A 115,343-nucleotide genomic window follows, 5' to 3' on the forward strand; every position below is an offset into this window, starting at 1 on the left:
CCTCCCGGCCGCCCCCGAAAGTCCCTACTGTCAGGCCCACGATGACACTTGTGTCAGCGATGTCCTGGCACATGACAATCGCCCCGCCGACGTTCTTCACACACATTCGGGGGAAGAGATCAGGGGCGCTGCGCGCCCCCGACGGGAACCGTCGCCCTCACTCCGTTCGGGCTCCTCCCGACTCCCTGCGGGGGCGCTGCGCGCCCCCGACGGGAGTCGAACCCGCACCTGGGGCGCTTTTAAGGCGCCTGCCTCTGCCGGTTGGGCTACGGGGGCGGGCACACCGTAGCGCGCCGGCCCGATCGGCCGGCGCAGGCCTCAGGCGTCGCGCCCGAGGGCCGGGCCGGCGAGGACGGCCGCGACGGCCACCCCGGCGGGCAGCGCGACCGTGCTCAGCCCGAGGGTCGTGAACGCCTCCGGGCCGCCCGCGACGAGCCAGACGACGGCCGGCGCGAGGAGGACCGCGGCGGCCAGCAGCATCAGCACGCCCACCGCGCTCCCCCGCAGCGCGGCCGGCGCGGTGTCGCGCCGCAGCGACGCCGCGAGGATGACGCAGCCGACGACCCCGACGAGCCCGACGACCGCCCCCGCGAGCACGACGGGCAGCTGCGAGGTCGGGACGACGAACCCGAGCACCACGAGCGCCAGGGCGAGCAGCCCGGACAGCCCCGCCATGAGCCGCACGAGGAGCAGGTGCGTCGGCGGTCCCGTCCGCTCGTCCGCCTCGGCACCCATGGGCCGGGAGCCTGCCACAGCGGACGGCTCGCGTCAGCCGTCCGCGACCGACAGGGCGATGCCGTCGAGGATGTCGTGCTCGCTCGTGACCACCCGCACGCCCGGCGACCGGTCGGCGAGCCGGGCGAGCACCTCGTCCCAGACGAGTGCGCCGGCGCCGATGACGTCGACCCGGCCGGGGTGCATGTACGGCAGCGCGGCCCGCTCGGCCCGCGGCATCGCGAGGAGGGCCGCGCACGAGACGCGGTGGCCGGCGAGCGGGACCTCGGCGAGGTGGATGGCGTCGCGGTCGTAGTGGCCGAGCCCGAGGGCGTGGGCGGTGACGGTCGTGATGGAGCCCGCGAGGCCGACGACCGCGGCGAGGCCGTGCAGGTCGACGGCCTCCTCGGCGGCGTCGAGGGCGGCCCGGACGTCGCGGCGCGCGGCGTCGGTCTGCTCGCGGGTCGGCGGGTCGCCGGCCAGGTGGCGCTCGGTCATCCGGACGCAGCCGATGTCGACCGACCGCCCGGCCTCGACGTCGTCGGTACCGCGGACCAGCTCGGTGGAGCCGCCGCCGAGGTCGACGACGAGGTAGGGCCCGGGGATGCCGAGCCGGCGCAGGTCGCCGGTGGCCCCGGTGAAGGACAGTCGCGCCTCCATTTCTCCGGCGACGACCTCGGGCGCGAAGTCGAGGTCGCCGAAGGCGTCGCGCACCCCGGCGACGAACTCGTCGGCGTTGCGGGCGTCGCGCGAGGCGGAGGTGGCGACGAACCGCACGCGCTCCGCCCCGAGCTCGCGGCAGGTCGCGGCGTAGCCGGCCGCCGCGGCGAGCGTGCGCTCCATGGCCTCCGGCGCGATGACACCGGTGCGGTCGATGCCCTGACCGAGCCGCACGACCTCCATCCGGCGGACGACGTCGGTCAGGAGCCCGTCGTCACCGACATCGGCGACGAGCAGGCGGATCGAGTTGGTGCCGCAGTCGACGGCGGCGACCCGACGGGTCACGCGCGCTCCCCCGCGGCGTCCGCGGCGCAGGAGCCGCGCTCCCACCAGGGGTCGAGCAGGTCGAGGGCCTCGTCGCCGAGCGGGTTGACACCCGGGCCGGCGGACAGCGAGTGGGCGACGAGGACGTGGAGGCACTTGACGCGCGTCGGCATCCCGCCGGCGGAGATGCCGGCCACCTCCGGCACGTCACCGAGCTCGGCGCGGCGCGCGAGGTAGTCGGCGTGCGCGGCCTCGTAGCCGGCGCGCAGGTCGACGTCGGTGCCGAGGCGCTCGGTCATCTCGCGCATGACGCCCTGGCTCTCGAGCGTGGAGATCGCGCCGGTGAGCCGGGGGCAGGTGGCGTAGAACGAGGTCGGGAACGGCGTGCCGTCGGGCAGGCGCGGCTCGGTGCGCACGACGTCGGGCTCGCCGCACGGGCAGCGGTGGCCGACGGCGGCGACCCCACGGGCCGTGCGGCCGAGCTGGCGGGAGACGGCGTCGAGGTCCTCCTGCGCGACGGGCGGCAGGTCGGGGCTCGCGGTCATCGCCGGGCCCCGGGGGCGTCGGCGGTGCGGACGGACTGCCACACGCCGTCGTACCAGGGCAGAGCCGGGGTGGCCTCTCCCGCACCGGGACCCGTGGTCGCGGGGTCGGTGTCCTTCGTCGCCTCGGGGTCGAGGACGGTGTAGGCGCGCTCACCGGGGCGGACGAACTTCAGCCGCTGCCGGGCCTGCTGCTCGACGTAGGCCGGGTCCTCCCACCGCTGGCGCTCCTCGCGCAGCGACGCGACGTCGGCCTCCTGGCTGCTGACCTTGTCGCGCAGCGCGGCGATCTGCCCCTGCTGGTGCAGCCACGCGGCGACCGAGGAGGTCAGCAGCACGACGAGGAAGATGGCGATGCTCGCGAGCACCGCCGTGCGCCGCACCATGCGGTTCGACATCGCCCCGCCGACCTGGCCGCGCCAGCCGGTCGGGGTGCGCCGCACCACCTTCGCCGTCGTCGTGCCGGTGGTCGAGGGCCGCGGTGAGGCGGACGCCGACCGGGTGGACGAACGCGTCGAGGACCGGGCGGAGCCGGCCTTCGCCGCCGGGCGCGCCGCGGACCCGCGTCGCGGCGGGCGCGACGCGGGTCCGGTGCTGCGGCTGGTGGCCATCGGCCTGGTTCCTCCGGCTCGGCTCAGCCCTGGCGGGCGGCGAAGCGCGGGAAGGCGCCCGCGCCGGCGTAGACCGCGGCGTCGTCGAGCTCCTCCTCGATGCGCAGGAGCTGGTTGTACTTCGCGACGCGCTCGGACCGGGCCGGGGCGCCGGTCTTGATCTGGCCGCAGTTCGTCGCGACCGCGAGGTCGGCGATCGTCACGTCCTCGGTCTCGCCGGAGCGGTGGCTCATCATGCAGCGGTAGCCGTTGCGGTGGGCGAGGTCGACGGCGTCGAGGGTCTCGGTCAGCGAGCCGATCTGGTTGACCTTGACCAGGAGCGCGTTGGCGGTGCCGGTCTCGATGCCGCGGGCGAGGCGCTCGGGGTTGGTGACGAAGAGGTCGTCGCCGACGATCTGCACCTGGGTGCCGAGGCGGTCGGTCATCGCCTTCCAGCCCTCCCAGTCGTCCTCGTTGAGCGGGTCCTCGATGGACACGAGCGGGTAGGAGGCGACGAGGTCGGCGTAGTAGTCGACCATCTCGTCAGCGCTCTTCGAGCCGCCCTCGAAGGTGTAGGAGCCGTCGTCGTAGAACTCGGACGCGGCGACGTCGAGCGCCAGCGCGATCTGCTCGCCCGGGGTGTAGCCGGCCTTCTCGATCGCCTCGAGGATGAGGTCGAGCGCAGCGCGGTTCGACTCGAGGTTCGGCGCGAAGCCACCCTCGTCGCCGAGACCGGTCGCGAGGCCCTTCTCCTTGAGCACCGACTTGAGCGCGTGGTAGACCTCCGCGCCCCAGCGCAGTGCCTCGCGGAAGGACTCGGCGCCGATCGGCGCGATCATGAACTCCTGGATGTCGACGTTGGAGTCCGCGTGGCTGCCGCCGTTGAGGATGTTCATCATCGGCACCGGCAGGACGTGCGCGTTCGGGCCGCCGACGTAGCGGAAGAGCGGCAGGTCGGCCGAGTCGGCGGCGGCCCGGGCCACGGCGAGCGAGACGCCGAGGATGGCGTTGGCGCCGACCTTCTCCTTGTTCGCGCTGCCGTCGATGGCGAGCATCTCGGCGTCGACGAGTCGCTGCTCGCTCGCCTCGAAGCCGAGGAGCTTCGGGCCGAGCTCGTCGATGACCGCGTCGACGGCCTTCTCGACGCCCTTGCCGCCGTAGCGACCCTTGTCGCCGTCACGGCGCTCGACGGCCTCGAAGGCGCCGGTCGACGCGCCGCTGGGGACCGCCGCGCGGGCGACGGTGCCGTCGTCGAGGGCGACCTCGACCTCGACGGTGGGGTTGCCGCGCGAGTCGAGGATCTCGCGCGCGCCTACTGCCTCGATGCTGGCCACAGGAACTCCCGGGGAGAAGGGGACACGTTTCCTGCCGAGCCTAGCCGGGGCGGAGCGGGTCGGCCGGGACCGACCCGCTCCCCGGACGCCCCGGGACGTCGGCCTCGAGCACGTGCGTCAGCCGACGCCCACGGCGTGCTCCGCCACGACGCGCGCGGCCATCTCGCGCAGGTCGGTCGGGCGCCGGCCGAGCAGCCGCTCGGTGTCGGCGAGCTGCGCCGGCGTGGCGACGACGGCCATCCGGCGGATGACCCGCATCGACGAGCGCCAGTCCTCGAGCCGGTGGCCGGTCAGGTGCGCGCGCAGGGACCGGTCGAGGGCCTCGTCGTCGTCCCCGCGGTAGGCGACCGGGTGGCCGAGCGCCTCGGACCAGATCCGGGCGCACTCCGGACCCGTGAGCGAGCGCGGACCGACGACCGCGTGGGTGCCGGACGGGAACTCGGGGTCGAGGAGGATGCGCGCAGCCACCTCACCGAGGTCGCGCAGGTCGACCCGGTTGAGGCCCTTCGGGTGGGCCGGGTGGACGTGCTCGCCGGCGCGCAGCACGTCGAGGAGGACCTCGTCGTTCTGCATGAAGTTGGACGGGACGAGGACGACGGGGTCGGTCGCCGAGCGCTCGACCCGGCGCGCGAGCGCGAGCTTGCCGCGGTAGCGGGGCAGCAGCACGCCGTACAGGCGGCGCAGCAGCCACCCGTGCAGGACGGTGCGACCGACGGCGTGGACCCCGGCGAAGACCAGCCGCGTCCCCGCGACCTCGCACGCCTCGACGACCGTGGTCGTCAGCGCGACCTCGTCGGGCTCGTGCGGCGAGACGTGGAAGACGACGTCGGCGCCGGCGACGGCCCGGCGCACCGACGCGGCGTCGCGCAGGTCGCCCACGACGACCTCGACGCCCTCGCGGGAGCCCAGGCGGGCGGGGTCACGGACGAGGACTGCGGGGGTGGCGCCGCGCTCGCGCAGCGCCCGGACGACCTCCCGGCCCACGAGGCCGGTGGCGCCGATGACGAGGACGCGGCGCCCGGAGGGGACCGGGCGGCTGGAGGTGGTGGGCACGAGGGCTCCTTCTGGTGGTCGACGGGGTGTCGGGTCGACCCTCGTCGGCCCCGCTTGGGCGGCCCTTGCGGTGTCGCGGACCCACCGCCCAAGCCGCACCCAAGCGCAGCCGTCGACGGTGGTCGCACCACCACGACAGCGGGGCCCGACCCCCGACCACGAGGAGAGAGCGATGTCCACCACCACGACGACCACCCGGGGCCAGCTGGACCTGCCCGGCCAGACCCACGTCGCCGACGGTCCGCTGGACCACACCGGCATGTACGTGATGCACCACGCCTTCCGGCGGGACCTCGCCGCCTTCGCGTCGGCCGCCCACCGGACCCCCGTCGGCGAGACCGCCGTCTGGGAGGCGCTCGTCGCGCGCTGGGGTCGGTTCGCCTCGACCCTGCACCACCACCACACCGCCGAGGACGAGCTGTACTGGCCGGTCCTCGCCGGCGCGGTCGCAGAGCGCGGCACGCCGGCGGACGCGGCCGAGGTCCGCGCGATGAGCGAGGAGCACGAGGGCATCGACCCGCTCATCTCCGCGTGCGCCGACGCCTTCCGGGCGATGGCCGACCACCCGTGCGACGCCCACCGTCACGCGGTCGAGATCCGGGTCGCGGGCCTGCGCGAGGTGCTCGACGCGCACCTCCGGCACGAGGAGACCGTCGTCCTGCCGCTCGTGCAGCGGGTCATGACGCCGGCGGAGTTCGACGGCGTCGAGAAGGCCATCGGCCGGTCGTACAAGGCCGGCGACATCGGCTTCATCGTCGGCTGGGCGCTGCACCGGCTCCCGCAGGAGGGCAGGGACCGGATGTTCGCGATGGCCGGGCCCGCGTACCGGGTGCTGCACCTCGTCGTGCGCCGCCGGTTCGAACGGCGCGAGGCGACGGCGTTCCGGTACGCCGAGGGCTGACCTGGTCCGGCGCGAACGGGTCCGCTCGGGGTCAGAACCCGAGCCGGGCCCGTTCCCCGGCCAGCATCCGCGTGTACGCGCTCATCCCCCAGCGGTCGGCCATGAGCTCGGCCCGGTCCGCGAGCCGCGCCGCCTCCTCCGTCTCGCCCAGCACCGCGAGCCCCAGGGCGAGGTAGCCGTCGACCGGCCCGTTGACGAGCGAGATCCCGGTCAGGGCCATCGTGCCCTCGGACGGGCGCAGCGCGTCGACGGCCTCACGCGCCAGGCGGGGGTCCCGCAGTCGCGCCGCGACCAGCACGTGGGCAGCGGCCTCGGCGGTGTGCCACCAGCGGTTGCGGAACGGCGGCATCGGGACCCGCTCGAGCTCGCTGCGGAGCGCGTCCTCGCGGTCGACGAGGGCCAGGAGGTGGAGCATCGCCCACCGCCCGAGGTCGAACGGCTCGGCGACGAACTCGGCGTAGAGCGGGTCGACGAGCTGGTCGGCCACCCCCGGCCGCCACGTGGCGGTGCTGTAGAGGATCCCGAACTCGTTCTGCTCGAGCGCCGGCGTCGCGAGACCGTCCTGCATCGAGCGCATGGCCGCGGCGTGTGCGTCCGCCGCGGCGTCCTCGTCCCGCAGCGTCGCGAGCGAGAAGCGGACGAAGTGCAGGACGTACTCGACGTAGGCGAGCCGCCGGCGACGGGCGATCCGGTCCGCGGCCTCCGACCCTGCCACCCATCCGTCGAGGTCGCCGTGCTCGATCGCGATGCCGGCCCGGGTCAGGTGGGCGAGCGCCTCGGCCGCGGCGTCCTCGCCACCCGCGGCGGCGGCGAGCTCCTCGTCCGCCAGCCGGGTGCGACGGGCGAGCTCGGTGGGTCGCCAGAGCGCGATCCAGCCGGCGTGCGCGGCCCACGCGAGCAGTGGCCGGTCGCCGAGACGCCGCGCCATCGCGGTCCCCTCGTCGACGAGGGCGTCCACCTCCGGCTCGCTCCCCCAGCGGTAGTACAGCTGCACGGCGAGCGCCAGCATGAGGACGCAGCGGGCCGGCGAGTCCTGCGCCCCCGAGGCCGCGAGCGCCGCGCGCAGGTCGTCGAGGAGGTCCTCGTCCACCTCGCCCATCTCCTGCGGCGTCCACACCGAGTAGCGGGTGAGCTCCGAGGCCGCCCGGGCCACGCGCTCCGGGTCCTCGGCCGCACGGGCCAGGGCCACCGCCTCGACGACGGCCTCGACGACCCGCCGCCACCGCCCCGAGTGGGCCGCCGCCTCGGAGTAGGCGAGCAGCAGGTCGTAGCGCTCCTCCCGCGTGCCGGCGGGGTCGAGGGCGTGGGCGTCGAGCGCCGAGCGGTAGAGGTCGGTGGCCTCGACGTTGGCGAACAGGCGACGTGCGCGCTGGGCCGCACCCTCGGCGGCACGCCACGCGCGCGGTGCGTGGACGGGCCCCGCGGCGAGCCAGTGGTGGGCGAGGTCGAAGTCGCGCTGGACCGCAGGCACCGAGGCGTCCGCCACGCTCGCGAGCGCGTGGGCGATGCGCGCGTGGGTGCGCGCCACCGCCGCCGTGGTCGCGGTGGCGAGGACGGCGTCCCGGGTGAGGGCGTGCTCGAACGCCAGGGACCCGTCGTCCCGGTGGTGCACGATCCCGGCCTCCTCCGCGGGCTCGAGGAGCTCGGCGACCCGGGCCGGGTCCCACCCGCCGACGTGCGCGAGCAGGAGCGGGGAGTGCGCCCGCCCGAGCGCCGCGGACACCAGCAGGACCTCGCGCGTGTCCTCGGGCAGGTCCGCCAGGCGGCGCGCGACGACCACCTGCACCGACTCCGGGACCTCCCCCCGCCAGCCGCCGGGGGCGGCGGCGAGCCGCGCGAGCTCGACGAGGAAGAACGGGTTGCCGCCGGTCCGGGCGCACCAGTCGTCGACCTCCACGGCGGACGGCGCCCGGTCGGCCCCGGACACCGCCGCGACGAGCTCGCGGGCCTGCGCCGGGGCGAGGCCGACCGGCTCCAGCGTCCGGCCGCCGTGCCGGGCCAGGGCCGCGCCGAGGTCGGCGAGCGCCCCCACGGGTGCGGGCCGGCTGCGGCGGGTCAGGACGAGGGCGACGTGGTCCCCCGGGCGCAGCGAGGTGACGAGGTGCGCCAGGGCACGGAGGGTGCGCGTGTCGGCCCAGTGCAGGTCCTCGACCACGAGGAGCACCGGGTCGTCGCGCGACCGCCGCCGCACCGCCTGCGCCAGGGCGTCCTGGACGGCGAAGGCCCGGGCGGCGCCGTCGCCGTCGTCGCCACCGGTGTCGACCAGGTCCTCGGGCGGGTCGATGCCCAGGCCCTCGAGGAGGGCGAACCAGGGCCAGAAGGGCGGCGCCCCGTCGTCCTGCGAGCAGCGGCCGACGGCCGACACCACCCCCCGGTCGTGGGCCTGGTCGACGACGTCGTCGACCAGGCGCGTCTTGCCGGTCCCCGGGTCGCCGACCACGAGGAGGTGCCCGGGGCGCCCTCCGGCCGCCGCGGAAAGGAGGTCGACGAGGGCCGCCCGCTCGCGCTCGCGCCCCACGAGCGGCCAGCCGGCGAGGGCGGCGGCCGGATACGGCCCGGCAGCGTCGGTGGCCGCCCGCTCCCGGGCGGCCGGCCGGTCGGGCGCCGGCCCGGCACCGGGTGCGAGCCACCGGCCGAGCGCCGGGTCCTGGCGCAGCACCGCCGCCTCCAGGGCCTGCACCTCCGTCCCGGGGTCGAGGCCGAGGTCCTCGGCGAGCCGCCGCCGGTACCCGCGCAGCGCCTCCAGCCCCTCCGCCTGCCGACCGGTGCGGACGAGCGCGAGCGCGCGGAGGCAGTGGCTGCGCTCGCGCAGCGGGTGACGGGACACGGCCTGCTCGGCGGCCGCGAGCACCGCGGCGTGCTCCCCGAGCGCCAGCAGCCCGAGCGCGGTGCCCTCCTCCGCCGTCGCGCGCAGCTCGTCGAGGGCGCCCCGGTCCGCCAGCACGTCGGGGTGGTCGCCGAGGTCGGCGTACGCCGTGCCCGTCCACGTCCGCAGGGCCGCTTCGAGGGCCTCGACGTGCTCACCCACCTCGTCGCGCGTCGGCCAGCCGTCGTCCGGGCCGGTGGTCAGCTGCGACCACAGCGGCGCGAGCGCCGCGTGCCGCGCGCGCACCTCGCGGGCGAAGACCACGGCGTCGACCCGGTCGGGGTCGAGCGCGAGCCGGTACCCGGCATCGCTCGTCACGAGCACCGTCGGCCGGGCGCGCGGGGCCAGGTCGGGCTCGAGGACGCGCCGCAGGCCGCTGATGTACGAGTGGAGGGTCCCGAGCGCCCCCGCCGGAGCCCGCTCCCCCCACACGAGGTCGACCAGCCGGTCGGCGCTCGTCGTCGCACCGGGTGAGAGCGCGAGGGCGGCGAGGATGCTGCGCGGCCGGCGCGCGGCGAGGACCACCGGCCCGTCACCGGCGTCGACGGCCGTGCTCCCCAGCACCCGCACCCTCACGGGCGTCACCCTAGCCAGCGGGCCCGCAGGTCAGAAGGGGTGCGAGGGCGAGTCCGCGCAGGACGTCGCGCGCGGTCGTCGGGGCCCGCCCTCAGGCGGTCGCGGCGTACGCGACGGCGATCGCGGTGCCGACGCGGGCGTTGTGACGCACCAGCGCGAGGTTGGTCTCGAGGGAGCGGCCGTCGGAGAGCTCGACGAGCCGGCCGAGGAGGAAGGGCGTGATGTCCTTGCCGGTCACGCCCTGCTCGGCGCACTCGGCGAGGGCCCGGGCGATGACGTCGTCGATGTCCTCGTGGGACATCTCGTGCTCCGCCGGCACCGGGTTGGCGATGGAGATCCCGACGCCGAGGCCCAGCCCGAAGGAGGCGTGCATCAGCTCGGCGACCTGCTCGGGGGTGTCCACCCGCATCGGGACGGGCAGGCCGCTGGAGCGCGAGAAGAAGGAGGGGAACTCGTCGGTGCCGAAGCCGACGACGGGCACGCCGAGGGTCTCGAGGACCTCGAGGGTGCGGCCGATGTCGAGGATCGACTTCACGCCGGCGGAGATGACGGCGACCTCGGTGCGCGAGAGCTCGGTGAGGTCGGCGGAGACGTCCATCGAGGTCTCGGCGCCCTGGTGGACGCCACCGAGGCCGCCGGTGACGAAGGTGCGGATGCCCGCGAGCGCCGCGATGCGCATCGTGCTGGCGACCGTCGTGGCGCCGTGCACGCCCGTGGCGAGGACGTGCGGGATGTCGCGGACGCTCACCTTGCGGATGCCGCCGTCGGCCCCGAACATCTCGAGCTCGTCGTCGGAGAGGCCGACGGTCGGGCGGCCGGCGATGACGGCGATGGTCGCCGGGACCGCTCCCCCGTCGCGGACGATCTGCTCGACCTCGCGGGCCATCGCGACGTTGGCCGGGTAGGGCATCCCGTGGCTGATGATCGTCGACTCGAGCGCGACGACCGGGCGGCCGGCGGCGAGGGCCTCGCGGACCTCGGGGGCGAGCGAGAGCATCGGGTGCGGGGTGGTGGTCATGTGGAGAGCTCCTCGGTGGGCGGTGCGTCGGGGGTCAGGTGGGCGGCGACGAGCGCCGGGGTGAGGTCGGCCCGGACGGTGTCCGGGGAGGCACAGGTGAGGGCGGCGACGACCTGGCCGAAGCGCGCGGCCTCGACGACGTCGGCGCCGCCGAGGAGCGCGTGGACGTAGCCGGCGGTCATCGCGTCCCCGGCGCCGGTGACGTCCTCGACGGTGGTCGGGGGCGCGGCGACGAGGACCACACGAGCCGGCCGGCCGGGGCGGGCGACCGAGAGGAGGCTGCCGTGCATCCCGCGCCGGACCCAGACGTGCTCGACGCCGCGGTGGTGCAGCTCGGCCGCAGCGGCCGCGACGGAGGCCGGGTCGGGGTCGACGGGGCGGCTGAGCATCGCGGCGAGCTCGTCGACGTTGGGGGTGACGGTGTGGACCGGGACCGAACCGTCGAGGGCCGGGGCGGCGTCCGCGGCCTTGGCGACGCTGACGGTCTCGACGACGGCCGGGACGCCGGCGCTCGCGGCCGTCGTCAGGACCCAGCGCAGAACGTCGGCGTGGAGGTTGCAGTCGAGGACGAGGCGGTCGACCCCGCCGAGCAGGCCGGGCACGACGGCGAGGTCGGCGACGGTCAGCTCGTCGGTGGCGCGCATGTCGGCGACGGCGACGAGGAGGTCGCCGTCGTCGCCGAGGACGGCCGTGTAGGAGCCGGTCGGGAACGGCGAGGTGACGACGTGCCGGCAGTCGACCCCGGCCGCCTCCGTGCGGGCGACGACGGTGCGGCCCTGGAGGTCGTCACCGACCGGGGCGACGAGCATCGTCGGGCTGCCGAGCCGGGCGAGGCTCTCGGCGATGTTGCGGCCGACCCCGCCGACCGTGGCGGTGGAGGTCCCGGGGTTGCTCGTGCCGAGGACCGCGGGGACGCGGGTGCGGACCTTGGCGTCGAGGACGGCGCCGCCGACGACGAGGACGGAGGAGGCCTCGGGACGCAGGAGGTAGCCCCGGCCGAGGAGGACGCCCTTGCGGGTGAGGTTGCTCAGGTGCACCGAGACGGCGGCGCGGGTGGAGCCGAGGCGCTCGGCGAGCGCGGCGGCGTCCAGCAGCGGGTCGGTGCGCAGCAGCGCGACGATCTCGCGCTCACGCTCGGTCAGTCCCATACTTGCAGACCTTAAGCGCCTTTGGACTTCCGAAGCAAGTCGCCGTCCGATGTGTGCACTCCCGGAATCCATGCGCCGCGGAAGGAATCCCTTGCGCCCCGCAAGGAATCCCTTCCGGGACGGGAGCGACCCCTTGCGACCTGGAAGGGAGACCTTGCGTCGGGAAGGGAGACCTTGTGAGCGGCAAGGACCGCTCGTCCTGCCGAGGTCGGATCGCCGCGCCGGGCTCGGATCGCCGTGCCGCCGCTGCGCCGCCCTGCCGCCGTAGCCTGTCACCCCGGCACGGCGAGGACGCACCGGCCCCGCATCATCGACCCGGCCCACGGTCAACTCCTTGCGGTGCGGAAGGGAAACCTTGCGGTGCGGAAGGGAAACCTTGCGGCGCGGAAGGAAAACCTTGCCGGACGGAAGGGAAACCTTGCGTCGCGTGACCAGCGGCGGGCCACGTCGCGGGGGCGGCGGGATCCGGCTGCGCGCGAGCCCCCACGGGACCCGTGGCGCCAGCAGACTGTCCCGAACCACAACCCCCGGAGGTCGTCGTGCTCCCATCCGTCCGCAGGCTCGTCGCGACGCTCGGCCTGGTCACCGGCCTCGTCGCCTCACCCCTCGCCCCGGCGAGCGCCGCCACGACCACCCACCGCGTGGGGACGTTCAACGTGTGCGGCTACGGCAGCACGGGCGGCTGCGGGGGCACGACCGCCCAGCGGGTGGAGTGGATGGCGCAGCAGTTCGTCTCCGACCGCCTCGCCGTCCTCACGCTCAACGAGGTGTGCTCGCCGGTGCCCGACGCCCTGCGGGCGCGCCTGGCCCAGCTCGGCGTCACCGTCCACACCGTGTTCCAGCAGACGTTCCCGGCGAAGCACGGCCGCTGCGGCGGCGCCGCCAGCGGCAACGCCCTGGTCTCGCGCAGCAGCCTCTGGTCGGTGCGCCGCGTGACGTTCACCGCGCAGGTCCCCAACGCCGTCGAGCTCCGCGGCGTGCTCTGCGCGCGGACCGCGCTCGGTGGCCCCACCGAGGTCTGCACCGCGCACCTGCTGCCCGGCGCGAAGAAGGCGGCCCTGCGCCAGCGGCAGATCGCCGAGACCCTGAGCGCCGCGACCGCCCCCGGGCGGCCCGTCGTCCTCGCGGGGGACATCAACGAGGTGCCGTCGGCGACGATGCTGGACCCGCTCTACCAATCGCGCTACGGCGCGGGGTCCCGCGGCAGCTTCGTCGAGCCGTCCTCCACGCGGTCGGGCGTCCCCTGCCGCTGCGGCCCGGCCACGCGGGGCACGGCCAAGATCGACTACGTCTTCGGCAGCGCGGCCACCTTCTCCCCCGGGGCCTCCGCCACGCGGGACTCGCCCTGGTCGGACCACAACCTCTTGTGGGCCGACCTCATCCGGGGCTGACCGCGCCGCCCGCCAGCCGTCGCAACGCGGCGCGGGCCCGCTCCTCGGCCGCGGCGACGTCCGCCAGGGCCGCGTCCAGCGCGGCCGCGTCGTCGGGGTCGAGCGCCAACCCGCGTCGTCGCGCCCGCGCCCGGACCTTCGACGCGGCGAGATCGACCGGCAGCGTGGACGGGAGGCCGTGCCCCAGGTCGCTCGCGTCGCCTCCCCCGGTCGCCCCCTTCTCGACCGCCTTGATGCGCTCCCACTGCTGCTCGACCTGCTCGGGTGTCGTCGCGTCACCGTCGGCGAACACGTGGGGATGGCGCCGCACGAGCTTCTCGACGAGCAGGCCGGCGACCGTGTCGACGTCGAAGCCGTCCTCCCCGGTGTCCTCGGCGACCCGGGCGTGGAAGACGACCTGGAGCAGCACGTCGCCGAGCTCCTCCGCGAGCGCCCTCGGGTCCCCCGACCCGATGGCCTCGAGGACCTCGTGGGTCTCCTCGACGAGGTAGGGCGCGAGGCTCTCGTGCGTCTGCTCGGCGTCCCACGGGCACCCGCCCGGGGAGCGCAGCCGGTCCATCGCCGCGACGACGTCGAGGAGCCGCCCGCCCTGCACGTCCCACGAGCCGACGACGAGCTCGACCTCGGGTGGGGTCTCGAGCCGCGACACCTCGGAGGCGAGCGCGTCCGACAGACCGGGGTCCCCGTCGGAGGACCCGAGCCAGACGACGACGGCCTCGCCCGCCCGGTCGACGAGCAGCCGGGCCAGGGCGGCCGGCGGGTGGTCGCCCACCTCGAGCACCGCCAGCCCTGCCTCGGTCATGGCCTCGGCCAGCGGCTCGTCGGCGGACCGGGCGAGCAGGACGTCGGCCGCCGACACCGCGACCCACGCCGGGTGCGAGAGCAGCCCGGGGGCGACCCGCGGCGAGGTGAGGACGAGGCCGAGCCGGCCGGTGCTCACTGCTGCGGGGTGGTGACCGTCTTGATCCAGTCCGGCGTGCTCGTCGCCAGACCGGCGGTGCTCTGGACGGCGTCCCACTCGGTGAGCTTCGAGGCGTCGAACGCGCCGTAGCGCGGGTTGACGTCGACCTTCAGCTTCGTCAGCGCCTCGGTCGGGACCGACGCGCCGGACTGCGCGAGCTGCTGGATGGCCAGCTGCGCGCGGAGGACCTCGAGCGTCTCGTCGGCCGGCGCCTCGCCGTCGTAGGTGTCCTGCTGCTGGTACGCCGTACGGGCGAGCGACTCCGACACGGGCGCCCCCTGCTGCGCGATCTCGTCGAGGTAGACCGGGGCCCCGATGAGGCGGCCGAGCACCTGGTCGCCCGTGAGGTTGGCCCCCGGGAAGGTCTTGTTGATCTGGGCCTGGGCGACCTGGACCTCGTTCTCGGTGATGACGCGGCCGTCGACCGTGGCGGCGCGGCCGGCCTCGGTCGTCCCGCAGCCGGCGGTGACGAGCGCGGCGCCGAGGGCGAGCGCCGCAGCGACGCGGCGAACCGGAGTGGTCACGAGGGGTCCTTTCATCGGGTCATCCCCGGGCGGGGGCGGTCGCGGCCTGGGCGGCCTGACCGACATTGTCCATGACGACCGCCCGGATGACCTGGCTGGCCCAGTCGAGCACGGCCTGGTCGCGCAGCGGGCGGCCTCCGACGACGGCGGTCTTGGGTGCCGGGACGAGCACGGAGCCCGTCGCGGCCTTGAGGATCGACTTCGGGTAGAGGCGGTTCAGCCGCAGCTGCTGGCTCTCGCGCAGCTCGACCGGGCCGAAGCGCACGTGCTGGCCCTGCACCGAGATGTCGGCGATGCCGGCGGTGCGCGCGACGGTGCGCAGCCGGGCGACCTCGAGGAGGTTGCGCACCGGCACCGGCACCGGGCCGTAGCGGTCGACGAGCTCGCCCTCGATCTCGGCGAGCTGCTGCTCGTCGACGACGGCCGCGAGCTTCTTGTACATCTCGAGGCGCAGGCGCTCGTGCGGGACGTAGTCGTGCGGCAGGTGGGCGTCGACCGGCAGCTCGATCTTGATCTCGGCCGGCGCCTCCTCGCCCTCGCCGCGGAAGGACGCGACGGCCTCGCCGACGAGCCGGACGTAGAGGTCGAACCCGACGCCCGCGATGTGGCCGGACTGCTCGCCGCCGAGGAGGTTGCCCGCGCCACGGATCTCGAGGTCCTTCATCGCGACCTGCATGCCGGACCCGAGGTCGGTGTTGCTGGCGATGGTCTGGAGCCGGTCGAGCGCGGTCTCGGTGAGCGGCGTCTCGGGCGGGTAGAGGAAGTACGAGTAGGCCCGCTCGCGACCACGGCCCACGCGACCGCGCAGCTGGTGCAGCTGGCTGAGGCCGAGCCGGTCGGCGCGCTCGACGATGAGGGTGTTCGCGTTGCTGATGTCGAGCCCGGTCTCGACGATCGTCGTGCAGACGAGGACGTCGAACCGCTTCTCCCAGAAGTCGACCACGACCTGCTCGAGCTTGTGCTCACCCATCTTCCCGTGCGCCGTGGCGACCCGGGCCTCGGGCACGAGCTCGCGGACGCGAGCGGCCGCCTTCTCGATCGTCGACACCTTGTTGTGGACGAGGAAGACCTGGCCCTCGCGCAGCAGCTCGCGCCGGATCGCCGCGGTGACCGTCTTCTCGTCGTACGCACCGACGTACGTGAGGACGGGGTGCCGCTCCTCGGGGGGCGTGGCGAGGGTGGACATCTCGCGGATGCCGGTGACCGCCATCTCGAGCGTGCGCGGGATCGGCGTCGCGGACATCGCGAGGACGTCGACGGACGTCCGCAGCGCCTTGAGCTGCTCCTTGTGCTCGACGCCGAAGCGCTGTTCCTCGTCGACGACGACGAGCCCGAGGTCCTTGAACCGCACCTCCTTCGAGAGGAGGCGGTGGGTGCCGATGACGAGGTCGACGGACCCGTCGGCGAGCCCGGCGAGCACGGCCTTGGCGTCGGCGTCGGTCTGGAAGCGCGACAGGGCCTTGACGACGACCGGGAAGCCGGCGTACCGCTCGGCGAAGGTGTTGAGGTGCTGCTGGACGAGCAGCGTCGTCGGGCAGAGCACGGCGACCTGCTTCCCGTCCTGGACCGCCTTGAAGGCCGCGCGGACCGCGATCTCGGTCTTGCCGTAGCCGACGTCGCCGCAGACGAGGCGGTCCATCGGGACCTCCCGCTCCATGTCGGCCTTGACCTCGTCGATCGTCACGAGCTGGTCGGGCGTCTCGACGTGCGCGAAGGCATCCTCGAGCTCGCGCTGCCACGGGGTGTCGGGGCCGAACGCGTGCCCCTTGGACGCCATGCGCGCCGAGTAGAGGCGGATGAGCTCGGCGGCGATCTGCTTGACGTAGCGGCGCGCCCGGCCCTTGGTCTGCTGCCAGTCGGAGCCACCCATCTTGTTGAGCGTGGGCTGCTCGCCGCCGACGTAGCGGGTGACCTGGTCGAGCTGGTCGGTCGGCACGTAGAGGCGGTCGGCCGGCTGGCCGCGCTTGGACGCCGCGTACTCGAGGACGAGGTACTCGCGGGTGGCACCCTGCACGGTGCGCTGCACCATCTCGACGAAGCGGCCGACGCCGTGCTGCTCGTGGACGACGAAGTCGCCGGGGCGCAGCTGGAGGGGGTCGACCTGGTTGCGCCGCTTCGACGGCATCCGGCGCATGTCCTTGGTCGAGGTGCCCGACCCGGCCGCGGCCCCGGTGAGGTCGGCCTCCGTGACGACGGCGAGGCGCTCGGCGGCCACGAGGAACCCGGAGCCGACGCAGCCGGTGGTCACCGAGACCAGCCCCGGCTCGAGCTCGGCCTCCGGCGAGGTGCGCGCACGGACCTCGTGCTCGCCGAGCACCTCGGTGACGCGCTTGGCGAGGCCGGCGCCCTCGGTGACGACGAGGACCGACCAGCCGTCACCGGTCAGCCGGGCCAGCTCGGCGACGGCGTCCTCGGTGCTGCCGCGGAACGTGGGCGACACGGCCAGGCCGAGCTCGACGGTGTCGTCGTCCTCGTCGCCGCTGAACGGCGTGAGGTCGAGCCACCGCACGCCGAGCTCGCGGGCCTGCTCGCGCAGGTCGGCGAGGCTGCGGAAGGACGCCGTGCCGAGCACGGACTCGAGGTCGATGGGGACGGCGCTGCCGCCGGCCGCGTTGGCCCAGCCGGCCTGGAGGAACTCCTCGCTCGTCGCGACGAGGTCGTGGGCCCGCGTGCGCACGCGCTCGGGGTCGCACGCGGCGACGACGGCGTCGGCGGGCAGGACCTCGAGGAGGGTCTCCATCCCGTCGACGAGCGCCGGCGCGAGCGACTCCATGCCCTCGACGGCGATGCCGTTGGCGAGCTTGTCGAGGAGGTCGGCGACCCCGGGCAGCTGGTCGGCCAGCGCCGCGGCCCGCTCACGCACCGACGGGGTGAGGAGCAGCTCGCGGCACGGCGGCGCCCACAGGCCGTGCTCGGCGACCTCGAGGGAGCGCTGGTCGGCGACCTTGAACCAGCGGATCTCCTCGACCGTGTCGCCCCAGAACTCCACCCGGAGGGGGTGCTCCTCGGTGGGCGGGAAGACGTCGAGGATGCCGCCGCGGACGGCGAACTCGCCGCGCCGCTCGACGAGGTCGACACGGGCGTAGGCGGCCGCCGTGAGGTCCTCGACGACCTGCTCGAGCGGCACCTCCTGCCCGGCGGAGAGCGACACGGGGCGCAGCTCGCCGAGACCCTTGGAGATCGGCTGCAGCACGGCCCGGACGGGGGCCACGACGACCGCGAGCCGCCCGTGCGTGGTGTCCTCGGCCTCGGGGTGCGCGAGCCGGCGCAGGACCGAGAGCCGCTGGCCGACGGTGTCGCTGCGCGGGCTCAGCCGCTCGTGCGGCAGGGTCTCCCAGGACGGGAAGAGGCCGACGGCGTCGGCGCCGAGCGTCGACGCGAGCGCGGTGGCGAGGTCCTCGGCCTCGCGCCCGGTGGCGGTGACGGCGAGGACCGGCGCGCCCGAGGGCCGGGGCGCGAGGGCGGCAAGGACCGCGTGGCGGGCGCCGGGCGGGGCCGAGGCCGTGACCTCGGCGGACGGCGCGGCGAGGGCGTCGGAGAGTCGGGCGAGGGGCGCGAGGGCGGCCAGCCGGGCACGCAGCGGGATGAGCGGGGGCATGTCGGTCTCAGGTTAGCCGGGGGCACCGACGGTCGTGACGCCCGTGGCGGCGGCTCAGCCGGGGACGCGAACCCGCTCGACGCGGCGGTCCTCGACCGTCCTCCCCGTTCCTCCGTCGTCGAGCAGCAGCATCGCCGAGACCATCGTCGCGAGGAGGAAGAGCCCGAAGAAGAAGCCGCCGATGACGTCGGTCAGCCAGTGCTCCTGGTTGTACATCCGGGCGTAGGCCTGCACGGTCTCGAGCAGCGCCACGAGGGCCGCGCCCGCCGCCCACCAGCGCCGGCTCGTGGTCTCGGTCCACCGCAGGGCCAGGACGACGACCAGGCCGTAGACGACGATGACGCGGGCACAGCCGCCGGACGGGTAGGAGCCCAGCGTCGTCGGGGGGTGCCCGCGGTCGACGACGAGCTTGAGGAGCTCCTGGACGTTCTTCTCCAGCAGGTACCCGACCGGGAGGACGACGAGGGGGACCCACCACCGGCGCCGTCGCCACAGCACGGCGAGGACGAGGGCCGCGACGACGGTGAGGACCTGCGTCTGCTGGAGCCCGCCCACGTTGGTCAGCACCAGCCAGATGGAGTCCCAGGTGGCGTCGCGGCCGGCCGCGAACCACTCGAAGGTCGGGTGGTCGACGTAGGGCTCGATCGCCTGGAAGCCCTCGCCGAGCACCCACAGGACGAAGGTCATGGCGCCGCCGCCGAGGAAGACGGCCGCCGCGAAGGCGCCCACGCGCCCGAGCTGTGCGACGAGGACGTCGCCGACGGCCCGTGCCCGTGCCAGCACCGACCTGACCCAGCCCGGTGCGGTGGTGCGGTCGGCCCGCAGGACGAGGAGGGCGCCGGCGCCCACGACCAGCACCAGCGCGACGACTCCGACGAGCATTGTCCCCTTCACCCGCCCATCATGGCCGACCGGACCCCTCCGGCGGGAGCCTTTCCCGCAGGCCGGTCGGTGCCCCGTCGGGCACCGTCCCGGAGCACGTCCGGCCGGTCGGCACCGGCACCGCCGGACCGAAACCTGACCGAATTCTGAGTCCGTTGCCGGGGAATTGTTTCCCTTGGCGGCCCGAGCCACGTACCGTCGCCGAAGTCCGCGCGTCCACTCCCTGCCAGAGACGCCGGCGCGGACGCGTGCCAACCCCTGCTCGTCGGTCGCTGCCCTCCCGGTGCCCGACCATGGCCGCGGCGTCACAGGAGCACCTGACCATGCCCACCTCTGTCACCAGCCCCCGCCACGCCCGACCCCGGCGCCGCCGCGGCCTCACGACCCTCGCCCTCGGCTCGGCCCTCGCGACCACCGTCGCGCTCGCCCCGGCCGACGCCGCGTCCGCCCGCCCCCTGGGCGACACGGCCCAGGCCACCACCGCCGCGGCGGCCGCCAGCCCGCTGTTCTTCGGCGGGGCCGGCGATGTCACGACCCTGACCAAGATGTCCGGCCAGACCGTGGCCACCCACTCCTACGGCAACTTCCAGGGCGGGGTCCCGACCGGACGGATGGTCACGGTCAACGCCAACGGCCTCCCGTGGCGCTCGGTCACCGCGGCCGCCCCCGGCAGCGCCCTGCACAACGACATGATCCGCTGGGCCAAGACGATCAAGGCGCGCGGCGGCACCATCCTCGTGGCCTTCGGCCACGAGCCCGAGGTCTCGGCGAAGATCAAGCAGGGGACGGCGGCCGAGTACCGCGCCGCCTACCGCAAGGTCGTCGACCTCTTCCGCGCACAGGGCGTCACCAACGTCAAGTGGGTCTACCAGGCGACCGCGTGGTCCTACCGCGTCAAGAGCACGGACCGGATCGCGGCCGTCAACTGGTACCCCGGCGACGCCTACGTCGACGTCATCGGCGGCGACGCCTACAACTGGTACACCTGCGGCGAGGGCCGCAGCCGCGACGTGCCGCTGTCGACCATCGCCAGCGGTGTCCTCTCCTTCGCGAAGGCCCACGGCAAGAAGGCGGCCCTGCCCGAGTTCGCCGCGCACTCCACGGTCAACCGCAGCGCCTGGCTGTCGGCCGGCTACTCGTGGATGAAGAGCAACAGCGCGTACTTCGTCGCGGCGTTCTACTTCAACCGCCCGCCGACCAACGCCAGCAACAACGACTGCGCCTGGTCCCTCAAGACCAGCTCCGAGTACTCGTCGTACAAGTCCATCGTCGCCGACGCGTGGACGACCTCCTGACGCAGCGGCGATGACCACCGACGGGGTGGGCGGACGTCTCGACGTCCGCCCGCCCCGTCGTCGTCGGGGCCCACGCCCGCGCGTCAGGACGCGAAGGTCACGTCCCAGCAGCCCTTGGCGCTGCCGGTGGTCGCGGTGATGCGCCAGTCGCCGGCCGACGGGACGGTCAGCTGCACGAGGTGGTACTTGAAGCGGTCGGCGGTCTGGGTGCTGGAGCTCTTGACGGTGACGGCCCCGGAGCCGTCGCGCTGCGCGAGGGTGACCGACAGCGTCGCCTTCTCGTCGGACACGTCGGCCGGGATGACGTAGAGCGGGAACGCCGAGGTGGGGGACGCCGTGAACGCCGCCCGGGCGTCGGCGAAGTTGCCCGCGGCCAGCTCTCCCGAGCGCACGTCCCGCTGCGTGCCCACGGCCACGCAGCCGGCCTTGCTCGAACCGGGGAGCCGTTGCAGGGCGCTGTCCTGGCGACCGGGTCGGTCGGCGGCCTCGCTCGGGGGCGCGGTCGCCGCCGAGGGGATCTCGTCCGGCGTGGTCGGTGCCGCGGAGGAGGGGCTCGCCGAGGAGGTGGACGTGGCCGTCCCGGAGCTCGGGGCCGCGGTGGGCGTGGCGTCGTCGCCGCCCCCCGACGTGCAGGCGCCCGTGGCGAGGACGACGCACACGGCGGGCACGCCCCACCAGGCCCTGCGGCGAGCGTGACGGACAGACGCGTTCATGATCGACCTCCGGACCCCGGCCGGCCGGTTGCCGGCTCCCTGCGCAGGACCCTGGCCCAACTCTAGGTCCTCCCCCCGACCGGCACCCCGAACTCGACACAACCCGGGCAATCGCCCCGGCGGACGCTCCGCACTGCCACACTGGGCCGTCGTCCGTTGCCGCAGTGAGGAGTACAGGGTGCTCGAGGGGTCCAGGTTCGTGTTCGTGGGGGGCCTGCACCGCAGCGGGACGACACCCCTCGCCCGTCTGCTCGCCCGCCACCCGGAGATCGCGGGCATCTCCGACAGCGGGGTCAGCGAGGACGAGGGGGTGCACCTCCAGGACGTCTACCCGCCGATCCGCGCCCACGGGGGGATGGGTCGCTTCGCGAACGACCCGCGCGCACACCTCACCGAGTCCTCGCCCCTGGTCTCGTCGGAGAACGCGCAGCGCCTCGTCGACGCGTGGTCGCCCCACTGGGACCTCTCGCGTCGGTTGCTCCTGGAGAAGTCGCCCGGCAACCTCGTCATGGGACGGTTCCTCCAGGCGCTGTTCCCGGGGAGCGCCCTCGTCGTGGTCGTCCGGCACCCCGTCGTCGCCTCGCTCGCGCTCGAGAAGTGGAACCCGTGGCCGGTCTCGCGCAGCGGGCGCCGGCACTCGACCCTGCCGGACCTCGTCGGGCACTGGGTGCGGGCCCACGAGCTCCTCCTCGAGGACGCGCCCCACCACGAGCGCCTGCTCGTCCTGCGCTACGAGGACCTCGTGGCCGACGCCGAGGCCCGTCTCGCCGACGTCGCCCGGCTCCTCGGGCTCGACACGCCCCTGCCGGCGGACGGCATCCGGGCGGGTGCGAGCGACCGCTACGCCCAGACCTGGGACGCGATGCGCACCGGCTCGCCCCTGGCCCGCCTCCGTCGCCGACAGGTGGAGGAGCGGTGGGGTGACGCCGTGGCCGCGTGGGGCTACTCCCTCGACGACCTCGGCGCGGTCGGTCCGCGCGAGTCGCTCCCGGCCGTCGTCCGCTGACGACGGCCGTCCTCCCCCGACCCGCGGCTCCCTCTCCGACGGCCCGCACGCCGCTGCGGCGCCGCATGATCCGCGCCCGGACGTGCGGACGGGGCCGGCTCCCGCAGGAGCCGACCCCGTCCGGTCGATCCGGTGGCCTCAGCCCGCCGGGTGGAGCACGACCGTCCAGAGGGCGGTCTTGTCGCTCGTGGAGTTGCTCGTGGCGGTGACCCCGCCGACCTGACCGGCCGTGACCGGCCCGCCGGAGTCGGCGACCAGGACGCTGAACCGGGTACCCCCGGTGGCCTCGGTCTGCTCGAGCCGTGAGGTGACCGACGTCGGGAGCACCCAGTCGGTCGTGGTCGCGGACTTGTCGGACCAGTAGCTGACCACCCAGTCACCCGCCTGCGCCGTCGTCGTCGGCGTCGTGTGGGTGCTCGTCCCCGAGTCCCCGGTACGAACCGCGACCGGGAGGGCGCCGCCGACGTTGCGGTAGACCGCGACCGAGAGGTTGCCGAGGCGGAACCCGGTCGAGTCGTCGACCCGCACGGCCTTGCCCGCGTCGCCCGCCTCGGCCTGCTTGCGCCAGAGCGTCGAGCGGATGGTGCCGTTGACGAAGGTGTCGACCTGCGTCCAGCCGGTGACCCCGGTCGGCCCCGTCCACGTGACGGAGGACGGCGTGGTCAGCCACAGGAGCATCGTGTCGCCGACCTGGGTGGTCGCCGGCACGGTGGCCGCCTTGAACTTCGCCGCACCCGCCGCGGAGCTGGCCGCCCCGACGAAGGACGCCGGGTTGGTCGGCGCCGGCACGGTGACCGTGACCGACTTGGTGACGGTGTTGCTCCCGCCACGGTCGTCGGTGACGGTGAGCCCCACCGAGTAGGTGCCGCTCGCGACGTACTGGTGGCTCGGCGAGGCGGTCGTCGCCGTCCCGCCGTCCCCGAAGGTCCAGGCGTAGGACGCGATGGTGCCGTCCGGGTCGGAGGACCCGGTGCCGTCGAAGCCGCACGTCCCGTCGGTGCACGACGAGGTGAACGACGCCGTGGGCAGGACGTTGGCCGGCTGGGCCGCGACGGTGACGCTGCGCGTCGTCGTCCCGGTGGCGCCCTGGTTGTCCGTCACGGTGAGGGTGACCGTGTAGGTCCCCGCCGCCGCGTAGGTGTACGACGGGTTCTGCGACGTCGACGTGCCGCCGTCACCGAAGGACCAGGAGTAGCCCGTGACCGTCCCGTCCGTGTCCGTCCCGGTGCCCGCGAAGCCGCAGGCGAGGAAGGTGCACGAGGGCGTGCCGATCGAGGCCGTCGGACGCTCGTTCGCCGGCGGGCCGCCGTAGAGGAACAGCGAGCGGTTGCGCCAGTCGACCCCGTCGACGCCGGCGCCGCTGACCTTGGTCGGCGACCCGGAGACGGCCGAGCCGTCGAACGGCACCGAGTAGAGCGCGCCGTCCGTCGAGCTGGCGTAGTAGAGCTTGCCACCGCTCACGAACATCCCGTCGGCGGCGGCGAACCCGACGCTCGAGGTGACCGTGCGCACGCGCTCGTCCATGATGCCGCTGTCCGGCGAGAACCACCGGGCGTACAGGGTGTTGTCGTTCTTCAGCGTGTAGTACATCCAGCCGGCCGAGTAGGTCATGCCGGTCACGCTGTTGAGCTGGCCGTACAGCGAGGGCACCGCACCGTTGTAGGTGCCGCCCAGGTTGTTGTCGACGTCCTTCCACTTCGGGTCGTTGTACGGGTTGACCGTGACGTCGGCGCCGAAGGTCGTGCCGTCGAACGTCCGGCGGTGGAGGAACCCGTCCGTCGAGCCGTAGAACAGCGTCGAGCCGACCATGAACGCGCCGCGGGTCGAGGCCCAGGGCACGCCACCCGTGGGCTCGGTGCGGGGAGCCCCGCTCGTGCCCGTCGTGGTGAGCGGGACCGAGGCGAGCCCGTCGGTCGGGGGCGTCGGGGTGACGTCCGTGCGGATGATCTCGATGCCGTTGACGAGCGGGTTCTCGACGACGTGCGAGAAGTCGATGTTCACCGTGCCGTCGGAGACCTTGTCGAAGGCCTTCATCGTGCCCTTCTGGTCACCGACGCTCGCGACGATGTCGAAGTTGCTCAGCACCTGGGTGCCGTCGAGGGCCACGTTGAACGAGCGCTTGCCCGCCGTGTTCGTGCACGAGCAGCGGTTGGCGAAGTAGAGCCGCACCTGGATCGGTGTGCCCGCGGCGACCGGGAAGGCCCACTGCATCGCGGGGCTGTCGTTGGGCGACCAGCGCTCGCTGTCGAAGATGGCACCCGGCGTGGAGGCCGGGACCGTGGCGTCGACGGTGCGGTTGCTGTCCCAGCCCGCCGCGTTGCTGTTGCTGTTGCGGAAGGTGCTGGCGCCGCTGTCGTCGGTCCAGTCGGGGCCGGTGTCGGAGGACGGGACGCTGCCACCACCGGCGTTGACGCGGTAGAGGACGTTCGTCGAGCCTCCGGTCGAGCCGCCGAGGAAGACCCGGCCCGGCAGCGAGCCGGTCGCGGTCGTGTGCAGCTGCGTCCTGCCGTAGGGGAAGAACACGATGCGTGGACGCTTGTACTGCCGGTTGCCGACCCAGATCGAGTTGGACCCCATGTAGAGGCCCTCGGGCGTGGCGAGCAGCGCGTAGACCGCGACGCCGGCGGGGTTGCGGCCCGGGTTCCACGACAGCGGACGGCCGCTGATCGGGTCGAGGGCGACGATGCCGGGGCGCGGGACGGCGCCCGGGCCGGCGTAGTCGACGCCGGTCGGGTTGTTGGCCCAGCGCTGGTGACCGCCGACGAAGACCGCGTTCGTCGTGATCGCGTTCTCCCAGTTGGTGTCACCGCCGGACTCCGACACCCAGGTGGGCTGGGCGTCCGTGGAGGCGGTGTCGGTCTCGAAGCGGCTGGCCGCGTCGCAGAGGGTGCCGCGCACGCCGCCGCCGGTGCCGCTGACGACGAAGAAGGAGTAGTCGGGCGAGAACGAGACGTCGCGCACCCAGCTGTCGAAGGCCCAGTTGAAGCACTGGTCGCTCAGCCGGTTGGTGTTCCAGGCGGTGCGCACGGCCGCGGTCGCGCCGAGGTCGACCTGCACGATCTGGTCGCGCAGGAGCCCGTCGGCGTACTTGAAGTTGCCGACCGCCACCATCCGCGAGCCGTCCGCCGTGACGTCGAGCGCGACGACGCCGGTCCACCCCTGGGCCCCCGACCCGGTGTCGTTGTGGTGCCCCGTGAGCTGGACGTTCATGTACGGGTCGATGGCGCCGTTGGACAGGGCCAGGCTCGCGAGCCCGGCGTGGTCCTTGGCCGCCACCTTCGTGAAGGTCCCACCGATGTACACGCGGTTGCCGCGCACGACGATGTCGTTGACGAAGCCGAAGTTGTTGGTCGGCGGGTTCCACGACGCGACGGCCTGCCCGGTCGTCAGGTCGAGGAGGGCGATGTCGCGGCGGGTCGCCCCGCCGGCGCTCGTGAAGTCGCCGCCGACGAAGACCGTCGTGGCCGTCGGGCCCGGGTGCACGGCGTAGACCGGCCCGTTGACGTTGAAGTTCACCGGGCTGAGCGCCCCGGTGGACTGGTTGAACGCGGCGACGTTCGAGCGGGCGACCCCACCGATCGTCGTGAACGTCCCTCCGATGACCATCGTGGACCCGACCTTGGCGATCGAGCGCACGTCACCGTCGTCGACCGACGGGGTGGCCGTGGAGGGCACCTCGTCGACCATCGCGGAGGCCGTGGGCGGAGGGGCGGAGGGCACGGTCGCCGAGGCAGCCGGCGCGGACGTCACGAGTCCGGCCAGCACCAAGGACGCGATGCCCACGAAGGCCCCGATGGGGTTACCTTTCATGGAGTTCTCCCTGCACTGCTCCACGCGCAGCGGCGAGCCGCTGAAAGGTCCCCTGCAGACCCCGCGCCCCCGAATGGTGACACGCCCCCCGGCATTCGGGAAGCAGAATGCGTCAATTCGGTCACGGTTGCGTGTCGGGCAGCTCTCAGGGTCCGCACCGGTCACGCCGCACCGAGGTCGCTGGCCTACGCTCGGCGGACGACTCCGGGACCGGCGGGATGGAGACCTTCATGCGGGGCAGGGCGTTCCTGGCCGTCGTCGCGCTGCTCGCGGTGGCGTCCCTCGGCGGCTGCCGCCTGCCGTGGCAGTGCCCGCTCGGCGACGACGGACGTCCGAGCTGCGGGGGCGTCCTCCTCGGCACCACGACCGAGCGGCCCGAGAACGCGCTGCTCGCCGCCGCCGACGACTACGCCGGCCGGCCCTTCGGCATGGTCTACCGCTTCCACGAGATCGACGAGGCCTTCCCCACGGACGAGGAGCGGGCGATCGTGGCCTCCGGGCGGTTGCTGCACCTGTCGGTCGACACGCGCACCGGCAGCTCCCGCGAGGACCTCTCGTGGTCCGCGGTGGCCGAGGGGCGGCACGACGCCGAGCTCGAGGCGCAGGGACGGGCCATCGCGGCGCTGCGCGCGCCGGTCCTCGTCACCTACGAGCACGAGATGGACCAGGCGTCCAAGGCGGCCCTCGGCGGCCCCGAGGACTTCGTCGCGGCGTGGCGGCACGTCCACGACGTCTACGAGCGCGCCGGGGCCACCAACGTCGTCTGGGTCTGGGTCGCCTCCGGGACGGTCCCCACCCTGGAGCGGGCCAGCCGCATGTGGCCGGGCAACGACGTCGTCGACTGGATCAGCTGGGACGTCTACAACCCGGCCGGGTGCCGCGCGGACCGGCTCTCGACGGACCGCCACGTGTCCTTCGAGGAGTCCTTCTCGGTGTTCGACGACTGGTTGCGCCAGAACGGCCCCGGCCTCGGCATCGACGTCACCAAGCCGAAGATGGTCAGCGAGACCGGCAGCGTCGTGTACCCGGACGACCCGGCCCTGACCGCCCGCTGGTACGCCGAGATGCCGGACGTGCTGCGCCGCCACCCGGACGTCGTGGCGGTCGGCCTGTGGGACCACACCGGCATCGCGAGCTGCGACTACCGCTTCAGCGCGGTCCCCGCCCTCCGGCCCGCCATCCGCGCCCTCGCCGCCTCCGACGTGTTCGCCGAGCTCGACGTCCGACCCGTCCGCTGACTCAGCGGCGCCGCCGGGAGCGCAGCGCGGACGCCAGCTCGGTGAGGCCCAGGCGGCGCCGGAGGACGGCGCAGCCGGCCACGTACAGCACCCCGGCGACGAGCAGCCCGACACCGAACGCCGCGAGGTCGTCGCCCATGAGGACGCGGACGGCCGCCAGGGGCGCCCCGGCCGCCACGAGACCGAGCAGGGCCGCGGTCACCGTCGGTGCGCCGAACGGGTGCAGGCGCAGGGCCGAGGTGACCTGGGCGAGGGCGAGCAGGTTGCGCAGCACGATCGCGGCCGCCCACCCGACGGCGGCCCCGACGATGCCGTACCGCGGGATGAGCACGACGTCGAGACCGATCTGGACCCCCAGGCCGAGCAGGGTGTTGACGAGGGTCCACGTCGTCCGTCCGGACATCGTGAGCACCACCTCGACCATCCCGAGGAGCGAGGAGAGCATGAGCGAGACCGCGAGGATCACCACGACGCTCGCGCCGGCGTCGTAGTCGCCGCCGAAGATGTGGACGACCGTCGTCGAGAAGGCCGCGAGGGCGAGGTAGAGCGGCCAGGTCATCAGCACCAGCCACGCGGTGGAGGACCGGTACAGCTCGCCCACCGCGTCGCGGTCGTCGACGGCGAGGTGCTCCGCGAAGCGCGGCTGCGCCGCGAGCGTGACCGCCTGGCTGCCCATCTGCCCGGCGACGACGAAGCGCGTGGCCGCCGCGTAGACGGCGGCCGGGACGGCGCCGGCCAGGGCGGCGACGAGGACGATGTCGAGGCGCTGCATCGCCATCTGCGCCACCGCCATGATGGCGCGCGGCCACGTGAACGACCAGAACTCGCGCCCCCGCCGCCCGCTGTCGCCGGGCCGCGCCGTGCGCGAGAGCAGCCGGCGGGCCCACACCGTGCCGATGGCGGCCGTGACGACGTAGCTCGCCGCCCAGCCCCCCACCGCCCCGGAGGGACCGAGGGTGAGGGTCGCGAGCGCGACGAGGGCCAGCTGCGCCACCGGCCGGACCACCAGCGTGACGACGGCCGTCGGGCGCATCGTCCCGAGGCCGCGCGTGGCGGAGACCGCGAGGTTCTCGACCGAGGCGACGAGGAGGAAGGGGGCGAGGACGCGGACGGCGGTCGCCGTGGCCTCGGGCTGGTCGTCGCTGATCAGTCGCCCGACCGCGGGCGCCGCGACGACGAACGCGACCGAGAGCACGAGCGTCCAGGCGAGGACGGGGACGGCGGCGGCCCTCAGGTGGGCGTGCACGTCGCCCGGTCGGCCGAGCGCCCGCACGCGGGAGAGGAAGTAGACCAGCCCCGTGTTCGTACCGAGCTGGGCCACGGTGACCACGACGAGGAAGCCCGAGGTGGTGGCGAAGAAGACACCGGCCTCGGTCTGGGGCAGCGCCCGGGCCACGACGACGGTCAGGGCGAAGCCGACGACGGCGTTGACGACGGCACCCGCCAGGTTGGCGGCGCCGCCGCGGGCCACGCCGGCCGCGCCCCTGCCGGTGGCGGCGACGGGGACGTCGGCGGCGTCGTCGGGCGCGAGGTCCACCGGCGAGGCGCCGACGTCCTTACCGGCCACCGGGCCACCGTCCGGCGGTGAGTCCGGCGAGCGAGGGCTCGAGCCACTCCTCGAGCCGCGAGAGCCGCGTCTGGTGGTCGCCGGTCTCGAGGTACCCGAGGGCCAGCTCGACGAGGTAGAGGGCGAGGACGAGCGCGGGGTCCGCCGGCGACCAGGGCGCGAGCAGCCCGTCGGCCTCGCGCTCGAGCTCGGCGACGGCGGCGCGAGGGTGCACGCCGCGGACGACGACGAGCTCCTGCAGGCGGTGGTGGAGGAGGTCGCTGCCGGCCGACACCGGACCCCCGTGGCCCTCCCAGTCCCACACCGCGAGCCGGCCGTCGGCCTGCGCCATGTTCCAGGGGGCGAAGTCGCCGTGCCACGACGCCCACGGGACCGGGGTCCCGTCGGCCCCGGCCGCGATCAGGGCCAGGGTGCGGTCGAGCACCTGCCCCGGACCGGACGCGGGGAGCCGGCGCACCCGGTCCACGAGGTCGCTCCAGGGCCCCTGCGCTCCCACGGGCGACCGGACGGTGTCGTCGAGCCCGGCCAGCTCGACCGCCGCGGCGGACACCAGCGACGGCGTCACCGTCCCGCGGCCGCCCACCGGGGACTGCACGAGCACCGACAGACCCTCCCACTCCTCGTGGGCGAGCACCGTGGGCACCACCAGGTGGTGCAGCTCCACCCGCCCGAGCCGCCCGAGGACGGCTGCCTCGTGGTCGACGAGGGCACGGGTCGTGGCGTCGACGCCGACCTTGGCGAACGCCAGCGTCGAGCCGTCGTCGCCGAGCACCCGCAGGACGGGCTTCTGCAGCGCACGGACGCGCCCCACGCCCATCGCGAGGGTCACCGGCCGGCCGAGGACCTCCTCGAGGAGGGTGTCGAGGGCCGGCGCTCCCGGTCGGGGCGCCACGACGAGGTGCGGCAGCAGGCCGAGCAGGCCGCTGCGGGCGGCGCGGCCGAGGAGCGACACCGCCACGCCCCGGGCACCGCCACCGCCGAGTCCGGACACCACGGCGCCGGCAGCCGCGCGGTTCCGGGTCGGGACGAGCAGCCGCGGGTCGGCCGCCCGGGGGACGAGCGCCCACGCGCGGGCGTCGGCGTGCCGTGGCCGCCGGCCGACCGTGACCGAGGCGCCGGGGTACATGGACCCGACGACCCCGCGGACGTACTCCAGGCCCGGACGGCCGGCCCGCGGGCCGGCCGTCGTCGGATGCCGTGCGGCAGAGCTGCTCACGCGCCGCCCTTGGCCACCCGCAGGTCCTCGGACCCGGCGACGGGAGCGGTGTCCTCGACCTGCTTGGCGACGACCGGAGCCTCGTGCTCGCGCCGCGCGTACTGGACGCTGACGAGCCCGAGGACGGAGATGCCGAGGTGGCCGACGCGGCGCACCGTCCGGCGGACGTCGTCACGCAGCGAGCGACGGTCCGCGGCCACGAGGACCACCCCCGTGGAGGCCAGGGCCAGCTCGTTGGTCTCGGAGAGGCTGATGACGGGCGCGGCCACGACGACGTACTCGTGCCGGGCGGCCAGGTGGTCCAGCACCTCGCGCAGGCGGTTGCTCGCCAGCTGCTCGCGGATCGACCGACCGACGGAGCCGCCCGTGACGACGTGGTAGCCGCCCCAGGCCTCGGCGACCGGGACGCGGACGGGACCGCTGTCGGCGATGGCGTCGGCGAGCCCGTAGCCGCCCTCCACGCCCGTCAGCTCCTCGATCGAGCCGTCGGCGAGCGTCGCGTCGACGAGGCAGACCGAGTGGCCGCTCACCGCGATGCTCGTCGCGAGGTTGACCGCGACGCGGTGGCCGGCCCGCTCGAGGGTCTCGTCGAGACCCGCGACGACGACGACCGCGGGGGCCGGCGCCTGGGCGAAGAGCGAGGCACGGACGCCGCGGTAGGCGTCGGCCAGGGCCCCGCCGTCCTTGGTGACGATGCCCTGGTTGCCGTTGCCGAGACCGGCGGGGACCAGCCCCATGACGGACAGCGACTCGACGTCGGCGTCGGCGGCCGAGCGGATGTGGTCATCGGTGCGCTCGCGCCAGATGGCGAGACCGAGGCCCAGCACGAGGCCGAGGAGCACGGCGACGACGACGAGGAGGACGACCGGCAGGCCGTCCTTCGCCGTGGCCAGGGACGCGGGCGTGACGACCGTACCCGGGGCGACGGGCGTCGCCTCGAGCGTCCCGATCTGGTCCTGCAGCGTGGCGAGGCGGTTGGTGTAGAGCTGCACCTGGGCGACGGCCTCCGCGGAGGGGTCCGTGCCGCCCGCCGAGGCGGCGGCCTTCTTCAGCCCCGCCGAGGCGGTGTCGGACTGCTGCTTGAGCAGGTCGAGCTGGCCGGTCACGTTGGACTCCGCCTGGTTGCGGCGGTACTGCAGGAGGGCGTCGGCGTAGGCCGACGCGAAGCGCTGCGCCGTGCGCGGCGAGTCCCCCGTGTACTCGATGCGCACGATCTGGGTGTTCGGCGGCACCGACACCTCGACCTCGGACGCGGCGGCCTCGATCTTCTCGCGCATCGCCACGGCGACGATGTCCGCGACCGGCGGGGACTTCACGAGCCCGGCCTCGGTCTGCATGGCGACGTTGATCTGGTCACCGCTGCGGGAGGAGTCGGTGGTCAGCGCGTTGCCCGGCGTCGGGTTGAGCAGGACGTCGGTGGTCGACGTGTAGGCGACCGGGAGCCGCAGGACGACGAGCGCCCCGAGGGCACCGACGAGGAGCGCCGTGAGCACGATCGTGCGCCACCGGTTCCTCATCGCGTCGGCCAGCAGGCCGAGTCTCACTTCTTCGGTGGGAAGGGACTCCACTGGAGTTCCTTTCTGTTGGGAGTGATGGCTGCGCGGACCCGGGCACCCCAGCCCGGGCGACGGCGCTGGAGCAGGACGACCCCGACGACGTCGAGGTTGCTCCGACGGAGGCGGGCGACGCGTCGTCGCAGCCGTCCGAGGCGGGTGGAGGACGTGGCGACGACGATGACGTCGTCGTCGCTGCCGAGGCGGTGGACCGACTCCCGGCGCCGGTCCTGGTGGGCGTACCCGTCGAGGAGCTCGGCGACGAGGAGGGCCCGTGGGTCCTCCCCGACGGCGAGGACGGTGGCCGGCGAGTGCAGGCGGACGGCGTCGACGGCCGCGGCCCACGCGAGCTCGTGGTCGACGTAGGTGCGGCCGTCGGCGGTGACCGACCGGTCGGGCAGGGTCGCGAGGAGCGGGACCTCGGCGGCTCCGGACAGGTCGCGGACCCGGGCGATCCGGGCGCCCACGAGACCGCGCACCCGCGCGAGGAGCAGGCCGACGAGCAGCCCCGCGAACAGCCCGGTCCCGGCGGACACGACCATGGCGTCGCGTGACACGCTGACGCTGGGCGGACGCACCACCGTCCCGGCCTCGAGGGGCATGACGGCGGCGCGGGCTCCCTGGCCGGCGGCGCGGCCGGCCTTGTCGAGGAGGACTCCCCGCGTCTCGTCGAGCACGCGGAGGGTGGTGCGGTCGCCGGCCTCCTTGAGCTGGTCGAGCGAGCCGTCGACCGTGCTGATGGCCGCGATGCCCGAGGTGTACCGCGCGTCGAACTGCGCCACGGCGTCCTTGCGCTCGTCCTCGAGCAGGGCCCCCCGCAGGCGCAGGACGGTGTCGCCCGCCGCGTCGATGGCGGCGAGGGCGGCGCCGGGCTCGCTGCCGGCGTAGCGCAGGTTGAGGATGCGCGAGTTGGGGTCGGCGGAGACGTAGAGGTCGTCCGGGTCGATGGGGTGCTCGGCCGCTGCCGCCATCGCCGTCGTCACCTGCGTGTCCCTCGCCAGCTGGGCGAGCGTGTCGAGGGTGGCCTCGCGGCCGACGTCGGCGAGCTCGGACTCGCGGGGGACGACGATGCTCACCGTCGCCACCGACTGCGGGCCCTGCGCGAGCTGGTAGGCGACCCCGCCACCCAGCCCGGCGACGGAGGCCAGGACGAGCAGGAGGGCGTGGCGCCGGACGAGGCCGACGTAGCCGCCGAGGGTGTACTCGTCGTCCGGGCGCAGGCGGCTCGCGGCGCGCCGCCGCTCGTCGTCCGCACGCCAGATGAGGCCGACGGCGATGAGCGCGGCCACGGTCGAGATCCCGATCGAGTCGTAGAAGGGCAGGGTGACGGCCTGCGCCACCAGCACGCACACCCCGAGCGTCGCGGTGCGCGAGGGCAGCCGGAGCCCGCGCAGCAGCCACAGCCCGAGGAAGGACAGGTAGAAGACGAGCCCGACGACGCCCTGCGAGTACAGGACGAGCCAGACCTGCCCCTGCGTCCCCAGCGCGGGCGGCGTGCACAGGGGACAGCTCGGCGAGGTCCCTCCCGCGATCGAGTAGAACGAGCTCACGGCGTCGCGGGTCGACCCGAAGCCGATGACCGGGGACCCCTCGACGACGCTCTCGACGGTGAGCGTCGCGAGCGTGGCCCGCCCGTCGTTGCTCGTCGGGTTGTCGAGCCGGGACTGGACGAGCGCCCCGAGCGGGCTGAAGAGCACGACGCCGGCCAGCACGGTGACCGCTGCCGCGAGCGCCACGACGGAGCGCAGCCGGCCGTGCGCCGCCGAGCGCAGCGCCACGGTCGCGGCCATCGCGACCACCGCGATCCACATCCCGCGGTTGAGCGACAGCACACCGGGCACCGTCGCGAGCGCGAGGACGGGCAGCGCGAGGCGGCGGCGCCACCCGGCGTCGGGGCCGAACCAGGCGTGGAGGAAGAACGGGAGGAAGCAGGCGAAGTTCAGTCCCCAGATGTTGGCGTAGCTGAACGGCGCGCTCGGCCGGGGGTGGGACGTGACCGCCTGCGCGTAGTCCTGCACGACCTCCGGGTGGACGAGGAACTCGATGAACTGGACCTGCGTGAGACCACGCGGCAGGGCCATCTCGAGGACCGACGGGAACGCGAGCTGGGGCAGGAGGATCCCGAGCCAGCCCCCGGCCACGATCGTGAGGAACATCGCAGCGCCGGCCCGGGCGATGCGCGTCGTGGTCAGGTGCTCCCGGACGGCCCCGATGTAGACGAGGACGACCGTGGCGGAGGCGTACCACCCGAAGCGGTAGGCCCAGGAGAGGTAGCGGCCCATCGACGTCTCCGGCACGGTGTGCGGCGCCACGACCTGCAGGACGATGACCCCGGCCACCACCCAGAGGAGGAAGAGCAGCCACGTGCCCGTGCCCCGGGGGACGCGCAGCCGGCGCATCCGCACCATCTCGAGGACCATGACGACGGCGAAGACGTGGCCGACGAAGCTGCTGATGCCGAGCACCCACCACAGGGGGAAGCCCACGAGCATCCAGACGAGGGGCCACCCCGGGCGCAGGGCTCCGGACCGACGGACCGCGGGAGCGGTCGCCGGTGCGGGCAGCGGCGGGCGGAGTGCGCGGAGTGGGGTGACCGTCACGGCCGGCGGCCTCCGCCCCAGGAGGAGGTCCACCGACGCAGGATGACACGAACCGGGGCCCCGCGTCCGACGGTCTTGACTACAGTGGCGCAGCCGGAGGCGGCCCGACCGGGGCGAGCCCCGGACGACGACGAGGAGCGGCCGCGATGCAGCCGAACGGCGCAGGGGACGACGCCACGCAGTGGCCCGACGTGGGCGTGGTGCTCGCGACGCACAACCGCCCGCAGCTGATGCGCGAGGCCCTCGCCTCGATCCTCGGGCAGGACTACCCCGGCCGGATCCGCGTCCAGCTCGTCTACGACCGGAGCGAGCCCGAGACCGAGCTCGAGTCGGCGGAGCCGGGGCGCGAGGTCGCGGTGACCGTCAACCACCGCACGCCGGGACTCGCCGGCGCGCGCAACACCGGCGTGCTGGCGCTGGACACCGAGCTCGTCGCGTTCTGCGACGACGACGACGTCTGGCTGGAGGGCAAGCTCCGCCGGCAGGTCGAGCTCCTGGTGGGCTCTGCCGGAGCCGAGTTCGTGACCACGGCCATGCGCGTGGACTACGGCGACCGCAGCACGGTGCGCCTCGCGGAGCGCGACGTCATCACGGTGGGCGACATGGCCCGCTCGCGGATGGCGATGCTGCACTCGTCGTCGTTCGTCTTCCGACGGGACGCCATGCTCGACCGCTTCGGGCTCGTCGACGAGACCCTCCCCCGCAGCATGGCCGAGGACTGGGACCTGCTGCTGCGCGCGGCGCGCAGCGCGCCGATCGTCCACGTCGACGAGCCGCTCGTGGGCATCCGCTGGGGTGCCAGCTCCTACTTCAACGACGCGTGGCGCGACAAGAACGAGGCCCACGCGTGGCTGCTCGCGAACCACCCGGAGATCGAGGCCGACACGATCGGCGCCGGGCTGCAGTACGGCAAGCTCGCCTTCGGCCACGCGGTCCTCGGCGAGCGGCGCGAGGCGCTGCGCTGGACGTGGCGCTGCGCCCGTCGCAACCCCCGCGAGCGTCGATGGGTCCTGGCGCTGCTCGTCTGCGCGGGCGTCTCGGGCGAGTGGATCCAGCGCGAGCTGAACCGCCGCGGCCACGGCGTCTGAGCCCCGGCCGCAGGACGCGGGCGTCACCGCTGCCCGTCCCGACTGGTCGTCGTCGCGGCGTCGACCAGGAGCCGGACGGGCGCGGTGATGTCCTCGATGTCCCGGATCTCCGTCTCGGACAGGCGTCGACGCCACGACGTGGCCGCCTCGGCCGGCGAGCGGTCGAAGTTGTGGAGCTTGGTCGCCGCCTGCTCCGTCGCCCCCTCGCGCCCGAGCTCGGCGTCGACGGCGGCGCTCCACCCGAGCCCCAGCTCGTCGAAGAGCCGCGCGCAGGCGTCCCGCTCGGTGGCGAGGTCCTCGTGCGCCACGACGAGAGTGCCCGGCGCGCGTGACAGGTCGGCGACGGCCATCGCGTAGAGCGCCGACCAGAACCAGCCCATCGCCACCGCGCCGTCGAGGGCCGCACCCGCCGGCAGGTGCGGGACCTCGGGGTCGGAGGCGTCCCGCGTGGCGCGGTAGCGCTCGACGACGGGCCGGATCTCCTCGACGTCGGGCAGCCATCCCATGCGGCGGTAGCTGACGAGCATCGCGCCGGGGTGCCGGTGGATGACGACCGGCCGGGCCCCGGTCACCCGGTGGACCGCCGGCACGGAGAGGACCGCGAAGGGGTCCTTGACGACGAGCGTGCTCCACGGGAGGGGGGCCGCCCAGCGACGCACCCCGTAGCGGCTGTAGACCATCGGGGTCGTCGCCGTGTAGGCCCGCCGCAGCGCCCGGGCCTGCGCGGCGGTCGGCTCCTCCAGGCGCGTCCAGCCGTCGACGGTGCGCCCGAGGGCGTACTGCCGGCGCCCGCGCGTGTTCATCGGCTCGCGGCCGGCGAGCGCCCCGTTGGTCGAGAGCGCGAGGAGGCGCGCCAGCCACGTCGTCCCCGAGCGGGGCATCCCCGTGACGAGGACGGGACGAGCGGTCATCCGGGGGCGCGGCACCGGCCCATTGTGGGGCCGCCGGGTCTCGACGGTGTCCATCGCTCAGCCCTGGAGGACGAACGGACGAGGAGCGGCCGCCCTCCGCACACCGGCGGCGGACGCGGCGACGAGGTCGTGCTCGTCGAGGTCGGCCACCTCGCGACCGAGGGCGATGCCGCGCTCGTCGAGGTGGCGGCCGATCAGCTGCTGGTGGTCGTCGACGTGCTCGCCGTGCGAGGCACGGCGCGGGAGCAGGACGGGGACCCGCCCCGCGTCGAGGGCCACGAGCGCGGACCCGACACCGGCGTGCGCGACGACGAGGTCCGCCTCGCGGACGGCCTGGCGCAGCTCGGGGGCCGGCACGCGGTCGCGGCCCGCGATGCCGAGCCCGGTCACGTCGGTGGCCCCGGTCTGCCAGAGCACCTCGACGTCCGGGGCGCACACCCTGGGGAGCAGCGCGTCGAGCCGCTCGACGGCGCGCCGGAACCCGTAGGTGCGCATCGTCCCGAGGGTGACGACGACCTTCGACGGGGAGCGCTGCGGACGGTCGTCCGCGCGCTCGAAGCCGTCGAAGAGCGACCCCCCGTAGGTCCAGCGCCCCGAGGCGCCCCCCCGGGTACTGCGTGTAGAGCCGCACCCCCGGGACCCGCTCGAGCACGCGACCCGTGGCGCTCGGGGCCTCGGCCCGCGCGGCGCTCTCGATGTAGTGGCACGGCAGGCCCCGCACCCGGGCCGCGGCGAAGAACGGCACGGCGACACCCGCCCCCGTCGACAGCACCTGCGCGTACCGGCCGCGGCGCACCAGCGCCAGCGCGTCCTTGGTCACCCGGGCCGCCGCGAGGTAGCCGCGCGGCGGCACGTGCTCGACGTGGTGGACGCGCTCACCCTCGAGGAGGGTGCGGGACTGGTCGTCGTCGAACGTCACCCACTCGCAGTCGGCGGGGGTGAGACCGAGCCGCTCGCGCAGCCGCATCATCTCCTCCAGGTGACCGCCGGTGGACGCCACGAGGAGGACCGGGAGCGACCCGCCGGGCCGGACGGACGGGGAGCCCGACGAGGTCACCGACGCCAGCCCGGGGTCCGCCCGAGCAGCCGTTCGAGGGCCTCGTCGTGCGGGACGAAGTGGGCGTCGAGACGGGCCCGGACGTGCTCGGGCATCGGCTTGCTCGGCCGGGCGTTGTGCTGCTCGAAGCGGGGAGGCTGCCACGCGTCGAGACCGAGGAAGTCCGTCACGCGACGGTACTCGTCGGCGGGGGCCGCGAAGAACGACTCGCTGTCGAGCACGTGGAGGCGGTCGGCCGGGACGTGCTCGAGGACCCGCTCCAGCTGCTCGGCGTACTGGCTGCGCCGGCGGTAGGCCTGGTGGCGGTGCGCGTGGCTCTCGTAGGTGACGTCGGCGGCCATCCGCTCGAGCTCGCCCTCCAGCCGCTCGTCCTCGAGGTCGAGGGCGCGCTCGAAGGAGGTCTCGGTCTCGAAGCCGCGGGCGAGCTCGTGCTTGTACGCCGAGAAGGCACGCTCGGCCGGGTCGCGCAGCATCGCGACCAGCTTGACGTCGGGCAGGTCCCGCACCAGCCGCTCGATCGCGAAGGGGTGGAACATGTAGTAGGTGCACGCCTCGAAGGCCTGCGGGGCACCGTGGCCCTGCGTGCGCAGCCGCGCGAGGCGCTCGACCGGGAAGTGCCCCCGGTACCAGTCGAGGTCACGGTCGTAGTGCAGCGAGAAGTAGTCGACCCCCTTCTCCACACCGGGCCGGAACACCTGGGGGTGCTCGGTCAGGTGCTTGAAGATCGTCGTCGTGCCGCACCGCTGCCCCCCGATGACCACGAAGGAGGGCAGCATCCGCAGCCCGGGGGTGGCCTGACCGAACCTGGCGTACGACGTGCGCGCCAGACCGTGCAGCGGGGTGGGGACGCGCTCGCGCAAGGACATGCTCATCGGCCCCCCACCGCCTCGGCGGTCGTGCCTGTCGACGCGGTCATGGGTGTCTCCTCGGGGTCTTGCGGGTGGTGGGCCGGCGCACGCGTGCTGCCGGCGGGTCAGTATGCGCCGCTGCCCCGGACGACCGCCTTGACCGTCCGCAGGAGGATCTGACCGTCGAGCGCGAGCGACCAGTTGTCGACGTACCAGAGGTCCAGGCGGACGGAGTCGACCCACGAGAGGTCGCTGCGGCCCGACACCTGCCACAGACCGGTCATGCCGGGCCGGACGCGGAGGCGGCGCACGGCGTCGCTCTCGTAGCGGTCGACCTCGTCGCGCAGCGGCGGGCGCGGACCGACGAGCGACATCTCGCCGCGGACGACGTTGATCAGCTGCGGCAGCTCGTCGAGGGAGAAGCGGCGCAGCACGGCGCCGACCTTCGTGACCCGGGGGTCGGTGCGCATCTTGAACAGGACGCCGTTGCCGTCGCTCTGCATCTCCAGGCCGGCGAGGTGCCGGTCGGCGTCGACGACCATCGTGCGGAACTTGTACATCGAGAAGACGCGGCCTCCCTCGCCGACGCGCTCCTGACGGAACAACGCGGGGCCGGAGGAGTCACGACGCACCATCACCCCGAGGGTGATGAGCACCGGCGAGAGCGCGAGGAGGGCCAGGGCGCCGAGGATGCGGTCGGCGGCCAGCTTGGTCGTGTAGCGCCAGCCGCTCTGCACCGGACGCTCGACGTGGAGCATGGGCAGACCCGCCGCACGGCGCATCGTGAGGCGCGGACCGGCGACCTCGACGACGCCGGGGGCGACGAGGAGGTCGACGTCGCGCTGCTCGAGGGCCCAGCCGAGGCGCCGCAGCGCGTGCCCGGACATCGTCGGGCTGCTCGCGACGGCGACGGCGCTCGCGCCGAGACGGTCGACGACGCTGAGGGCGTCGGCCTCGGTGCCGAGCACCTTGACGCCCGGGTCGTGCCGCAGCGCGTGGTCCTGGGGGTCCGGGACGCAGACGCCGAGGACCTTCATCCCCGTCGTCGTCGGGTCCTGCTCGATGCGGTGCGCGACCTCGAGCGCCGCCCGGGCGTCGCCGACGACGACGGTCGGCCGGAGGTTGCGCCCCGCGAGCCGGGCCCGGACCAGCCGGCGCCGCAGGGCGTGCCGCCCGGCGAGCGTCGTCACGGTCATCACCGGGACGGAGAGGAAGAGCGTCCCCCGGGAGAACTCCAGCTGGAGGGCGAAGGACGCGAAGGCCACGAGGGCCACGAGCCCCACCGCCGACCGCGTCACCGCGCGGTACTCCTCGGTGCCCGCCCCGATGTAGCGCGCGGCGTAGGCACCGTTGTGCGCCAGGACGACCAGCCAGGCGAGCGCGACGACGACGAGCGTCAGCCGTCCGGACTCCACCTGCCCCGGGATCGTCTGCGCGGACCCGAAGACCGCGTTGCGCCCCAGGATGCCGACGACGACGGCGACGACCGCCGCCAGCGCATCGACCGCGACGACCGCGCGTCGGTAGCGCTTCTCCCAGGCGGCCAGACCGGCCCTGACCTGGGCGTGGCCGAAAGAGGCCAGATCAATGTGTGGGACGCGCGTCGGTGACACCGAGGAACGTCCATGAGTTTCCTGAGCAATGCTCATCGAACCGTCGACCCCTGCAAATCGATGGTATTCGAAGAGCGACGATGGCGTCGGCCCCTGCTACCGGACAGCCACCTTCGTCGTTCCTCACGTCGCGGCCGGCCCTGCTTCCGGTCGTGACGTCGAGGACGACTGTAGCGCCTGGTCCGCACCCGTCGCAGACGAATGGTGAAAGTTCACTGACGAGATCTTGACCGGCTCTTGATGGACGGGTAGACGGCGGGGTGACGGGTCAGCGCGGTGCGTGCACCCGCTGCTGCGCGTCGAGGAGGCCGAGGGTGACGAGCTGCTCGACGGCGTCGGCGGCGTCGTCGAGGAGGAACGGCAGCTCCTTGCGCTCCGTCGGCGAGAAGTCACGCAGCACGAAGTCGGCGGGGTCCATCCGTCCCGGCGGACGGCCGATGCCCACCCTGACGCGGTGGTAGTCCTTGGTGCCGAGCGACGACGAGATCGACCGCAGCCCGTTGTGACCGCCTTCTCCCCCACCGCGTTTCAGCCGCACGGACCCGGCGTCGATGTCGAGCTCGTCGTGCACCACGACGAGCCGCTCGGCGGGCACGGAGAAGAACGACAGCAGCGCCTTGACCGGGCCGCCGGACTCGTTCATGTAGCACGACGGGACGGCGACGACGGCCGACGGACCGGGCACCCCGCCCGGGCCGGTGCCGAGGCGCACCTGGGCGGCGGTGGCGCGCGCCTTGTGGGTGCGCAGGGTGTCGCCCGAGCGGCGGGCCAGCTCCTCGACCACCATCGCGCCGACGTTGTGGCGGTTGCCCGCGTAGCGCGGACCGGGGTTGCCGAGTCCGACGACGAGCCAGGGTCCGGTGTCCGTCACGGGGTCGATTCTGCCATCCGCGCCGCGGACGCCGACGGGGCCCGGTCCGTGCGGACCGGGCCCCGTGCGGGACGTGCGAGCGGAGCTCAGGACTCGTCGGAGCCCTCGCCCTCGGCGGACTCGTCGTCGGAGGACTCGGCGCCCTCGGCGGCCTCGTCCTCGGACTCCTCGCGCTCGATGCCGGCCTCGGCCTCGGCCTCCTCGAGCTCGGCCTCGAGCTCCTCGGCCGTCACCTGGGCGGTGACGTTGACGACGAGGGCCTCGGGGTCGGTGACCAGCGTGGCGCCGGCCGGGAGGGTCAGGTCGCTCGCGAGGACCTGGGTGCCGACCTGGGCGCCCTCGACGGAGTGGACGACGCTCTCGGGGATGTTCGTGGCCTCGACCTCGAGCTCGACCGTGCCCATGACGGTGGTGACGACCGTCTCCGGCGCGGCCTCGCCCTCGACGTGGACGGCGACCTCGACGGTCACCTTCTCGCCGCGGCGGACGACGACGAGGTCGACGTGCTCGATGACCGGCTTGATCGGGTCGCGCTGCACGTCCTTGGCGAGCGCGAGGTGCTCCTTGCCGTCGATGACGAGCGTCAGGAGGGCGTTGGTGTGCTTGAGCGCGAGCATCGACTCGTGGCCCGGCAGGGTGATGTGCACCGGCTCGGTGCCGTGGCCGTACATGACGGCGGGGATCTTGTGGTCGCGGCGGATCTTGCGGGCCGCGCCCTTGCCGAACTGGGTGCGCTGCTCGGCGACGAGCTTCGTGACGTCGGACATCGGGTACTCCTGGGGTGGATCGGGAAGCTGGACGGTGCGTCCTCGACGCGGGGCGTGGCACCGGACCGGCGCGCGAACGGCCCGCGGACCACCCCAGGGGGGTCTGCGCACCGCCAGCGTCGATCACGGAGGTCGCGGGCCCTGCGGCCCGGCCGGACCACTGCGTCCGGTGCGACGTCCCTCGCCGAGGCAACCCCGAGAGTCTAGGCGACGGGAGAGGGTAGGTCGAAATCGGCGTCCCGGCGCCGCCCCGCCTCCTCCTGCCGCCGCTCCCCGACGCGCACCGCGGCGACCCCGGCGAGCACGACGAGACCACCGACGAGCTGCCACGGACCGGGCAGCTCGCCGAGGACGAGCCACGCGAAGATCACGGCGAAGAGCACCTCGGTGAGGCCGACGAACGAGGCGAGGGTCGAGCCGAGGTGGCGCGCCCCGAGCACACCGAGGACGTAGGCGACGGCCGCGGCCACGACGACGAGCTCGGCGAGGGCGACCCAGGCCGGCACGCTCGCGCCGGCGACGTCGACGCGTCCGGCGCCCACCTCCATCGGGAGCACGCCCGTGCCGCCGAGGACGGCGAGCACGACCGCGCCGGCCGAGAGGCCGAGGGCGGCGAAGGTGAACGGGGGCAGCGTCGTCTCGCGCGCGGCGAGGACGTAGTGCCCGGCGAGCCCGGCCGCCGCGAGCAGGCCCCACGCGACGCCGACGAGGTCGGGCGTCCGCTGCCCGGTGACGTCGAGGACGAGCGCCAGCCCGGTGAGGGCCAGGACGATGCCGAGACCGGTGAGCCGGTGCGGCGCCCGCCGGGTGAGGAGCCAGACCCACAGGACGACGAGGACGATGCCGAGGTACTCGATGAGCAGGGCGACGCCGACGGCCAGCCGCTCGACGGCCTGGAAGTAGCCCAGCTGGGCGGCGGCCACCGCGAGGCAGCCGTAGGCGCCGACGAGGGGGAGCTCGCGCCGCACCTCGCGGAGCCGGTGACGCACCTGCCACAGCCCGACGGGCAGGAGGAGCACCGCGGCCCCGGCGATGCGCAGCAGCACGACGGCCCCCGGCGACCAGCCGGCCCCGATGAGCGACTTCGCGAACGGCCCCGACGTGCCGAACGCGGCGCTCGAGAGCAGCAGCGCGACGAGCCCGACCCCGACGTGCCGACGGACCGCCTCGACCATCCCGCTGCCTCCTGCGCCCGGACCCCTCTCCCGGCGCCCACCGGGATGTCAGGAGTCAACTGCTATGTTGCACCTGACAGTAGGGCCGCGACCTGTCAGGAGTCAAGATGGTTTTCACCCATGACACGGACCTCGTGCTGCGGCACGCGGCGGCCCTGGTCAACACCGCACCCGGGCACGGGTCGAGCGAGGACGAGGACCTGCCGGACGTCGCGGCCGTCCTCGCGTGGATGGACGCGTGGCAGTGGAGCGGCGGCCGGCCCGACGGCCCCGACGAGGTCGGCGCCCTCCACCGCGTCCGGGCCCGCGTCGAGCGGCTGTGGACCGCCCCGCTCGCCGAGCAGGTCACCGAGGTCAACGCCCTGCTCGCCGACGCCGGCGCGACGCCCCGGCTCGTCGAGCACGACGGCCAGGGCTGGCACGTCCACGCGACCGACGACGACGCCCCGTTCGCCGAGCGCGTCGCCGTCGAGCTCGCGATGGCGATGGTCGACGTCATCCGCGCCGACGAGCGCGAACGGCTCGCGGTCTGCTCGGCCGACGACTGCGACGACGTCTACGTCGACCTCTCGCGCAACCGGTCGCGCAAGTTCTGCGACGGCACGTGCGGCACCCGCGCCAACGTCGCCGCCTACCGTGCCCGCCGGGCGGCCGCCGGGTCCTGACCCGGCCGGCGCCCGCGGGGGGAGGCTCAGGCGCGGCCGCCGAAGAGGCTCGTGACCGAGCCGTCCTCGAAGACCTCCTTGACCGCGGCGCTGATGAGCGGCGCGATCGAGAGCGTCGTCAGCCCCTCGAACTCCTTCTCGGGCGCGATCGGCAGCGTGTTGGTCACGATGACCTCGCGGGCCGCGCACGCCTCGAGGCGCTCGACCGCCGGCTCCGAGAGGATCGCGTGTGTCGCGGCGATGACGACGTCCTTGGCGCCGTCGGCCAGCAGCGCGTCGGCGGCCTTGGTGATGGTGCCGCCGGTGTCGATCATGTCGTCGACGAGGACGCAGACCCGGCCGCGCACGTCACCGACGACGCGGTTGGCGACGGTCTCGTTCGGCCGGTTGATGTCGCGCGTCTTGTGGATGAAGGCCAGCGGCGCGCCGCCGAGCCGCTTGGACCACTGCTCGGCGACCTTGATGCGGCCGGCGTCCGGCGAGACGACCGCGAGGTCCTCGTCGCCGTACCTGCGCGCCACGTACTCCGAGAGCACGGGGATGGCCATGAGGTGGTCGACGGGGCCGTCGAAGAAGCCCTGGATCTGGTCGGTGTGGAGGTCGACGCAGATGAGGCGGTCGGCGCCGGCCGTGCGGAACATGTCGGCGACGAGGCGCGCGCTGATCGGCTCACGGCCACGGTGCTTCTTGTCCTGGCGGGCGTAGCCGTAGAACGGCATGACGACCGTGATGCGCTTGGCGCTGGCCCGCTTGAGCGCGTCCACCATGAGCAGGTGCTCCATGATGTTCTCGTTGATCGGGCTCGTGTGGCTCTGGATGACGAAGGCGTCCGAGCCGCGCACCGACTCCTCGAAGCGCACGTAGATCTCGCCGTTCGCGAAGTCGTACGCGCTCGTCGGCACGAGCTCGGTGCCGAGCTGCGCGGCGACCTCCTGCGCCAGGCCGGGGTTGGCCCGGCCCGAGAAGACCATGAGCTGCTTCTTCGGCCGCTTGCGGATGTTGGCCGAGGGGGGACGGTTGCTGCTGCTCACGAGGTGGGGCCCTCCGGGGTGGGGTCGGTGTCCGTGCTCTGCTCGGCGGCGCGGGCGCGCGCGGCGGCCTGCGCGGTGCGGGTGCCGGCGCGGGCGCGCTCGACCCATCCGTCGACGTTGCGCTGGCGCCCCCGGGCCACGGCGATCTGCCCCGGCGCGACGTCCCCGGTCAGCGCGCTGCCCGCCGCGACGTAGGCCCCGTCGGCGACGTGCACCGGGCTGACGACGACCGACTGCGAGCCGACGAAGCTGTGCGCCCCGATCGTCGTGTGGTGCTTGGCGACGCCGTCGTAGTTGGCGAAGATCGTGCCGGCGCCGATGTTCGCGCCCTCGCCGATCGTCACGTCGCCGGCGTAGGTGAGGTGGGGGACCTTGGCCCCCTCGCCGATGTCGGCGTTCTTCGTCTCGACGAAGCCGCCGATCTTGCCGTGCGCCCCGAGGCGCGTCCCGGGCCGCAGGTAGGAGTACGGGCCGACCGTGGCGCCGTCGCCGACGACGGCGAGGTTCGCGACGGCGCGGGTGACCTCGGCCCCCTCCCCCACCTCGGTGTCGGTGAGCGTGACCTCCGGGCCGATGACGGAGCCGGCGCCGATGCTCGTCGCGCCGAGCAGCTGCGTGCCCGGCAGGATCGTCGCGTCCCGGCCGATCGTCACGTCGACGTCGACCCACGTGGTCGCCGGGTCGACGATCGTCACGCCGGCGCGCATGTGCCGCTCGCAGACCCGGCGGTTGAGGACCCGCCCGAGCTCGGTCAGCTGGACGCGGTCGTTGACGCCCTCGGTCTGCCACGGGTCGTCGACGACGTGCGCGCTGACGACGCGGCCGGCCTCGTGGGCGATCTGCACGACGTCGGTCAGGTACTTCTCGCCCTGCGCGTTGTCGGTGCCGACCTGCGCGAGCGCCTCGCGCAGCAGCGCAGCGTCGAAGGCGTAGATGCCCGAGTTGATCTCGGTGAGGGCGCGCTCGGCCTCGCTCGCGTCCTTGTGCTCGACGATGCGCGCGACGTGTCCGTCGGCGTCGCGGACGATGCGGCCGTAGCCGGTGGGGTCCTCGAGGTGGGCCGTGATGACGGACACCGCGCTGCCCGAGGACGTGTGCGCCTCGGTGAGGGCGACGAGCGTCTCGCCGGTGAGCAGCGGCACGTCCCCGTAGGTGACGAGCACGGTGCCGTCGAGGTCGGCGGGCAGGACCTCGAGCCCGCACTCGACCGCCCGGCCGGTGCCCTTGACGTCGTCCTGGTCGGCGATGAGGAGCCCGGCGTCGAAGCCGGAGCAGAACTCGACGACCCGGTCGCGCTCGTGGCGCACGACGACCGACACGTGCTCGGCGGCGGTGGCCCGCGCCGCCCGGACGGCGTGCCCGAGGAGGGTCGTGCCCCCGATGCGGTGGAGGACCTTGGGGGTCGAGGACTTCATCCGCGTCCCCTCGCCTGCGGCGAGGACGATGACGGCGGCCGGTCGAGTCGCGTTCACGCGCTGTGCTCCAGGTGAGGTCGGTGCCACGGGCCGGGCGCCATGCTACCGCCGGGCGAGGGACGGACCGCCCGCCAGGGTGGGGACGACCCCGAGGGGCCGGGTGCGGTGCAGGACGAGGCTCAGGACGCCGCAGGACGCGAGCAGCAGCGCCGCGAGCGTGAGCACGCCGGCCCAGCCGTGGTCCGCCCAGAGGTGGCCCGCGAGCGCCCCGGAGACCGAGGCGCCGAGGTAGTAGGAGAAGAGGTAGAGGGCGGCCGCCTGCCCCGTCGCGACTCCCCCGGCGTGCGCGCGTGCGGGGACCCAGCCGCTCGCCAGGCCGTGGACGACGAAGAACCCCGCGGTCAGCACCGCGACCCCCGCGACGACGACGGGCAGCCGGTCGGGCGCGGTGAGCAGCAGCCCGACCAGGGCCACGACGACCCCGACGGGGGCGACCGCCCGGCGGCCGACGCGGTCGGCGAGGCGTCCCGCCAGCGCCGAGCCCAGCGAGCCCGCCGGGTAGACGAGGAAGAGCAGGCTGGCCGCCCCGAGCCCGAGGTGGAAGGGCGCCGCCTCGACGCGGAACCCGAGGGTGTTGAAGACCGCCGTGAAGGCCCCGACACCGCAGGCCCCGGTCGCGTAGAGCGCGAGCAGGGCGGGGTCCGTGACCGCCCGCCGGGCCCGTCGCGCGACGGCGCGCGCCCCTCCCGCCACGGCGACGAAGCCCCGGGCCGGCGGCAACACGGCCCGCACGACGACGGCGCACACGGCGCCGACGGCGGCGGCGCCGGCCAGCGCCCATCGCCACCCCGCGACCTCGGCGAGCGGCCCCGTGAGCAGGCGCCCGGCCATCCCCCCGACGGCCGTCCCCGCGATGTAGAGGCCGGCGGCCCGCGCCTGGGTCGAGGCGTGCAGCTCCTCGCGCAGGTACGCGGTGGCCACGGCCGGCAGGCCGGCCAGGGTCACGCCCTCGAGGGCACGCAACCCCACGAGCACCGGCCAGCTCGGGGCGAGGGCACAGGCCGCGGCGACGAGCGCCGAGGAGGCCAGCGAGAGGTGGACGATCCGGGTGCGGCCCACCCGGTCCGAGAGCGGCCCGACGACGAGGAGGGTCAGCGCGAGCGCCGCCGTCGTCGCGGACAGCGACCAGGTGCTCGCCGCCCGGGAGACGCCGAAGTCGTCGGAGAGCTGCGGGAAGACCGCCTGCGGGGCGTAGAGGAGGACGAAGGTCGCGATGCCCGCGGCGAACAGCGCGAGGACGACACGGCGGTGCCCGGCCGTCCCCGCGCGGTGGCCCGGGCCACCCTCGGGCGTCGTGGCGGTCTCGGTCGAGGAGGTCACGGCACCACGGTGCGCTCGAGCCTCAGCATTCGTCCAATGTCGTCCATGGCTAATCACGATGCGTGGTGCGTATGGTGGTCGGATGGACCTCCGCGACCTCGAGTGGCTGGTCGCCCTCGACGCCACCGGCCACGTCACCGACACCGCGGCCACCCTCGGGACCACGCAGCCGACGCTGTCCCGCACCGTGGCCCGCGTCGAGGCCGAGCTCGGGAGCCGGCTCTTCGAACGGCTGCCCCACGGCGTCGTGACCACCCCGGACGGCGAGCTCGTGGTGCGCGCCTCCCGGGAGCTCGTCGACCGCTGGAGACGCCTGCGTGCCGAGCTGGACGGCCGGCACGACCCGGAGGGCGGCGTCGTCCGGCTGGCGTTCCTGGACTCGATGGCGACCTCGCTCGTCCCCCGGCTGCTGCGGGCCTTCCACGAAGGAGCGCCGCGTGTCCGGATGGTCCTGCGCCAGGAGCCGAACCACGACATCCTCGCGGACCTGCGCTCCGGGGCGGCCGAGCTGGCGGTCACCTCGCCCCGGCCCGAGGGGCCTCTCGCCTGGCTGCCGCTGCAGGAGGAGCGCCTCGTCGTCGTCGTGCCGCCGACGCACCGGTGGGCCGGCCGCCGCCGGCTGCGCGTCGCCGAGCTGGCCGACGAGCCGCTCGTGACGACCCCGGTCGGCTTCGGCTTCCGGGCCGTCGTCGACTCGCTCCTCGTCGACGCCGGGGTCGTCGGGCACGTGGCCTTCGAGAGCGCCGACCTCGCGACGATCGAGGGACTCGTCGCGGCCGGCCTCGGGGTCGCGCTGGTGCCGGAGCAGTTCGTCGGTGCGAGCGGCACGGTCGGGGTCCCCGTCGACGCGCCCGGTGCCCGGCGCACCGTCGGTCTCACCTGGCGCTCCGACCGCGACCTCGACCCGCCCGCCGCGCGCTTCCTCGGCTTCGTCCGCGACCGCCGACGCGCCGGAGCGCTCTAGCCGCGATCGGCGCGCGAGGTGCCGAGACCCGGCCGGCCGGCGCTCCCGGCCGCCCGGACCGCGGCCCAGCCGGCGCGCTCCAGCCCGGTCTGCGGCTCCCCCGAGATGCGCGGGGGCATGACGACCACCGGGCAGGGCGCGGCGTAGACGAGCCGGTGGGCGAACAGCGGCGCGGACGCGAGCGAGCGGGGCGCGTCGACGACGAGCAGGTCCGCGTCCTCGGCCGCGTCGAGGAGGACCCTGCGCCGGTCGCCGCGCACGACGCGGACGTCGACGTCGTGGCCCTCGCCGAGCACGGAGCCGACGTCGGCGGCGAGGCGCGCCATCGCGTCGTGCTCGGTGTCGGCGACGCTCGCCACGCGGGAGGCGGTGGTCCCGGAGGGGGTGGCCTGCGGGTTGGGGGTGCGCCAGGCCCGCACGGCGACGACCCTCCCGCCGTGCGCGCGGGCCTGCTCGTGGGCCCAGCGCAGGGCGGTCGGCGAGCTCGACCGCGGGCTGACCCCGACGACGACGGTGTACACGTGCTCGGTCATCCCAGGCCCTCCGATCACACCGGCAGCTTGACGGTCTCGTTGCCCTGCTCGTCGTAGCTCGTGAGCGGCGGCGCGATCTCCTCGAGGCTCTTGTTCTCGGCGTCGACGCCCCACACGTGGGCCACGAGCGCGCCGACGAGCATGATCCCCGTCGCGATCATGTAGCCCCAGAACATCGGCGTGCGGTCCTTCCCGTCGCCGATGAGCCAGCCGTAGAAGACCGGCCCGATCGAGCCGAAGACCTGCGCGATGGCGAAGAAGTACGAGATCGCCTGGCCGCGGACCTCGAGCGGGAAGATCTCGGACACCGTGAGGTACCCCGCCGACGCACCGGCCGAGGCGAAGAAGAAGGCCACGCACCAGAACGCGGTGTGCACGCCGGCCCCGATGGCGTCCTGCTGGAACAGCCAGGCCGAGATCGCCAGCACGACACCCGCGAAGGCGTAGCAGCCGGTGATCATCCGCCGGCGTCCGATCGTGTCGAACAGGGGCCCGAGGAGCAGCGGCCCGAGGAGGTTGCCGATCGCGAAGGGGAAGAAGTAGAGCGCCGCCTGCGACGGGGTCTTGTCGTAGAAGTTCTGCAGGACGAGCGCGTAGGTGAAGAAGATCGCGTTGTAGAGGAAGCTCTGCGTGATCATCAGCGTCGCGCCGAGCGCCGTGCGCGTCGGGTACATGTGGAAGAAGACGTAGCGCAGCTGCTTGAACGTCAGCCCCTCGCGCGCCTTGATCCACATCGCGTCGTCGTCCGAGTGGTGCGGCAGCTCCTTGCCCGCCGCGCGCACCTCGTCCTCGAGGTCGCCGACGACCTTCTCGGCCTGCTCCGTCCGGCCGTGCGTCACCATCCACCGCGGGCTCTCGGGGATGTGGCGGCGCAGGTAGATGATGCCGAGGCCGAGCACCGGGCCGATGAAGAACGCGATGCGCCAGCCGACGTCCTGGCCGAAGCGGTCGGTGTCGAGGAGGATCGTCGAGGCGAACGCGCCGATCGCCGCGCCGGCCCAGTAGGTGCCGTTGATCGCGAGGTCGACCCGGCCGCGGAAGCGCCCCGGGATCAGCTCGTCGACGGCGGAGTTGACCGCCGAGTACTCGCCGCCGATGCCCATCCCGGAGATGAAGCGGAAGACGAGGAAGAGCGTCATGTTCGGCGCGAGACCGGCGGCCGCCGCGGCGACGAGGTAGAGCGCCAGGGTCAGCGTGAACAGCCGCTTGCGCCCCCAGGAGTCGGTGAGGCGGCCGAACAGCACGGCCCCGACCACCTGCCCCACGAGGTAGACCGTGCCGGCCAGGCCGACGTCGGCCGCCGACATGTCGAGCGTCTTCTCGAAACCGCCCGCGGCGACGATCTGCGCCTCGAGCCCGTCGAGGATCCACGCCGTCCCGAGGCCGAAGATCACGAGCCAGTGGAACTTCACCCACGGCATGTCGTGCATCCGGGCCGGGATGAGGCTCTTGACCGGCTTCTCCTGCGTCTGCGTCGACTCCGTCGTCGTCACGTCACGTCCCTCCTGGTGCGTCCGGGCAGTGCTACCGACCCGGACGACGTCGTCCTCCCCACGGGAAGCCGGACGGCGAGGGAGCCGGGCATCCCTGCAACGTAGACCCGGCGGGGCCCGCCGGTGGGGCTGCGGTGCGCACGGGATCTGGCTGCGCCTCAGGCGCTTTGCGGACCCATGACGAATGTCATGGGTCACCGGGCGCGGACATGACCGCGCCCCGACGAGCGGCGGTGCAGGGGGTGCCGTCTGGGTCGGGGCGCGGCGTCGCGGGGTCGAGCTGTCAGCGGCGGCGGGTCACCCGGACCGGCTCGCCGTCGGAGGGCGCGCCGTCGCGCCCCCCACGGAGCTTGTGACGCACGTCGAGGGCGATGCCCACGTAGAACACGCCGAGGAGCGCGAAGCGCAGGGGAAGGGGGAGGTACGGGCCCGCCATGCCGAGGGAGACGATCATCGCGACGAGGGCGGCCCCGAGGTACACGAGGGACCAGAAGGTCCAGCGCAGGGCCGAGGTGATCGTGTCCATCGTCATGCCCTGCTCCTCCGGCTCGGTGCGGTTAGCACGATCTTGCCCGGTTGGCGAGGGTTTCGGGAAGATCCGAGCCGAATGTTCGACGATTTCCGGCCGGACGGCCGACCCCGTCCCGGGCGCCGTTCCTGCTCGCCCCCGATGCTCTCTCCCGAAGGGCTCCCCGGGTAGGCGCCGCGTCTCCGCCCGGGTTCCTCCGTCACCCGTGCGGTGCCGCTCCCCAGATTCCTACCCGGGGAGCCGGCTCGCTCCGCATCGCCTGCTCCCCGGGTAGGAATCGAACCTACGTCGCTTGTCCTGATTCAAAGTCAGGCGGGCCCTACCAGCAGACCAACCGGGGACCGCCGCCCGCAGGACGGCTGGGCCCGAGGGTAGTCGCTCGGCGGCCTCCCCCCGCACGCGCTCGGGCGCACCCACGGCCGGGGCGCGGCACGGCAGGGGCGGGCGAGGCGGCACAATGGCGCGGGTGAGCGACGACACGGGGGCCAAGAAGTCTCGGACCGCACGCGCGCGGATGACCGGCCGCGAGCGGCGTGAGCAGCTCATCGGCGTCGGCCGCAAGCACTTCGCGGACCGTGGCTTCGAGGGGGCGACCATCGAGGAGATCGCCGCCTCCGCCGGGGTGTCCAAGCCCGTCGTCTACGAGCACTTCGGCGGCAAGGAGGGCCTCTACGCGGTCGTCGTCGACCGCGAGATCGAGTCGCTGCTCGCCGGCGTCGCCGCCGCCCTCGACTCCGGCGGCACCTCCCGCCAGCTCATCGAGCGGGCCGCGCTCGCCCTGCTCGCGTACGTCGAGAACAACTCCGACGGCTTCCGGATCCTCGTGCGCGACAGCCCGACCGGCCAGGCCACCGGCTCCTTCGCGAGCCTGATGAGCGACATCTCGAGCCAGGTCGACCACATCCTCGCGGCGCAGTTCAAGAAGCACAAGCTCGACCCCAAGGCCGCCCCGATGTACGCGCAGATGCTCGTCGGGATGGTCGCGCTGACCGGTCAGTGGTGGCTCGACAACCGCAAGTTCAAGAAGCAGGAGGTGGCGGCGCACGTCGTCAACCTCGCGTGGAACGGGCTGACCGGCCTCGAGCCGAAGCCGTCCCTCACACCCGAGACGCTGGCCCTGGACTGACGCCAGGGACGTGCCTCAGTCGTCGCGGTGCGCGACGGCGAACACGCGGCGGAACGGGAAGACGACACCGGCCGAGCTGCGGGGGTAGGCCTCGCGCAGGGCCGCCGCGTACGGCTCGAGGAACGCCGCCCGCTCGTCCTCGTCCTCGAGCAGGTCGAGGACGGGGCGCAGCCCGGTCGCGGTGACCCACGTGAGCACCGGGTTCTCGTCCTCGGCGTCCGGGTCGAGCAGGTGGACGTAGGTGGTCTCCCACGCGTCGACCTCGCAGCCCAGCCGCGAGAGCATCCGCAGGTAGGTGGCCGGCTCCCCCGCCGCCGGCACGTCGAGGGCGGCCGTCAGCTCGCCGGCCCGCGGGTGACCCTCCGCGACGTCGCGCATCAGCCGGTGGCTCGGCGCGTCGAAGTTGCCGGGGACCTGGAGCGCGAACCACCCGCCGGGCGCGAGGGCCTCGACCCAGGGGACGACGAGGTCGAGGTGCCGGGGCACCCACTGCAGCGTCGAGCTCGTGACGACGACGTCGGGTGCCTGGCCGAGGGAGGCGGGGTCCCAGTCGCGCAGGTCGCACTGCACCCACTCGACGCGGCCGGCGGTGTCGAGGTCGCGGGCCGCCTCGAGCATCGACTCGGCGGCGTCGACCCCGACGACGCGCGCGTCGGGCCACAGCGCGGCGAGCGCGAGGGTCGCCGGCCCGTGGCCGCACCCGAGGTCGACGACGAGCGCGGGGTCCTGCGCCCCGACCTGGGCGACGAGGTCCGAGAGCGGCCGCGAGCGCTCGCGGGCGAAGCGCCCGTAGGCGGACGGGTCCCAGCTCGACGTGCTCATCGCGGCCTCCTCGACACGGGCGACGGCCCGGCACGCCGGTTTCTCGACGTCAAGAAGTTTGACGAGGAGTAGCATCGCGCCATGGCCGCTGACGACGTCGACCGTATCGTCTCCGCCTGGCGGCGCGAGCGACCCGACCTCGACGTCACGCCGCTCGAGGTGCTCTCTCGCGTCTCGCGGCTCGCCCGGCGCCTCGACCTCGCCCGGGGCCGCGCCTTCGCCGGCACCGGCCTCGAGGGCTGGGAGTTCGACGTGCTGTCGGCGTTGCGCCGCCGCGGCGAGCCCTACGAGCTGAGCCCGGGGCAGCTGGTCGCCGAGACGCTCGTGACGAGCGGGACGATGACCAACCGGGTCGACCGGCTGCTGGCCCGCGGCTACGTCGAGCGGCGCCCCGACCCGGGCGACCGCCGCGGGGTCATCGTCCGCCTCACCCCCGAGGGCACGGCCGTCGTCGACGCCGCGCTCGACCGGCTGCTCGCGAGCGAGCGCGAGCTGCTCGCCGAGCTCGGCCCCGACGAGCGCGACGGGCTCGCCGCCCTCCTGCGCCGCCTGCTGCGCCCCTTCGAGACCGAGCGCTGACCGGCGAGGGACGCCACGGTCAGTGGTCGAGCGCCCCCTCCACCCAGCGCAGCAGCCACGGCCCGCGGTCGGTGACCTCGGCGGCGTCGCCGATGCCCTCGGTGACGACGTCCCAGCCGTGGGCCGACCCCTCGAGGCGGACCCGCTGCTTGCGGGTGCTCGGCGAGGCCTCGACCGCGGCGTCGAGCACGTCGCCGTCGATGCCGTCGTCCCCGTCGGACGACGCGACGAGCAGAGGGACGGTCGTCGCGCGGGCCGCCGTCACGGCGTCGGGCACCCCCTCCCACCGCTCCGGCCCGGACAGGTCGACGACGGCGTCGGCCCCGGCGGCCTGACCGACCCCGAGGGCGCGGGCGCCGCCCATCGACGCGCCGACGACCGCGACCCGCTCGGCCCCGCTCGCGCGGGCCCGGTCGACCGCGGCCGCCACCTGGGCCCGTACGTCCGCCGTGGTGGCGTCCGTGCACCGTGACGCGCCGTGGACGCAGTCGTCGACCGCGAGCGCGAGCATCCCGTGCTCCCCGAGCCAGCGCGCGTACGGCACCCAGCCGCAGAACCCGCCGGCTCCCGTCTGGTGCAGCAGGACGACGGCCCGCCGCCCCGAGCCGTAGGTGGCCCCGGTCATCCCGGACCCGTCCGGCGCCTCGACCGTGACGATCCGGCCCGGGGCGCTGCTCAGACAGCGCTCGGCGACGGTCGTGACGGCCGCCGTCGGCAGCGGGGCCGGGGTGGTCGGCGACGTCGCCGTCGTGGGGCCTCCGCCCGCGCACCCGGCGGCGACGAGCACCGCCGCGACCGCCCCGACCCGCCGACCACGACCGCCCCGCCTCATATGTCGACTGTGACATATCGGGCTAGCCTGCGTCCATGCCCTCGGACCTCGGCCACGCCCTCCTCGGGCTGCTCGCCCGGCGTCCGTCGACCGGCTACGAGCTCGCGCGGCGGATGCAGCGTCCCGTCGGCTTCTTCTGGACCGCCGGCCACAGCCAGGTCTACCCGGAGCTCGCCCGGCTCGAGGACGACGGTCTCGTCGAGCACGACGAGGTCCCGGGGCGCGGGCCGCTGCCCACCAAGCGCTACCGCCCGACCGCGGCGGGGCTGGACGCACTGCGCACCTGGGTGGTCGCCGACCTCGCGCCCCAGCCGGTGCGCGACCTCGAGGTGCTGCGCCTGTGGTCGCTCTGGGCCGTCGAGCCCGAGGCCGCCGCCGGGCTCGTCGAGCGGGTGCGCGCCGGGCACGCCGAACGTCTCGCCGCCTACGAGGCCGACCTCGCCTCGCTCGCGGGCGACCCCGCCGCGCTCGAGCCCGACTCCCCCGCCTTCGCCAGCCGGCTGACGCTCGAGGGCGGGCGTCTGACCCGCCGCGCGGCCCTCGAGTGGTGCGACCTCATGCTCGCCGAGCTGCGCCGGCCGCGCTGAGCCCCGGCGTCAGCCGACGACGTCGGCGGCCTCGAGCCACTCGAGCTCGAGGACCTCGCGCTCGTCGACGACCTCGCGCAGCTCGCGGTTGAGCTCGAGGACGCGCCCGTGGTCGGTCGCGGCCTCGGCCATCGCCGCGTGCAGGCGCTCCTCGCGCGTCGCGAGGCGCTGCAGCTGCTTCTCGACGCGCGCCATCACCTTGCGCGCCTCGCGCACCTCGGCCGGGTTCGGGCCGGGGGCGGCCGCCGCGGCGGGAGCGGACGCCCCACCACCGGGCACCTCGCGCACCCCGCCACCGCTCTCGACGAGGGCGTGCCGCAGGCGCAGGTACTCCTCGACGCCGCCGGGCAGGTCGCGCAGGACACCGTCGCCGAGCAGCGCGAGCTGCCGGTCGCAGACCCGCTCGAGGAGGTACCGGTCGTGCGAGACGACGACGAGCGTGCCGGCCCAGCCGTCGAGCAGGTCCTCGAGCGAGGTGAGCGTGTCGATGTCGAGGTCGTTCGTCGGCTCGTCGAGGAGGAGGACGTTCGGCTCGTCCATGAGCAGGCGGGTCAGCTGGAGGCGACGGCGCTCGCCGCCGCTGAGGTCGCCGACGCGCGTCTGCTGCTTGGGACCGGTGAAGCCGAGGCGCTGCGCGAGCTGCGAGGCCGTCAGCTCCTTGGGGCCGAGGCGCACGACGGCACGGACGTCCTCGACCGCCTCGATGACGCGGCGGTCCGCCCACGCGTCGAGCTCGCGGACCTCCTGGGTGAGGTGCGCCAGCCGCACGGTGACACCGACCTTGCGCTTGCCCGCCGCGAGCTCCGCCTCGCCCGCGAGGGCCCGCAGGAGCGTCGACTTGCCGGCGCCGTTGACCCCGACGAGGCCCACGCGGTCGCCCGGCCCGAGCCGCCACGTGAAGCGGTCGAGCAGGACGCGGTCGCCGACGGTGAGGCGCGCGTCGAGCAGGTCGACGACGTCCTTGCCGAGGCGCGTCGTCGCGAAGCGCATCAGCTCGACGTCGTCGCGCGCCGGCGGCTCGTCGGCGATGAGCGCGTTCGCGGCGTCGATGCGGAACTTCGGCTTGCTCGTGCGCGCGGGCGGGCCCCGGCGCAGCCACGCGAGCTCCTTGCGCAGCAGGTTGTCACGCCGGTCGGCGATGACGCCGGCCATCCGCTCGCGCTCGGCCCGGGCGAGCACGTAGGCGGCGTACCCGCCCTCGTACTGGTGCACGGCGCCGTCCTGCACCTCCCACGTCCGGGTCGCCACCGCGTCGAGGAACCAGCGGTCGTGCGTGATGACGACGAGGCCGCGCGAGGGCCCCGCGAAGCGCTCGACGAGGTGCGCGGCCAGCCAGGCGACGCCCTCGACGTCGAGGTGGTTGGTCGGCTCGTCGAGGAGCAGCAGGTCCGGCGCGGCGACGAGGAGCGCCGCGAGGGCGATCCGGCGTCGCTCGCCGCCGGACAGCGGGGCGACCGGGCCGTCGAGACCGCCGACGAGGGGCGCGTCGAGGCCGCCGAGCAGCCCGACGAGGACGTCGCGGACCCGGGCGTCGGCGGCCCACTCGTGCTCGGCCATCCCCGAGAGGACGGACTCCCGGACGGTCGAGGCGGGGTCGAGGGTGTCGGCCTGGGTGAGGACCCCGGTCCGCAGCCCGCCGACCCGCGCGACGCGGCCGTCGTCGGGCTCGCGGTCGCCGGAGAGGACGCGCAGCAGGGTCGTCTTGCCGCCGCCGTTGCGGCCGACGACGCCGATCCGGTCGCCACCGGCGACGCCGAGGGAGAGGGCGTCGAGCACCTGGGTCGTGCCGAGGGCGAGGGAGGCGCGCTCGACGGAGACGAGGCTCGCCACTAGTCGACCCGGTGGTGGAGGACCTGGGCGCCGTGCACCGGGCCGGTGGCCCGCCGCACGTCACGGACGACCCCGCTCGCCGTGAGCGCCACGGCGAGGTCGATGCCGGCCTCGGAGCCGTCGACGAGGAAGGCGATGGTCGGGCCGGAGCCGGAGACGATGCCGCCGAGCGCGCCGTACTCCATCCCGGCCGCGAGCACCTCACCGAGGTCCGGACGCAGGCTGACGGCGGCGTCCTGGAGGTCGTTGGTCAGCTGGGGCGCGAGCTCGTGCGGGTCGCCGGTGCGCAGCGCCGCCATGAGCGCCGGGGTCGCGACCGGGGCCGGGACGTCCGAGCCGGCGCGCAGCCGGTCGCACTCGGCGTAGACGGCCGGGGTCGAGAGACCGCCGTCGGCGAGCGCGAGGACCCAGTGGTAGGTGCCGCGGGCCAGCACCGGCGCGAGGAGCTCCCCGCGGCCGCTGCCCATCGCGGTGCCGCCGGCGACGAGGAACGGGACGTCGCTGCCGAGCTGGGCGGCGACGGCCTCGAGCTCGTCGCGCTCGAGGTCGAGCTCCCACAGCTGGTCGAGGGCGACGAGCGTCGCGGCCGCGTCGGCGGACCCACCGGCCATCCCCCCGGCGACGGGGATGCCCTTGCGGATGCTCACGTGCACCGGGTCGGCGTCGCAGCGGCGGGCGAGGAAGCGTGCGGCGCGCAGCGCGAGGTTGTCGCCGTCGGTCGGCACGCCGTCGGCGAGCGCGCCCGAGACCGACACGCCCCACGCGTCGGCCGGCGCGACGGTGACCTCGTCGTAGAGGCTGACGGCCTGGTAGACGGTGGAGAGGTCGTGGTAGCCGTCGTCGCGGACGGGACCCACGAGGAGCTCGAGGTTGACCTTGGCCGGGACGCGCACGGTGACGGCGCCGGGCGCGGTGGGGGCCGAGGTCATGGCTTCACCCTAGTCAGAGCCGGGGCGTGCGCCGCGCGCAGTGCGCGGCGCAGGCTCAGCCCTCGACGGCGCGCGACGCGGTGCGGGCGGCCGCGATCCGCGCGAAGGCCGCGACGTCGAGCTGCTCGCCGCGGGTGCGCGGGTCGACGCCCGCGGCGACGAGGGCCTCCTCGGCGGCGGCGGGCGACCCCGCCCACCCGGCGAGCGCGGCGCGCAGGGTCTTGCGCCGCTGGGCGAACGCGGCGTCGACGACGGCGAACACCTCCGGGCGGGTCGCGGTCGTCTCCGGCGCCGGGCGCCGCGTGAACGCGACGAGCCCGCTGTCGACGTTGGGCACGGGCCAGAAGACGCTGCGTGGCACCTGACCGGCCAGGCGGACGTCGGCGTACCAGGCGGCCTTGACGCTCGGCACGCCGTAGGTGCGGGAGCCGGGCGGGGCGGCCAGTCGCTCGGCGACCTCGAGCTGCACCATGACGAGGACCGTCCGCAGCGAGGGGAACAGCTCGAGCATCCGCAGCACGACGGGCACGGAGACGTTGTAGGGCAGGTTCGCGACGAGCGCGGTGGGCGGCGGCCCGGGCAGGTCGGTGACGGCGAGGGCGTCCGCGGGGACCACCTCGAGCCGGTCCGCGAGACCGGGCGCCCGCGCCGCGACGGTGGCGGGCAGGGCGCCGGCCAGGGTCGGGTCGACCTCGACGGCCACGACCCGCCGGACGACGGGGAGGAGGGCGAGGGTCAGGCTGCCGAGGCCCGGCCCGACCTCGACGACCACGTCGTCGGGGCCGACGCCCGAGACCCGGACGATGCGGCGCACGGTGTTGCCGTCGACGACGAAGTTCTGCCCCCACTGCTTCGTCGGCCGGATGCCGAGGCGCGCGGCGACCTCCCGGACGTCAGCGGCCCCGAGGAGGGCGGCGTCGGGGGCGTTCTCGGGCTCGCTCACGCGGTCACCCTAGCCACGGCGCGGCGCGACGTCCGCCGCGGTCCCGGACGCGCGAGGACCCCGGGTCGCTCGACCCGGGGTCCTCGGACGGTCCGCGGCGCCGGCGGGGGCGCCACGGTGCGGTGTCAGGCCGCGTGCGCGCAGCCCCAGGGCGAGAGCCCGGCCTTGGCGTAGTAGCGGTTGGCGACCGTGATCTGCTCGGCGCGGCTCGCGAGGTCGGCGCGCGGGGCGAAGTCGTCGCCGCCGTAGGCCAGCCACGACGCGGTGGCGAACTGCAGGCCGCCGTAGTAGCCGTTGCCGGTGTTGATCGACCAGTTGCCGCTGGACTCGCACTGGGCGATGCGGTCCCACATCGCCGCGTTGGCGAGGTTGATCCCGGCGCCCGAGGTGTTGCCGGCGCTGCGCGGGGCGGACGAGGAGGACGACGACGACGAGGAGACGGCGGCCTTCTTCGTGCCGACCTTGACGACGGCGGCGACGGGCTTCTTGGTGACGACGGTCTTGACGACCTTCGTCCCGCTCAGCTTGCCGTTGACGTAGCGCAGCTCGCGGGTGACCTTCTTCGAGCCGGCCTTGCCGGCGGTGACGGTCTTCGTCGTGCCCGCGGCCATCGAGGAGTCGTTCGTCCGGGTGGTCTTGAAGGAGACGGACTCGGTCTTGGTCTGCGTCTTCGTCTCGATGCGCGTGAGGGTGATGGTCATCCCGTCGCGGACGGCGGTGGTGACCCCCGGGTCGACGGTGTCGTCGGCGTCGTGCTCGATGCCGAGCTGGCCGAAGACCGCGGCGACCTGCGGGGCTGTCGTCGTCACGGTGCGGCGCTTGCCGCCGTCGAGGATGGTCACGTCCTTCGGCGTCGTCACCGCCAGGGCGAGGCCCTCGCGACCGAGGGTCTGCGAGCGGGACGCGGTGAGGACCGCGCCGTCGGCGCGCACCCCGACGTCGCGCAACGCGGCGTCGACGGTCGTGGCCGTCGTCCAGTACTCGCGGCGTTGGCCGTCGACGGTCACGACGAGCTTGCGCCCGTAGCGGACCGAGATGTGGTCGCCGTCGGAGATGGCGGCGTCGAGCGACGGCACGACGACGTCGTGCTCACCGACCGAGATGTCGCTCTTCTCGAGGGCGTCGCGGACGGTGCCGCCGAACACGTGGACCGACCGGGGGGACCCGTCGACGGTCAGCGCGACCGCCTTGTCGAGGTGGGCGACCCCGACCGAGCCTGCGGCGACGGCGAGGGCGGCCACGCCCTGGGCGGCATGGCGGATCGTGCGAGAGAGCAAGAGGACTCCAGGGTTGAACGTCCCGGGCACCGGCGCCGGACGTCGACCCGATCGGGCCCCGACCGGTGGGGTCGGGTGTGCCGTCCCGGGCCCCGGCGGCACTGCCGGATCCTGGCCTGACACACGACGTCCGGGGCGTTCCGACCCCGGCCATCTGTCTCCACCGTGACGGACGCCCCACGGACAGGTCAAGTTTCGGTAACGGGGGGCTCTCAGGAAGACCCGTTCGGGGGACCCGGATCCGTCACACCAGTCACACGAGCCACATCCACCACTGTGGGATGTGTCACTCGCGGTCGTACGCCGTCACCAGGGGCCGTAGAGCCGCTCGGCGTTCTCCGACAGCGCCTCGCAGAGCGTCGGCATGGCCACCCCGAGCACCGAGGCCATGACCCGCACGGTGAGCGGCACGAGCATCGGGCTGTTGCTCGCCCCGCGCCAGGGGTGCGGTGTCAGGTACGGCGCGTCGGTCTCGACGAGGAGCAGCTCGAGCGGGGTGACGGCGAGCGCGTCGCGCAGCTCCTTGGCGCTCTTGAACGTCACGGTGCCGCTGAAGGAGAGGTGGTAGCCCCGGCTCACGCAGTCGCGGGCGGTCTCGACGCCGCCCGAGAAGCAGTGCATGACCGTGCGGTCGGGGGCGCCGGCGTCGGCGAGGACGCGGAGCACGTCGTCGTGGGCGTCCCGGTCGTGGATCTGGAGGGCCAGCCCGGTGCGCTTGGCGATCTCGACGTGCGCGCGGAACGACTCCTCCTGCACCGCGTGCCCGTCGGGGCCGGTGCGGTAGAAGTCCAGGCCGGTCTCGCCGACGACCCGCACCCGGGGCCGGCCGGCCAGCTCCTCGACACGCGCGAGCTGCGCGTCGAGCTCACCGCGCGCCGCGAGCCCGGGGACCTCGTTGGGGTGCAGCGCCACGCCGGCGAGCACGGACGGGTGCGCCTCGGCCGCCGCGACCGCGAACTCGTTGCCGGTCGGGTCGCAGCCCACCTGGACGACCCGGTCGACGCCGACGCGCGCCGCGGCCCGCAGGACCGGCCCCAGGTCGTCGACCCCGACCGTCTCGCCCTCCCGGCTGATGTCGAGATGGGTGTGGTTGTCCACCACCGGGATCGGCAGCGGGTCCGGCGCCTCGGGCTCGCCCCGACGGCTCGGCTGCGACGTCATCCGGGCTCAGCCGCCGGCGCGGGAGAGCTCGTCGTCGACGACGGACTCGTCGAGCTTCGTGAACACCGGGGCCGGCTTGCTGATGGGGGTGCCGACGACGACCCGGCGCGACTCCCAGCGGGGGAAGCCCGAGTAGTCGCCGGTGATGACCGGCCACGAGCGGCCCTCGTCCTCGGGGTCGAGGCCGGTGACCGTCTCGAGCCGGGGCATCGGGACGAGCTCGCCCTCGCCGCCGAGGACCCCGTGGACACGGTTGGCCGCGTGCGGGAGGAACGGCGCGAGGATCGTGTTGAGGTCGCTGACGCACTGGACGAGCGTGTGCAGCACCGTGGCCAGTCGCTCGCGCTGGTCCTCGCCCTTGAGCTTGAAGGGCTCGGTGCGCGACACGTAGGCGTTGACCTCGCCGACGACCCGCATGGCCTCGGCGATGGCCGCCTTCTGCCGGTGCCGCTCGAGGAGCCCTCCGACGGAGTCGAACCCGGCGAGAACCGTTGCTCGGACCTCCTCGTCGACGGGCTCGAGGGTGCCGGGCTGCGGTACCTCGCCGAAGTTCTTCGCGACCATCGCCGCGGTGCGCGAGACGAGGTTGCCCCATCCGGCGACGAGCTCGGAGTTGTTGCGCTGGACGAAGTCGCGCCAGGTGAAGTTGGAGTCCTGGCTCTCCGGGCCGGCCGCGCAGATGAAGTAGCGGATGCCGTCGGGCCCGTAGCGGTCGAGGACGTCGCGCACGAGGACCGTGTAGCCGCGCGAGGTGGAGAACTGCTTGCCCTCCATCGTCAGGTACTCGCTGGAGACGACCTCGGTCGGCAGGTTGAGCTCGCCGAACGTCCCGGGCTCGCCTCCACGAGAACCCTTCCCGGCGTAGCCGAGGAGCTCGGCCGGCCAGATCTGGCTGTGGAAGGTGATGTTGTCCTTGCCCATGAAGTAGTAGGTCAGGGCCTCGGGGTCGTTCCACCACTCGCGCCAGCGCTCGGGCTCACCGAGCCGGCGCGCCCACTCGATCGAGGCCGACAGGTACCCGATGACGGCGTCGAACCAGACGTAGAGGCGCTTGGCGGGGTTGTCGACCCAGCCGTCGAGCGGCACCGGGATGCCCCAGTCGATGTCGCGGGTCATCGCGCGCGGCTTGATGTCGTCGAGGATGTTGAGGCTGAACTTGATGACGTTCGGCCGCCACGTGCCCGACGCGTCTCGCCCCTCGAGCCACTCGCGCAGCGCGTCCGCGAGCGCGGGCAGGTCGAGGAAGAAGTGCTGCGTCTCGACGAACTCCGGCGTCTCGCCGTTGATCTTGCTGCGCGGGTTGATCAGGTCCTCGGGCTCGAGCTGGTTGCCGCAGTTGTCGCACTGGTCCCCGCGCGCGTCGGGGTAGTGGCAGATGGGGCACTCGCCCTCGATGAAGCGGTCGGGCAGGGTCCGGCCGGTCGACGGCGAGATCGCGCCCTGCTGGGTGCGCTCGACCATGTACCCGTTGAGCCAGTTCTGCCGGAACAGCTCCTGCGCGACGGCGTAGTGGTTCGCGGTCGTCGTGCGCGTGTAGAGGTCGTAGGTGCAGCCGAGGTCGGCGAGCTCGCCGGCGATGACCGCGTGGTTGCGGTCGACGAACTCCCGCGGCGTGACGCCGGCCTGGTCGGCGAGGACGAGGATCGGCGTCCCGTGCTCGTCGGAGCCGCTGACCATGAGCACGTCGTGCCCGGCCATCCGCATGTACCGGCTGAACACGTCGGAGGGCACGCCGAACCCGGCGACGTGGCCGAGGTGACGGGGCCCGTTGGCGTACGGCCAGGCGACGGCGGAGAGGACCTTCATGCCCCGAATCCTAGGCGTCGGCGCCCCGGCGTCCGCGCCGACCACCGTGCGGGCGGGGCCGGTGTCACCGCGTCCACTCGTAGGGCGTCGTCGTCGTGACCCGCACGAGCCCGGACCGCTCGAGGATCGGCCGCGAGTACTCGGTCGAGTCGCTGTGCAGCACCGTCTTCCCCAGGCGCAGGGCCGAGCGGGCGCGGACGGCGGTCAGCGCCCGGTAGATGCCACGGCCCCGGTACGCGGGGAGCGTGGCGCCGCCCCAGACCCCGGCGACCTCGGTCCCCGGCACGGGCTCGAGCCGACCGGAGCTGACGACCAGCCCGTCGGCCTCGGCCACCCACAGCTCCATGTCGGGGTCGCGTGCGAGCCGGAAGAGCAGGTCGTCGGCCCGCCGTGTCGAGACGGGGTCGCCGAAGGCCTCGTCGGCGGCGGCGCTCATCCGGCGCACCTCGGCCTCGCCGGTCACCCGGCGCAGCGTCACTCCGTCGGGCAGGGGGACCTCGACGGCGAGGCCGGCGGCGGGGCCCATCATCACCGACTCGACCTCGCCCGGCACGAAGCCGTGCGCGAGCAGCGCCTCGTGCAGCCCGGGCGCGACGTCGTGGCCGCGGGTCTTCCACTCGACGTCGACGACGGCGGGGTCGGCGCGGAAGTGCTCGAGCGCCTCGCCGACCCAGGCACGCACGGTCGCCGCGTCGGCGCCCCCGAGGTCGCGGTAGCTGACGAACCCGCGACCCCCCGGGAACGTCGCGAGGCGCAGCGGGCCGCGCCGCTCCACCGAGACCGCGCCGGGGGTCTCGGCGTCGGTGCGCAGCTGGTCGTCGTAGACGCGCAGCAGCGCGGCCGGGTCGGTGTCCATGCCGCGATCCTCCCGCGCGGCCGCCGAGCAGGCCACCGAGTTCATGGCCGGCTACACCGCAGTAAGGGTCGCCACAGCGACGCCTACTGCGGTGTACCCCGCGACGGGGAGGGTCCGGCGGGTCCGGGCCACCGGGTTTCTGCCGCTCGGGGCTCGACGGAAATCGTTGGCGCGCTGTGGCATCGGCCTGCCACGCTCCTCCACGGCCCGGACGGTCCGGGCCGCCATGACGCACACGACAGGACAAGGAGGTGCGTCACCGATGGAGAAGATCACCCCACGGCTCGTCAGCTGGGCCTCGCTGCTCGAGCCCTCGACCCTCGAGCAGGCCGAGCGCACCTCGCGCCTGCCCTTCGTCTTCCCGCACCTCGCGCTCATGCCGGACGCCCACCTGGGCCTCGGCGCGACGGTGGGCTCGGTCATCCCGACCGAGCGGGCCGTCGTGCCGGCCGCGGTCGGCGTCGACATCGGCTGCGGGATGATCGCCGTCCGCACCCAGCTGACGCGCGTGGACCTCGTGGGCCGCGACCTCGCGCCGCTGCGGCGGAGCATCGAGCGGGCCGTCCCACTGTCGGCCGGCGCCGCGAACCGCACGGTCGTCGCGACCGCGCAGCCGCGGGTCGCCGAGCTCGAGGCGCTCGCCGCCGAGGCCGGGTTCGACCCGGACGCGCGCGCCGGCCGCTGGCGGCTGCAGCTGGGCTCCCTCGGCTCCGGCAACCACTTCATCGAGGTCAGCCTCGACGAGCAGGACCGGGTCTGGGCCTTCCTGCACTCCGGGTCGCGGGGCGTCGGCAACAAGATCGCGCAGCACCACATCGCGGTCGCCCGGCGCCTCATGGAGAAGTTCTGGATCGAGCTGCCCGACCGGGACCTCGCGTACCTCGTCGAGGACACCCCGGAGTTCTGGTCCTACCTTCGGGAGCTGCGGTGGGCGCAGCACTACGCGCTGCTCAACCGCGAGGAGATGATGGACCGGGTCCTGCGCCAGGTGGCGGAGTTCACGGGCACCGACCTCGTCGAGCACGAGCGGGTCAACTGCCACCACAACTTCACCCAGCAGGAGGAGCACTGGGGCCGGACGCTCTGGGTCACCCGCAAGGGCGCCATCGAGGCCCGGGAGGGCCAGCCCGGCCTGGTCCCGGGGTCGATGGGGACCCGGTCGTACGTCGTCGAGGGGCTCGGTGACCGGATGTCGCTCTGCTCCGCGCCGCACGGCGCGGGACGGGCGTACTCGCGGTCGGCGGCCCGGCGTCGGTTCACGCCGGAGGAGCTGCGGGCCGCGATGGCCGGCATCGAGTACCGCGACACCGACGCGTTCCTCGACGAGATCCCCGCGGCGTACAAGGACATCGACGCGGTGATGGCGGACGCCGCCGACCTGGTCCGGGTCCGGCACACGCTGCGGCAGCTCGTCAACGTCAAGGGCGACTGACGCGGGTCCCGGCCTCCCCGGCCCCGAGCCCGCACCCGGCTACACCGCAGGACGTGTCGTCACAGCGACACGTACTGCGGTGTAGCGCGCGACGGGGAGGGCCCGGTGGGTCCGGGGACGCCGGAACCGCCGGGGCTACCCTGACGTCGGAGCAGCGCTGTTCCCACCCGGGTGGCCCCGGTCGCCCCCACGCCGAAGGAGGACGCCGTGCTGGCTGCCCTCACCGGGACGGGCCTGTCGGCCGCCGCCGGCCTCAATGCCTACATCCCCTTCCTGGTCGTCGCCCTCGTCGCGCGCTTCACCGACCTGATCGTCCTGCCCGCGGGCTACGAGTGGATGACGAGCGGCTGGGCCATCGGCGTCGGCTCGCTGCTGCTCCTCGCCGAGGTCGTCCTCGACAAGATCCCGGCCGTCGACACCGTCAACGACGCGATCCAGACCTTCATCCGCCCGAGCGTGGGCGGGCTGATCTTCTCGGCGACGAGCGCGGCGTCCGAGATCGACCGGTCGACGTGGATGGCCGACCACCCGTGGGTGGGCGTCGTGCTCGGCGTCGTCGTCGCCGGGCTGGTCCACACCGGGAAGATGGCCGCCCGCCCGGTGGTCAACGGCGCCACCGTCGGGCTCGGCGCCCCGGTCGTCTCGACCGTCGAGGACGGCGCGTCGATCGGCCTGTCGGTCGTCGCGATCCTCGCGCCGGTCTTCGTCGTCGTCGCCCTCGGCCTGCTCGCCTGGCTGCTCGTGTGGATGTGGCTGCGGGTCCGCGAGTGGCGACGGTCCCGGCGCCCTGCGACCTACGCCGGTCCCTGAGCCGGGTTCAGCCGCGGCCGGCGAGGACGGCCGGCTCCGGGGTCCGCGCCTCGGAGCGCCGGACCCAGAGCAGCAGGCACAGGATCCCGATCGAGCCGGTCGCGAGCACGAGCACCAGCCAGGGCCACGGGGAGGAGCCGGTCTCCCGCAGGCGCGGCTGCGCCAGCCACCAGGCGGCGCTCGCCATGAGCAGCAGGTCCATCCAGATCTGCACCTCCCAGGCGGTGCCGACGTGCTCGGGCCAGAAGCCACCGGGGCCCTCCGCGATCACCGCGTACACCGACCACGCGGTGAAGAGCACGAGGGGGAGCGCCGGCAGCCACCAGCGGGTGGGCGGCGCCCCCGCGGTGCGCACGATGACGACGAAGGTCGCGACGGCGACGAACGCTGCGGCGACGGGGAGGGTCTGCGTGAGGTCCATGGCCGCAGCCTGACCGGCGACGGGTCGTCCCCACAACGACGTGCGAGGTCGTTGCCCCGACGACCTCCACGGGCTTCGATGGTCCCGTGACCGACGGCGCGCAGACCCTCCCCCAGCTGCTCAAGCAGGCGCGCGCCCGGCGGCGGATCAGCCAGCTCGACCTCGCGATCGAGCTCGGTGTCAGCCAACGACACCTCTCCTTCGTCGAGGTCGGTCGCTCCCGCCCCGGGCGCGAGCTGCTGCTGCGCTGGCTGCGTGCGCTGGACGCGCCCCTGCTCGTGCGCAACCAGGCCCTGCACGCCGCGGGGTACGCCCCCGCCTACGACGAGGGTGCGTGGGACGGCGCCGGCCTCGCCGACGCGCGGCGCGCGGTGGCGCGGCTGCTGCGCAGCCACGAGCCGTGGCCGGCGCTCCTGCTCGGGCCGGCGTGGGACGTCCTGGCCGCGAACGCCGGCGTCGCGTGGCTGTTCGACGCCGTCGACGTCCCCGTCGACCTCCCCGGCCCCGACGGCGCCGGCGACGGACCGGTCGTCAACCTCCTCGACCTCGCCCTCGGGCCGCTCGGGGCGGCGGTGACGAACCTCCCCGAGACCGCCGCGGCCCTGCTCGGGCAGCTGAGCCACGAGGCCGTCGCGCACCCCGCGCTGCGCGAGCGCGTCGAGCGGGTGGCCGAGGTCGCGGCGCAGCACGACACGCGGACGACCTTCCCTCCGGTGCTCGTCAGCCGCTACGCGAGCCGGTACGGCGAGATCGCCCTGCTCAGCATGTTCACGACGTTCGGGACCCCGCACAGCGTGACGCTCGAGTCGCTGCGCGTGGAGCTGATGTTCCCCGCCGACGAGGCGACCCGGGCGCTGCTGGAGTGACGCACGACGTGGTCGGCCAAGACGCGGCCGACCGCGGGAGGCCCGTCGCGCTCATGCCGGCGGGCGGGACGGGACCTCGGGGGTCGGCAGGTCGGGGCGCTCCCCCGCGGCCGGCGGGGCCCACGTGCTGGCGGAGCCCCACGCCCCGAAGGCCAGGTCGACGGCCCCGGTGCCGGTGACGACGGCGCGCACCAGCTCGGCGCTGCCGTCGGCCGCCACGTAGAGCCGGGCCCCGGTGCGCGCCTCCCCGAGCCGCCACACCGCTCGCCCGTCGAGGTCGAGCGGCACGACGGTGCGGGTGCTGGCGCCGAGGCGGGCCACCGCCGGCGCGTCGAGCAGCCCGGTGAGGAGGGCGCGCAGCGTCTCGCCGCCCGCGCTCGCGGCGAGCGCGCCGTCGACCGGCACCCAGCGCCCGACGCGGGACGCTGCCGCGGAGCGCGGGACCAGGGTGCGCCACCACTCCTCGTCACCGGCCAGCCAGTGCGCCCCGTCGACGGTGAGGACGGCCCCGACGCCCCGCCCGCGGGCGGCCCGGACGAGCCGCTGGTCGGTGCCGTCGGCCGCGCCCTCGAGCGCGACGCGCACGATCGCCGTCCCGGCCCCGAGAGAGCCGACGACCCGGGCGGAGTCGGCCGACAGCGCGGAGGTGCGCACGTCGGCGAGCACCTTCGACTCGGTGGGCGGGGGCGCCTGCGGCGTCGGGGTCGGGGCCGCGGACGTGGGCTGCTCCAGCCGCAGCCCCGCGCACCCGCCGAGCACGCCCGTCCCGGCGAGCGCGAGCGCCGAGCGCCGCGTCACCACCGACCACTCCCCTCGTGTCACCGCTCCCCCCGCTCCGCTCACCGGTCGTGCAGCGCCCGCACGAGGAGGGGGACGGCCGAGCGCAGGAACGGCTCGCGCTCCGCGGCGGGCATCCGCACCGCCGTGACGAGCAGGCCCTCGACCGCCGCGACGACGACGACCGCGTCCTCGGCGGGGGACGCCTTGCCGGCGAGGACCCCCATCCGCTCGACCGTGCCGAGGAGGCCGCGGCGCCAGCGCCCGAAGACCTCGACGAGGTCGGGTTGACGCGCGGCCTCGAGGGAGAGCTCGGCCTGCGCCCGGACGAGCGCCGGCTCCCGGACCCAGCCCACGGTGAGGTCGGTCACCGCGGCGGAGACGGCGTCGGCGTCCCCCGCGCAGTCGGCGAGCTCCTCCCCCAGCTCCTCGACGCGGCGCTCCAGCGTGCCGCCGACGTGCTCGGCGAGGGCGACGAGGAGGGCCACCCGGGTGCGCAGGTAGGCCGAGCAGGTGCCCTCCGGCAGACCCGCCCGGCGGTCGACGGCCCGGTGGGTGAGACCGCGCAGACCGCTCTCGGAGACGACGTCGACGGCGGCGGCGAGCAGTTCGGCGCGGCGGCCGGTCGGCACGGCGGGGCGACCGGGCGGGGACGTCGCGGCGGTGGGGGTCATCGGCGTCATTGTGCCTCCCGCCACCCGGTCGCCGAGGACCCGGGAACAACGGCTTGCCCCCGCACCTTCTACATCAGTAGAATCGTCTACAGACGTAGAAGGAAAGGACACCACCATGGGAACCCTCACCGGCCTCTCGGTCATCGCCACCACGCTCCTCTGGACGAGCCTCGTGCTCGGGGTCGTCGTCGTCGGGCTCACCCTCGCCGTCGTCCTGCCCGCCCTCGGCCGCACCCGTGAGGACCGCCGGCGGCGCCACCTGGGCATCCCGGCCTACTACGGCCTGGCCGCGGCCCACTGACCCACCCCGACGCGGAGGGCCAGGTCAGGGCGTGACGACCTTGGAGGCCGGCGGCGCGGAGAAGGTGTCGACGTCGTCCCAGCTGTCGAAGGTGAGCTCGCCGGCGTCCTTGCCGCCGACGACGATCTTCACGAGGCGCTCGGTCTTCGGGTCCACCCAGATCTCGCTGCCCGAGCCGTCCGAGGCGACCCAGACCTCCTTGCCGTCCTCGGTGCGCGTCTCGACCTCGCTCGTCAGCTTCTCGAGGGTCGAGAGCTCGCTCTCCTCGAACATCTGGTCCAGCAGCGCGCCCAGCGTGAGGTCGCCGAACTGCTTGGCGTCGGAGCCGGAGATCGCGACGTACTTGCCGACGAGCAGCTTGGCCGCCGAGGCGTCGCCTGTCTGCTCGGTCCAGAAGGCCTTGTCGGCCGACATGTAGTACTTCTTCTTGACGGTGAGGATCTCGGCGGTGCCCTTGCCGATGCCGATGGTCGTCTTCTGGTTCGAGCCGTCGGCCTGCCCCTGGATCTCGAGGGCGACCGTCTCGCCGCCCTGCGTGACCTTGCCGTCGAGGTGCCCGGACTTCGCGGCGAGGGAGGCGGTGCGGACCTTGGTGTAGAGCTCGCCCATCGAGGGCTGCTCCGGCTCGGCGGGCGCCGAGGTCGTGGGGGCCGAGGAGCTCGCGGCGGCGGAGGCCGCCGTCGTCGAGGCGTCGGTGGAGGAGCCGCCGCAGCCCGCGAGGGCGAGCGCGACGACGGAGGCGGTGGCCAGGCCGGCCGCGGCGCGGCGGGCAGGACGGATCCAGGACATGCGAAGAACCTTCGGGGTGCGAGCCGTCGGAGGGGACGGCGGTCGTGGCGGCCCGCCCCACGCGGGCGAGCGGCGTCACTGTATCCGGCACGCGGGTCGGCGCCCGTCACGAACTGCGGGAACTCGCAGGGAGCCGGCCTCCAGCGACCTCCCAGCGACCGTGCAGGCCCGCGCGCGGGGAGGAGACCTACGCTGGCCCGCATGCCGCGCCGCCACCTCACCGAGACCTGGCTGGTGCTCGGTGTCTCCCTCGGGTCCTCCGCGATCTACGCGCTCCTGCGCATCGTCGACCGCCTGACCCGCCCCGAGGCGCTCTCGCAGCAGACCGCCGCGATGAACACCTCGGTCACCCCCGACCGGCCCTGGCTCGACGTCACCTACCAGCTCGTCGGCATCGGCCTCGCGCTCGTCCCGGTGCTGCTGGCCCTCCACCTGCTGCGGCGCGACGACCCCGACGAGCCGCACACGATGGGGTTCGACCTGCGGCGGCCCGCCCAGGACCTGTGGCGCGGGGCGGCGCTCGCGGCCGTCGTCGGCATCCCGGGTCTCGGGCTCTACCTCGTCGCGAAGGCGGTCGGGCTCAACACGACCGTGGCCGCCGCCAACCTCGTCGGGGCCGCGTGGTTCACCGTGCCGCTGCTCGTGCTCGCCGCCGCGCAGAACGCCGTGCTCGAGGAGGCGATCATGGTCGGCTACCTCTTCCGCCGGTGGGGGCAGGCCGGCTGGGGCACCTGGCGGGTCATCGTCACCTCCGCCGTCATCCGCGGCAGCTACCACCTGTACCAGGGCTTCGGCGGTTTCGTCGGCAACGTCGTCATGGGCCTGCTCTTCGGCTGGCTCTACACGCGGACCAAGCGCGTCATGCCGCTCGTCGTCGCGCACACGATCCTCGACGTCGTCGCGTTCGTCGGGTACGCCCTCGTCAAGCCCCACGTCTCCTGGCTCTGACGCGCCGCCCCGCACACGCAGGAGCTCCCGCGGCGCGCACGAGGTCGTGCGTGCCGCGGGAGCTCCCGGGAGACCTCAGCCGCGCAGGGCCGCGCGCAGGTCCTTGTTGAGCGTGGAGATGACGTCCTGCGGGATGCCCTTGGGGCAGGCCTGCGAGCAGGCACCGACGTTGGTGCAGCCGCCGAAGCCCTCCTCGTCGTGCTGGTCGACCATCGAGACGACGCGGGCCATCCGCTCCGGCTGCCCCTGGGGCAGCTCGGAGAGGTGGGTGACCTTGGCGCCCATGAAGAGCATCGCCGAAGCGTTCGGGCAGGCCGCGACACAGGCGCCGCACCCGATGCACTCGGCCGCCATGAACGCGCGGTCGGCCGCCGGCTTCGGGACCGGGGTCGCGTGGGCGTCGGGGGCCGCGCCCGTGTTGACCGAGACGTAGCCGCCGGCCTGGATGATCCGGTCGAACGCGCCGCGGTCGACGACGAGGTCCTTGATGACCGGGAAGGCGTTGGCCCGCCACGGCTCGATCGTGATGACCTCGCCGTCGCGGAAGCTGCGCATGTGCAGCTGGCAGGTCGTCGTCTTCTCGGGGCCGTGCGCCTCGCCGGAGATCATGAGCCCGCACATGCCGCAGATGCCCTCGCGGCAGTCGGAGTCGAACGCGATGGGCTCCTCGCCCTTGGCGTTGAGCTGCTCGTTGAGGACGTCGAGCATCTCGAGGAAGCTCATGTCCGGGCTGATGTCGCTGACCTTGTAGGTCATCAGCTCCCCCGTGTGCCGGGGCCCGGCCTGGCGCCAGATCTTGAGGGTCAGGTTCATGATCGGGGTCCTCGCGAAGTATCGGAGTGAGGGACGAACGTAGAACTTCGTGGGGTGATCACTTGTAGCTCCGCTGCTTGAGTTCGATCGCTTCGTACACGAGGTCCTCCTTGTGCAGGACCGGCTGCTGCATCTCGCCCAGCGCGTCCCCGCCGCCGAACTCCCACGCGGCGACGTAGAGGAACTCGTCGTCGTGGCGCAGGGCCTCGCCGTCCTCGGTCTGGCTCTCCGCACGGAAGTGGCCGCCGCACGACTCGCGCCGGTGCAGGGCGTCGATGCACATGAGCTCGCCGAGCTCGAGGAAGTCGGCGACGCGGCCGGCCTTCTCGAGGCTCTGGTTGAGCGTGTCGCCCGCGCCGAGGACCCGGACGTTGCGCCAGAACTCCTCGCGCAGGCCGCGGATGAGGTCGATGGCCTTGAGCAGGCCCTCCTCGCTCCGCTCCATCCCGCAGTACTCCCACATGATGTTGCCGAGCTCGCGGTGGAAGGAGTCGACGCTGCGCTCGCCGCGGATCTCGAGGAGCCGCTTCGTGCGCTGCTCGACCGAGGTGCGGGCCTCGGCGACCTGCGGGTGCTCCTGCGTCAGCTTGTCGAACGGCCCCTTCGCGAGGTAGTCGCGGATGGTGTTCGGCAGGACGAAGTAGCCGTCCGCCAGCCCCTGCATGAGGGCCGAGGCACCGAGGCGGTTCGCGCCGTGGTCGGAGAAGTTGGCCTCGCCGATGACGAAGAGGCCGGGGATCGTCGACTGGAGGTCGTAGTCGACCCAGAGGCCACCCATGACGTAGTGGACCGCCGGGTAGATGCGCATCGGCGTCTCGTACGGGTTCTCGCCCGTGATCCGGGCGTACATGTCGAAGAGGTTGCCGTACTTCGACTCCACCGCGTCCCGGCCGAGGCGCTTGATCGCGTCGGCGAAGTCGAGGTAGACCCCGCGCCGGAAGTCGCCGACCACCGGGCCGACGCCGCGGCCCTCGTCGCAGACGTTCTTCGCCTGGCGGGAGGCGATGTCGCGCGGGACGAGGTTGCCGAACGAGGGGTAGATCCGCTCCAGGTAGTAGTCGCGGTCCTCCTCGGCGATGTCGCGCGGGTCCTTGTCGCAGTCCTCGCGGTTCTTCGGCACCCAGATGCGGCCGTCGTTGCGCAGGGACTCCGACATGAGGGTCAGCTTCGACTGGTGCTCGCCGGAGACCGGGATGCACGTCGGGTGGATCTGCGTGTAGCAGGGGTTGGCCATGTAGGCGCCCTTGCGGTGCGCGCGCCACGTGGCGGTGACGTTGCTGCCCATCGCGTTCGTCGAGAGGAAGAAGACGTTGCCGTAGCCGCCGGAGCCGAGGACGACCGCGTCGGCGAGGTGGGTCTCGATCTCGCCGGTGACGAGGTCGCGGACGATGATGCCGCGCGCGCGGCCGTCGACGACGACGACCTCGAGCATCTCGTGGCGGGTGAACTGCTCGACGGTGCCGGCGGCGACCTGCCGCTCGAGCGCCTGGTAGGCGCCGATGAGCAGCTGCTGGCCGGTCTGGCCGCGGGCGTAGAACGTGCGGGAGACCTGGACCCCGCCGAAGGAGCGGTTGTCGAGGAGGCCGCCGTACTCGCGGGCGAACGGGACGCCCTGCGCGACGCACTGGTCGATGATGTTCGCGCTCACCTCGGCGAGGCGGTAGACGTTGGTCTCGCGGGAGCGGTAGTCGCCGCCCTTGACCGTGTCGTAGAAGAGGCGGAAGACGGAGTCGCCGTCCTCCTTGTAGTTCTTCGCCGCGTTGATGCCGCCCTGGGCGGCGATCGAGTGCGCCCGGCGCGGGGAGTCCTGGAAGCAGAACACCTTGACGTTGTAGCCGGCCTCGCCGAGGGTCGCGGCGGCCGAGCCGCCCGCGAGCCCGGTGCCGACGATGATGACGTCGAGCTTGCGGCGGTTGGCCGGGTTGACGAGGGAGGCGTCGAACTGACGCTGGCGCCACTTGCCGGCGATGGGGCCGGCGGGGGCCTTGCTGTCGGCGACGGGCTCGCCCTCGCGGTACAGGCCGTGGGCGATGCCGGCGTTGACGGTGGTCTCGGTCATCGGTCAGTGCCTCACTTGATCAGGCCGAAGAGGATGGACAGGGGCGGGATCAGGAACCCGACGACGATCACCGCGGCGACGACGTGGCCGATGGTCTTGGCGCGGCGGTAGGCGTGCGGGGTGGCGGTCCAGCCGAGGGTCTGCTGCGCGCTGAACGTGCCGTGCGAGAGGTGGAAGGCGAGCGCCACCATCGCGAGCACGTAGATGAGCGTGTTCCACGGGACCTGGAAGCTCGCGACGACGAGCTCGTAGGGGTTGTTCTGGATCGAGGCGCCCTGCTTGTCGCCGTTGACCGAGAACTTGAGGATCGTGAACTGCAGCAGGTGCCACACGAGGAAGAGGAGCAGGAAGACCCCGCCCCAGCGCATCCACGCGGTGCGCATCGCGGTCTTGACGGCCGCGTACTTGGTGCGGCGGGCGTTGCCGGCCCGGCTCCACAGCGTGAAGGCCGCGTACGCGTGGCCGACGAGGCTGAGGATCAGCACGACGCGGATGACCCAGAGCAGGCCGGCGTACGGGAGCATCGGCTCGCCGAGGGTGCGCAGGTGCTCGGCGTAGGTGTTGAACGACTCCTCACCGCCGAGCGCCTTGAGGTTGCCGTACATGTGCAGGAGCACGTACCCGATGAACACCAGGCCGGTCCCCGCCATGAGGATCTTCAGGCCGATGGTGGTGCGCCGGGCCGTCGCTGCAGGTCGCGAGGATGTCTTGGTGGCCACGAACGGAAACCCTATCCCCGGCCTCCGACGGGATCGAGCGGTGTCGAGGGTGGGCCGGTGTGAGATGCGCCCGGTTACCCCGAGGTAGACCGGGCCCCGCGGCGGCCTCAGATGCGCCGGGCGGCGACCGCGGCGTCGTAGAGGACCTTCTTCGACAGCCCCGTGGCGGAGGCGACCTCGGCGCACGCGTCCTTGAGCCGCTCACCGGCGGCGGCGCGGGCGACGACCTCGGCCACGGCGTCCTCGAGGCTCGCCGACGGTCCGCTCGCCCCCGCGACGACGACCGTGATCTCCCCGCGCGCGTGCTCCTCCGCCCACCCCGCGAGCTCGGCCAGCCCGCCGCGGCGGACCTCCTCGTAGGTCTTGGTCAGCTCGCGGCAGACGGCCGCGGGCCGCTCGCCGCCGAACGCCTCGGCCATCGCCGCCAGGGCGCGGGCGAGGCGGTGCGGCGCCTCGAAGAAGACCATCGTGCGCGGCTCGGCGGCGAGCGCGGCGAGGGCGCGGGCGCGCTCGCCCTCCTTGCGGGGCAGGAACCCCTCGAAGCAGAAGCGGTCGACCGGCAGCCCCGACACCGCGAGTGCCGTGAGGACGGCCGAGGGGCCCGGGACGGCCGTGACGCGGACGCCGGCCTCGACGGCGGCGGCCACGAGCCGGTAGCCGGGGTCGGAGACGGACGGCATCCCCGCGTCGGTGACGACGAGGACGCGTGCGCCGGCGACCAGCTCGGGGACGAGGTCGGCCGCCCGGCCCGACTCGTTGTGCTCGTGGAAGGAGAGGACCCGGCCGGCCGGGGTGACGTCGAGCCCGGCGCACAGCCGACGCAGCCGGCGGGTGTCCTCGGCGGCGACGACGTCGGCGGTGGCCAGCTCCTCGCGCAGGCGCGGGGCCGCGTCGCGGGGGTCGCCGATCGGGGTGGCCGCGAGGACGAGGACGCCGGCGCTCATCCCGCGAGTCTCCCACGCTGCCGGGAACCCGCAGGCCACCCACCTACGATGTGCCGGTGACCCGGACCGAGGAGCTGCGCCACCGCCTGCTCGGGTACCGGCCCACCGACGTCCTCTGGGGCTGGCTCGGCCCGGGGCTCATCGCCCTCGTCGGCGGCCTGCTGCGGTTCTGGCGGCTCGACCGGCCCCAGGCCCTCGTCTTCGACGAGACGTACTACGTCAAGCAGGGCTGGTCGATGGTCCGCTACGGCGTCGAGATGCACACGCTGCGCTCGCTGCAGAAGCCGGACGTGCCCTTCGCGCAGGGCAACCCGGACGTGTTCTCGTCGACCGAGGGCGACTACGTCGTCCACCCACCGGTCGGCAAGTGGGTCATCGGGGCCGGCGAGTGGCTGCTCGGCGCCGACAACGGCTGGGGCTGGCGGTTCTCGGTCGCGCTGCTCGGGACGCTGTCGATCCTCGTCGTGGGGCGGGTCGCGCGGCGGATGTTCGGGTCGACCGCGCTCGGGTGCGTCGCCGCGTTCCTCCTCGCGTTCGAGGGCCTGCACTTCGTGATGTCGCGCACCGGCATCCTCGACATCGTCGTCATGTTCTTCGCCCTCTGCGCGTTCGGGGCGCTGCTCGTCGACCGCGACCGCAGCCGCGAGGTGCTCGCGACGAAGGTCGGGGCGCTGGCCCGCGCCGAGTGGCCGCGCGGTGGCGGCCCGTGGCTCGGCTGGCGGCCGTGGCGCTGGGTCGCCGGGGTGTCGCTCGGGCTGTGCACCGGCACGAAGATCTCGGGCCTGTTCTTCATCGCCGCGTTCGGGCTCATGACGGTCTGGTGGGACATGGGCGCGCGCCGGACCGCGGGGGTGCGGCACTGGGCCCGGGGCGCGCTGCTCGTCGACGCGCCGTTCGCGGTGGTCCAGACGGTCGTGACGGCGGCGGCGGTCTACCTCGTCTCGTGGACCGGCTGGTTCGTCACGAGTGTCGGCTACAACCGGCAGTGGGCGGAGGCGAACCCCGGGCAGGGCGTGCAGTGGCTGCCGCCGGCGCTGCGCAGCCTCGTCGACTACCACCGCCAGCAGTTCGACTTCAACACCACGCTGAGCAGCCCCCACCCGTACCAGTCGAACCCGTGGTCATGGATGGTCCAGACGCGACCGACGTCGTTCTACTACGAGAGCCCGACCCGCGGTGTCGACGGCTGCACGGTCGACCAGTGCTCGCAGGCCATCAACCCGATCGGGACGATCTCGGTGTGGTGGCTCGGCATCCTCGCGCTGCTCGTCGTCCTCTGGTGGTGGCTCGTGCGCCGCGACTGGCGGGCCGGGGCCATCGCCGCGGGGATGGCCGGGGGCTACCTGCCGTGGTTCCTCTTCCAGGACCGGACGATCTTCACCTTCTACGCGGTCGCCTTCGAGCCCTACGTCGTGCTCGCCGTCACCTTCCTCCTCGGGCTGTGGGTGGGGCGGCGCGCCCCCGACCCCGTGCGCTGGCGGACGCGGGTGCTCGTCGTCGGCGGCTACCTCCTGCTGACCCTCGCGCTCTTCGCGTTCTTCCACCCGGTGTACGTCGCCGACACCATCCCGTACGAGCACTGGCACTGGCGGATGTGGTTCCCCAGCTGGATCTGAGCGCCGGCGCCGGCGTCGACGGGGCTGTCAGGGGCCCGGCGTAGGTTGCCGCCATGTTCCTCCTCGGCGACGACCAGCGACTCGTGCTCAGCGCGAGCGACCTGCGCACGGCGTCGCAGTGCGAGTTCGCCCTCGTCGTGGGGCTCGACGTCGTCCGCGGGCTGCGCGAGGCCGTCGAGGACCCCGACGACGCGATGCTGCGCCGCGTCTCCCAGCTCGGCGACCAGCACGAGAACGCGGAGCTGCGGCGGCTGCACGACCTGCACCGCGGGCGGGTGCGGCAGCTGCCGTCGCCGGCGTACACCCCGGTCGGGCTGGCCGCCGCGATGGACGCCACGCTCGAGGCGCTGGCCTCCGACGCCGCCGTGCTGTCGCAGGCCACGCTGTTCGACGGCTCGTTCGTCGGGCGCGCCGACTTCCTCGAGCGCAGCGACGCCGGATGGGTCGTCAGCGACACCAAGCTGGCCCGCCACGAGAACGTCCCCGCACTGCTGCAGGTCGCGGCCTACGCGGCGCTGCTCGAGGGGGCCGGCGTCCCGGTCGCACCGGTCGCCCGGCTGGTGCTCGGCGACGGCGAGGTGCGCGACGTGCCGCTCGGCGACGTGCTGTCGGTCTACCGGGTGCGGCGGGCGCGTCTCGAGCAGCTGCTCACCGACCACCTCGCCGGCGACGGCCCGGCACGGTGGGGCGACGAGCGCTGGCTGGCGTGCGGGCGGTGCGCCGCGTGCACCCCCGAGGTCGAGGCCGCCCGCGACCTGCTGCTCGTCGCCGGGATGCGGGGTCCGACCCGGGCCCGCCTGCACGAGGCCGGCGTCCACACGGTCGAGGAGCTCGCGACGCGGACCGAGCCGGTGCCCGACGTCCGGCCGGCGCAGCTCGAGCGGCTCGTCGCCCAGGCGCGGCTGCAGCTGCGTCAGGACGCCGACCCCGAGGGCGCCGTGTCGTACGAGCTCGTCGACACCGAGGCCCTGCGCCGGATGCCTCCGCCCGATCCCGGTGACGTGTTCTTCGACTTCGAGGGCGACCCGCTGTGGCACGAGCGCGGCTCGGCCGACTGGGGGCTGGAGTACCTCTTCGGGATGGTCGAGGTCGACACCGGCGAACAGGAGTTCCGGCCCTTCTGGGCGCACGACCGGGCCGGCGAGAAGCAGGCGCTCATCGCCTTCGTGCAGCACGTGACGCAGCGCCGGCGCCGCTTCCCCGGCCTGCACGTCTACCACTACGCCCCGTACGAGACCTCGGCGCTGCTGCGGCTCGCCGCCCGGCACGGGGTCTGCGAGGACGAGGTCGACCAGCTCCTGCGCGACGGCGTGTTCGTCGACCTCTACGCCGTCGTCCGGGCCGCGCTGCGCGTCTCGCAGCGCTCGTACTCGATCAAGAAGCTCGAGCCGCTCTACATGGACGAGCGCGAGGAGGACGTCCAGGGCGGCGCCGAGAGCATCGTGGCGTACCACGAGTACGAGCAGGCGCTCGTCGACGGACGCCTCGACGAGGCCGCGCAGCGTCTGAAGTCCATCGCCGACTACAACGAGAAGGACTGCGAGTCCACCTACCTCCTGCGCGAGTGGCTGCTGGCCCGCCGGCGAGAGGTGTGGGGTGACGCCCCGACCCCGCCCCCGGACCGGGTCGAGGAGGCGCCGGTGAGCGACCGGCGGCGGGCCGCCCTCGAGCTGGAGGCCGCGGTGCGGGCGCACGTCGACGGCGTCGTCGCCGCGGACCGGTCCGCCGAGCAGCAGGGGGTCGCGCTCGTCGGCTCCGCCGTGCTCTTCCACGCCCGCGAGGACAAGCCGAAGTGGCAGGAGCACTTCGAGCGCCTGCGGCTGCCCATCAGCGAGTGGCGTTCCGCCGAGGGCGTGTTCGTCGTCGACGACGTCGAGGTCGTCGACGACTGGCACCGACCGCCGCGCGCCCGCAAGGCCCGGCGTCGGCTGCGGCTGCACGGCGAGCCGACGCGCAACCTCCCGCTGCCGGTCGGCGCCAAGGTCGCGGCCGTGTACGCGACCCCGACCCCCGAGGGTGTCACCGCCGGGGTCCACGACGCGCACGGCGCGAGCGGCTCCGGCCTGACCGTCTGCGCCGCCGAGGACTCGCTCACCGCGTCCGGGTGGGTGCGCCAGGTGCTCGAGGTCGAGGAGACCCAGCCGGGGCCGTCGCCGCACGAGGTCGGCCCGGTCGCGCTCGTCCCCAGCGACCACGTGATGACGGCGAGCATCGACGACGCGCTCGCCGAGGTCGCCGCGCGGGTGCGTCCCGACGGTCGCCTCCCCACCTCGGCCGGCGCCGACCTCCTGCTGCGCCGCCCGCCGCGGCTGCGCGGCGGCGCCCCCCTGCCCGTCGCCGACGGGCCCGGCGGCTACGTCGACGCCATCACCACCGCGCTGCGGCAGATGGACGACTCCTGCCTCGCGGTCCAGGGGCCACCCGGGACCGGCAAGACCTACGTCGGGTCGCACGTCATCGCCCGGCTCGTCGCGCAGGGCTGGGCCGTCGGGGTCACCGCCCAGAGCCATGCCGCCGTCGAGAACGTCATCACGACGCTCGTCGCGTCCGCGGGGGTGCCGGCCGACCAGGTCGGCAAGGCGGGTGCCCGGTCGGCCGACCCGCCGTGGACCGCCCTGGAGAAGGCCGACGACCTCGCCCGCTTCGCGGCCCAGCACCGCGCCGCCGGGCGCGGGTACGTCGTCGGCGGCACGGCCTGGGACCTCACCAACACCAAGCGGGTCGGTCGCGGCGAGCTCGACCTCCTCGTCATCGACGAGGCCGGGCAGTTCTCCCTAGCGAAGGCGCTTGCCGTGTCGGTGGCGGCGCAGCGCCTCCTGCTCCTCGGCGACCCGCAGCAGCTGCCCGGTGTCACGACCGGCGTCCACGCCGAGCCCGTCGACACCGCCGCCCTCGTCTGGCTCGCCGGCGGGGCCTCGGTCCTGCCCGCCGAGCTCGGGTACTTCCTCGCGACGACCTGGCGGATGCATCCCGCGCTCACCGCGCGCGTCTCCGACCTCGCCTACGAGGGCCGGCTCGTCTCGAACGCCGAGGTGACGGCCGGTCGGTTCCTCGAGGGGGTCGAGCCCGGCCTGCACGTGCGCCTCGTCGAGCACCGCGACAACTCGACGCACTCGCCCGAGGAGGCCGACGCCGTCGTCGACCTCGTCCGCGACCTCCTCGGCCGGGAGTGGACCGACCCCGGGGCCCGCGACGCCGACGGCACCCCCGTCGGGTCCCGGCCGCTGGGCCAGCGCGACGTCGTCGTCATCACGCCCTACAACGCGCAGGTCACCCTGCTGCGCCGGGTCCTCGACGACGCCGGCCTGCCCGACGTCGCCGTCGGCACGGTCGACCGCTTCCAGGGGCAGGAGGCGGCCGTCGCCATCCTGTCGATGGCCGCGTCGTCGCACTCCGACGTCTCCCGCGGGATGGGGTTCCTCCTCGACCGGCACCGGCTCAACGTCGCGGTCTCGCGCGGGCAGCACTCGGCCTTCGTCGTCCGCTCCCGCGTGCTCACGGACTTCTCGCCGCGCAGCGCCGACGAGCTCGTCGCGCTCGGAGCCTTCCTCCGCCTGTGCGAGGCCGCGGTCACGACCCGGACCGTGGGGGCGCCGCAGCCGGTCGCCTGAGCACGTCCGAGGCCGGCCTCCTACTCGCCGGTGCGCCCGTCGATGCACTCGCGCAGCAGGTCGGCGTGGCCGTTGTGCCGGGCGTACTCCTCGACGAGGTGGACGAGCACGTCGCGCACCGCCAGCTCCTCGTCGCGCCGGGTGACCGTCGAGCCGAGGTCTTCCGGGGCGAGGGTGTCAAGCCACGCGTCGGCGGCCTCGATCTCGTGCTGCCAGGCGGCGAACGAGTCCTCGACCATGGCGGGATCGCCCGTCGCGCTCGTCAGCTCGAAGTCCGGGTCGTCGTCGTCCGCGTAGAGCGGGTCGGGCACCTCGAGCTGCTGCAGCACGTGCCGGAACCAGTACTGCTCGACGACGGCCAGGTGCCTAACGAGTCCGAGCAGGCTGAGGCTGCTCGGCGGCACCGACCGGCGCGCGAGCCGCTCGGCGTCGAGCCCCTCGCACTTGAGCCGGAGGGTGAGGCGGTGGAAGGTCAGGTAGTGGCGCAGCACGGCCAGCTCCTCGACCGGCGTGCCGACGGGGCGGGGGTCGGACGCGGGGTCGCTCCACATGTCGCTCGTGCCACCCACCCAACCCGGGCGGGCGACGAGCGGCAACCACATTCCCCGGGAACGACGAAGGACCCGGCGGACAAGCGTGCCGGGTCCTTCGTCATCGGTGGAGCTGAGGGCACCCCGCGCCGCTCCCGAATCCCCCCTCCACACACGAGAAGGGCCGGCTGGCGCCGGCCCTTCTCTCGAGTGGAGCTGAGGGGACTCCGTCGCGAGAGGGGCGCTCCGCGCCGGCGGCTCCTCCTCGAATCCCCGCGAACCGTTCCAGCGACGACGAAGGACCCGGCGGAAAAGCGTGCCGGGTCCCTCGTCATCGGTGGAGCTGAGGGGATTCGAACCCCTGGCCTTCTCATTGCGAACGAGACGCGCTACCAACTGCGCCACAGCCCCGAGTGCGGAGAAACGATAACACCGTCGGACCCGTCGCCCGAAACCGGCCCGCCCCCGTGGCGACGGCCGGCGGCGAGGGCGGCGTCGGGGCTGGTCGTCGAGGGTGGCGCGGCGGGTTCGAGCCCTCCACGACCCCCTAGAGTCGACGCATGAGACTCCCCCGGCCCGGCCGCCCCACCACCAGCGGTGGGCCCAGCGACCTGCCGAGGAGCCTGCCCGTGACGGGTGTCGAGCCCCTCACCGCCCACGACCCCCGGGGACGCGCCGAGTGGGGCGTCCCGCTGGGGGTGCGCACGGCCAGCGAGTGGGCCTGGCGCGGCATCGTCATCGGCGCGGCGCTCGGGGTCGTCCTCTGGCTGACCACGGTGCTGTCCGAGGTCGTCATCCCGATCGTCGTCTCGCTGCTGCTCAGCGCGCTGCTGCACCCGGTGCACAACTTCCTCGCGCGGGCCCTGCCCCGCGGCCTCGCGGCGTTCGTCACGGTCATCGGCACGATGGGTGTCGTCTTCGGGCTCATCTCGTTCGTCGGCTCGCAGCTGACCAGCCAGCTCGGAGACATCACGACCAAGGTCACCGACGGCATCGAGCAGGTGCGCAGCTGGGTGCAGACGACCTTCGGCATCACCGACACGCAGCTGACCGACTACATCGCCAGGGCCCGTGAGTCGATGAGCTCCGCCGGCATCGGCGACACCGCAGCGGCCGCGGGCCTCACCGTGGGCCACCTCCTGACGGGGTTCTTCCTCGCCCTGTTCACCCTCTTCTTCTTCCTCTACGACGGCGCCGGCATCTGGGGCTGGGTCGTGCGGCTCTCGCCCCGTGGCGCCCGCGAGCGCGTCCACTCCTCGGGGATCATCGCGTGGGGCCAGCTGGCCGCCTTCACGCGCGCGACGATCTTCGTCGCCGCGGCGGACGCCATCGGCATCGGCGTCGGTGCCGCGATCCTCGGCGTGCCGTTCGCCTCGGGCATCGCCCTGCTCGTCTTCTTCGGCGCGTTCATCCCGATCGTCGGGGCCGCGGTCTCCGGGGCGGTCGCGGTGCTGCTCGCCCTCGTCGCGCTCGGCCCGGTCAAGGCCCTCATCATGCTCGCCATCGTCATCGGCGTGCAGCAGATGGAGAGCCACCTGCTCCAGCCGCTGCTCATCGGCCGGGCCATGAGCCTGCACCCGCTCGCCGTCATCCTCGCCATCGCCGCGGGGCTCATCCTCGCGGGCATCATCGGCGGCCTCATCGCCGTCCCGACCGTGGCCGTGCTCAACGCGGTCGGGCACCACCTCCTCGACAACCCCGAGTCACCGGCGCAGGACGTCGACCACGACGAGGACATGACCGCCCGCGCCGTGCTCGGCGACGAGGCGGCCGACCGCGCCGAGCGCAACGCCGCCGAGTCCGAGGCCCGACGCCTCGGCCGGGACGCGCCGCCGGAGTCCCAGCCCGACGAGGACTGACCCCCCCCTCAGCACGAACGCGTGTGAACCCGCCGGTGTCTTCCGGCGGGTTCACCCACGTCCGGGAGTCGACCGGGTGCCGTCGTTCCTTCCCCGAACGTGTGTGAAGACCGTCGGCATGCCGACGGTCTTCACACACGTCCGCGGACGGGGGCCCGGGCTGGACGCCCGGAGGGGGGCCTCAGGCGCCGGCGGCGCGGCGCTGCTGCAGGTCGTCCTCGCGGGCCGGTGCCTCGACCGGGGCGGCCTCGGGGGCCGTCGCGGCGGGGGCGACCGCGGGACGCTCGGCCTTGGCCTTCATCGTGTACGTGGGGCGCGGGACCGGCACGGGCTCCCAGGTGAGCGGGATGTCGTCCTCGTCGACGAGGTGCACGTACTCCAGCTGCGGCTGGGGCTCCGGCTCGGGGGCGACCTCGGCCACGGGCTCGTCCGCCGTGACGGGCTGCGGGTCGGCCTCCGCGGCGGGAGCGGCGACGACCGGCGCCTGTGTGCCGGCGTCCTGCTCCGTCGGGGCGACCTCGGCCGGAGCGGCCGGACGCGCGGCGGGCGCAGTGGCGCGGGTGGCCGGGACGGCCGGGCGGCCCTGCGCGGCGGCCGGGCGGCGGCGGGCACCGGCGGTGGCGGGAGCGGCGCTCGCACGCCGGCGGGCCTCCTCGGCGTCGCGGCGGCGGCGGGCGGACCGGGCGGCCTGCTCGGCGCGCACGCCGGCGCGGACCCAGCCGAAGGCGGCGAGCAGCGCGATGCCGGCAAGGGCCGGCACCCAGCCGCCGAGGGCGGAGAACGCGGCGAGCGGACCCGTGACGAGGAGGACGGCGAAGGCGGCGAGCAGCGCGAGGGCGCGCACCCGGCGCGGGGCGCCCTGGTGCACGACGGGCGCGGTGCGCGGACGCGGCGCGGCGGGCACCGGTCGGGCAGAACCACCCTCGGCGGCCGCGGCCCGCTTGACGACGACCTCGGGCCGGGTCGGGCGCGCAGGGTGCACCGCGTAGGTGCGCGGCGCCGGGTCCGAGAGGTCGGTGCGAGGAATCGGCGCGCGACGCTCGAGGACGCGCATGGCGGCGCTGAACTGCTCGACCGAACGGGCGGTCGAGAGGTGGTCGCGCCGACGGATCCAGTACTGCACGAAGTAGGCAGCCCAGACCCCGAGGAGGACGAGGAAGATCAGGCTCGACGGGGACCGCACGGTCCGACGGTAGGTGCGCGCGGCCTCAGGATTCCGCACCCGGGTCGGTGTGTCGCGGAAGTGACTGCTGTGACGGCTGTTCCGTCGCCGTGATCCGGGCGAGCCGGGCCGTGAGGGGCTCGCCGCCGAGGTCCTCGACGGTGAGCGCGAAGGCGAGGTGGTCGCGCCACTCGCCGTCGATGTGGAGGTACCTGGGTCGCCGTCCCTCGGACCGGAACCCGAGCTTGCGCACGACCGCGAGGCTCGCCGTGTTCTCGGGCCGGATGTTGATCTCGATGCGGTGCAGCCCGACCCGGCGCAGGAGGTGGTCGCCGACGAGCGCGACGGCGGTGGGCACGACCATCTGACCGGCGACCGCCCGGCTCACCCAGTAGCCGACCGTGCACGAGCGGAAGGACCCGAAGACGACCGTGCCGACGTTGACCTGGCCGACGAGGCGCCCCCCGGACTCGAGCGCGAGCGGCAGCGAGCGCCCGGCGGCGGCGTCGGCGTCGTAGGTGGCGACGAGCTCGTCGAACGTGCGCGCCGGCGCGTCGGGGTCCGGCGACGTCGCGTCCCACGGCTCGAGCCAGGCCGCGTTCGCCCGGCGGACGGACTGGAAGACCGGCCCGTCCTCGCGGACGAGCGGGCGCATCAGGACCTCCGTGCCGGTCGGCGTGGTGCCCGAGAGCCGCAGCGGCCACACCCACTCCGGTGGTGCCCCGGCCACCGGCGCGCCCCCCTCCGCGCGCCGCAGCCGGCGCCACATCAGTGGTCGCTCCCGCGGACCTGGTCGAGGGCGTGCGGGAGGACCTCGGCGAGCACGGCCAGGGCGTCGCGCACCCCGCCGCTCGAGCCCGGCAGGTTGACGACGAGCGTGCGCCCCGCGAGGCCGGCGACCCCCCGTGACAGCACCGCGGTCGGGACCCCCTGCGCCACACCGCGCGAGCGCAGCGCCTCGGCGAGCCCGGGCACCTCGCGGTCGAGCAGCGGGCGGGTGGCCTCCGGCGTGCCGTCGGTCGGCGTCAGCCCTGTCCCGCCGGTGGTGAGGAGCAGGTCGGGGCCGTCGGCCAGCGCCGCGGCGAGCGCCTCGGCGACGGCCGGGCCGTCCGGGACGACCCGCGGCTCGGCGACCTGCATGCCCCACCCGCGCAGCGCCTCGACGATCAGGGCGCCGCCCCGGTCGGGGTAGACGCCCTGCGCCGCGCGCGTCGAGCACGTGACGACCGCCGCGCGGCGGCCGGAGAGGTCGGGTCCGTCGCTCATCGGCCCTCCTCCCAGTCCCCCGAGCGCCCACCGGACTTGGCGGTGACCCGGACGTCGGTGATGCGCGCGTGCTTGTCGACGGCCTTGACCATGTCGATCAGGCCGAGCGCGGCGACGGTGACGGCGGTCAGCGCCTCCATCTCGATGCCGGTGCGGTCCGCCGTGCGCGCCTCGGCGCGGATCTCGACGCCGTCGTCGACGACGTCGAGGTCGACCTCGACGGCGTGGACGGCGACCGGGTGCGCCAGCGGCACGAGCTCCGGGGTGCGCTTGACCGCCTGGATGCCGGCGATCCGCGCGACCGCGAGGGCGTCGCCCTTGGGGACCGTGCCGTCGCGCAGCGCCGCGACGGCCGCCGCCGAGAGCAGCACCCGTCCGCGGGCCTCGGCGCGACGGGCCGTGACGGCCTTGGCCGAGACGTCGACCATGTGCGCCGTGCCGTCGGCCCGGACGTGGGTCAGCCCGCTCACCGGGCGCTGGGGGTCAGCCACAGCCCCGATGATGCCCCAGCAGCGGGAGGCAGCGGAGCGCCTGCCCCTCCTCGACCGTCGCGACGTCGGCGGGGACGACCGCCAGGGCGGTGGCACCGGCCAGCGCGCCGAGCACGTGCGAGCCCTGGCCGCCGGAGGGGACGACGACACCGTCGCGCTCGACGACGCGCGTCATCTCCGTGCGGCCGGGGGCGGCCGACCAGGAGGCGCCGGCGACGGCCTCGAAGGAGCCGTCGTCGTCGGGGTCGAGCCCGGCCAGGCGGCGCAGCGCGGGCAGGACGAACACGTGGAAGGAGACGAAGGAGCTGACCGGGTTGCCCGGCAGGGTGACGACGGGCAGGCCGCTGGCGGTGACCCGGCCGCAGCCCTGGGGCATCCCCGGGCGCATCGCGACCTTGGTGAACTCGACGCCGCCGTCGGCGGTCAGCACCTCCTTGACCGTGTCGTAGACGCCCATCGAGACGCCGCCGGTGGTGATGACGAGGTCGGGGTCGCCGTCGGGCGCCGCGAGGAAGGCGCGGACGGCGTCGGCCTCGTCGCGCAGGTGGACGCCGGCCGCCACCTCGGCCCCGGCCGCCTCGACGAGGGCGCGGAGCATCAGGTGGTTGGAGTCGACGATCTGGCCGTGCTCGAGGTGACCGCCGACGGGCACGAGCTCGTCGCCGGTCGAGACGACGGTGACGCGCGGACGGCGGCGCACGACGACCTCGGCGACGTTGGAGGCCGCGGCGAGCGCGACGTGGCCGGGCCCGAGCCGCGTCCCGGCGGTCAGCACGACGGTGCCCGTGCGCACGTCCTCCCCGCGGTGGCGCAGGTGGCGGCCGACCTCGGGCTCCAGGCGCACCGAGACCCGGTGCGCGCCACCGTCGGTCATCTCGACGGCCACGACGGCGTCGGCGCCCTCGGGCAGCGGGGCGCCGGTCATGATGCGCAGCGCGTGCCCCGGGGCGAGGACGTGCCGTGCGGTGTCGCCGGCGGCGACGTCGCCGTCGACGGGCAGGACGACCGGGGTCTCCTCGCCGGCGCCGGCGAGGTCAGCAGCGCGGACCGCGTACCCGTCCATCGCCGAGTTGTCGAAGCCGGGCAGGTCGACGGCCGCGACGGCGTCCTCGGCGAGGACACGGCCGAGGGCGGACCCGACGGCGACGCGCTCGGCCGGCAGCGGCTCGACGAGCGAGAGGACGACCGCGCGGTGCTCGGCGACGGTGCGCATCAGGCGTCCGGTCCGAGGTGGGCGCCGTCCGGGACGTGCCGGTCCTCGCCGGACAGGTGCACGTCGCCCACGCACACGACGTCGGCCCCGAAGGTGATGTCGGCCTCGACCCGCAGGCTCGTGCACTCGCGCAGCGACGGTGCGCCGGACGGGAACCGGGCCTCGAAGTCGTCGACCAGCTTGTACGCGGGGCCGAGGTCGACGAACGGGTCGGGACGGTCGGTGGCCGCCTCGACCGTGCCGTCCGTGGCGAGCCGGTAGAGGTCGCTGCGGATGAGCAGCAGCTCGTTGGTCGTCTTGACCGGCCGGAAGCGGCTGCGGGGCACCGCGATCGCGCGCGCGCCGTCGAAGAGCTCGACGGCGGCGCCCATCGCCGACTCGACCTGGACGACCGGCGTGGACGAGGGGTCCGTGGGGTCGACGGTCTTGCGGTTGACGATGATCGGCAGGCCGAGGACGCCGTCGTGCTCGTCGAGCCGCTCCGCGAGCACCTCGAGGTCGATCCAGAGGTTGTTCGTGTGGAACCAGCGGTGGCGCTCGAGGTCCTGGAAGTACTCGTCCTCCCCCGGGGCCACGGCGGCCGAGTCGCGCAGCACGAGACGGCCGTCGGTGTGGCGGACCACGAGCTGGCCGCCCTTGCGGTCGTTGACGGTGCGTGCGCTCATCTCCGCGACGTAGGGGATGCCCTCGGCCGCCATCCACGCCGGGACCGCGCCGTCGCACGTGGCCCCGAGGTTGTCGGCGTTGGAGAGGAAGAGGTGGCGGAAGCCGCGCCGCCGCAGCTCGGCGAGCAGGCCGGTCGTGCGCAGCGCGACGAAGACGTCGCCGTGGCCGGGCGGGCACCACTCGAGCTCGGGGTCGGCGGGGTGGTCGACCGGGAAGAGGTCGTCGGCGCGGAGCTTGGGCTCCTTGCTCTGGAGGAAGTCGAGCGGCAGCCCGTCGACCTCAAGCCCCGGGTGCCGCCGGAGGATCTCGAGCGAGGCGTCGCGGGTGCGGAAGGAGTTCATGAGGAGGAGCGGGACCTCGACGTCCTGCTCGCGCCGCAGCGCCAGGACCTGCTCGGCGATGACGTCGAGGAAGGTCCGCCCCTCGCGCACCTCGAGCGCCGACTTCGGGCCCTGGATGCCCATGCCCGTGCCGAGGCCGCCGTTGAGCTTGACGACGACGGTGCCGGCCAGCGCCTCGCGCACGGCCTCCGGCGTCAGGTCGAGGTCCTCGAGCGACGGCGGGTCCGGCAGCGGGTCGACGCTCGACTCGGGGATCGTCCCCGTCACGTCGTCGGCGAGCTGCTCGTGGTAGCGGGCGAAGACGCGGACGGCGAGCTCGTCGACCCCGGCCTCGCGCATCCTGGCCGTCGCGGCCCGGAGGGCTTCGCTGGTCATGGCGCCCACCCTACGATGCCGGACATGCCGCAGAGCCCGAAGTCCGTGCGCCGGAAGGAGCTGCGCGCCCGCCGCCGCACGATCGCCGCGGAGCGCTCCGTCGAGGCCGACGCCGCGGCCCTCGCGCGCGGCGCCCTCGAGCTCCTCGACCGGCTCGGGCTCGGGTCCGGCGCGGTCGTGCTCTCGTACGAGTCGGTGCCCGGCGAGCCGCCGACCGCCGCCCTCAACGACGCCCTCGTGGCGCGCGGCGCGCGGGTGCTCGTCCCCGACACCCTCGCCGACCTCGACCTCGACTGGCACGACCTCGCCGACCCCGCGGCGGCCCGCCTCGGCCTCGACGCCCCCACGCGCGCCGACCTCGTGCTCGCCCCCGGCCTCACCGTCGACGCCGACGGCACGCGGATGGGGCAGGGCGGCGGCTGCTACGACAAGGCGCTCCCCCGCCGGCGCGCGGGGGCGCCCGTCGTCGTCCTCCTCCACCCGGGCGAGCTCGACGACGAGCCGCTGCCCCGCGAGGAGCACGACGTGCCCGTCGACGCGGTCCTCACCGCCGACGGGCTGACCGTCCTGCGGGACGGCACGCTCGACCGCTGAGACCCCAGGTCACGGTCAGGGGCCGCTCGGTGCGCTGTCCGGGCGCAGGGTGAGCACGTCCGGGTCGGTCGCGTCGACCGCGCCCGCCGTGAACGGCCAGGCGCGCTGACGGCCGGCGACCCAGTCGCCGACCTGGTCGGCGTAGTGGTCGTCGAGGACGTGTCCGCTCACGCCGGTCTGGTTGACCCACGTCGAGCGGTCGAGGTCGGAGAGGTCGACGACCATCCGCATCGACGGCGCCCAGTTGACCCGGTAGCCCTCGCTGGTGCTCCAGCCGTTGGCGTTGACGATGGCCGAGCCGCCGGGCATGTCGTAGGGCCCCTCGTTGAACAGCCAGCGCACCGGTCCCGGCACGGCGTCGCCGCCGAGGACGCGGTGCTGGAGGGTCAACCGGTGCAGCTTGCCCCAGTCCCAGCCCTGGGGGTCCTTGCCGAGCTCGGTCGTCAGCTCCAGGCGCGCCTCGACGAGGGCCTGGCGCAGGATCTCGTCGCGCCCCTCGGTGATGTTCGGCGTGAGCCGGTTGTCCCACCAGGCGTTGTCGGGGTCCTCGAGCAGGCGCGTCACGGCCGCGCGCCAGCGGGCGCCGCCGTCGGACTTCATGTCGGCGGGCAGCTCGTCGTCGAACGTCAGCTCGCAGAGGTTGCGCCACACCGCGTTGTAGTACGCCGCCGCCGAGGAGGCGTCGGAGTCGGAGGCGGGGGTCGAGTAGTCCCAGTCGCGCAGCAGGTCCCGGGCGCCCTCGGTGAAGTCGAGCAGGTCCTGCTCGCCGGTCTCGCCCTCGCGCACCTCGAGCGGCACCTTGAGCAGCGCCGGGACGAGGGTCCGCGCGAAGAGGTCCTCGTCGTCCATCTGCACGGACGCCATGTCGGCCGGCGTCGCCTTCTCCAGCTTCTCGAGGCGCTGGGCGATGCGGGTGGACCGGAAGCCATGGTCCCACTCGGTCGTGAGGAACGGCGTGCGGCTGCTCGTCACCTCCTGGTTGGCGGCGACGACCACGCCGTCCTCGGGGTCGAGCACCCACGGGAGGTCGTCGAAGGACACATAGCCCTTCCAGTCGTACGAGGAGTCCCACCCGGGCGCCGGCCAGTAGCCGGGCGGGCTCTTCGCGACCGCCGCGCGGCGGATCGGCACGAGCCCCGGGGCCTGGTACCCGATGTGCCCGTCGGTGTCGGCGTAGACGAGGTTCTGCGCGGGGACGGCGAACGAGCGTGCCGCGGTGCGGAACTCGTCGAAGTTCGACGCGAGGTTGAACCCGAGGATGGCGTCCGCGGTCTTGCCGGGCCGCAGCCCCGTCCAGGCGAGCGAGACCGCGTAGTCCTGGTTCTCGTCGCCCTCGGCCGCGGTCGGCGCGCGGCTGCCTGCGTCACGGGCGGAGGCGAGCACGTCGGACATGATCGGCCCGTGCGCGGTCGCGCGGACGGTGATCCGCTGGTCCGCGTGGCCGGCGACCTTGATCGTCTCCTCGCGGGTGGTCACCGGCTCCCAGTCGCCGTCGCGCAGGTAGGTCTGGCCGACGACGCGCTCGAGGTAGAAGTCGGTGACGTCGGGCCCGAGGTTGGTGAAGCCCCACGCGATCCGTCCGTTGTGGCCGATGACGACACCCGGCACGCCGGCGAACGAGAAGCCCGAGACGTCGAGGGGGCACTCGGGGCCGACGGTGCGGCACGAGAGGCTGTTCTGGATCCAGATGCCGGGCTGGCTGACGCCGAGGTGCGGGTCGTTGGCGAGCAGCGGCTTGCCGCTGGCCGTCCTCGCGCCGGAGACCACCCACGAGTTCGAGCCGACCCCCTCGCCGCGGCCGACGAGCTGCGGGACGGCGTGCAGCGCCTTCTCGACCTGCGCGTAGGCCGCCCGCGCGCGTGGGCCGGTCGTCTCGTCCGGCGCCGAGGCGGCGGCCGGGGCCGCGGAGGTGGCGCCCGGCGACCACTCGTCGGTCGAGAGGATCGGCGGGTGCGCCTCCGCGTCGTAGGTCGGGTAGATGTCGGCGATCTGCGCGCGCGAGACCCGGCCGGTGAGGCGGGCGCGCGCGAGCTCGTCGGAGTAGTCGCCGCGCAGGTCCCAGGCCATCGCCTTGAGCCACGCGAGGCTGTCGACGGGCGTCCACTCCTCGATGTCGCCGAGCGGGTTCTGCAGGCCGAGGACCGTGTACTCGGCGGAGACGTCGCCGGGGCTGCGACCCCGCAGGTAGCGGTTGACGCCGTCGGCGTACGCCTGGAGCACCTGACGGGTCTCGGGCTCGAGGGTCGGCAGCTCCTCCTCGGCGATGCGGCGCCACCCCATCGTCCGGATCACCTTGTCGGTCTGGACGCCGGCCGGGCCGACGAGCTCGGCGAGCCGTCCGGCGGTGATGTGCCGGCGCAGGTCCATCTCGAAGAAGCGCTCCTGCGCGTGGACGTACCCCTGCGCGCGGGCGAGGTCGGTGACCGAGTCGCCGTAGATGTGCGGCACGCCGCTGTCGTCGCGCTTGACGGTGACGGCGGCCGAGAGGCCCGGGAGGGTCGCCTCGCCGGAGTGCGTCGGCAGCGAGCTGCGCAGCGCGGTCACGACGAGCACGCCGGCGACCACCGCGACGACGACGATGACGGCGAGGAGTCCCACCAGGACCCGGCGGGCGACGACGAGGCGACTCACCCTGCGAGACTAGGACACCTCCCCCCACGAGACGAGGACGGTCCCCCGTGACGCAGGCGTGGTCGACGCTGCTCGCGGAGGCCGTCGCGCCCACGGGGTTCACGGTCGACGACCTCTCGCGCGTCCTGCTCGTCGGCAGCGTCGTCCTCGTCGTCGCGGTCGCCGCCGTCCGGCTCTCGCTGCGCTCGGGCCTGCCATCCCTCCTCGTCTACCTGGCGATCGGGCTCGCCCTCGGCGAGAACGGCCTCGGCATCCGCTACGACTCCGAGGAGCTGACCCAGGTCCTCGGCTACGCCGCGCTCGTCCTCATCCTCGTCGAGGGCGGCATCACGACGCAGTGGTCCGGCATCCGCCGGTCGGTCGCCCCCGCCATCGCCCTGTCGACCGTCGGCGTCTTCGTCAGCGTCATCGTCGTCGCCGGCGTGGCGCGCGGGGTGCTCGGGTGGTCGTGGGAGGTCTCGCTGCTCATCGGTGCCGTCACCGCCTCGACCGATGCCGCCGCCGTGTTCTCGGTGCTGCGTCGCGTCCCGCTGCCCCGGCAGATCTCCGGGATGCTCGAGGCCGAGTCGGGCTTCAACGACGCGCCCGTCGTCCTCCTCGTCACGGCGCTCGCGGCGCAGCTGACGCCGGGCGCCGAGCCCGAGCCGTGGTGGCACCTGCTCCTCGTCGCCGGCCTCGAGCTCGCCGGGGGCGCCGTCGTCGGGCTCGGCGTGGGCTGGCTCGGCGCGCGCGTCATGCGGCTGGTCGCCACGACGTCGTCGGCGCTCTTCGCGATCGGTGTCCTCGCCGTCGCGGTGCTCGCCTACGCCGCCGCCGACAGCATCCACACCTCGGGCTTCATCGCCTGCTACCTCGCGGCGCTCGTCCTCGGCAACCTGCCGATGCCCCACCGTCCCGCCGTCACCGGGTTCGCGACGGCCATCGGCTGGCTCGCCCAGATCGGGCTCTTCGTGCTCCTGGGGCTGCTCGCCAGCCCGAGCGGGTTCGCCGAGCAGCTGGTGCCTGCCCTCGTCGTCGGGGCGGCGGTCCTGCTCCTCGGGCGGCCCCTGTCGGTCCTCGTGTCGGTCACGCCCTTCGGCATCCCGTGGCGCGTCCAGGCCTTCCTCTCGTGGGCCGGCCTGCGCGGCGCCGTCCCCGTCGTCCTCGCCACCGTCCCCGTGACGATGGGGACGCCGGGGGTCGAGTGGATGTTCGACCTCGTCTTCGTCCTCGTCGTCGTCTTCACGATCATCCAGGCGCCGACGCTGCCGTGGGTCGCGCGCCGGCTCGGGGTGGGGGCGCTGCACCACCGCGTCGACCTCGCCGTCGAGGCCACGCCGCTCACCGACCTCGGGGCCGAGATGCTCGAGATCGACATCGGCCCCGAGTCGCGCCTCGCCGGCGTGCGCGTCTTCGAGCTGCGGCTGCCCGCCGGGGCCAACGTCGCGCTCGTCGTCCGCGACGACGCCTCGTTCGTCCCCAAGGACGGTGACGTGCTGCGGCACGACGACCAGCTGCTCGTCATCACCCCGACCGCGGTGCGCGCCCGGGTCGAGGAGCGCCTGCACGCCGTGAGCCGGGGCGGCCGGCTCGCCGGCTGGGCCGAGGGCTGAGTCGACGACCCCGGGCGTCGGCGGGCGGACCCCGGGGTCGGCTCAGGGGTGGTCTCGGGGTCGGATCGGGCCCGACCCCCATGGCCGCGGCCGGCCGCGCGCGGAAGGGTCGTCCCCATGATCACCGTGGACCACCTCACGAAGCGCTACGGCGCCTTCACCGCCCTCGACGACGTGTCGTTCTCGGCGCGCCCCGGCCGGGTCACCGGCTTCCTCGGCCCCAACGGCGCGGGCAAGACGACGGCGATGCGTGTCGTCGCCGGCCTCACCCCGGCGAGCAGCGGCACCGCGACCGTCCTCGGCCGCCCCTACGCCGCCCTGCCGACCCCCGGCCGCCACGTCGGCCTCCTCCTCGACGCCTCGGCGCAGCACGCGGGCCGCACCGGCCGCGAGGTGCTGACGCTCGGCGCGATCCTCACCGGCGTAGACCGCCGCCGGGTCGACGAGATGCTCGACGTCGTCGGCCTCACCGAGAAGGAGTCCCTGCGCCGGGTGCGCAACTACTCGCTCGGGATGCGCCAGCGGCTCGGCCTCGCCCACGCCCTGCTCGGGGACCCCGAGGTCCTCGTCCTCGACGAGCCCGCCAACGGCCTCGACCCCGCCGGCATCCGCTGGATGCGCGACGTCCTGCGCGGGTACGCCGCGCGCGGCGGCACGGTGCTGCTCAGCTCGCACCTGCTCAACGAGATCGAGCGCGTCGCCGACGACCTCGTCGTCATCGGCAACGGACGGGTCGTCGCCGCCGGCACGACCGACGAGCTGCTCTCGGGCACGGGCACGGTCGCGCGCTCGGTCGACGACGCGGCCCTCGCCGAGGCGCTGCGGGCGGCCGGCGTGGCCGTCTCGCCGTCGGCCACCGGCGGGCTCGTCGCCGAGACCGACGCCGACACCGTCGGGCGGGTCGCCCTGGGCGCCGGAGTGGCGCTGCGCGAGCTGCGCGCCGGCGACGAGCGCGGGCTCGAGGAGATGTTCCTCGAGCTCACGGCCGGCGCCGCCCGCGAGGAGGTGGCGGCGTGAGCACCACGACGGCCACCACCACGACGACCCGCCGCGCGCCGGCGGACAGCACGCCGCACGTCGCGCGCCTGCCCGAGCCGCTCGCCGGGCCGCGCCCGGCACGGGGCATCCCCTTCGGCCGGCTGGTCCGGGCCGAGCTGCGCAAGATGACCGACACCCGGGCCGGGCGATGGCTGCTCGTCGCGATCGGCGTCGTCATCGCCGGGGCGCTCACCGTCCTGTTCGTCCAGCAGGGCGGCGACCACCCGTACGGCGCCTACCTCCAGGCGACGGCGATGCCGATGGCGCTGCTGCTGCCGGTGGTCGGCATCCTCGCCGTGACCTCCGAGTGGTCGCAGCGCACCGCCCTCGTCACCTTCACCCTCGAGGCCCGCCGCGCCCGCGTCGCGTGGGCCAAGGTCGTCGCCGCCCTCGCGGTCGGCGTCGTCGCGGTCGTCCTCTCCTTCGCGCTCGCCGCCGCGGTGCACGCCGCCGCCATCGGGCTGCGCGGCGCGACCGGGGACTGGGGCGTCGAGGGCACGGTGCTGCTGGGCGCGGGCGGCTACGTGCTCCTCGGCCTGCTCCAGGGCCTGGCCTTCGGGATGCTCCTGCGCAACACCCCGGCCGCGGTCGTCCTCTACTACGTGCTCCCGACCGGCTGGTCCATCCTCGGGTCGCTGTGGTCCGCCGCGGCGAGCGCCGGCGAGTGGCTCGACCTCAACCGCACGATGCAGCCGCTGTTCGGCGGGAGCCTCACCGGCGAGCAGTGGGCGCAGCTCGGCACCTCGGTCGGCGTCTGGGTGCTCCTGCCCCTCCTCGCCGGGATGGTGTGGGTCACCCGGGCCGAGGTGAAGTAGACCCCTGGCAGGGCCGGCGGCCCCCGGACCCGGTGCACGGGGCCGGGGGCCCGTCGGGGTGCGGCACCGGGGACGCGGCGCGGGCCGTATCCTGGGGGGACCGCGCCGCCGCGAGACCCGCACCACCGTGAGGGGTCCGGCGGCGCCCCGATGTCGTCCGAGGAGGACCACCGTGCCGACCTACGCCTACGCGTGCACCGAGTGCGACCACCGCTTCGAGGCCGTCCAGTCCTTCAGCGACGACTCGCTCACCGAGTGCCCCGAGTGCGGCGGGCGCCTGCGCAAGGTCTTCAACGCGGTCGGCATCGTCTTCAAGGGCGGCGGGTTCTACCGCACCGACTCGCGCTCGGGCAGCGGCTCGACGGGGTCGTCCTCCGGGTCGTCCTCGACGGGGAGCTCGGGCTCCTCCGGGTCCTCGACGTCCGAGGGCTCGTCCTCGGGCGGGACGACGTCGTCGTCGTCCTCCTCGTCGACCTCGTCGTCCACAGGGGCCTCCGCGGGCGCGTCGTCGTCCACAACCTCGGCCTGACCCCTCCCGGCGTCGGGCGCCGCGACCTAGCGTCGCGGCATGCCCCTCGCCCTCCTGCCCGGCCTCCTCGGCCCCGGACGCGCCGCCCGCTGGCGGCGCTCGGTGCTGCGCCGGGTGCTCGCAGCGGCGTGCCTCGCGGGGGCGGTGCTCGCCGTGCTGCACGTCGTGCGGCCTCCCCCGCCGCCGACCGTCCCGGTGCTCGTCGCCGCGCGCGAGGTCGCGGCCGGGTCGGTCCTTCGCGCCGATGACATCACGTCCATCCGGGTGCCGGTGGCGGCGCGGCAGCCCGGGGCGCTGACCGACGTCGGCGCGGTGACGGGCCGGCGGGTCGGCGCGGCGCTGGCCGCCGGCGAGGCGGTCACCGCCACGCGCCTGGTCCCGCGGGGTGTCACCGAGGGCCTGCCCTCGGGGCGCGTCGCGCTGCACGTCGCCCTCGCCGACCCGGGGTCGGCCGGGCTGCTCGCCCCCGGCGGCGTCGTCGCGGTCCACCCCGGACCGGGTGGTCCCGTCCTGGCGCGCGACGCGGTCGTGCTGTCGGTCGACCCACCGCCCGACGAGGTCGGCCTCGGGGCCGGGCCTGCGCCCCCGACCGCACCCGGGGCGGTGCTCTCGTTGACGCCCGAGGCGGCCGACCGGGTGCTCACCGGGCACGGCGGCACCGACGGGCTCGTGACCGTGACCCTGCTGGCGACCGGCGGATGAACGGGCGTGGCGGCCGGGTCGTCGGCACCCCGCGACCGATCCGGCGCCGCGACACGACGGGACGGGGGTCGCGGGCTGCGCGGGAGCGCAATACGGTGGCCGCGTCAACTTCTGCGAAAGGGAAGCACCATGACGGGCTTCAAGAACTTCCTCCTGCGCGGCAACCTCGTCGAGCTCGCCGTCGCGTTCATCATCGGCACGGCGTTCGCGGCGGTCGTCAAGGCCTTCACCGACATCGTCGTCGAGCTCATCGGCAAGGTCACCGGCGGCGCCGAGTTCAAGTTCGACGACTGGCAGCCGGGCGGCTGGACGACCGTGGGGCCGTTCGTCACGGCCACGGTGGCCTTCGTCCTCATGGCCGCGGTCGTGTACTTCCTCGTCGTCAAGCCCTACGAGCGGGCCAAGGAGCGCTTCTTCCCCAAGGAGCCCGAGGCCGAGACCATCGACCCGAACACCGAGCTGCTCAAGGAGATCCGCGACGAGCTGCGTGCCGGGCGCGGCATCGGCGGCTGACCACCGGGCACTCCACCCCCACCCGCGACGGGGCGGCGACCATCACGGTCGCCGCCCCGTCCGCGCGCGGTGGGCGGATCGGCTACTCCCAGTGGGGCGGACGCTGCTCGCGCAGCCAGCGGTCGTGACCGCTCTCCCCGGGGGCCGGCTCGGCCCGGGGCGTGGCGACGTCGGGGGCGTCGTCGGTGCGGGGGTTGGTCGCGGGCCGGGCGGCGCGGCGGGGCCGCCGCCGACGCGGGCCGGGGTCGTCGCCGGTGGGAGCGCCCGGGCGCTCAGCCACCCGGGGCCTGCCGGACCCCCGCGGCGTCCAGCACCCGCGAGACGACGCGGGCCGGGTCGCGGAAGACCTCGGTCGTCCACACCCGCAGGTGCCGCCAGCCGCGACGCTCGAGCTCGTGGACGCGCACGAGGTCGCGGTCGCGCCCGGACGGGACGCCGGCGTAGGCGGGCCCGTCCCCCTCGACGGCGAGCAGCAGCCGGCCGGGGGCGGTGGGGTCCTCGACGGCGAGCTCGACGGGCAGGGCGGAGGTCCCGACCCCCTCGTGGACGACGAGCCCGTGGGCGCGCAGCCGGCGGGCCAGGTCGGCGAGGACGAGCGAGGTGGCCTCGTCGGACGCCACGACGCCCTCGGCGCCGGCGTGCGCCTCGACGTGCTCGAGGACGGCGCGCAGCATCCGGGCGCCGGAGGTGCGCAGCCGGTCCGGGTCGAGGTCGTCGGCGGTGATCGAGGAGACGACGGTGAGGCTCCGGCGTGCCCGGGTCAGGGCCACCCCGAGCCGGCGGTGACCGGTGTCGGTGCCGACCGGCCCGAAGCGGTGCAGGACCCGGCCGTGCGGGGTCTTGCCGAAGCCGACGGTGAGGACGACGTCGTCCCAGGTCTCGCCCTGGACGTGGTCGGCGTCCCGGACCGAGAAGGCCTCGCGGCGTCCCGGGTCGAAGAACGCGGCGGTGGCGTCGTCGAGGCCGTCGACCGCCCGGCGGACCGCCTCCTCGACGAGCCGGCGGTGGCCCGGCCCGAGTGCGATGACGACGAGCGAGCGGTCCCGGCGCCGGCGGGCGTGGTCGAGGACCAGCGCGACGACCCGCTCGACCTCGGCCGGCGTCGACTCCACCGCGGCCTCGCCCTCGGCGACGACGCCATGACCGTCGACGAGCTCGTGGTGCAGGACCGCGCCCGTCTCCGTCCCGGGGAAGGTGACGAGCGAGCCCCCGTGGAGCTCGGTGTCGACGAAGGAGACGAGCCGCTCCTCCATCGCGCCGTACTGCCAGGTGAGCCGGCGGGTCGGCAGGACGTCCTCGAGCAGGTCGAGCACCGACTCCGGCTCGGCCTCGTCGGGCACGTCGACCCCGGCGGAGACGACGAACGGCACCGGGGGCAGCTGCTGGGCGTCACCGACGAGGACGACGCGGCGGGCACGGACGAGTGCTGCCACGGCCTCGGCGGGCGCGACGAGCGAGGCCTCGTCGACGACGACGACGTCGACGCACTCGCCGGGGGGGAGGACCGACGGCACCGCGAGCGGGCTGGCGAGCCACACCGGCCGGACGGCGGTGGCGAGCCGACCGACCGACGCCAGCAGGTCGGGCAGCGCGGCGGGCCGGCGGGCGCGGGCGACCTCGGCGCGCAGCCGGGTCTCCTCGTCCGGACGGGCCCGACGCACCTCGGCGACCCGGCGCGCGACGGCGTCGAGGACGCGCGGGACCTGGCCCTCGAGGGCGACGCGGTCGGAGTCGACGAGGGTCGCGACCGCGGCCGAGAGCCGGGTGGCGTCGAAGTCGCGCAGGGCGGGGTCGTTGGCCCCGAGCTCGTCGGCGATCGAGCACCACCACACCCATGCGAGCTCGGTACGCACCCGGTCGGCGGGGACGGCGCGGGCGCGCAGGTCCTCGACGAGCGCGGTGAGGCCGAGCTGCCCGAGCAGGTCCAGGCCGAGGCGGATGTCCGGCGCGGCGTCGAGCCGGCCGGCCGCGGCGTGCAGGCGGTCCATCCGGGCGGCGAGGGCCGGGAGGTCGAGCTCGACGAGGTCGAGCTCGTCGTCCTCGTGAGGCAGGCGGTCGTCGACCCACGAGGCGTCCTCGACGAGGGCGTCGTGGGCGGCGCGGGCGCGGTCGAGCTCGACGGGGATCTCGGGACGGCCGCCGGAGCCGGCGAGCTCGCGCCAGGCGTGCCGCTGGTGCTCGGCCTCGCGCAGCGCGGCGTGCAGGTCGGCGGGCGGCCGGCCGGGACGCAGGAGCGCGCGGGCCTGCCGCCGCACCCGCCAGCGCTCGAGGGCGCCGAGGTCGGTGCCGGAGTCGCGGCGCTCGCTGCGCGTGGCGGTCGCCACGACGAGGTCGTCGAGCGGGATGTCGAACACCTCGGGGCGGAAGACCTCGAGGGTGTCGCGGACCTGGCCGACGGTCGCGAGCACGCGGTCCCAGTCCAGCACCGTCGGCGAGGCCGGCAGGTGCACACCCCGGAAGACGTCGGCCAGCGTCCGGCGGGTGTCCTGGACCAGCCCGGTGGCGAGCCGCTCGACGCGCTCACGGGCCTCCTCGGCCACCTCGGCGGTGCGCAGGTCGGCGCCGAACCAGGGGTCGTCGGCGCCGTCGCCGTCCCAGGCCGCGAGGGTCGCGACCCGGGTGAGGATGTCGCCGGCCTCGGCGAGCGTCTCGCGGTCGAGGCGGGCGAGGACGGCGCCCGCGAGCCGCACCCGCGAGCGGGGCGCGTCCTCGAGCAGGGCGTGGCGGCTCACCTCCTCCTGCACCTGGTGCAGGGTGACGCCCCACGGGTCGCGGTGGCCGTGCAGCGCCCGCAGGTGGGTGTCGAGGAGGGCCGCGGCCTCGGCGCGCTCGCGGCGCGACTCGCTGCCCTCGGGGCCGGGCGCGGTGCGGCGGGGGGACGAGGGCGCCCCCGAGACCCGCTCGACGGCCCGGTCCAGCCCGTCGACGAGGGAGCGCACGACGGCCCGCCGGGTGTGGCCGCCGCCGACGAGGTCGAGGACGAGCTCGCCGAGCCCGACGTCGGTCAGGCGGTCGCGCACCGCGTCGAGGGCCGTGCGCTTCGGGGAGACGACGAGCACGCGCTGGCCGTCCGCCGCGAGCGCCGCCGCGAGGTTGGCGACGGTCTGCGACGCACCCGTCCCGGACGGCGCGTGGAGCAGCAGGTGCGACCCGCCGCGGACCGCCTCGACCGCCTCGCGCTGGGTGGCGTCCGCGTCGAGCACGAGGAAGTCCTCGACCGGCCCCCGGGCACCGTCGGCGGCCCCCACCGCGACGGCGGGGAGCGCGGCGGCCACGCCGGCGAGGGCCGCCACGACGTCGTGCTCGGCAAGCGCGTCGCCGTGCGCCGCGAGGTCGGCCACGAGCGGGGCCTTGTGGTACGGGAAGGTGCTGATGACCACCCGCGGGTCGACCGAGAGGTCGGGCACCGCGCGGCAGGCGTCGGCGAGCGCGGCGTAGGCCGGGTAGGGGTCGAGCGACCCGCCGGCGGTGGCGAGCTGCTCGAGCCGGTCGGTGTCGAGGGTGATGCCGTGCTCGGAGGCGAGGTAGTTGACGAGCGCGGGGTTGACCTCGAGCTCGTCACCGGGCTCGAGCACCCAGTCGTGACGGCGCGGGTCGGCGGGCCGGGTGGCGAGCGCGCGCAGGAAGACCGGCGCGCCGGGCTGGCGCGGGACGACCCGTCCGTCGTCGAGCACGACGGTCCACGACGCCATCCCGACCCCGAGGAAGCAGGTGCGCACGGCGTGCTCGCGCTCGATCTCGGTCGCGGTGTCGTGGATGCGCCCGAGCCGGGTGCGGGCGTCGTCGAGGGCGTGCGGCTCGCGGACCAGGTCCGACAGCCGCGTCGCGCCACCGGCGAGGAGGCCGCTCCGGGCGCCGAGGTGCGCCGAGGAGAGGTCGAGGGTGCCGACCGGGAGGTCGCGGTACCAGAGCAGAGTGTTGGGGCCGCCGAGCTCGACGAGCTGGCGGGTCCACCGGGCCCGGGCGTCGGCGACGCGCTGGGCCCGGAGCGTGGCGGGGTCCGGGGCGATGCTCAGGTGCCCTCCCCGCGGTTCGTCGTCGTGGGCGGCGTCGGCGGCGCCGACCCGTCGGTCGGGCCGTGTGTCGCGCACCGGTCCGCTCGCAGTCACCCCAGCAGGCTAACAACGCGCCCCCGAGCGTCCCGGGAGGCGCGGCGCAGGCACCCTCACCCCGGTCGAGGTGAAACCCGACCACGAGAGGGCCGACCTTCACCTCCACCCCGGCACCCCCGCGCCGGTCGAGGTGAAACCCGACCACGAGAGGGTCGACGTTCACCTCGAACCGATCCCGACGGCTGGGGTCCCGAGAGGTCCTCGCCCCGCTGCCGGTCGCTCCGCATCTCGGAGCATCCGGGACGAGCGGCTCCCCTGCGTCACGCCTCGGAGCACCCGGGATGAGCGGTTCCCTTGCGTCGCCTCTCGGAGCATCCGGGACGAGCGGCTGCCTGCGTCACCACCGGACGCAACCGACCGCTCGTCATGAGCGCCTCGGACGGTGACGCAACCGACCGCTCGTCATGGTTGCTTCAGAGGAGGAAGCACACGACAGCGGCCGGACGAGCACTGGTTCCCGGACGGGTCCGTCCGCCGCCGCGCGGTCGCCGACGTCGGGCCACGGCGAGGGGATCCGACGTCAGGCGGGGACCGGCCGGCCGTCGCCGTCGAGCGGGTCGGCGGGGGCGCGGGTCGCGATCGCCACGAGGCCGATGACCATCGCGAAGCCGAGAGAGGTCAGCGCCAGCGCCTGGAAGCCGACGCGGTCGACGATGACCCCGGCGACGGCGCCCCCGCCGCCCGCGGCGAGCCCCATGAGCAGGTCGGAGGCCCCCTGGACCCCCGGCCGCTCGGCGGCGGGCACGGCCGAGGTGAGCAGGGTGGATCCCGCGACGAGGGTGCAGGACCAGCCGAGGCCGAGGAGGAAGAGCCCGGCGACGAGCGTCGAGGACTCCCCCATGGGCGACACCGACGCGAGCAGCGTCGCGGCGCCGAGGATGCCCGACCCGACGAGCGCGACGACGCGGCCGCCGACGCGGTCCACGGCGAGGCCGGTGAGCGGAGAGAAGGCGTACATCCCGATGATGTGGATGCTGATGACGAGCCCGATCACGGTCAGCTCGGCGTGCCCGTGGGACATGTGCAGCGGCGTCATCACCATGACCGAGACCATGACGCCGTGCCCGAGGGCGAGGGTCAGCAGCCCGAGGCGCGCGACGGGGTGCGCGAAGGCGACGCGCAGCCCGCGGGTCACCGAGCCGTGGGTCGGCTCCGCGGGCTCGCCTCCCTCGTCGAGCGCGAGGCGGCGCGAGAGCAGGAGCGGGTCCGGGCGCAGGCGCACGAGCACGACGACGATGGCCAGCAGCAGCCCGACGAGCGAGAAGACGAACGGGCCGGTGAGCCGGGGCAGGCCGAGGGCGTCGGCCACGGGGGCGCTCGGGCCGACGAGGTTCGGGCCGAGGACGCTGCCGAGAGTGGTGGCCCAGACGACGATGCTCAGGTCGCGGGCCCGGCGGTCGGGCGGCGCGAGGTCGGCGGCGGCGTAGCGGCTCTGGCTGTTCGCGGTCGTCGCCCCGCCGAACGCCAGGCTGGAGACGAGCAGGAGCGGGAAGCTGCCGATGATCCCCGCGGTGATGAGCCCGACCGCGCCGGCCGCCGCCAGCGCGTACCCGAGGGCGAGGCCGGGCCGGCGGCCGCGGGCGGCCATGACCCGGGCCATCGGGATGGCGACGAGGGCGGAGCCGAGGACCTGGAAGGTCCCGCCGAGGCCGGCGAAGCGTGCCGAGCCGCTCACCTGCTCCGCGAGCAGGGCGCCCACGGCGATCCCGGCCGACAGCCCGACGCCGCCGAGCACCTGCGACCCGACGAGCGTCGTGACGGTCCGGCGCTGCAGGGTCGCGCGGTCCGGGGTTTGCAGGGCGTCGGTCACGAGCCGCAGTATGCCGCCGCGCCGGGCGGCGCACGCGCCGGGTCGCCACCGACCGCGCGCGCCGAGCACGGGTCGCGCCCCGTAGGCTGTGCGCGGTCTTCCCGCCCTCGTAGCTCAGGGGAAGAGCACTTCTCTCCTAAAGAAGGTGTCGCAGGTTCGAATCCTGCCGGGGGCACTCAGGGCCGGTCGCGCGGAGCGCAACCGGCCCGAGTGCCGTCCGGGCGGATGACGGGAGCCGGAGCCGACCGCGAGGAACGAGCGGACGGCGACGGCGGCTCCTGCCGGGGGCACTTGACGCCGGCTCCTGCCGGGGGCACCCGCGACGGCGGCCTGCCGGAGGCCCGCAGCGAGGCCGGGCCCCTGCCGGGGGCACCGACGACGTCGGCTCCCGCCGGAGTCACGCGCGCACCACCCGGCTTCCTCGGCTTCCTTGACGGAACCGTGAGCGAGGCCTGAGGTTCCCGCCGGACGGCACCCCACCGCGCGGGGCATCGTGGAGACATGACGCCGAGCCAGCACCCGTCCGCCCCCGTCCTCGGCTGGGCCGAGATCCTGCCGTTCCCCTCCCGCGAGCCGTGGCCGGACGAGCCCCTCGCGGCCTGACCTCCGAGGGACCGGACGCCCTGCGTCGTCCGGCCCTCACCACCCCGGCGGACCCCGGCCGTTCGGCCAGGCTTCGACGACGGGTCGACACCCTTGTCAAGTTCGACCGGTCGGTGCCGATGGGTCATCCGCCACGGCTCGCCGACCGCGCGGGCCCACGTCGAGGAGGTCCTGTGCTGCGTCGGACGGTCGGCTTCCTCGCGCTGTACTGCGTGGCGATCGCCGTGGGACGCGCGACGGCGCAGCCCGAGACGCAGCTCGCCCTCTTCTGGCCGGCGGCCGGCGTGGGCGTCCTGTGGGCGCTGCGCACGGTCTCGCGGCGCGAGCTCGCCGGCGCCGTCGCCCTCACCGGGGTCGCGGCCACCGTCGGCAACGTCCTCACCGGCTTCGACCTCCTGCCCGGCGCCCTGCTGGGCCTGGGCAACCTGCTGCTCGGCCTCTTCACCGTCCTCCTCTACCGCACCGTGGCGCCGCGGCACGAGCGGCGCGGCAGCGTCCGCCGCCTCTCCGAGCTCAACCGCCTCGTGCTCTCGACGAGCGTGGCCATCCTCGCGACGTCCGCCTGCGGGCTGGCCGCCCTCCTCGTCGAGGGACGCGAGGCCTCCCTCGCGGTCGGCGTCGCCATGTACCTGCGCAACCTCGCGTCGGTGGTCGTCGTCGTCGGCGCGACCCTCGGCACCCGCCGGCACCTCACGAGGCCCGGCGCGCGCCAGAGCGTGGAGGCCGCGGCCATCCTCGTGACGACCGGCGCCGTCACGTGGTGGGTCTTCGGGCCGGGCCAGTCCCTGCCGCTGGCCTTCATCCCGCTCGGCCTGCTCGTGTGGGCCGGTGTCCGGCTCCCCCTCCCGCTCACCGCCCTCGACGGGGCGGTCGTCGCCGTGCTCCCCCTCGTCCGGCTGATGACGGGTGCCGGCGGCCCCTTCGCCGGGATCCGCGACGCCCACACGCAGTCGCTCGTCCTGCAGGGCTACATGATGCTCGTCGCCTTCCTGGCCCTCGTCCTCGGTACCTACCGGGCCGAGCTGCGCTCCCTCGTCGGGAGCGTGCGCCAGGAGCACCAGTGGTCCGACCGCCTCATCGCCTACGCACCGAGCGGGCTGCTCGTCGTGCGTCCGGAGGGCCTGGTGCTGCAGGCCAACCAGGCGGTCGGCGAGATCCTGCGACGCGACCCCGCCGACCTCGTCGGGATCCGCGGCGACAGCCTCGACGAGGGCACCGAGCCCGGCCTCGCCACCATCCTCGCGCGGGCCGTCGAGGCCGACGGCGAGCTGGTCCAGGCCGAGTGGATCGCCCGGGACCACGCCCAGCAGTCGATCGTGCTCTCGTGCAGCGCCCGCGCCGTGCCCGGACCGGACGGCGACCTCGTCGTCCTCGTCAACCTCGTCGACGTCTCCGAGCGCCGGCTCATCGAGCAGCGGCACGCGCACGACGCCGCGCACGACGAGCTCACCGGGCTGCCCAACCGTCGCCAGCTCGACACCCTCATCGCCTGCCACCGCCAGACCCCCCGCGCGCGGGAGCGCGGCGCGCTGCTCCTCATCGACCTCGACCACTTCAAGCAGGTCAACGACACCCGCGGCCACGCCGCCGGCGACGTCCTGCTCGCGGACGTCGCGCGCGTGCTGCGCCGGGCCGTCGGCGGCCAGGGGACCGTCGGGCGCCGGGGTGGTGACGAGTTCGAGGTGCTCCTCCCGGAGGCCGACCTCGCCGCCGCAGAGGCCGTCGCGTGGTCCCTCGTCGACGTCGTCGAGAAGCACGGCCACGCCACGCGCGTCGAGCTCGGGTGCGCCGTCACCGCGAGCATCGGCGTCGCCACGTTCGGGCAGGCCCACGCCGCCGGCATCGACGTCGAGGTGCTCGCCGACTCGGCGATGTACTCCGCGAAGCGCACCGGCGGCAACAAGACCCGCACCTGGCGCCCCGTCGAGCCGGCCGCCCAGCCGCCGGCGACGCTCTCCGCCTCCGCCTGACGCCTCCCCTCCCCCTCCCCCGGAGACGCGTCCCCGTCCACGCCGGGGATCACGGGGCCGCGCTCCCTCTCCGCACTTCTTGCGAGTTCCGCCGCTCGACCCGCCGTCCCAGCGCGTGTCGACCGGCGGAACTCGCAAGAAGTCGGGGACACGGGCGCGACTCATTGCCCGTCTGCCACCTCCCGACCCCTCCAGGAGGCCCTGCGAGGTGGCGGATGGGCAACCAGTCGTCACGTTCGAGCCCGAGGGGTGGGGGGCCGGGTGCCGTGCCAGCGTCGGGGGCCGGGTGCCCGGCCGGTGTCGGGGGCCGGGCGCGACCGGTCGGGGTCAGGCGCCGGTGGGGCGGGGGGCGCTGCCGCCGCCGTCGACGGCCGGCTCGGGCGCGGGCCGACCGAAGAGGTAGCCCTGCCCGAAGCGCACCCCGAGCGAGCGCAGCGTGTCCCACTGCCGGGCGGTCTCGACGCCCTCGGCGCAGACGGTCGACCCCATGCTCTCGGCCCAGCCGACGAGCGTGCGCAGGTCGTGCTGGCGGTCCGGGTCGTCGAGGTCGTCGAGCAGCCCGCGGTCGAGCTTGACGACCTCCGGCCGCAGCCGCATGAAGCGCTCGACCGTCGAGTAGCCCTTGCCCCAGTCGTCGACGGCGATGAGGGCCCCGCGCGCGCGGCAGTCGGCGACGACCTCGCGCACCCGGTCCCACTCCTCGACGTCGGTCTGCTCGGTGATCTCGATGACGAGGCCGGTGAGGTCGGCGGGCAGCACGGCGGCGACGGCCTCGCTGATGAGCGCGCCGACGCTGACGTTGACCGACAGGTAGCCCTGCGGGGGCCGACGACGCAGCGCCGCGGCGATGGCCGCCGCCTCGAGCAGCGACCCGTCCCCGACGCGGTGGGCCTCGGCGAAGACGGACTCCGGGTCGCCCTCGGCGAAGCGGCTGAGCGCCTCGTGGCCGATGGGGTCGCCGGCGTGCAGGTCGACGACCGGCTGCAGCGCGATGCGGACCGGCGGGGTCGTGCCCTCGAGCCCGGCTCCCGCCACGCGCACGCACCCGCGGCCGGCGTGCTTGGCGTCGTAGAGCGCCCGGTCGGCCCGCTCGACGACCGCGCCGGGCTGCGCACCGGGCTCCCAGACGGCGACCCCGGCCGAGAACCGCTGGCCGTCGGGGGTCACGGCCTGCATCGCCTCGAGCCGACGGACCGCCTCGTCGGGGTCGACGCCGGGCAGGAGGAGGCCGAACTCCTCACCGCCGTAGCGCGCGAGCAGCTCACCCGGCTCGAGGAGGGCCCCCCACGCCGCGACGGCCTCACGCAGGAGCCGGTCGCCGGCCTGGTGCCCCAGCCGGTCGTTGTAGCGCTTGAAGTGGTCGAGGTCGACGAGCGCCACGGTCAGCGGCCCCCCGTCCTCCTCGGCCCGGTGGACCGCGCGCCCGAGCTCGTGGTCCCACGACCGACGGTTCGGCGCCCCGGTGAGGCCGTCGCTGCGGGCGAGGGCGGAGAGCTGCACCGCCTGCTCCTCGACGACGCGGACGAGGACGGCGATGCGGACGACGACGAGCAGCGAGAGGACGATGCAGCCCGCCCCCACGACGCCCCACGGGATGTCGAGACCCAGCGTGCCGACCACGAGGAGCGTGATGCCGGGCAGCGCCGCCGCGCCACCGAGGGCCGCGAGCCGACGCCCGACCGACGCCGCGGGCGCGGAGCGGGTCTCGCCGCCGACGAGCGCCGCCCCGGACGGCGAGCACGCCGCGGCCGCGGCCGCGACGTAGCCGAGCAGCCACAGCACGTCGAGCCAGCGCGGCGTGGTCGCCAGGGGGTCGACGAGGGCGAAGGCGTTCCACACGAGGTCGGCGGCGGTCGTGGCGGCCATGCTCAGCATGAGGAAGCGGAAGGCCGGGTTGCGCGAGCCGACCGAGGTCCACAGCCGGACCAGCACCCCGACGAGGACGACGTCGCCGACGGGGTAGGCCGTGGCGACGAGCCGGCCGAGCACCGAGGTCGTGGAGTCCACGGCGATCGGCGCCACGAGGAAGGTCCCGACGACCGTGCCGAAGCCGGCGGCGACGATGAGCGCCTCGAGGATCGGGGTCGGGTCCATCCCGCGCTGCCGGCCGCGGACCAGCCGCAGCAGGCCGACGGTGAGGACGACGTAGCCGGAGAGGTAGAGGACGTCGCTCGTCAGCGGGTAGCTCGTGAGGTGGAGGTAGCTCTGCTCGACCGTGAACAGCGCGTCGCCCGCGACCCAGAGCGAGTACCCGGCCAGGACGACGAGCCAGCCCCGGCGGCGGGCGGTGAGGCGCCGGGCGCCGGCGAGGGCGAGCACCATGGCGAGGACCCCGACGACGCTGTTGCCGACGTCGCGCGCCGTCCCGTCCGGCACGACGAGGTAGGCCCCGCACAGCGCGAGCAGCCCGAGCAGCGCCGCGCGCAGCGGCGTGGGCATCGGCGCGGTGGGCACCGGCTGCACCGGGCGGTTCCGCGGGCCCGCGACGGCGCGCGGACCGCTCCCCCGCGCCCCGTGGACCTCGTCGGCGGCGTCCCCCTGCCGCGCCGACCGGGGGGTCACCCGACCCGCACCTCGTCGACGCGGGGTGCGCCGCCCGGGACGAGCGCCCGGGCCTCGGCGAAGGGCACGGGCCGCGACCAGAGGTAGCCCTGTCCGCGCCCGCAGTCCTGCTCCTCGAGCCAGGCCGCCTGCTCGGAGGTCTCGACGCCCTCGGCGACGGTCGTCATCTTGAGCGAGCGGCTCATCTCGAGGATGGCCAGGGTGACGGTCGCCGCGTGGCGGTCGTCGACGATGTCGTCGATGAAGCTCTTGTCGACCTTGAGGATGTCGACGGGCAGCTGGGAGAGGTAGGACAGCGAGCTGTAGCCGGTGCCGAAGTCGTCGATCGCGATGGACACCCCGAGGTCGCGCAGCCCGTGGAGGGAGCCGGCCGCGGACACGATGTCGTCGAGGAGCACCGACTCGGTGATCTCGAGGACGAGCAGGGTGGGGTCGAGCCCGGTGCGGGCCAGGACGCCGGCGACCTCGGCGGTGAAGTCGGGCTTGGACAGCTGCTGGGCGGAGACGTTGACGGCCATCGTCACGCGGGTCCCCGGGGCCTGGAGCTCGACCGCGGCGCGGCAGGCCTCGGCGAGCACCCACGACCCGAGGGCGACGATCGCGCCGGACTCCTCGGCGGCGGGGATGAACTCGTTCGGCGGCAGGAAGCCCCGCGACGGGTGCTGCCAGCGCACGAGCGCCTCGAAGCCGGTCACCTCGCGCGTCCGGAGGTTGACGGTGGGCTGGAAGTGCAGGAGCAGGCCGCCGGTCTCGATGGCCTCGACGAGCTCGTTCTGGAGGGTCAGCCGGTCGAGCGTCACCGCGTGCTGGGCGGCGTCGAAGACGCGCAGCGTGCCCTTGCCCTGCTCCTTGGCCCAGTACATCGCGACGTCGGCCTCGCGCAGGACGTCCTCCGCGGTCGAGCTGCGGGTGTCGGCGAGGGCGATGCCGAGGCTGGCCTTGACCGACCAGGACACCCCGTCGATGGAGACCGGCTGCGCGAGCACCTCGAGGATGCGCTGCCCCATCTGCTCGGCGGCAGCGCGGTCGGTCTCCTCCATGAGGACGGCGAACTCGTCGCCACCGAGCCGGGCCGCGGTGTCGCGGGAGCGCAGCACGGAGCGGAGGCGGTCGGTGACGACGACGAGGAGCCGGTCGCCGACGGAGTGGCCGCGGGTGTCGTTGACCTGCTTGAAGTCGTCGAGGTCGAGGAACATCACGGCGAGGGTGCCCTCGCGGCGGGAGATGGCGTGCTCGAGCCGGTCGGCGAACAGCGCGCGGTTGGCGAGCCCGGTCAGGGCGTCGTGGAAGGCCTGGTGCGAGAGCTGCTCGGCGAGCTCGTGCTGCTCGGTGACGTCACGCAGCGTGAGCAGCCACGCCTCGACGGTCGACTCGCCGAGCAGGTTGGTCAGCGTGCCCTCGCCGACGATGGTCCGCCCGTCCGCGCGGGTGAGCCGCAGCCGGACCGCCTGGTCCCCCTGACGTCCGTCGGTGAGGAGCGCGAGCAGGGTCGGCGCCTCGTCGCCGACGAGGTCCTTGACGTGCTGCCCGACGAGCTCGTCGGGCGTGCGACCGATGACCGCCGGGGCGGACGGGCTGACGAACGAGATCGTCGCGTCGGCCTCGATGACGACGATGAGGTCGGCGCTGTTCTGGACCAGGGCCAGCAGGCGCCGCTCGCGCTGGTCGACGACCCGCTGGGCCGTCAGCTCGCGCTCCAGCCGCCGGTGCCGGTCGACGATCCGGCGGAACCAGGCGAACCAGCCGATGGAGACCCCGACGAGGAGGCCGGCGTGGATGGCGAAGGCCAGCCAGGCGCGGGCGCTGCTCGCCTCGGCGAGCTCTTCCGCGAGGGCGGCGTCCGCGACGCGCAGCGTCGCGAGCGCGCCCGCGTCGCCGGGAGCGGCCTCGAGCGCCCGGGCGGCGTCGACGGCCGTCGCGCCGACCGAGCCGGGGGTGAGGTCCACGCCGGCCCGCGCGAGCCCGTCGACCGTGCGGGTCAGGGCGTCGGGAGTGGCCGAACCGCTCGCGACGGACGTGGCGACGGCGGAGAACGCGGCCGCGGCCTCGCGCTGGCGATGGACGCCGTCCCCGAGGTGCCAGACCCCGGTGAGGAAGGCCATCTCGAGCACGACGACGAACAGCGTGCCCACGACGGTGGCCGTCGAGCGCAGCCGGGTGCGGCCGTCGCGGTTCATCAGAGCTCCTGGTCTGGTGTCCGCGGTTCGGACCCCACGACGACGCTAGGGACGGAGCCTCGCCGGGGGCGAACCGACGGGGCCGACACTGGCCGTTCGACCGAGGGGGTCTGCCCGACCGTCCCTCCTGCGGGCAGGTTTGCCGGACTCCCTGCGGGGTAGGACCGGTGCGGCCGCCCGCCGTCGGCGGCCGGAGGTCACGGAGCCGGTCGATCAGGAGGTGGAGGGTGGACGTCGTCCGACCCACCCCCACGATCGTCCCCCGCCGGCTCGACGACCCCCTGCACGTCGTCGTCGTCGCCTCCTCCCGCTTCCCGCTGGCCGAGCCGTTCGCCGGTGGGCTGGAGTCGCTCACCTGGAACCTGTGTCGCGGCCTGCGCGAGCGCGGGGTCGAGGTGACCGTCTTCGCCGGCCCGGGCAGCGACCCGCGCCTCGACGCCCGCGAGCTCGCCACCCGCCCGCTCCAGCTGAGCGACACGGCGCGCCGCGACGTCGCCATGCCCCCCGAGACGTGGCTGACCGAGCACCACGCCTACCTCCAGCTGATGCTCGAGCTGCAGCGCCGCGACGACGTCGACGTCGTGCACAACAACAGCCTCCACCACCTCCCCGTCGCGATGGCCGCCGCCGCGCGCGCCCCGATGGTGACGACGCTGCACACCCCGCCGACCCCGTGGCTGGAGCCGGCCATCGCCCTCGCCGCGGACGACCGCTCGCGGTTCGTCGCGGTCAGCGACCACACCCGCGCCGCGTGGAGCCACGTGACGGCCGCCGACGTGGTGCCCAACGGGGTCGACGTCCGGCGCTGGACGCCGGGGCCGGGCGGTGACGCCCTGGCCTGGGCCGGACGCCTCGTCCCCGAGAAGGCGCCGCACCTGGCCATCGACGCCGCGCGGGCGGCCGGTCGGCCGCTGCGGCTGGCCGGGCCGGTCGGTGACCCGGCGTACGTGCGGGCGATGGTGCGCCCGCGGCTCGGCGGTGACATCGAGCTGCTCGGGCACCTCGGAACGGATGAGCTCGTCGAGCTGTTCGGCTCCAGCGCCGCCACCCTCGTCACCCCCGCCTGGGACGAGCCCTACGGACTCGTCGCGGCCGAGTCCCTCGCCTGCGGCACACCGGTCGTCGCGTTCGCCCGCGGAGGTCTGCCGGAGTTCGTCACCCCGGACGTGGGCCGGCTCGTGCCGGCCGACGACGTCGCCGCCGCGGGGCGGGCCGTCGCGGAGGCGGTCGGCCTCGACCGCCGCAGGTGCCGGGAGCACGCCGTCCGGCACTGCTCGGTGGACCGGATGGTCGAGGACTACCTCGAGGTCTACGAGGCGATGCTGCCGCTGAGCGGCGCCGCGTGATCGGCTACTACGTCCACCACCACGGCCGCGGGCACCTGTCCCGGATGACGTCCGTCGCGGCCCACCTGCGCTCGCCCGTGGTCGGCCTGAGCACCCTGCCGGCGCCGCCCGGGTTCGAGGACCGCTGGGAGCGGCTCCCAGCGGACGACGACCCGGCGACCGGCAACGACCTCGACGCCGGCGGCGTCCTGCACTGGGCTCCGTTGCACCACAGCGGAGTCCGCGACCGGGCGGCTGCGCTCACGGCGTGGGTCGCCCGGGCCCGCCCCCGCCTCGTCGTCACGGACGTGTCGGTCGAGGCGGCCTTGGCCGTGCGGCTCTGCGGGGTGCCGGTCGTCGTCGTCGCGCTGCCCGGCGAGCGGACCGACCGCGCCCACGTCAGCGCGTACGACCTCGCCCAGGGCCTGCTCGCGCCCTGGCCCGAGGGCGCGCACGACACGGGCTGGCCGCAGCGCTGGAGGGACGAGGCCCTCTTCGTGGGCGGCCTCTCGCGGTTCGACGGACGGCCTCGGGTCCCCGCCACGAGCACCGACGGTCGGCGCCGGGTGCTCGTCGTGTGGGGTGCGGGCGGCCGCGACACCGACGCCGGCTCGGTCGCGGCGGCACGGGCCGCCACCCCCGGCTGGGAGTGGACCGAGCGCAGCCCGGCCGACCCCTCCCCCGACCTGTGGCACGAGCTGTGCACCGCCGACGTCGTCGTCACGCACGCCGGGCAGAACGCGGTGGCCGACGTCGCCGCCGCCCGCGCGCCGGCCGTCGTCGTCTCACAGCAGCGCCCGTTCGGGGAGCAGGAGGCGACGGTGCGGGCGGTGCAGCGGCTCGGGGTGGCCACGGGTCACGTCGGCTGGCCGCCCGCCGACCGCTGGCCCGGCCTGCTCGACGACGCCGTGCGGCGGGGCGGCGCGGCGTGGGAGCGGTGGAGCACGGGCCGCGGCGCACAGGACGCGGCGGCGTGGCTCGACGCGCTCGCCGCGACCCCGGACGCCGTCCCGGCCGCAGGGGTCGTGTCGTGAGCGCGCGGCTCGCGGTCGTGACGATCGTCCACGGTCGCCACGACCACCTGCGCGGGCAGCTGGCCGGCCTGCGCCGCCAGACGCGGCGGCCCGACGTCCTCGTCGTCGTCGCGATGGACGACGACGAGGTCAGTGGTGTCGTCGACGACGCGGCGCCGCCGGGGTGGGACGTGCGGCACGCGAGCATCGACCGGATGCAAGGGCGCCTGCCGCTGGCCGCCGCGCGCAACCTCGGCGTCGCCACGGCGCTCGCGGCCGGGGCCGAGCACCTCGTCCTCCTCGACGTCGACTGCGTCCCCTCCGACGGTCTCGTCGCCCGCTACGGCGAGCTGCTGGGGTCGCTCGACCCGCTCGCGCGCCCCACGCTCCTGTGCGGGGACGTCGCCTACGAGCGCGACCCGGACGAAGGTCCTCAGCCCCCGCGCCACCACCCGGCCCGTCCGGAGCTCGGCGCCGACGAGGTGCGGGTCGTCGACGACGTCACCCTCTTCTGGTCCCTCTCCTTCGCCTCCACGGCGGCCGACCTCGCGGCGCTCGGCGGCTTCGACGAGGGCTACGTCGGCTACGGCGCCGAGGACACCGACGTCGGGCAGCGCCTCGCCCGCGCAGGGGGCCGGCTGCTGTTCGTCGGTGGCGCCGGGGCCGTGCACCAGTGGCACCCCAGCCCCAGCCCGCCCGTCCAGCACGTCGAGGACATCGTCCTCAACGCCAACAGGTTCGCGCAGGTGTGGGGCTGGTGGCCGATGACCGGGTGGCTCGAGCAGCTGCGTGACCTCGGCCTCGTGGACCGCGAGACCGACGGCCGCTGGGTCACCGTCCCCTGACCGCGGCGGCGGGCGTGACGAGGTGGGCCGACCCGCGCGGGCCCCTCCACCCGCGGGGTCGGTCTGGGGTGGGGCCGTCGGTATGGTCACCCGGCCCGGGGGGCGCTGTCAGCCCCGTTGCAGCAACCTGCAGGCGCGGCCCGGTGGGGCCGCTCAGTCGGTGCGCGCCTCGCCGCGTCCGAGGCGGAACCCCGCCGAGAACCGCGAGCGCACCTCGAGGGTCTCGAGGATCCGGGCGACCTCGGAGCGCACGGTGCGGACGCTGACCCGGAGGTGACGGGCCACGGCCTCGTCCGTCATGCCCTGCTGCATGAGGTCGACGACCCGCTCCTGCCGCTCGCTCAGGTGGACGGCCTCGGCCCGCTCGGTGCCGCACCCGAAGGCGGAGGCGAGGACCGCGTTCCAGTAGCTCATCGCCTGCTCGAGCACGCGTGGGGAGCGCACGTCGATGACCGAGAACTGCCCGTCGACGGTCGGCCCCTCGAGGAGGACGCGCTCGTGGTCGATGACCTTCATCTGGATGTCGGCGACCGCGAAGAGGTAGTCGCCGACGGGCTCGGCCACGAGCATCCGCCGACACTCGTCGTCGAGCCGCTCGTAGTCGAACACGCTGACCATCTCGAGGCCGCGCTCCACGAGCGCACGGTTGCCGGGCAGGCTCATCCGCAGCTGGGCCGGGGTCGCGGTCGGGCGCACCGACAGCAGGTGGCGCCAGGTCACGGCCTCGGCGGTCAGCCACTCGTTGACGTCGTTGCCGACGGCGCCGATGCGGCACTCGGTGCTCGCACCCGCCTCGAGGTCACGGCACAGCCGGGTCCGCTCGGCCCACAGCGCCATCCCGGCGTCCGTGACGGCGGCCCGCTGGGAGGGCGCGAAGCGCGAGCCCGGCCACTGCCTGCCGCTCATCGTCGCCTCCCGTCCGCTCCTCGTGGGCTACCCGCGAGTATGCCGTGCCCGCCCCACCGCGAACGCGTGTGAACCCGCCGGGCTCGCCCGGCGCTTTCACACGCGTTCGCTCTGGGGGCCTCGGGGGGTCAGGCGGGCGAGGGGGCCGAGAGCGCGACCCAGGCGGAGCGGATGTGACGCTCGGTCAGCGTCGCGGCCGCGTCTCCGTCGCCGGCCACGACCGCCGCGAAGATCTCCTCGTGGTCGCGCCGGAGCACGGGCGCGAGGTCATCCCACACCTCGACGCTGCGGAAGCGGTCGAGGATGGGCAGGCGCATCGACTCGCGGATCGCCGAGGTGAGGTCGCGCGCCAGCGCGTTGCCGGCCGCCTCGGCGAGCGCGACGTGGAAGTCCGTGTCGCAGTCGTTGAAGCGAGCCCGGTCGATGCCGGGGTCGGCCATCTCGTCGAGCAGCGCCCGCATCGCCGCCAGGTCCTCGGGCGTCGCGTGGGTGGCCGCCAGCCGGACGCTCAGGCGCTCCAGGGCGATGCGGACCTCGACGACGTCGGGCAGCGGGAACGCCGCGAGCGCGACGTGCAGCCGCAGCAGCCGCCCGAGGGCCCCGCTCGGCACGGCGGTCAACGTCGTGCCGCCGGCCGCCCCGGCCCCGACCGAGGAGCGCACGACGCCCTGGGCCTGGAGGGTGCGGACGGCCTCGCGCACCGCGGCGCGGCTCACGCCGAGCCGGGCCGCGAGGTCGCGCTCGGCCGGCAGGTGGTCGCCGACCTCGAGGTCGCCGCCGAGGATCCGCTCGTCGACCCAGCGCAAGACGAGCTCGAAGGCACGCAGTCCGCCGGTCTCGGGGCCGGGCAGCGGGTCGGCGGCGCTCACGCGCTCAGGATGCCACGCCACGCCGCACGACACGCCGAATGGTCGGACCACTATTGGTCAGACCATTGACACCGCCACGGACCCGGCCCTACCGTCATCGCATCCCGAATGGTCTGACCATTCAGGATCCCCGCCCAGAGACGTGCGACCGGAGGACCCGATGACCCTGACCGCAGTGACGACGACCGGACCGGCGACGGCCCTGGCCGTCCCGACGCAGTTCCGCCCGGAGCTCACCCCGGTGGGCGGCAGCCTCACCCTCTCCGCACTCGTCGCCCTCCTCCCCCTCGTGACGGTCTTCGTCACCCTCGGGGTGCTGCGCTGGAAGGCCCACTGGGCCGGCCTCACGGCGGTCGCGGTCGCGGTGCTCGTCGCCTCGCTCGCCTTCGGGATGCCCGTGCACCTCGCGGCGCTCTCGGCGACCCAGGGCGCCGCCTTCGGCCTCTTCCCGATCATGTGGATCGTCTTCACGGCGATCCTGCTCTACCAGGTGACCGTGCGCTCGGGTCGCTTCGAGGACCTGCGCGCGACCTTCCACCTCATCAGCGACGACCCGCGCATCCAGGCGATCATCATCGCCTTCTGCTTCGGCGGCCTGCTCGAGGCGCTCGCCGGCTTCGGCGCCCCCGTCGCCATCACCGGCGTCATGCTCATGGCCCTCGGCTTCTCGCCGCTGCGCGCCGCCGCGGTCGTCCTCCTCGCGAACACCGCGCCCGTCGCCTTCGGCGCCGTCGGCACCCCGATCATCACCGCGGGCACCCTGACCGGCATCCCGTACCACGAGATCGGCGCGTACGTCGGGCACCAGACCCCGGTGCTCGCCGCGTTCGTCCCGCTCCTGCTCGTCCTCATGGCCGGCGGTCGCCGCGGGGTGCGCGAGACCTGG

95 protein-coding genes and 4 tRNA genes (1 of these 99 running past the window's edge) are annotated in these 115,343 nt (G+C 74.6%); 32 read left to right on the forward strand and 67 right to left on the reverse strand.

Going from position 1 to position 115,343, the window contains the following annotated elements; genetic code table 11:
* Positions 1-201: 201 nt before the first annotated feature.
* From J3473_RS16070 to J3473_RS16100, 7 genes are all read right to left on the reverse strand, one after another.
* Positions 202-276: transfer RNA gene (locus tag J3473_RS16070), tRNA-Leu, on the reverse strand.
* A 42-nt stretch (positions 277-318) separates the two neighbouring features.
* Positions 319-735 carry a hypothetical protein gene (locus J3473_RS16075; protein ID WP_207024914.1) on the reverse strand — a complete coding sequence of 139 codons (417 nt, stop codon included), beginning with the start codon at positions 733-735 and terminating at the stop codon, positions 319-321.
* Between the two features lie 33 nt (positions 736-768).
* Positions 769-1,719: a Ppx/GppA phosphatase family protein gene (locus J3473_RS16080; protein ID WP_207024915.1), complete on the reverse strand. Its 951-nt coding sequence runs from the start codon at positions 1,717-1,719 to the stop codon at positions 769-771.
* Positions 1,716-2,243, reverse strand: coding sequence for a DUF501 domain-containing protein (locus J3473_RS16085; RefSeq protein ID WP_207024916.1), 528 nt, complete (start codon positions 2,241-2,243; stop codon positions 1,716-1,718). The genes J3473_RS16080 and J3473_RS16085 overlap by 4 nt, the downstream gene beginning before the upstream one ends.
* Positions 2,240-2,851 carry a septum formation initiator family protein gene (locus tag J3473_RS16090; protein WP_207024917.1) on the reverse strand — a complete coding sequence of 204 codons (612 nt, stop codon included), beginning with the start codon at positions 2,849-2,851 and terminating at the stop codon, positions 2,240-2,242. Before J3473_RS16090 ends, J3473_RS16085 begins: the two co-directional genes overlap by 4 nt.
* A 23-nt stretch (positions 2,852-2,874) precedes the next feature.
* Positions 2,875-4,164, reverse strand: a complete 1,290-nt coding sequence (eno, locus tag J3473_RS16095) for a phosphopyruvate hydratase (RefSeq protein WP_207024918.1) — start codon at positions 4,162-4,164, stop codon at positions 2,875-2,877.
* Positions 4,165-4,281: 117 nt separating this feature from the next.
* Positions 4,282-5,217: an SDR family oxidoreductase gene (locus J3473_RS16100; protein WP_207024919.1), complete on the reverse strand. Its 936-nt coding sequence runs from the start codon at positions 5,215-5,217 to the stop codon at positions 4,282-4,284.
* A 172-nt stretch (positions 5,218-5,389) separates the two neighbouring features.
* Between J3473_RS16100 and J3473_RS16105 the strand changes: the two genes are divergently transcribed.
* Complete coding sequence (locus tag J3473_RS16105; RefSeq protein ID WP_207024920.1) at positions 5,390-6,118, forward strand: hemerythrin domain-containing protein; 729 nt, start codon at positions 5,390-5,392, stop codon at positions 6,116-6,118.
* A gap of 31 nt (positions 6,119-6,149) precedes the next feature.
* Here the strand turns inward: J3473_RS16105 and J3473_RS16110 are convergent, their stop codons facing one another.
* The 3 genes from J3473_RS16110 to J3473_RS16120 all read right to left on the reverse strand — a co-directional run bounded on the left by J3473_RS16110 (position 6,150) and on the right by J3473_RS16120 (position 11,726).
* On the reverse strand, positions 6,150-9,560 hold the full coding sequence (locus tag J3473_RS16110) for an AAA family ATPase (RefSeq protein ID WP_207024921.1): 3,411 nt from the start codon (positions 9,558-9,560) through the stop codon (positions 6,150-6,152).
* Between the two features lie 91 nt (positions 9,561-9,651).
* Positions 9,652-10,578, reverse strand: a complete 927-nt coding sequence (locus J3473_RS16115; RefSeq protein ID WP_207024922.1) for a pseudouridine-5'-phosphate glycosidase — start codon at positions 10,576-10,578, stop codon at positions 9,652-9,654.
* Entirely contained in the window at positions 10,575-11,726 is a 1,152-nt protein-coding gene (locus J3473_RS16120) for a PfkB family carbohydrate kinase (protein ID WP_207024923.1), read from the reverse strand. Before J3473_RS16120 ends, J3473_RS16115 begins: the two co-directional genes overlap by 4 nt.
* 539 nt (positions 11,727-12,265) lie before the next feature.
* Between J3473_RS16120 and J3473_RS16125 the strand changes: the two genes are divergently transcribed.
* Positions 12,266-13,117 carry an endonuclease/exonuclease/phosphatase family protein gene (locus tag J3473_RS16125; protein WP_207024924.1) on the forward strand — a complete coding sequence of 284 codons (852 nt, stop codon included), beginning with the start codon at positions 12,266-12,268 and terminating at the stop codon, positions 13,115-13,117.
* Here the strand turns inward: J3473_RS16125 and J3473_RS16130 are convergent.
* The 4 genes from J3473_RS16130 to J3473_RS16145 are packed head-to-tail and all read right to left on the reverse strand — an operon-like array spanning position 13,104 to position 19,094.
* Positions 13,104-14,057: a MazG family protein gene (locus J3473_RS16130; protein ID WP_207024925.1), complete on the reverse strand. Its 954-nt coding sequence runs from the start codon at positions 14,055-14,057 to the stop codon at positions 13,104-13,106. The two genes, J3473_RS16125 and J3473_RS16130, sit on opposite strands and share 14 nt — an antisense overlap.
* Positions 14,054-14,602, reverse strand: a complete 549-nt coding sequence (locus tag J3473_RS16135) for a hypothetical protein (protein ID WP_207024926.1) — start codon at positions 14,600-14,602, stop codon at positions 14,054-14,056. Before J3473_RS16135 ends, J3473_RS16130 begins: the two co-directional genes overlap by 4 nt.
* Positions 14,603-14,621: 19 nt before the next feature.
* Positions 14,622-18,200, reverse strand: coding sequence for a transcription-repair coupling factor (gene mfd / locus J3473_RS16140; RefSeq protein ID WP_207024927.1), 3,579 nt, complete (start codon positions 18,198-18,200; stop codon positions 14,622-14,624).
* Between the two features lie 54 nt (positions 18,201-18,254).
* A complete protein-coding gene (locus tag J3473_RS16145) occupies positions 18,255-19,094 on the reverse strand; it encodes a phosphatase PAP2 family protein (protein WP_157577612.1) in 840 nt (279 codons plus the stop codon).
* 311 nt (positions 19,095-19,405) lie between these two features.
* On the opposite strand from J3473_RS16145, the gene J3473_RS16150 reads away from it, so the two are divergent.
* Positions 19,406-20,377, forward strand: coding sequence for a glycosyl hydrolase (locus J3473_RS16150; protein ID WP_207024928.1), 972 nt, complete (start codon positions 19,406-19,408; stop codon positions 20,375-20,377).
* Positions 20,378-20,460: 83 nt separating this feature from the next.
* Here the strand turns inward: J3473_RS16150 and J3473_RS16155 are convergent, their stop codons facing one another.
* Positions 20,461-21,090 carry a hypothetical protein gene (locus J3473_RS16155; protein WP_207024929.1) on the reverse strand — a complete coding sequence of 210 codons (630 nt, stop codon included), beginning with the start codon at positions 21,088-21,090 and terminating at the stop codon, positions 20,461-20,463.
* Between the two features lie 178 nt (positions 21,091-21,268).
* On the opposite strand from J3473_RS16155, the gene J3473_RS16160 reads away from it, so the two are divergent.
* Positions 21,269-22,096, forward strand: a complete 828-nt coding sequence (locus J3473_RS16160; protein ID WP_207024930.1) for a sulfotransferase — start codon at positions 21,269-21,271, stop codon at positions 22,094-22,096.
* A 138-nt stretch (positions 22,097-22,234) separates the two neighbouring features.
* Here the strand turns inward: J3473_RS16160 and J3473_RS16165 are convergent, their stop codons facing one another.
* On the reverse strand, positions 22,235-25,906 hold the full coding sequence (locus J3473_RS16165) for a PKD domain-containing protein (RefSeq protein WP_207024931.1): 3,672 nt from the start codon (positions 25,904-25,906) through the stop codon (positions 22,235-22,237).
* Positions 25,907-26,136: 230 nt separating this feature from the next.
* Here J3473_RS16165 and J3473_RS16170 point away from each other — a divergent pair, with 230 nt between their 5' ends.
* A complete protein-coding gene (locus tag J3473_RS16170) occupies positions 26,137-27,144 on the forward strand; it encodes a glycoside hydrolase family 26 protein (RefSeq protein ID WP_207024932.1) in 1,008 nt (335 codons plus the stop codon).
* Position 27,145: 1 nt separating this feature from the next.
* Here the strand turns inward: J3473_RS16170 and J3473_RS16175 are convergent, their stop codons facing one another.
* Genes J3473_RS16175 through J3473_RS16190 form a run of 4 tightly spaced genes read right to left on the reverse strand, consistent with a single transcriptional unit; the run spans position 27,146 to position 34,080 of the window.
* Positions 27,146-28,711, reverse strand: a complete 1,566-nt coding sequence (locus tag J3473_RS16175; protein ID WP_207024933.1) for an oligosaccharide flippase family protein — start codon at positions 28,709-28,711, stop codon at positions 27,146-27,148.
* Entirely contained in the window at positions 28,701-29,927 is a 1,227-nt protein-coding gene (locus J3473_RS16180) for a hypothetical protein (protein WP_207024934.1), read from the reverse strand. Before J3473_RS16180 ends, J3473_RS16175 begins: the two co-directional genes overlap by 11 nt.
* On the reverse strand, positions 29,924-31,471 hold the full coding sequence (locus J3473_RS16185) for a Wzz/FepE/Etk N-terminal domain-containing protein (protein WP_030528898.1): 1,548 nt from the start codon (positions 31,469-31,471) through the stop codon (positions 29,924-29,926). Before J3473_RS16185 ends, J3473_RS16180 begins: the two co-directional genes overlap by 4 nt.
* The gene (locus tag J3473_RS16190; protein WP_207024935.1) at positions 31,468-34,080 is read right to left on the reverse strand and encodes a hypothetical protein; all 2,613 of its coding nucleotides are present in this window, start codon (positions 34,078-34,080) and stop codon (positions 31,468-31,470) included. The genes J3473_RS16185 and J3473_RS16190 overlap by 4 nt, the downstream gene beginning before the upstream one ends.
* 146 nt (positions 34,081-34,226) lie before the next feature.
* On the opposite strand from J3473_RS16190, the gene J3473_RS16195 reads away from it, so the two are divergent.
* Positions 34,227-35,168, forward strand: a complete 942-nt coding sequence (locus J3473_RS16195) for a glycosyltransferase (protein WP_207024936.1) — start codon at positions 34,227-34,229, stop codon at positions 35,166-35,168.
* 23 nt (positions 35,169-35,191) lie between these two features.
* Here J3473_RS16195 and J3473_RS16200 read toward each other — a convergent pair whose 3' ends face one another.
* The 7 genes from J3473_RS16200 to J3473_RS16230 all read right to left on the reverse strand — a co-directional run bounded on the left by J3473_RS16200 (position 35,192) and on the right by J3473_RS16230 (position 42,410).
* Positions 35,192-36,094: a sulfotransferase gene (locus tag J3473_RS16200; RefSeq protein WP_207024937.1), complete on the reverse strand. Its 903-nt coding sequence runs from the start codon at positions 36,092-36,094 to the stop codon at positions 35,192-35,194.
* Between the two features lie 42 nt (positions 36,095-36,136).
* The gene (locus tag J3473_RS19820) at positions 36,137-36,832 is read right to left on the reverse strand and encodes a glycosyltransferase (RefSeq protein ID WP_368857119.1); all 696 of its coding nucleotides are present in this window, start codon (positions 36,830-36,832) and stop codon (positions 36,137-36,139) included.
* A 300-nt stretch (positions 36,833-37,132) separates the two neighbouring features.
* The gene (locus J3473_RS16210) at positions 37,133-38,008 is read right to left on the reverse strand and encodes a sulfotransferase (protein WP_207024939.1); all 876 of its coding nucleotides are present in this window, start codon (positions 38,006-38,008) and stop codon (positions 37,133-37,135) included.
* Between the two features lie 101 nt (positions 38,009-38,109).
* Entirely contained in the window at positions 38,110-39,597 is a 1,488-nt protein-coding gene (locus tag J3473_RS16215; protein WP_207024940.1) for a sugar transferase, read from the reverse strand.
* Positions 39,598-39,865: 268 nt separating this feature from the next.
* Positions 39,866-40,468, reverse strand: a complete 603-nt coding sequence (gene pth, locus J3473_RS16220) for an aminoacyl-tRNA hydrolase (RefSeq protein WP_030528905.1) — start codon at positions 40,466-40,468, stop codon at positions 39,866-39,868.
* Between the two features lie 86 nt (positions 40,469-40,554).
* Positions 40,555-41,235 carry a 50S ribosomal protein L25/general stress protein Ctc gene (locus J3473_RS16225; protein ID WP_030528906.1) on the reverse strand — a complete coding sequence of 227 codons (681 nt, stop codon included), beginning with the start codon at positions 41,233-41,235 and terminating at the stop codon, positions 40,555-40,557.
* 203 nt (positions 41,236-41,438) lie between these two features.
* Entirely contained in the window at positions 41,439-42,410 is a 972-nt protein-coding gene (locus J3473_RS16230) for a DMT family transporter (protein WP_207024941.1), read from the reverse strand.
* A 107-nt stretch (positions 42,411-42,517) separates the two neighbouring features.
* Between J3473_RS16230 and J3473_RS16235 the strand changes: the two genes are divergently transcribed.
* Entirely contained in the window at positions 42,518-43,075 is a 558-nt protein-coding gene (locus J3473_RS16235; RefSeq protein WP_207024942.1) for a CGNR zinc finger domain-containing protein, read from the forward strand.
* A gap of 26 nt (positions 43,076-43,101) precedes the next feature.
* Here J3473_RS16235 and J3473_RS16240 read toward each other — a convergent pair whose 3' ends face one another.
* The 3 genes from J3473_RS16240 to J3473_RS16250 are packed head-to-tail and all read right to left on the reverse strand — an operon-like array spanning position 43,102 to position 46,901.
* Positions 43,102-44,106, reverse strand: a complete 1,005-nt coding sequence (locus tag J3473_RS16240) for a ribose-phosphate diphosphokinase (RefSeq protein WP_306790192.1) — start codon at positions 44,104-44,106, stop codon at positions 43,102-43,104.
* Entirely contained in the window at positions 44,103-45,578 is a 1,476-nt protein-coding gene (glmU, locus tag J3473_RS16245) for a bifunctional UDP-N-acetylglucosamine diphosphorylase/glucosamine-1-phosphate N-acetyltransferase GlmU (protein ID WP_207024944.1), read from the reverse strand. The genes J3473_RS16240 and glmU overlap by 4 nt, the downstream gene beginning before the upstream one ends.
* A 45-nt stretch (positions 45,579-45,623) precedes the next feature.
* Positions 45,624-46,901, reverse strand: a complete 1,278-nt coding sequence (locus J3473_RS16250; protein WP_207024945.1) for an MFS transporter — start codon at positions 46,899-46,901, stop codon at positions 45,624-45,626.
* Positions 46,902-46,983: 82 nt separating this feature from the next.
* Between J3473_RS16250 and J3473_RS16255 the strand changes: the two genes are divergently transcribed.
* Positions 46,984-47,865: a LysR family transcriptional regulator gene (locus J3473_RS16255; RefSeq protein WP_207024946.1), complete on the forward strand. Its 882-nt coding sequence runs from the start codon at positions 46,984-46,986 to the stop codon at positions 47,863-47,865.
* Here the strand turns inward: J3473_RS16255 and J3473_RS16260 are convergent.
* From J3473_RS16260 to J3473_RS16275, 4 genes are all read right to left on the reverse strand, one after another.
* Complete coding sequence (locus tag J3473_RS16260) at positions 47,862-48,398, reverse strand: universal stress protein (protein ID WP_207024947.1); 537 nt, start codon at positions 48,396-48,398, stop codon at positions 47,862-47,864. The genes J3473_RS16255 and J3473_RS16260 overlap by 4 nt on opposite strands.
* A 14-nt stretch (positions 48,399-48,412) precedes the next feature.
* Positions 48,413-49,891, reverse strand: a complete 1,479-nt coding sequence (locus J3473_RS16265; RefSeq protein WP_030528912.1) for an MFS transporter — start codon at positions 49,889-49,891, stop codon at positions 48,413-48,415.
* A 283-nt stretch (positions 49,892-50,174) separates the two neighbouring features.
* Complete coding sequence (locus J3473_RS16270) at positions 50,175-50,423, reverse strand: hypothetical protein (protein ID WP_207024948.1); 249 nt, start codon at positions 50,421-50,423, stop codon at positions 50,175-50,177.
* 259 nt (positions 50,424-50,682) lie between these two features.
* Positions 50,683-50,761 (reverse strand) — tRNA-Gln (locus tag J3473_RS16275).
* A 173-nt stretch (positions 50,762-50,934) separates the two neighbouring features.
* Here J3473_RS16275 and J3473_RS16280 point away from each other — a divergent pair.
* Entirely contained in the window at positions 50,935-51,546 is a 612-nt protein-coding gene (locus tag J3473_RS16280) for a TetR/AcrR family transcriptional regulator (RefSeq protein ID WP_030528914.1), read from the forward strand.
* Positions 51,547-51,561: 15 nt separating this feature from the next.
* Here the strand turns inward: J3473_RS16280 and J3473_RS16285 are convergent, their stop codons facing one another.
* Positions 51,562-52,368, reverse strand: coding sequence for a methyltransferase domain-containing protein (locus J3473_RS16285; RefSeq protein ID WP_207024949.1), 807 nt, complete (start codon positions 52,366-52,368; stop codon positions 51,562-51,564).
* Between the two features lie 81 nt (positions 52,369-52,449).
* Here J3473_RS16285 and J3473_RS16290 point away from each other — a divergent pair, with 81 nt between their 5' ends.
* Positions 52,450-52,947, forward strand: a complete 498-nt coding sequence (locus tag J3473_RS16290) for a MarR family winged helix-turn-helix transcriptional regulator (RefSeq protein ID WP_207024950.1) — start codon at positions 52,450-52,452, stop codon at positions 52,945-52,947.
* Positions 52,948-52,966: 19 nt separating this feature from the next.
* Here the strand turns inward: J3473_RS16290 and J3473_RS16295 are convergent, their stop codons facing one another.
* Entirely contained in the window at positions 52,967-53,779 is an 813-nt protein-coding gene (locus J3473_RS16295; RefSeq protein WP_207024951.1) for a hypothetical protein, read from the reverse strand.
* Between the two features lie 35 nt (positions 53,780-53,814).
* Here J3473_RS16295 and J3473_RS16300 point away from each other — a divergent pair, with 35 nt between their 5' ends.
* A complete protein-coding gene (locus J3473_RS16300) occupies positions 53,815-54,366 on the forward strand; it encodes a PadR family transcriptional regulator (RefSeq protein ID WP_207024952.1) in 552 nt (183 codons plus the stop codon).
* A 9-nt stretch (positions 54,367-54,375) separates the two neighbouring features.
* On the opposite strand, the gene J3473_RS16305 is transcribed toward J3473_RS16300, so the two are convergent.
* The 7 genes from J3473_RS16305 to J3473_RS16335 form a co-directional block, all read right to left on the reverse strand.
* A complete protein-coding gene (locus J3473_RS16305) occupies positions 54,376-56,196 on the reverse strand; it encodes an ABC-F family ATP-binding cassette domain-containing protein (protein ID WP_207024953.1) in 1,821 nt (606 codons plus the stop codon).
* Positions 56,196-57,125, reverse strand: a complete 930-nt coding sequence (locus J3473_RS16310; RefSeq protein ID WP_030528920.1) for a 4-(cytidine 5'-diphospho)-2-C-methyl-D-erythritol kinase — start codon at positions 57,123-57,125, stop codon at positions 56,196-56,198. Before J3473_RS16310 ends, J3473_RS16305 begins: the two co-directional genes overlap by 1 nt.
* A 55-nt stretch (positions 57,126-57,180) precedes the next feature.
* Positions 57,181-58,068 (reverse strand): 16S rRNA (adenine(1518)-N(6)/adenine(1519)-N(6))-dimethyltransferase RsmA, encoded by an 888-nt coding sequence (rsmA, locus tag J3473_RS16315; protein ID WP_207024954.1) that lies wholly within the window; start codon positions 58,066-58,068, stop codon positions 57,181-57,183.
* Between the two features lie 125 nt (positions 58,069-58,193).
* The gene (locus tag J3473_RS19680) at positions 58,194-59,345 is read right to left on the reverse strand and encodes a resuscitation-promoting factor (protein ID WP_207024955.1); all 1,152 of its coding nucleotides are present in this window, start codon (positions 59,343-59,345) and stop codon (positions 58,194-58,196) included.
* Between the two features lie 306 nt (positions 59,346-59,651).
* On the reverse strand, positions 59,652-60,506 hold the full coding sequence (locus tag J3473_RS16325; protein ID WP_207024956.1) for a TatD family hydrolase: 855 nt from the start codon (positions 60,504-60,506) through the stop codon (positions 59,652-59,654).
* A gap of 6 nt (positions 60,507-60,512) precedes the next feature.
* Positions 60,513-62,312: a methionine--tRNA ligase gene (metG, locus tag J3473_RS16330; protein WP_207024957.1), complete on the reverse strand. Its 1,800-nt coding sequence runs from the start codon at positions 62,310-62,312 to the stop codon at positions 60,513-60,515.
* A 64-nt stretch (positions 62,313-62,376) separates the two neighbouring features.
* Positions 62,377-63,168, reverse strand: a complete 792-nt coding sequence (locus tag J3473_RS16335) for a GNAT family N-acetyltransferase (protein ID WP_207024958.1) — start codon at positions 63,166-63,168, stop codon at positions 62,377-62,379.
* 262 nt (positions 63,169-63,430) lie between these two features.
* Between J3473_RS16335 and J3473_RS16340 the strand changes: the two genes are divergently transcribed.
* Both J3473_RS16340 and J3473_RS16345 read left to right on the forward strand, forming a co-directional pair.
* Positions 63,431-64,600 carry an RtcB family protein gene (locus J3473_RS16340; RefSeq protein WP_207024959.1) on the forward strand — a complete coding sequence of 390 codons (1,170 nt, stop codon included), beginning with the start codon at positions 63,431-63,433 and terminating at the stop codon, positions 64,598-64,600.
* A 207-nt stretch (positions 64,601-64,807) separates the two neighbouring features.
* On the forward strand, positions 64,808-65,410 hold the full coding sequence (locus J3473_RS16345; protein WP_207024960.1) for a DUF4126 domain-containing protein: 603 nt from the start codon (positions 64,808-64,810) through the stop codon (positions 65,408-65,410).
* A gap of 7 nt (positions 65,411-65,417) precedes the next feature.
* Here J3473_RS16345 and J3473_RS16350 read toward each other — a convergent pair whose 3' ends face one another.
* Positions 65,418-65,831 (reverse strand): hypothetical protein, encoded by a 414-nt coding sequence (locus J3473_RS16350; RefSeq protein ID WP_207024961.1) that lies wholly within the window; start codon positions 65,829-65,831, stop codon positions 65,418-65,420.
* Positions 65,832-65,917: 86 nt separating this feature from the next.
* Between J3473_RS16350 and J3473_RS16355 the strand changes: the two genes are divergently transcribed.
* Positions 65,918-66,697, forward strand: a complete 780-nt coding sequence (locus J3473_RS16355) for a helix-turn-helix domain-containing protein (RefSeq protein WP_207024962.1) — start codon at positions 65,918-65,920, stop codon at positions 66,695-66,697.
* A 51-nt stretch (positions 66,698-66,748) separates the two neighbouring features.
* On the opposite strand, the gene J3473_RS16360 is transcribed toward J3473_RS16355, so the two are convergent.
* Positions 66,749-67,498, reverse strand: a complete 750-nt coding sequence (locus J3473_RS16360) for a hypothetical protein (protein ID WP_207024963.1) — start codon at positions 67,496-67,498, stop codon at positions 66,749-66,751.
* Positions 67,499-67,536: 38 nt separating this feature from the next.
* Positions 67,537-68,148: a TetR/AcrR family transcriptional regulator gene (locus J3473_RS16365; RefSeq protein ID WP_207024964.1), complete on the reverse strand. Its 612-nt coding sequence runs from the start codon at positions 68,146-68,148 to the stop codon at positions 67,537-67,539.
* A gap of 115 nt (positions 68,149-68,263) precedes the next feature.
* Between J3473_RS16365 and J3473_RS16370 the strand changes: the two genes are divergently transcribed.
* Positions 68,264-68,449: a hypothetical protein gene (locus tag J3473_RS16370; RefSeq protein WP_030528930.1), complete on the forward strand. Its 186-nt coding sequence runs from the start codon at positions 68,264-68,266 to the stop codon at positions 68,447-68,449.
* Between the two features lie 24 nt (positions 68,450-68,473).
* Here J3473_RS16370 and J3473_RS16375 read toward each other — a convergent pair whose 3' ends face one another.
* Entirely contained in the window at positions 68,474-69,238 is a 765-nt protein-coding gene (locus J3473_RS16375) for a hypothetical protein (RefSeq protein ID WP_207024965.1), read from the reverse strand.
* A 201-nt stretch (positions 69,239-69,439) separates the two neighbouring features.
* Between J3473_RS16375 and J3473_RS16380 the strand changes: the two genes are divergently transcribed.
* Positions 69,440-70,186, forward strand: coding sequence for a CPBP family intramembrane glutamic endopeptidase (locus tag J3473_RS16380; protein ID WP_207024966.1), 747 nt, complete (start codon positions 69,440-69,442; stop codon positions 70,184-70,186).
* 75 nt (positions 70,187-70,261) lie between these two features.
* Here the strand turns inward: J3473_RS16380 and J3473_RS16385 are convergent, their stop codons facing one another.
* The 4 genes from J3473_RS16385 to rsmI all read right to left on the reverse strand — a co-directional run bounded on the left by J3473_RS16385 (position 70,262) and on the right by rsmI (position 74,721).
* Positions 70,262-70,999 carry a succinate dehydrogenase/fumarate reductase iron-sulfur subunit gene (locus J3473_RS16385; protein ID WP_030528932.1) on the reverse strand — a complete coding sequence of 246 codons (738 nt, stop codon included), beginning with the start codon at positions 70,997-70,999 and terminating at the stop codon, positions 70,262-70,264.
* A 58-nt stretch (positions 71,000-71,057) separates the two neighbouring features.
* Positions 71,058-73,058: a fumarate reductase/succinate dehydrogenase flavoprotein subunit gene (locus J3473_RS16390; RefSeq protein WP_207024967.1), complete on the reverse strand. Its 2,001-nt coding sequence runs from the start codon at positions 73,056-73,058 to the stop codon at positions 71,058-71,060.
* An 11-nt stretch (positions 73,059-73,069) separates the two neighbouring features.
* Positions 73,070-73,777 (reverse strand): succinate dehydrogenase cytochrome b subunit, encoded by a 708-nt coding sequence (locus tag J3473_RS16395; protein WP_030528934.1) that lies wholly within the window; start codon positions 73,775-73,777, stop codon positions 73,070-73,072.
* A gap of 107 nt (positions 73,778-73,884) precedes the next feature.
* Complete coding sequence (gene rsmI / locus J3473_RS16400) at positions 73,885-74,721, reverse strand: 16S rRNA (cytidine(1402)-2'-O)-methyltransferase (protein ID WP_207024968.1); 837 nt, start codon at positions 74,719-74,721, stop codon at positions 73,885-73,887.
* A 56-nt stretch (positions 74,722-74,777) separates the two neighbouring features.
* On the opposite strand from rsmI, the gene J3473_RS16405 reads away from it, so the two are divergent.
* Together J3473_RS16405 and J3473_RS16410 are read left to right on the forward strand one after the other, a co-directional pair.
* Positions 74,778-76,337 (forward strand): dolichyl-phosphate-mannose--protein mannosyltransferase, encoded by a 1,560-nt coding sequence (locus J3473_RS16405; RefSeq protein WP_207024969.1) that lies wholly within the window; start codon positions 74,778-74,780, stop codon positions 76,335-76,337.
* A 53-nt stretch (positions 76,338-76,390) separates the two neighbouring features.
* Positions 76,391-79,948, forward strand: a complete 3,558-nt coding sequence (locus J3473_RS16410) for a bifunctional RecB family nuclease/DEAD/DEAH box helicase (RefSeq protein ID WP_207024970.1) — start codon at positions 76,391-76,393, stop codon at positions 79,946-79,948.
* A gap of 20 nt (positions 79,949-79,968) precedes the next feature.
* Here the strand turns inward: J3473_RS16410 and J3473_RS16415 are convergent, their stop codons facing one another.
* Entirely contained in the window at positions 79,969-80,499 is a 531-nt protein-coding gene (locus J3473_RS16415) for a DinB family protein (RefSeq protein WP_207024971.1), read from the reverse strand.
* Between the two features lie 317 nt (positions 80,500-80,816).
* A tRNA-Ala gene (locus tag J3473_RS16420) sits at positions 80,817-80,889 on the reverse strand.
* A 149-nt stretch (positions 80,890-81,038) separates the two neighbouring features.
* On the opposite strand from J3473_RS16420, the gene J3473_RS16425 reads away from it, so the two are divergent.
* Positions 81,039-82,337 (forward strand): AI-2E family transporter, encoded by a 1,299-nt coding sequence (locus J3473_RS16425; protein ID WP_084696803.1) that lies wholly within the window; start codon positions 81,039-81,041, stop codon positions 82,335-82,337.
* Between the two features lie 181 nt (positions 82,338-82,518).
* On the opposite strand, the gene J3473_RS16430 is transcribed toward J3473_RS16425, so the two are convergent.
* From J3473_RS16430 to J3473_RS16455, 6 genes are read right to left on the reverse strand one after another with little or no spacing between them, the layout of a single operon-like run.
* Positions 82,519-83,520, reverse strand: a complete 1,002-nt coding sequence (locus tag J3473_RS16430; protein WP_207024972.1) for a hypothetical protein — start codon at positions 83,518-83,520, stop codon at positions 82,519-82,521.
* A 25-nt stretch (positions 83,521-83,545) separates the two neighbouring features.
* Complete coding sequence (locus J3473_RS16435) at positions 83,546-84,229, reverse strand: GNAT family N-acetyltransferase (protein WP_242525920.1); 684 nt, start codon at positions 84,227-84,229, stop codon at positions 83,546-83,548.
* Positions 84,230-84,267: 38 nt separating this feature from the next.
* Positions 84,268-84,765: a molybdenum cofactor biosynthesis protein B gene (locus tag J3473_RS16440; RefSeq protein WP_207024974.1), complete on the reverse strand. Its 498-nt coding sequence runs from the start codon at positions 84,763-84,765 to the stop codon at positions 84,268-84,270.
* Positions 84,762-85,256 carry a cyclic pyranopterin monophosphate synthase MoaC gene (moaC, locus tag J3473_RS16445; protein WP_256437954.1) on the reverse strand — a complete coding sequence of 165 codons (495 nt, stop codon included), beginning with the start codon at positions 85,254-85,256 and terminating at the stop codon, positions 84,762-84,764. Before moaC ends, J3473_RS16440 begins: the two co-directional genes overlap by 4 nt.
* Entirely contained in the window at positions 85,249-86,469 is a 1,221-nt protein-coding gene (gene glp, locus J3473_RS16450) for a gephyrin-like molybdotransferase Glp (protein ID WP_030528692.1), read from the reverse strand. The genes moaC and glp overlap by 8 nt, the downstream gene beginning before the upstream one ends.
* The gene (locus tag J3473_RS16455; protein WP_207024975.1) at positions 86,469-87,851 is read right to left on the reverse strand and encodes a UTP--glucose-1-phosphate uridylyltransferase; all 1,383 of its coding nucleotides are present in this window, start codon (positions 87,849-87,851) and stop codon (positions 86,469-86,471) included. Before J3473_RS16455 ends, glp begins: the two co-directional genes overlap by 1 nt.
* Positions 87,852-87,875: 24 nt before the next feature.
* Between J3473_RS16455 and J3473_RS16460 the strand changes: the two genes are divergently transcribed.
* Positions 87,876-88,445, forward strand: a complete 570-nt coding sequence (locus tag J3473_RS16460) for a 5-formyltetrahydrofolate cyclo-ligase (RefSeq protein ID WP_207024976.1) — start codon at positions 87,876-87,878, stop codon at positions 88,443-88,445.
* A gap of 15 nt (positions 88,446-88,460) precedes the next feature.
* Here the strand turns inward: J3473_RS16460 and J3473_RS16465 are convergent, their stop codons facing one another.
* Positions 88,461-91,076: a penicillin acylase family protein gene (locus J3473_RS16465; protein ID WP_207024977.1), complete on the reverse strand. Its 2,616-nt coding sequence runs from the start codon at positions 91,074-91,076 to the stop codon at positions 88,461-88,463.
* Between the two features lie 47 nt (positions 91,077-91,123).
* On the opposite strand from J3473_RS16465, the gene J3473_RS16470 reads away from it, so the two are divergent.
* The 6 genes from J3473_RS16470 to mscL all read left to right on the forward strand — a co-directional run bounded on the left by J3473_RS16470 (position 91,124) and on the right by mscL (position 96,265).
* Positions 91,124-92,668, forward strand: coding sequence for a potassium/proton antiporter (locus J3473_RS16470; RefSeq protein ID WP_242525921.1), 1,545 nt, complete (start codon positions 91,124-91,126; stop codon positions 92,666-92,668).
* A 117-nt stretch (positions 92,669-92,785) separates the two neighbouring features.
* Positions 92,786-93,685, forward strand: coding sequence for an ABC transporter ATP-binding protein (locus J3473_RS16475; RefSeq protein WP_030528687.1), 900 nt, complete (start codon positions 92,786-92,788; stop codon positions 93,683-93,685).
* Positions 93,682-94,521, forward strand: coding sequence for an ABC transporter permease (locus J3473_RS16480; protein ID WP_242525922.1), 840 nt, complete (start codon positions 93,682-93,684; stop codon positions 94,519-94,521). The genes J3473_RS16475 and J3473_RS16480 overlap by 4 nt, the downstream gene beginning before the upstream one ends.
* Before the next feature lie 172 nt (positions 94,522-94,693).
* Positions 94,694-95,050, forward strand: coding sequence for an FmdB family zinc ribbon protein (locus tag J3473_RS16485; RefSeq protein ID WP_030528685.1), 357 nt, complete (start codon positions 94,694-94,696; stop codon positions 95,048-95,050).
* Between the two features lie 39 nt (positions 95,051-95,089).
* A complete protein-coding gene (locus J3473_RS16490) occupies positions 95,090-95,752 on the forward strand; it encodes an SAF domain-containing protein (protein ID WP_207024978.1) in 663 nt (220 codons plus the stop codon).
* Positions 95,753-95,881: 129 nt separating this feature from the next.
* A complete protein-coding gene (gene mscL, locus J3473_RS16495; RefSeq protein ID WP_207024979.1) occupies positions 95,882-96,265 on the forward strand; it encodes a large conductance mechanosensitive channel protein MscL in 384 nt (127 codons plus the stop codon).
* 82 nt (positions 96,266-96,347) lie between these two features.
* Here the strand turns inward: mscL and J3473_RS16500 are convergent, their stop codons facing one another.
* From J3473_RS16500 to J3473_RS16510, 3 genes are all read right to left on the reverse strand, one after another.
* Positions 96,348-96,545, reverse strand: a complete 198-nt coding sequence (locus J3473_RS16500) for a hypothetical protein (protein ID WP_207024980.1) — start codon at positions 96,543-96,545, stop codon at positions 96,348-96,350.
* Positions 96,538-100,374, reverse strand: coding sequence for an AAA domain-containing protein (locus J3473_RS16505; RefSeq protein ID WP_242525923.1), 3,837 nt, complete (start codon positions 100,372-100,374; stop codon positions 96,538-96,540). The genes J3473_RS16500 and J3473_RS16505 overlap by 8 nt, the downstream gene beginning before the upstream one ends.
* A 523-nt stretch (positions 100,375-100,897) precedes the next feature.
* Positions 100,898-102,187 (reverse strand): MFS transporter, encoded by a 1,290-nt coding sequence (locus tag J3473_RS16510; RefSeq protein ID WP_242525924.1) that lies wholly within the window; start codon positions 102,185-102,187, stop codon positions 100,898-100,900.
* A 103-nt stretch (positions 102,188-102,290) separates the two neighbouring features.
* Here J3473_RS16510 and J3473_RS16515 point away from each other — a divergent pair.
* Positions 102,291-102,362, forward strand: a tRNA-Arg gene (locus J3473_RS16515).
* 601 nt (positions 102,363-102,963) lie between these two features.
* Complete coding sequence (locus J3473_RS16520; protein WP_207024981.1) at positions 102,964-104,760, forward strand: diguanylate cyclase; 1,797 nt, start codon at positions 102,964-102,966, stop codon at positions 104,758-104,760.
* A gap of 327 nt (positions 104,761-105,087) precedes the next feature.
* On the opposite strand, the gene J3473_RS16525 is transcribed toward J3473_RS16520, so the two are convergent.
* Together J3473_RS16525 and J3473_RS16530 are read right to left on the reverse strand one after the other, a co-directional pair.
* Positions 105,088-107,322, reverse strand: coding sequence for a diguanylate cyclase (locus J3473_RS16525; protein WP_207024982.1), 2,235 nt, complete (start codon positions 107,320-107,322; stop codon positions 105,088-105,090).
* Positions 107,319-109,499, reverse strand: coding sequence for a bifunctional diguanylate cyclase/phosphodiesterase (locus tag J3473_RS16530; RefSeq protein ID WP_207024983.1), 2,181 nt, complete (start codon positions 109,497-109,499; stop codon positions 107,319-107,321). The genes J3473_RS16525 and J3473_RS16530 overlap by 4 nt, the downstream gene beginning before the upstream one ends.
* Before the next feature lie 227 nt (positions 109,500-109,726).
* On the opposite strand from J3473_RS16530, the gene J3473_RS16535 reads away from it, so the two are divergent.
* The 3 genes from J3473_RS16535 to J3473_RS16545 are packed head-to-tail and all read left to right on the forward strand — an operon-like array spanning position 109,727 to position 112,682.
* Positions 109,727-110,845, forward strand: coding sequence for a glycosyltransferase family 4 protein (locus J3473_RS16535; RefSeq protein WP_242525925.1), 1,119 nt, complete (start codon positions 109,727-109,729; stop codon positions 110,843-110,845).
* Positions 110,842-111,858 (forward strand): glycosyltransferase, encoded by a 1,017-nt coding sequence (locus J3473_RS16540; protein ID WP_207024984.1) that lies wholly within the window; start codon positions 110,842-110,844, stop codon positions 111,856-111,858. The genes J3473_RS16535 and J3473_RS16540 overlap by 4 nt, the downstream gene beginning before the upstream one ends.
* Complete coding sequence (locus tag J3473_RS16545) at positions 111,855-112,682, forward strand: glycosyltransferase family 2 protein (protein WP_207024985.1); 828 nt, start codon at positions 111,855-111,857, stop codon at positions 112,680-112,682. Before J3473_RS16540 ends, J3473_RS16545 begins: the two co-directional genes overlap by 4 nt.
* A gap of 153 nt (positions 112,683-112,835) precedes the next feature.
* On the opposite strand, the gene J3473_RS16550 is transcribed toward J3473_RS16545, so the two are convergent.
* On the reverse strand, positions 112,836-113,588 hold the full coding sequence (locus tag J3473_RS16550; protein ID WP_207024986.1) for a helix-turn-helix transcriptional regulator: 753 nt from the start codon (positions 113,586-113,588) through the stop codon (positions 112,836-112,838).
* Between the two features lie 128 nt (positions 113,589-113,716).
* The gene (locus tag J3473_RS16555) at positions 113,717-114,457 is read right to left on the reverse strand and encodes a FadR/GntR family transcriptional regulator (protein WP_207024987.1); all 741 of its coding nucleotides are present in this window, start codon (positions 114,455-114,457) and stop codon (positions 113,717-113,719) included.
* Positions 114,458-114,617: 160 nt separating this feature from the next.
* Here J3473_RS16555 and J3473_RS16560 point away from each other — a divergent pair, with 160 nt between their 5' ends.
* Positions 114,618-115,343: the 5' portion of an L-lactate permease gene (locus tag J3473_RS16560; RefSeq protein WP_207024988.1), read on the forward strand. Its footprint extends 1,044 nt past the window's final position; only the first 726 of its 1,770 coding nucleotides appear in the window; it begins with the start codon at positions 114,618-114,620; its stop codon lies beyond the right edge, outside the window.

It is taken from the genome of Phycicoccus sp. DTK01, from assembly GCF_017312765.1.
Classification (GTDB): domain Bacteria; phylum Actinomycetota; class Actinomycetes; order Actinomycetales; family Dermatophilaceae; genus Phycicoccus; species Phycicoccus jejuensis.

What these genes read in the sequence shown, in the direction of transcription:
- J3473_RS16075 (WP_207024914.1), bottom strand. Translation starts at nt 735, where the DNA reads ATGGGTGCCGAGGCGGACGAGCGGACGGGACCGCCGACGCACCTGCTC.
- J3473_RS16085 (WP_207024916.1), bottom strand. Translation starts at nt 2,243, where the DNA reads ATGACCGCGAGCCCCGACCTGCCGCCCGTCGCGCAGGAGGACCTCGAC.
- J3473_RS16090 (WP_207024917.1), bottom strand. Translation starts at nt 2,851, where the DNA reads ATGGCCACCAGCCGCAGCACCGGACCCGCGTCGCGCCCGCCGCGACGC.
- J3473_RS16105 (WP_207024920.1), top strand. Translation starts at nt 5,390, where the DNA reads ATGTCCACCACCACGACGACCACCCGGGGCCAGCTGGACCTGCCCGGC.
- J3473_RS16115 (WP_207024922.1), bottom strand. Translation starts at nt 10,578, where the DNA reads ATGACCACCACCCCGCACCCGATGCTCTCGCTCGCCCCCGAGGTCCGC.
- J3473_RS16120 (WP_207024923.1), bottom strand. Translation starts at nt 11,726, where the DNA reads ATGGGACTGACCGAGCGTGAGCGCGAGATCGTCGCGCTGCTGCGCACC.
- mfd (WP_207024927.1), bottom strand. Translation starts at nt 18,200, where the DNA reads ATGCCCCCGCTCATCCCGCTGCGTGCCCGGCTGGCCGCCCTCGCGCCC.
- J3473_RS16150 (WP_207024928.1), top strand. Translation starts at nt 19,406, where the DNA reads ATGCCCACCTCTGTCACCAGCCCCCGCCACGCCCGACCCCGGCGCCGC.
- J3473_RS16155 (WP_207024929.1), bottom strand. Translation starts at nt 21,090, where the DNA reads ATGAACGCGTCTGTCCGTCACGCTCGCCGCAGGGCCTGGTGGGGCGTG.
- J3473_RS16165 (WP_207024931.1), bottom strand. Translation starts at nt 25,906, where the DNA reads ATGAAAGGTAACCCCATCGGGGCCTTCGTGGGCATCGCGTCCTTGGTG.
- J3473_RS16170 (WP_207024932.1), top strand. Translation starts at nt 26,137, where the DNA reads ATGCGGGGCAGGGCGTTCCTGGCCGTCGTCGCGCTGCTCGCGGTGGCG.
- J3473_RS16195 (WP_207024936.1), top strand. Translation starts at nt 34,227, where the DNA reads ATGCAGCCGAACGGCGCAGGGGACGACGCCACGCAGTGGCCCGACGTG.
- J3473_RS16210 (WP_207024939.1), bottom strand. Translation starts at nt 38,008, where the DNA reads ATGAGCATGTCCTTGCGCGAGCGCGTCCCCACCCCGCTGCACGGTCTG.
- J3473_RS16225 (WP_030528906.1), bottom strand. Translation starts at nt 41,235, where the DNA reads ATGTCCGACGTCACGAAGCTCGTCGCCGAGCAGCGCACCCAGTTCGGC.
- J3473_RS16230 (WP_207024941.1), bottom strand. Translation starts at nt 42,410, where the DNA reads ATGGTCGAGGCGGTCCGTCGGCACGTCGGGGTCGGGCTCGTCGCGCTG.
- J3473_RS16235 (WP_207024942.1), top strand. Translation starts at nt 42,518, where the DNA reads ATGGTTTTCACCCATGACACGGACCTCGTGCTGCGGCACGCGGCGGCC.
- J3473_RS16255 (WP_207024946.1), top strand. Translation starts at nt 46,984, where the DNA reads ATGGACCTCCGCGACCTCGAGTGGCTGGTCGCCCTCGACGCCACCGGC.
- J3473_RS16260 (WP_207024947.1), bottom strand. Translation starts at nt 48,398, where the DNA reads ATGACCGAGCACGTGTACACCGTCGTCGTCGGGGTCAGCCCGCGGTCG.
- J3473_RS16270 (WP_207024948.1), bottom strand. Translation starts at nt 50,423, where the DNA reads ATGACGATGGACACGATCACCTCGGCCCTGCGCTGGACCTTCTGGTCC.
- J3473_RS16280 (WP_030528914.1), top strand. Translation starts at nt 50,935, where the DNA reads ATGACCGGCCGCGAGCGGCGTGAGCAGCTCATCGGCGTCGGCCGCAAG.
- J3473_RS16285 (WP_207024949.1), bottom strand. Translation starts at nt 52,368, where the DNA reads ATGAGCACGTCGAGCTGGGACCCGTCCGCCTACGGGCGCTTCGCCCGC.
- J3473_RS16290 (WP_207024950.1), top strand. Translation starts at nt 52,450, where the DNA reads ATGGCCGCTGACGACGTCGACCGTATCGTCTCCGCCTGGCGGCGCGAG.
- J3473_RS16295 (WP_207024951.1), bottom strand. Translation starts at nt 53,779, where the DNA reads ATGAGGCGGGGCGGTCGTGGTCGGCGGGTCGGGGCGGTCGCGGCGGTG.
- J3473_RS16300 (WP_207024952.1), top strand. Translation starts at nt 53,815, where the DNA reads ATGCCCTCGGACCTCGGCCACGCCCTCCTCGGGCTGCTCGCCCGGCGT.
- J3473_RS16310 (WP_030528920.1), bottom strand. Translation starts at nt 57,125, where the DNA reads ATGACCTCGGCCCCCACCGCGCCCGGCGCCGTCACCGTGCGCGTCCCG.
- J3473_RS16325 (WP_207024956.1), bottom strand. Translation starts at nt 60,506, where the DNA reads ATGACGTCGCAGCCGAGCCGTCGGGGCGAGCCCGAGGCGCCGGACCCG.
- metG (WP_207024957.1), bottom strand. Translation starts at nt 62,312, where the DNA reads ATGAAGGTCCTCTCCGCCGTCGCCTGGCCGTACGCCAACGGGCCCCGT.
- J3473_RS16335 (WP_207024958.1), bottom strand. Translation starts at nt 63,168, where the DNA reads ATGGACACCGACCCGGCCGCGCTGCTGCGCGTCTACGACGACCAGCTG.
- J3473_RS16340 (WP_207024959.1), top strand. Translation starts at nt 63,431, where the DNA reads ATGGAGAAGATCACCCCACGGCTCGTCAGCTGGGCCTCGCTGCTCGAG.
- J3473_RS16350 (WP_207024961.1), bottom strand. Translation starts at nt 65,831, where the DNA reads ATGGACCTCACGCAGACCCTCCCCGTCGCCGCAGCGTTCGTCGCCGTC.
- J3473_RS16365 (WP_207024964.1), bottom strand. Translation starts at nt 68,148, where the DNA reads ATGACCCCCACCGCCGCGACGTCCCCGCCCGGTCGCCCCGCCGTGCCG.
- J3473_RS16370 (WP_030528930.1), top strand. Translation starts at nt 68,264, where the DNA reads ATGGGAACCCTCACCGGCCTCTCGGTCATCGCCACCACGCTCCTCTGG.
- J3473_RS16375 (WP_207024965.1), bottom strand. Translation starts at nt 69,238, where the DNA reads ATGTCCTGGATCCGTCCTGCCCGCCGCGCCGCGGCCGGCCTGGCCACC.
- J3473_RS16380 (WP_207024966.1), top strand. Translation starts at nt 69,440, where the DNA reads ATGCCGCGCCGCCACCTCACCGAGACCTGGCTGGTGCTCGGTGTCTCC.
- J3473_RS16385 (WP_030528932.1), bottom strand. Translation starts at nt 70,999, where the DNA reads ATGAACCTGACCCTCAAGATCTGGCGCCAGGCCGGGCCCCGGCACACG.
- J3473_RS16390 (WP_207024967.1), bottom strand. Translation starts at nt 73,058, where the DNA reads ATGACCGAGACCACCGTCAACGCCGGCATCGCCCACGGCCTGTACCGC.
- rsmI (WP_207024968.1), bottom strand. Translation starts at nt 74,721, where the DNA reads ATGAGCGCCGGCGTCCTCGTCCTCGCGGCCACCCCGATCGGCGACCCC.
- J3473_RS16410 (WP_207024970.1), top strand. Translation starts at nt 76,391, where the DNA reads ATGTTCCTCCTCGGCGACGACCAGCGACTCGTGCTCAGCGCGAGCGAC.
- J3473_RS16415 (WP_207024971.1), bottom strand. Translation starts at nt 80,499, where the DNA reads ATGTGGAGCGACCCCGCGTCCGACCCCCGCCCCGTCGGCACGCCGGTC.
- J3473_RS16425 (WP_084696803.1), top strand. Translation starts at nt 81,039, where the DNA reads ATGAGACTCCCCCGGCCCGGCCGCCCCACCACCAGCGGTGGGCCCAGC.
- J3473_RS16440 (WP_207024974.1), bottom strand. Translation starts at nt 84,765, where the DNA reads ATGAGCGACGGACCCGACCTCTCCGGCCGCCGCGCGGCGGTCGTCACG.
- glp (WP_030528692.1), bottom strand. Translation starts at nt 86,469, where the DNA reads ATGCGCACCGTCGCCGAGCACCGCGCGGTCGTCCTCTCGCTCGTCGAG.
- J3473_RS16455 (WP_207024975.1), bottom strand. Translation starts at nt 87,851, where the DNA reads ATGACCAGCGAAGCCCTCCGGGCCGCGACGGCCAGGATGCGCGAGGCC.
- J3473_RS16460 (WP_207024976.1), top strand. Translation starts at nt 87,876, where the DNA reads ATGCCGCAGAGCCCGAAGTCCGTGCGCCGGAAGGAGCTGCGCGCCCGC.
- J3473_RS16475 (WP_030528687.1), top strand. Translation starts at nt 92,786, where the DNA reads ATGATCACCGTGGACCACCTCACGAAGCGCTACGGCGCCTTCACCGCC.
- J3473_RS16490 (WP_207024978.1), top strand. Translation starts at nt 95,090, where the DNA reads ATGCCCCTCGCCCTCCTGCCCGGCCTCCTCGGCCCCGGACGCGCCGCC.
- mscL (WP_207024979.1), top strand. Translation starts at nt 95,882, where the DNA reads ATGACGGGCTTCAAGAACTTCCTCCTGCGCGGCAACCTCGTCGAGCTC.
- J3473_RS16530 (WP_207024983.1), bottom strand. Translation starts at nt 109,499, where the DNA reads ATGAACCGCGACGGCCGCACCCGGCTGCGCTCGACGGCCACCGTCGTG.
- J3473_RS16550 (WP_207024986.1), bottom strand. Translation starts at nt 113,588, where the DNA reads ATGAGCGGCAGGCAGTGGCCGGGCTCGCGCTTCGCGCCCTCCCAGCGG.